The sequence below is a fragment of the Lysobacter sp. CA199 genome (genome assembly GCF_052078715.1).
In the GTDB taxonomy this organism is placed as follows: domain Bacteria; phylum Pseudomonadota; class Gammaproteobacteria; order Xanthomonadales; family Xanthomonadaceae; genus Lysobacter.
The window spans coordinates 342,419-428,610 of sequence record NZ_JBQJIL010000007.1 but is presented as its reverse complement, the minus strand read 5'-3'; the positions used below and the strand labels follow the sequence as shown (position 1 = coordinate 428,610).

General features: G+C 67.2%; 62 protein-coding genes and 4 pseudogenes (1 of these 66 cut by a window edge). 24 read left to right on the top strand and 42 right to left on the bottom strand.

Annotated elements, in window-relative coordinates:
- Window positions 1-128: 128 nt before the first annotated feature.
- From ACTOWJ_RS15065 to ACTOWJ_RS15050, 4 genes and pseudogenes are all read left to right on the top strand, one after another.
- Window positions 129-800: pseudogene (locus tag ACTOWJ_RS15065) on the top strand (ATP-binding protein); the annotation flags it as partial.
- 280 nt (window positions 801-1,080) lie between these two features.
- Window positions 1,081-1,911 carry a helix-turn-helix domain-containing protein gene (locus tag ACTOWJ_RS15060; RefSeq protein WP_441335439.1) on the top strand — a complete coding sequence of 277 codons (831 nt, stop codon included), beginning with the start codon at window positions 1,081-1,083 and terminating at the stop codon, window positions 1,909-1,911.
- Between the two features lie 121 nt (window positions 1,912-2,032).
- Window positions 2,033-2,188 (top strand): hypothetical protein, encoded by a 156-nt coding sequence (locus ACTOWJ_RS15055; protein ID WP_441335438.1) that lies wholly within the window; start codon window positions 2,033-2,035, stop codon window positions 2,186-2,188.
- A gap of 4 nt (window positions 2,189-2,192) precedes the next feature.
- Window positions 2,193-3,077 (top strand): alpha/beta fold hydrolase, encoded by an 885-nt coding sequence (locus ACTOWJ_RS15050; RefSeq protein WP_441335437.1) that lies wholly within the window; start codon window positions 2,193-2,195, stop codon window positions 3,075-3,077.
- A gap of 137 nt (window positions 3,078-3,214) precedes the next feature.
- Here the strand turns inward: ACTOWJ_RS15050 and ACTOWJ_RS15045 are convergent, their stop codons facing one another.
- From ACTOWJ_RS15045 to ACTOWJ_RS15035, 3 genes and pseudogenes are all read right to left on the bottom strand, one after another.
- On the bottom strand, window positions 3,215-4,288 hold the full coding sequence (locus tag ACTOWJ_RS15045; protein ID WP_441335456.1) for an NAD(P)H-dependent flavin oxidoreductase: 1,074 nt from the start codon (window positions 4,286-4,288) through the stop codon (window positions 3,215-3,217).
- A 162-nt stretch (window positions 4,289-4,450) separates the two neighbouring features.
- Window positions 4,451-4,567 (bottom strand): annotated as a pseudogene (locus tag ACTOWJ_RS15040) (DUF6053 domain-containing protein); the annotation flags it as partial.
- 270 nt (window positions 4,568-4,837) lie between these two features.
- A complete protein-coding gene (locus ACTOWJ_RS15035) occupies window positions 4,838-6,019 on the bottom strand; it encodes a putative peptide maturation dehydrogenase (RefSeq protein ID WP_441335436.1) in 1,182 nt (393 codons plus the stop codon).
- A gap of 272 nt (window positions 6,020-6,291) precedes the next feature.
- On the opposite strand from ACTOWJ_RS15035, the gene ACTOWJ_RS15030 reads away from it, so the two are divergent.
- Complete coding sequence (locus ACTOWJ_RS15030; RefSeq protein ID WP_441335435.1) at window positions 6,292-6,636, top strand: NHLP-related RiPP peptide; 345 nt, start codon at window positions 6,292-6,294, stop codon at window positions 6,634-6,636.
- A 100-nt stretch (window positions 6,637-6,736) separates the two neighbouring features.
- Here ACTOWJ_RS15030 and ACTOWJ_RS15025 read toward each other — a convergent pair whose 3' ends face one another.
- Together ACTOWJ_RS15025 and ACTOWJ_RS15020 are read right to left on the bottom strand one after the other, a co-directional pair.
- Window positions 6,737-9,274: a putative peptide modification system cyclase gene (locus ACTOWJ_RS15025; protein ID WP_441335434.1), complete on the bottom strand. Its 2,538-nt coding sequence runs from the start codon at window positions 9,272-9,274 to the stop codon at window positions 6,737-6,739.
- A 23-nt stretch (window positions 9,275-9,297) separates the two neighbouring features.
- Window positions 9,298-10,347 (bottom strand): GGDEF domain-containing protein, encoded by a 1,050-nt coding sequence (locus tag ACTOWJ_RS15020; RefSeq protein WP_441335433.1) that lies wholly within the window; start codon window positions 10,345-10,347, stop codon window positions 9,298-9,300.
- 296 nt (window positions 10,348-10,643) lie between these two features.
- On the opposite strand from ACTOWJ_RS15020, the gene ACTOWJ_RS15015 reads away from it, so the two are divergent.
- Window positions 10,644-12,752 carry a prolyl oligopeptidase family serine peptidase gene (locus ACTOWJ_RS15015; RefSeq protein ID WP_441335432.1) on the top strand — a complete coding sequence of 703 codons (2,109 nt, stop codon included), beginning with the start codon at window positions 10,644-10,646 and terminating at the stop codon, window positions 12,750-12,752.
- Between the two features lie 220 nt (window positions 12,753-12,972).
- On the opposite strand, the gene aceA is transcribed toward ACTOWJ_RS15015, so the two are convergent.
- On the bottom strand, window positions 12,973-14,289 hold the full coding sequence (gene aceA / locus ACTOWJ_RS15010) for an isocitrate lyase (RefSeq protein ID WP_441335431.1): 1,317 nt from the start codon (window positions 14,287-14,289) through the stop codon (window positions 12,973-12,975).
- Between the two features lie 154 nt (window positions 14,290-14,443).
- Window positions 14,444-16,075 (bottom strand): malate synthase A, encoded by a 1,632-nt coding sequence (aceB, locus tag ACTOWJ_RS15005; RefSeq protein ID WP_441335430.1) that lies wholly within the window; start codon window positions 16,073-16,075, stop codon window positions 14,444-14,446.
- Window positions 16,076-16,210: 135 nt separating this feature from the next.
- Here aceB and ACTOWJ_RS15000 point away from each other — a divergent pair, with 135 nt between their 5' ends.
- Both ACTOWJ_RS15000 and ACTOWJ_RS14995 read left to right on the top strand, forming a co-directional pair.
- Complete coding sequence (locus tag ACTOWJ_RS15000) at window positions 16,211-17,179, top strand: LysR family transcriptional regulator (RefSeq protein WP_441335429.1); 969 nt, start codon at window positions 16,211-16,213, stop codon at window positions 17,177-17,179.
- A 164-nt stretch (window positions 17,180-17,343) separates the two neighbouring features.
- Window positions 17,344-18,045, top strand: coding sequence for a GntR family transcriptional regulator (locus ACTOWJ_RS14995; protein ID WP_441335428.1), 702 nt, complete (start codon window positions 17,344-17,346; stop codon window positions 18,043-18,045).
- 69 nt (window positions 18,046-18,114) lie between these two features.
- On the opposite strand, the gene ACTOWJ_RS14990 is transcribed toward ACTOWJ_RS14995, so the two are convergent.
- Window positions 18,115-18,771: a 1-acyl-sn-glycerol-3-phosphate acyltransferase gene (locus ACTOWJ_RS14990; protein ID WP_441335427.1), complete on the bottom strand. Its 657-nt coding sequence runs from the start codon at window positions 18,769-18,771 to the stop codon at window positions 18,115-18,117.
- A 16-nt stretch (window positions 18,772-18,787) separates the two neighbouring features.
- On the bottom strand, window positions 18,788-19,192 hold the full coding sequence (gene arfB / locus ACTOWJ_RS14985) for an alternative ribosome rescue aminoacyl-tRNA hydrolase ArfB (RefSeq protein ID WP_441335426.1): 405 nt from the start codon (window positions 19,190-19,192) through the stop codon (window positions 18,788-18,790).
- 227 nt (window positions 19,193-19,419) lie between these two features.
- On the opposite strand from arfB, the gene ACTOWJ_RS14980 reads away from it, so the two are divergent.
- Window positions 19,420-20,145: a hypothetical protein gene (locus tag ACTOWJ_RS14980; protein WP_441335425.1), complete on the top strand. Its 726-nt coding sequence runs from the start codon at window positions 19,420-19,422 to the stop codon at window positions 20,143-20,145.
- A 123-nt stretch (window positions 20,146-20,268) separates the two neighbouring features.
- On the opposite strand, the gene ACTOWJ_RS14975 is transcribed toward ACTOWJ_RS14980, so the two are convergent.
- Window positions 20,269-21,036, bottom strand: coding sequence for a pseudouridine synthase (locus ACTOWJ_RS14975; protein ID WP_441335424.1), 768 nt, complete (start codon window positions 21,034-21,036; stop codon window positions 20,269-20,271).
- Between the two features lie 113 nt (window positions 21,037-21,149).
- Between ACTOWJ_RS14975 and ACTOWJ_RS14970 the strand changes: the two genes are divergently transcribed.
- Together ACTOWJ_RS14970 and ACTOWJ_RS14965 are read left to right on the top strand one after the other, a co-directional pair.
- Window positions 21,150-23,951 carry a M16 family metallopeptidase gene (locus tag ACTOWJ_RS14970; protein WP_441335423.1) on the top strand — a complete coding sequence of 934 codons (2,802 nt, stop codon included), beginning with the start codon at window positions 21,150-21,152 and terminating at the stop codon, window positions 23,949-23,951.
- Window positions 23,952-23,976: 25 nt separating this feature from the next.
- Window positions 23,977-24,240, top strand: a complete 264-nt coding sequence (locus ACTOWJ_RS14965; protein WP_441335422.1) for a hypothetical protein — start codon at window positions 23,977-23,979, stop codon at window positions 24,238-24,240.
- On the opposite strand, the gene ubiB is transcribed toward ACTOWJ_RS14965, so the two are convergent.
- From ubiB to ACTOWJ_RS14935, 6 genes are all read right to left on the bottom strand, one after another.
- Window positions 24,230-25,924, bottom strand: coding sequence for a ubiquinone biosynthesis regulatory protein kinase UbiB (gene ubiB, locus ACTOWJ_RS14960; protein WP_441335421.1), 1,695 nt, complete (start codon window positions 25,922-25,924; stop codon window positions 24,230-24,232). The genes ACTOWJ_RS14965 and ubiB overlap by 11 nt on opposite strands.
- Window positions 25,925-26,273: 349 nt before the next feature.
- Window positions 26,274-26,936 (bottom strand): ubiquinone biosynthesis accessory factor UbiJ, encoded by a 663-nt coding sequence (locus ACTOWJ_RS14955; protein ID WP_441335420.1) that lies wholly within the window; start codon window positions 26,934-26,936, stop codon window positions 26,274-26,276.
- Window positions 26,937-26,991: 55 nt separating this feature from the next.
- A complete protein-coding gene (locus ACTOWJ_RS14950; RefSeq protein WP_083512241.1) occupies window positions 26,992-27,153 on the bottom strand; it encodes a DUF1328 domain-containing protein in 162 nt (53 codons plus the stop codon).
- A gap of 99 nt (window positions 27,154-27,252) precedes the next feature.
- The gene (gene oleD, locus ACTOWJ_RS14945; RefSeq protein WP_441335419.1) at window positions 27,253-28,242 is read right to left on the bottom strand and encodes a 2-alkyl-3-oxoalkanoate reductase; all 990 of its coding nucleotides are present in this window, start codon (window positions 28,240-28,242) and stop codon (window positions 27,253-27,255) included.
- 307 nt (window positions 28,243-28,549) lie between these two features.
- Complete coding sequence (oleC, locus tag ACTOWJ_RS14940) at window positions 28,550-30,214, bottom strand: olefin beta-lactone synthetase (protein ID WP_441335418.1); 1,665 nt, start codon at window positions 30,212-30,214, stop codon at window positions 28,550-28,552.
- A gap of 7 nt (window positions 30,215-30,221) precedes the next feature.
- Entirely contained in the window at window positions 30,222-31,124 is a 903-nt protein-coding gene (locus ACTOWJ_RS14935; protein ID WP_441335417.1) for an alpha/beta fold hydrolase, read from the bottom strand.
- 455 nt (window positions 31,125-31,579) lie between these two features.
- On the opposite strand from ACTOWJ_RS14935, the gene ACTOWJ_RS14930 reads away from it, so the two are divergent.
- From ACTOWJ_RS14930 to ACTOWJ_RS14885, 10 genes and pseudogenes are all read left to right on the top strand, one after another.
- A complete protein-coding gene (locus tag ACTOWJ_RS14930) occupies window positions 31,580-32,434 on the top strand; it encodes an HpcH/HpaI aldolase/citrate lyase family protein (protein WP_441335416.1) in 855 nt (284 codons plus the stop codon).
- 86 nt (window positions 32,435-32,520) lie between these two features.
- Window positions 32,521-35,019 carry a sodium:solute symporter gene (locus ACTOWJ_RS14925; protein WP_441335415.1) on the top strand — a complete coding sequence of 833 codons (2,499 nt, stop codon included), beginning with the start codon at window positions 32,521-32,523 and terminating at the stop codon, window positions 35,017-35,019.
- 620 nt (window positions 35,020-35,639) lie between these two features.
- Window positions 35,640-36,521 carry a LysR family transcriptional regulator gene (locus ACTOWJ_RS14920; protein WP_441335414.1) on the top strand — a complete coding sequence of 294 codons (882 nt, stop codon included), beginning with the start codon at window positions 35,640-35,642 and terminating at the stop codon, window positions 36,519-36,521.
- 266 nt (window positions 36,522-36,787) lie between these two features.
- Window positions 36,788-39,064, top strand: a complete 2,277-nt coding sequence (locus ACTOWJ_RS14915) for a TonB-dependent receptor (protein ID WP_441335413.1) — start codon at window positions 36,788-36,790, stop codon at window positions 39,062-39,064.
- A 91-nt stretch (window positions 39,065-39,155) separates the two neighbouring features.
- Entirely contained in the window at window positions 39,156-41,006 is a 1,851-nt protein-coding gene (locus ACTOWJ_RS14910; RefSeq protein ID WP_441335412.1) for a serine hydrolase domain-containing protein, read from the top strand.
- On the top strand, window positions 41,003-41,929 hold the full coding sequence (locus tag ACTOWJ_RS14905; protein WP_441335411.1) for a ribokinase: 927 nt from the start codon (window positions 41,003-41,005) through the stop codon (window positions 41,927-41,929). Before ACTOWJ_RS14910 ends, ACTOWJ_RS14905 begins: the two co-directional genes overlap by 4 nt.
- Window positions 41,930-42,032: 103 nt before the next feature.
- The gene (locus ACTOWJ_RS14900; RefSeq protein WP_441335410.1) at window positions 42,033-44,213 is read left to right on the top strand and encodes a formylglycine-generating enzyme family protein; all 2,181 of its coding nucleotides are present in this window, start codon (window positions 42,033-42,035) and stop codon (window positions 44,211-44,213) included.
- Between the two features lie 3 nt (window positions 44,214-44,216).
- The gene (locus tag ACTOWJ_RS14895; RefSeq protein ID WP_441335409.1) at window positions 44,217-46,124 is read left to right on the top strand and encodes a glycoside hydrolase family 127 protein; all 1,908 of its coding nucleotides are present in this window, start codon (window positions 44,217-44,219) and stop codon (window positions 46,122-46,124) included.
- 131 nt (window positions 46,125-46,255) lie between these two features.
- On the top strand, window positions 46,256-47,464 hold the full coding sequence (locus ACTOWJ_RS14890; protein ID WP_441335408.1) for a CaiB/BaiF CoA transferase family protein: 1,209 nt from the start codon (window positions 46,256-46,258) through the stop codon (window positions 47,462-47,464).
- 15 nt (window positions 47,465-47,479) lie between these two features.
- A pseudogene (locus ACTOWJ_RS14885) lies at window positions 47,480-47,533 on the top strand (DUF6053 domain-containing protein); the annotation flags it as partial.
- A gap of 94 nt (window positions 47,534-47,627) precedes the next feature.
- Here ACTOWJ_RS14885 and ACTOWJ_RS14880 read toward each other — a convergent pair.
- The 10 genes and pseudogenes from ACTOWJ_RS14880 to ACTOWJ_RS14835 all read right to left on the bottom strand — a co-directional run bounded on the left by ACTOWJ_RS14880 (window position 47,628) and on the right by ACTOWJ_RS14835 (window position 63,791).
- The gene (locus ACTOWJ_RS14880) at window positions 47,628-48,335 is read right to left on the bottom strand and encodes a phospholipase D-like domain-containing protein (RefSeq protein WP_441335407.1); all 708 of its coding nucleotides are present in this window, start codon (window positions 48,333-48,335) and stop codon (window positions 47,628-47,630) included.
- A gap of 13 nt (window positions 48,336-48,348) precedes the next feature.
- Window positions 48,349-53,721: a DNA repair ATPase gene (locus ACTOWJ_RS14875; protein WP_441335406.1), complete on the bottom strand. Its 5,373-nt coding sequence runs from the start codon at window positions 53,719-53,721 to the stop codon at window positions 48,349-48,351.
- Between the two features lie 106 nt (window positions 53,722-53,827).
- The gene (locus tag ACTOWJ_RS14870) at window positions 53,828-55,870 is read right to left on the bottom strand and encodes a hypothetical protein (protein ID WP_441335405.1); all 2,043 of its coding nucleotides are present in this window, start codon (window positions 55,868-55,870) and stop codon (window positions 53,828-53,830) included.
- 77 nt (window positions 55,871-55,947) lie between these two features.
- Entirely contained in the window at window positions 55,948-56,631 is a 684-nt protein-coding gene (locus ACTOWJ_RS14865; protein WP_441335404.1) for a hypothetical protein, read from the bottom strand.
- 59 nt (window positions 56,632-56,690) lie between these two features.
- On the bottom strand, window positions 56,691-57,407 hold the full coding sequence (locus tag ACTOWJ_RS14860; RefSeq protein WP_441335403.1) for a PspA/IM30 family protein: 717 nt from the start codon (window positions 57,405-57,407) through the stop codon (window positions 56,691-56,693).
- Between the two features lies 1 nt (window position 57,408).
- Window positions 57,409-58,035, bottom strand: a complete 627-nt coding sequence (gene bacA / locus ACTOWJ_RS14855; RefSeq protein ID WP_441335402.1) for a biofilm formation regulator BacA — start codon at window positions 58,033-58,035, stop codon at window positions 57,409-57,411.
- Between the two features lie 285 nt (window positions 58,036-58,320).
- A complete protein-coding gene (locus tag ACTOWJ_RS14850) occupies window positions 58,321-58,566 on the bottom strand; it encodes a hypothetical protein (protein ID WP_441335401.1) in 246 nt (81 codons plus the stop codon).
- Between the two features lie 364 nt (window positions 58,567-58,930).
- Window positions 58,931-59,953 carry a 3-oxoacyl-ACP synthase III gene (locus ACTOWJ_RS14845; protein ID WP_441335400.1) on the bottom strand — a complete coding sequence of 341 codons (1,023 nt, stop codon included), beginning with the start codon at window positions 59,951-59,953 and terminating at the stop codon, window positions 58,931-58,933.
- A gap of 268 nt (window positions 59,954-60,221) precedes the next feature.
- Window positions 60,222-60,539: pseudogene (locus tag ACTOWJ_RS14840) on the bottom strand (DUF4156 domain-containing protein); the annotation flags it as partial.
- 360 nt (window positions 60,540-60,899) lie between these two features.
- The gene (locus ACTOWJ_RS14835) at window positions 60,900-63,791 is read right to left on the bottom strand and encodes a M16 family metallopeptidase (protein ID WP_441335399.1); all 2,892 of its coding nucleotides are present in this window, start codon (window positions 63,789-63,791) and stop codon (window positions 60,900-60,902) included.
- 153 nt (window positions 63,792-63,944) lie between these two features.
- Between ACTOWJ_RS14835 and ACTOWJ_RS14830 the strand changes: the two genes are divergently transcribed.
- Window positions 63,945-64,424, top strand: a complete 480-nt coding sequence (locus ACTOWJ_RS14830) for a tRNA (cytidine(34)-2'-O)-methyltransferase (RefSeq protein WP_441335398.1) — start codon at window positions 63,945-63,947, stop codon at window positions 64,422-64,424.
- A 154-nt stretch (window positions 64,425-64,578) separates the two neighbouring features.
- Here ACTOWJ_RS14830 and ACTOWJ_RS14825 read toward each other — a convergent pair whose 3' ends face one another.
- From ACTOWJ_RS14825 to ACTOWJ_RS14815, 3 genes are all read right to left on the bottom strand, one after another.
- Window positions 64,579-65,679, bottom strand: coding sequence for an alkene reductase (locus tag ACTOWJ_RS14825; RefSeq protein WP_441335397.1), 1,101 nt, complete (start codon window positions 65,677-65,679; stop codon window positions 64,579-64,581).
- A gap of 61 nt (window positions 65,680-65,740) precedes the next feature.
- The gene (locus tag ACTOWJ_RS14820; protein ID WP_441335396.1) at window positions 65,741-66,808 is read right to left on the bottom strand and encodes an L-dopachrome tautomerase-related protein; all 1,068 of its coding nucleotides are present in this window, start codon (window positions 66,806-66,808) and stop codon (window positions 65,741-65,743) included.
- A 92-nt stretch (window positions 66,809-66,900) separates the two neighbouring features.
- Window positions 66,901-67,353 carry a hypothetical protein gene (locus ACTOWJ_RS14815; RefSeq protein ID WP_441335395.1) on the bottom strand — a complete coding sequence of 151 codons (453 nt, stop codon included), beginning with the start codon at window positions 67,351-67,353 and terminating at the stop codon, window positions 66,901-66,903.
- A 95-nt stretch (window positions 67,354-67,448) separates the two neighbouring features.
- Here ACTOWJ_RS14815 and ACTOWJ_RS14810 point away from each other — a divergent pair, with 95 nt between their 5' ends.
- Window positions 67,449-68,357, top strand: coding sequence for a LysR substrate-binding domain-containing protein (locus tag ACTOWJ_RS14810; RefSeq protein WP_441335394.1), 909 nt, complete (start codon window positions 67,449-67,451; stop codon window positions 68,355-68,357).
- Between the two features lie 79 nt (window positions 68,358-68,436).
- Here ACTOWJ_RS14810 and ACTOWJ_RS14805 read toward each other — a convergent pair whose 3' ends face one another.
- From ACTOWJ_RS14805 to ACTOWJ_RS14750, 12 genes are all read right to left on the bottom strand, one after another.
- Complete coding sequence (locus ACTOWJ_RS14805) at window positions 68,437-69,669, bottom strand: MFS transporter (protein WP_441335393.1); 1,233 nt, start codon at window positions 69,667-69,669, stop codon at window positions 68,437-68,439.
- Between the two features lie 9 nt (window positions 69,670-69,678).
- Complete coding sequence (locus tag ACTOWJ_RS14800) at window positions 69,679-70,518, bottom strand: Rossmann-like domain-containing protein (RefSeq protein ID WP_441335392.1); 840 nt, start codon at window positions 70,516-70,518, stop codon at window positions 69,679-69,681.
- A gap of 62 nt (window positions 70,519-70,580) precedes the next feature.
- Entirely contained in the window at window positions 70,581-71,867 is a 1,287-nt protein-coding gene (locus ACTOWJ_RS14795) for an ATP-grasp domain-containing protein (protein ID WP_441335391.1), read from the bottom strand.
- A 23-nt stretch (window positions 71,868-71,890) separates the two neighbouring features.
- Window positions 71,891-72,955 carry a pyridoxal-phosphate dependent enzyme gene (locus ACTOWJ_RS14790; RefSeq protein WP_441335390.1) on the bottom strand — a complete coding sequence of 355 codons (1,065 nt, stop codon included), beginning with the start codon at window positions 72,953-72,955 and terminating at the stop codon, window positions 71,891-71,893.
- Window positions 72,955-73,914: a GHMP family kinase ATP-binding protein gene (locus tag ACTOWJ_RS14785; protein WP_441335389.1), complete on the bottom strand. Its 960-nt coding sequence runs from the start codon at window positions 73,912-73,914 to the stop codon at window positions 72,955-72,957. Before ACTOWJ_RS14785 ends, ACTOWJ_RS14790 begins: the two co-directional genes overlap by 1 nt.
- Window positions 73,915-73,946: 32 nt before the next feature.
- Window positions 73,947-75,884, bottom strand: coding sequence for a TonB-dependent receptor domain-containing protein (locus tag ACTOWJ_RS14780; RefSeq protein WP_441335388.1), 1,938 nt, complete (start codon window positions 75,882-75,884; stop codon window positions 73,947-73,949).
- A gap of 3 nt (window positions 75,885-75,887) precedes the next feature.
- Window positions 75,888-77,414, bottom strand: coding sequence for a DUF3526 domain-containing protein (locus ACTOWJ_RS14775; protein ID WP_441335387.1), 1,527 nt, complete (start codon window positions 77,412-77,414; stop codon window positions 75,888-75,890).
- Window positions 77,411-78,811, bottom strand: a complete 1,401-nt coding sequence (locus ACTOWJ_RS14770; RefSeq protein ID WP_441335386.1) for a DUF3526 domain-containing protein — start codon at window positions 78,809-78,811, stop codon at window positions 77,411-77,413. The genes ACTOWJ_RS14775 and ACTOWJ_RS14770 overlap by 4 nt, the downstream gene beginning before the upstream one ends.
- Window positions 78,808-79,569 (bottom strand): ABC transporter ATP-binding protein, encoded by a 762-nt coding sequence (locus ACTOWJ_RS14765; RefSeq protein ID WP_441335385.1) that lies wholly within the window; start codon window positions 79,567-79,569, stop codon window positions 78,808-78,810. The genes ACTOWJ_RS14770 and ACTOWJ_RS14765 overlap by 4 nt, the downstream gene beginning before the upstream one ends.
- Window positions 79,566-81,902, bottom strand: a complete 2,337-nt coding sequence (locus ACTOWJ_RS14760; RefSeq protein ID WP_441335384.1) for a TonB-dependent receptor — start codon at window positions 81,900-81,902, stop codon at window positions 79,566-79,568. The genes ACTOWJ_RS14765 and ACTOWJ_RS14760 overlap by 4 nt, the downstream gene beginning before the upstream one ends.
- Before the next feature lie 369 nt (window positions 81,903-82,271).
- On the bottom strand, window positions 82,272-83,054 hold the full coding sequence (locus ACTOWJ_RS14755; RefSeq protein WP_441335383.1) for a peptidoglycan-binding domain-containing protein: 783 nt from the start codon (window positions 83,052-83,054) through the stop codon (window positions 82,272-82,274).
- A 269-nt stretch (window positions 83,055-83,323) separates the two neighbouring features.
- Entirely contained in the window at window positions 83,324-84,046 is a 723-nt protein-coding gene (locus ACTOWJ_RS14750; protein ID WP_441335382.1) for a 2OG-Fe(II) oxygenase, read from the bottom strand.
- A gap of 397 nt (window positions 84,047-84,443) precedes the next feature.
- Between ACTOWJ_RS14750 and ACTOWJ_RS14745 the strand changes: the two genes are divergently transcribed.
- Window positions 84,444-85,046 (top strand): porin, encoded by a 603-nt coding sequence (locus ACTOWJ_RS14745; protein WP_441335381.1) that lies wholly within the window; start codon window positions 84,444-84,446, stop codon window positions 85,044-85,046.
- Window positions 85,047-85,322: 276 nt separating this feature from the next.
- Here ACTOWJ_RS14745 and ACTOWJ_RS14740 read toward each other — a convergent pair whose 3' ends face one another.
- Window positions 85,323-86,192, bottom strand: partial view of a hypothetical protein gene (locus ACTOWJ_RS14740; RefSeq protein ID WP_441335380.1) — the 3' portion only. The gene runs 15 nt beyond the window's last position; the window shows 870 of its 885 coding nt (coding positions 16-885); the start codon falls outside the window, past its right edge; the stop codon is at window positions 85,323-85,325.

Genomic DNA, 86,192 nt, shown 5'->3' with positions numbered 1-86,192 from the left:
CATTAAGCCGTATCCCGAAGCTGGTCGCTCTAATTCTTATCTGTGGGTCGCGCTATTAGCTGGAAGCATGCTCGTCAGGGCCCTCATTTGCAATATGTTCAGTCGCTTAATTAATTGTTATTCACAGCGGCGCCGACCCGCGCCCGGGCGAGATATCGCTCGCGCATCAGGGCGTGCTGTTTCTCGATGAGCTGCCCGAATGGCAACGGCACGCGCTGGAAGTGCTGCGCGAACCCATGGAGTCGGGCGTGGTGACGGTCTCGCGCGCCGCGCGCAGCGCCGAGTTTCCGGCGCGCTTCCAACTGGTCGCGGCGATGAATCCCTGCCCCTGCGGTTGGGCCGGCGACAGCAGCGGCCGCTGCCATTGCGCCATCGATGCGGTGCGCCGTTATCGCGCGCGCATCTCCGGCCCGTTGCTGGACCGGATCGATCTGCATGTCGACGTACCGCGCCTGCCGCCGTCGGCGCTGCGTCCGGACCGGCCCGCCGGCGAATGCTCGGCCGACATCCGGGCGCGCGTGACCCAGGCGCGTCAGCGGCAGTTCGCGCGCTGCGGCAAGACCAACGCGCAACTCAACCAGTCCGAAACCGATGCCGCGTGCCGGTTGAGCGAAGCCGACCAAGGCTTGCTGGAACGCGCGGTCGACAATCTGCAGTTGTCGGCGCGCTCGATGCACCGGATCCAGCGAGTGGCGCGCACCATCGCCGATCTGGCCGGAAGTGAAGCCATCGCCACCGCGCATTTGAGCGAGGCCATCGGCTATCGGCGCGCGGATCGCGGCAACGCCTGCGCGGCCTGAGCCGCGCGAGCGCGGACTCGTCGCGGCGGTTCGACGTTGCGTCGAAGCATCGAGCGATCACGCGCAGCGGCCCGATGCGCCGACGCCGATCAACGGCCGCGTCGACTGCTCCGGCGTCATGTAGGCCGACTTCGCCGCCGCAGCGCCGCGACGGCCATCGCACCGGCGCCCATCACTTCGCCGCCGGCAGCGCTGAGCTATAGTCGGCGCCCACCGGCCGCGGTCGCGGCCGGCCTCGCGTCCCGGCCGCCGCCGAGCCGCCTTCATCGAACCGGCACGCATGTCCGAATTCACCGTCCACACGCTGCTGCAGACGCCGACGGTCACGGTGCGCGACGTCTATTGCCCGGGCCTGTGCCGGCACATGAGCGAGGAAGAACGCGCGGGCGAAACCCAGTTGGTGTTTCCGTATCGCGGCGTGTATGTGCGTCATGTCGGCGACAACCTGACCGTGGCCGAGAACAGCCAGGTGCTGTTCTTCAACGTCGGCGAGATGTACCGGATCAGCCATCCGATCGAGGGCGGCGACGCCAGCCTGGCGTTGACCGTGCGAGAACCGATGCTGCGCGAGCTGGCGCCCAAGACCCTGCTGCAGGACGGCGAGCCGCTGCGGTTCGTGTTGCCTCGCCTACGCATCGATCCGCGCGCACAGGCCCTGGTGATGTTGCTGCGCCACAGCCTGCGCGAGCGCATCGCCGAGCCGCTGGAAGGCGAAAGCCTGGCCTTGACCCTGGTGCAGCGCTCGTTGGGTCCGCGCACCACGCACGCGGCCGGGTCCACGGTCGGCCAGCAGCGTCTGGTCGAGCGCACCAAGCTGGTGTTGGCCAGCGACCTGTCGCGGCGCTGGGCGCTGGCCGAGATCGCCGCCGAAGTCGGCGTGTCGCCGGTGTATCTGACCCAGGTGTTCCAGCGCGTGGAGGGCCTGCCGCTGTACCGCTACCAACTGCGCTTGAGGCTGGCACGGGCATTGGATTTGCTGGGCGAGTACGAGGATCTGAGCGCGCTGAGCCAGGACCTGGGATTCTCCAGCCACAGCCATTTCAGCGCCGCGTTCCAGCAGACCTACGGGCGTTCGCCTACCGAGTTCCGCCAGTCGGCCCTGCATCGCTGATCGGCGCCCTGCCCCGCTGAACGCGGCCGGCGGCGCCGATCGCTAAATTTTCCGACAGCGGCCGCGACCGTGCGGTGGCCTACTGAGTCCGCCCAATCACGGGCGCATCGGAGAAGCCATCATGGCCGAGAAAACTTGCGCGGCATGCGACTGCCCGCTGGACGACAATTCTTTCCAGGTCCGGATCGGCGGCAAGACTGTCGAGGTGTGCTGCGACGAATGTGCGCAGAAGCTCAACGAAGCCTACGCATCGGCGACCACGCCGGATAAGGGTTGAGATCATGGACGGCAATGGCCATTCCCCTGATGTTCTGCCGCCCTTCGCACGCGGCAGCGTAAGCACGCCGTCCGGACGCATCGCCTACCGCGAGCGCGGCGATGGCCCGGTGGCCTTGTTCGTGCACGGCGTGCTGTTGAACGGGCACCTGTGGCGGCACCAACTGCGGCAATTGTCCGATCTGCGCCGCTGCATCGCGGTCGATCTGCTCGCTCACGGCGACACCGAGATCGCCCCGGACCAGGACGTGTCGGTCACCGCCAACGCGCAGATGCTGGTCGAGTTTCTCGATGCGCTGGGCATCGACCGGGTCGATCTGGTCGGCAACGACAGCGGCGGCGGCGTGGCCCAGATCTTCGCCGCACTGCATCCGCAGCGCGTGCGCAGTCTGGTGCTGACCAACTGCGATACTCACGACAACTGGCCGCCGGAAGCGTTCAAGCCGTTCCTGGAGATGGCGGCGGCCGGCGGTTTGCGCGATGTGCTTCAAGGCATGCTCGCCGACAAGGCCGTGTACCGCTCGCCGCAGGCGCTGGGCCCGGCTTACGAACAACCGCAGGCGCTCTCCGACGAGAGCATCGAAATTTATCTGACGCCGTTGTTGCGCAGCGAACAGCGTTTGTCGGATTTCCAGCGATTCCTCGCCGAATTCGACCCTGCGCACACGTTACGCATCGAACCGCAACTCAAGGCCTTGCAGGCGCCGACCTTGATCGCCTGGGGTACCGACGATGTGTACTTCGATCTGAAGTGGTCGCATTGGCTGGCCGAGGCGATACCGGGCACGCGCCGACGCGTCGAGCTGGAGGGCGCGCGGATCTTCTTCCCGGAAGAGCGCTGGGCGCAGTTCAATACCTTGGTGCGCGAGCACTGGCAGACCAACGCTTGAGACTGGCGGCGCGGCGCGGTCGACCGCCGCGCCTGCGATGAGTGTCGTCTCGACAGCACCAGACGTAAAGACACGAACGCGGCGAAATAGCTCTGTCGTCGCCATGCCATTGCGTACGCGATCGCCCGCGGCGACGCTCAGCGCGCCGGGCGTTCCAGCAAGACCAACGCGTCGCGCGCGAGTTTGACCGTCAGCTCGCGCGCGGACAGCGTGTGCGCCATTCGCGCCTGTCCCGACCACAAGGGCATGAAACCGTCGGCGTCGGCCGCTTCGGCCTTCGCCCGCAGCGGCGCGAGCGCGCCGCCGGCCAAGGGGAAGGCCGGCGCCAACGGCGAGAGCGGCCCGACTTCGCGCATCAGTCGATTGACGATGCCGCGCGCGGGCCGGCCGGTGAACAAGTTAGTCAAAGCAGTGTCGTCGCCCTGTCCCGCAAGCAAAGCCTGCCGATGCAGCGGCGCGATCTTGGCTTCGGCGCAGAACAGGTACGCGGTGCCGATCTGCACCGCGGCCGCGCCCAGCGCGAACGCGGCTACGATGCCGCGCGCATCGAAGATGCCGCCAGCGGCGATCACCGGTACCCGCACCGCGTCCACCACACGCGGCAACAACGCGAACAGCCCGGCCTGGGTCGAAACATCGTCGCTCAGGAACACGCCGCGATGGCCGCCGGCCTCGGCGCCCTGGGCGATGATCGCGTCGCACCCGTGTTGTTCAAGCCAACGCGCTTCTTCGACGCTGGTCGCCGACGGCACGATGCGCGCGCCGCTCGCGCGAACGCGCTCGAGCAGGCCCGTCTCGGGTAACCCGAAATGAAAGCTCGCCACCTCCGGCTTGATCTGTTCGACCAGTTCGCACCAGACCGGATCGAACGGCGCGCGCGAACTCGCGGCAACCGGCATGGCCGGATCGAGGCCGTATTCGCAGTAGTAACCGGCCAGGCGTTCGCGCCAGGCCGTCTCGCGCGCGGGATCGGCGGCGGGCGGGCTGTGGCAGAAGAAATTGAGATTCAACGGCGCATCGGTAGCGGCGCGGATCAGCGCGCATTGCTCGCGCACCTGCTGCGGACTCAGCATCGCGCACGGCAGCGAACCCAGCGCGCCGGCCTGGGCCGCGCCGATCACCATGTCGGCCAGAGTGGGCCCGGCCATCGGCGCCTGCACGATCGGCAGGGAGATTCCGAACAACTCCTGGATACGGCGATCGGGCCACATGGCAGCACGGCTTCCAACGGGTGGATGCGGCGAGGATGACATCACCGCGGCGGGCGTGTCTTGATCGGGCTTGGCACTCTGCGTTGCAGGCGCGGTTTGTTTCGGTGCTCCGTGTTGGTGGGGAAGCACGGCTTGTCCGATGCACACGAGCCGAACGCGACCTGCTCTTGTGGGAGGGGCTTCAGCCCCGACGCTTTTCGGTCGGGTCGCGGTGAACTGGGCAAGAGCGGTAGCGCTGAAGCCTTCACGACGCCTGGTCACATGACTCCGCCGTCCCATCTCCACGACGAAGTGCGGCATCGTGGTGGTGGGAAGAGCGGCGGAAAGTATTGCGTTGTCTCAGGGCTGCTCCGGCGCTTTTATCCAGGCATTGGCGTGACGAAAGAGCGGCGGAAAGTATTGCCTTGTCTCAGGGCTGCTCCGGCGCTTTTATCCAGGCATTGGCGTGACGAAAGAGCGGCGGAAAGTGCTGCGTTGTCTCAGGGCTGCTCTGGCGCTTTTATCCAGGCATTGACGTGACGAAAGAGCGGCGGAAAGTATTGCCTTGTCTCAGGGCTGCTCTGGCGCTTTTATCCAGACCTCTTCGGTTGGATCAAACTCGGAGGTTCGCATGCGCTCGCCGCGCCAGCCGAAACCGCTGATCGCCAACGGCCCCTCGATCAACGGGTCCAGGCCGAAGGCCTGTTCGATGTCGACCTCGTTGATCGCGCTGGTCACGAACGCCCCCAGGCCTAGTTCGGTCGCGCTCAAGTACAAGGTCTGCGAAAGATGGCCGCTGTCGAGCACCAGCGCGCGATAGGCCTTGGGATGGCGGCGGTATTTCCAGAAGCAACGCGCGTATCGCGGCGCCAACACCGCCATTGCGTGCGCGTCGGCGAACCAGTGCTGGCCGGCCAGCGCGGCGGCGGCGAACTCGGCCAGCGGACGGTCCGGCGCGGGCAAGGGTTCGAGCGCGTGATCGAGCGAGTGATAGTGGTACAGGCCCGGCGCGACGCCCTCCACGTTCTGCACGATCAGATAGGCCTCGGTGGGATGCAGTCCTCCGGCCGAGGGCGTGTTCTTCTTCACGAACACGGTGTCGTCCTCGATCCGCACCTGCGCGCGCGCGGCGAACACCCGCTGCAGCATCTGCGCGAACAGCGCCTGCGGCAACGCGCGCGCGGCATCGAAGTTGCGGCAGGTCGTGCGGCGCGCGAGGAGGCGGTCGAAATCGCCGTCGGCGATGCGCGGCAACGCTTGCCGCTGGCCGGCGCCGACGCGCTCGACCGCATGAGTGGGCGGCGCGCCGAGTTTGTCGCGCAGGCCGGCCGCGGTGCTCAATCCGCCGGCCTCCATCGCCGCCGCGCTGTCGAGCCCCTGCCAGCGCGCCAGACGGTGCGCCAGCGCCGCAGGCGGCCACCAATGCGCGTCGCGTACGGCTTCGTCGCGTTGCCGGTGCGCGGACCAGCGCGCATCGTCCTCGGCGATCAGCAGGCCGGTTTCGAGCAGGCGCAGCGTGGTCCCGGCGTCCGGCGATCCCGGGTCGTACTCGCTCCAGGCCACCGGCCCGAACTCGCCGAGCCGCTCGCGCTCCCCGGCGTCGACCTCGACCTGGCCGTCCAGGTGGGCGGCCAGGGCCAACCAGCGGCGGTCGCGGCGCAGACCGGCGCCGCCGCTCAACAGGGAACCGAAATCGAAGGCGACGTCTTCGCGCGGTTCCAGAAACACGATCGCGCAGCGACGGATTCGCATTCAGCGTTACCTGGACGGTCAGCGGTGGATGGCAGGACAGGGAAGCGGAGGGCCGAGGCCATCAGGATAACGTCGCGCGGCCCCGTTCATCGGGTTCAGCAATGCAATCGCGTGCCTTGCGCGCGCCCTGGAAGTCGCTGCGTGTCGGCACGGATGCATAAACTTCGTCGCGTTGACCTGTTGTTGAAGGTTGTCGCGTTAAGCCCTCAGGGTAAGATTCGATGTTCATCACGCCCTGAATGGGCACAAGAACAGGGGCAAGGGGAAATACCATGGCAAACCAATCCGATCATCCGGGGTTCGACCCCATCGTCGCCGACGAACTGCTCAAACTGCTCAGCAGCGACGACAAGTTCCGGCAGACCTTCCACGACAATCCGGTCGCCGCCCTGGCCTCGCTCGGCCACACGCCGGCAGTCGATCTGCCCAAGCGCGGCGGCGATGCGCAGACCGCGTTCGCCTGCATGGAGACCAAGAGCATCGCGCCGAAGGAAGAGATTCTGGCCGCGCGCGTGGAGCTGTTGGCTTATCTGACCGCCGGCGGCAACCACACCAGCCCGCATGCCTTCGAAGCCGGGCTGATCATGGCCGCGCTGCAACGCAAGCCGCAAGCCTGATAACGGCGATCGGTCGAGGCCGCAACGCCCGCAGACGCCCGCGTCTGAGGGCGTTGCGCGCTGGCGTTGCGCGCTGGATGGGTGTCGACAGCGACGCGGATCAGCGCGCGGAGTCGGTCGTGGCTTTCGTCGTGGCTTTCGTCGCGACTTTGCTGCCGCCTGAGCTGGTATCGGCCACGTTCACCGCCTGCAGCGCCAGATCGCCCGCAGCCTCGGCATACGCGCGGCCTCGGTGCGTCTGGATCCAGGCGTTCTCGCGCGCGACCTCATCGTCCTGGCCGGCAGCGGCCAGTGCGTCGCGCAGGGCCACGTGCACCTGGAACAGCTCGCGCCCGTTCAGCAGCGGACGTAGCAAAGCCACCGCCTCATCCGGCTTGCCGGCCAGGCGGGCCTGACCTGCGCGCACCACCTGCAGCAGTTGCGTGGCCGCGCCGTCGCCGATCTGTTCGGCCTGCTTGCTCAGCTCCGGCAGGTTGCGCGCGGCCAAGCCGCTGTCGCCGCTGCGCTGGGCGACATAGGCCGCGGCCAGCGCCAGGTATATCTGGATGTTGCGGTCGCGGTATTGCTCATCGCGCGTGGCTTCCAGCGATACGCGCAGGATGTCTTCCAGGCGCCGCAGATCGACCGCGCCGGGCTCGTACAGCATCTGCACCGAGGCCTCGATCAGGCGAAATCCGTTGGCCAGCACCGGCGTGCTGCTCTGCGCCTGTTCGCGGGCCTTGGCCGCGGCGATCGCCGCTTCCGGCCAACGCCGCTGGTCGACCAGCACCGAGATCTTCTCGAACTCGTTGGTGACATCGGCGTTCAACAACTGGCCGGAGGACAATTGTTCGAGCACCGCCTGGGCCTCGTCGAAACGCCGCATCGCCGCCAATGCCGCGGCGCGGCGCCGATTCGGGCCATAGCGCCCGGCCGCCTCGGCCTTGATGAAGGTCGCCAGCGCTTCGTTGTATTGGCCTTGCGCGAGCTGCACCCGCCCGACCAGTTCCAGCGCGGTGCCGCGCGAGGGATTCTGCGGCGCGCTGGCGAGCTTGGCGGATGTCATCGCTTCGCCGAAGTCGTTGATCAAGAACGAATCCCAGGCGTAGTTGAAATGACCGCCGTAGTAATCCGGGTACAGCGAAGCGACCAGCTTCCACTTCTGCGGCGCGGTCTGCTCAGGGCGCGGCCCGAATTCGGCCACCCATGCGTCCAGGTACAACGCGTCGCGCGGCGGCAGGTGGTCGCGCAGCTCCACCGCGCGATCCAGAAAGCCGCGGGCGGCTTGGCTGTCGACCCCGCCCAGATGCGAGCGCAAGCCGCCCAGGTAGGCCAAGGCGAACTTCGGATCGATCTCGATGGCGCGATTGAAATATTGCAGCGCCTCGGAGTAGCGATTTCTGCCGAATGATTTCAGCCCCAAGGCGTACGCACGCAGGGCATCGAGATTGCCGGTGGCGACCTTCGGCAGCGGTTCGGAATCGCGCTCGATCGACTGCATCGCCTCGCCGAGTTGCTCGCGCAATCCGGCGGTGACGCTGTCGATGGAACTCAAGGCCGAACCCGCACCGGTGCCGTCGGCGGATTGCGCATAGACCGTAGTCTGGGTATGCGGATCGATGACTTCCGCGCTGAACCGCACGCGGCCGCCGACTTCGGCCACCGTCGGCAGGATCACCGCGCGCGCGCCGTCGCGCAGCGCGATCTCCGAGGCCACCGAGCGATCGAGCACGGTGTCGGGTTTGCGCCGCATCCGATCGAGCGTGTCACGCGCCTTCAGGTCGGACAGCACGTTGACGTAGCGCGACTGTTCCAGGCTGATGCGGAAGGCCTGCTCGAGCGAATCGTCGAGCACGCTTTGCCCGGTGAGGTTGCGCAGATCGCCGACCACCACCCAGTCGCGCTGGCTGAAGGCGATCGCCGGTTGCGGCCGGGTTGCGAACCATACGCCGGTAGCGACCGCGGCCAGCACCGCGATCTCGGCGGCGAGCGCGGCCGGACGCCGCCACAGTGGTACGTCGCGCCAGGCCTTGGGGCCGTTGGGTGGTGAGCGCAGCGGGGCGATCCCGGGCTCGCCGACTTCGTAGATTTCCTGCGGCTCGGGCACGCCCTTGAAGCGCCAGCGCCCGTGCGATTTCCACAGCAGCTGCTGGCCGCGTTCGCCCAGCTCGCGCGCGGCGCGATGGGCCAGCGGTTCGGCCACCGCCGACAACAGAATCTGGCCCGGCCGCGCGGTCGCCATCAGCCGGCCGGCCATCGGCTTGGCCAGGCCTTCGACCTCGACCGGCTTGGCGCCGACCTTCACCGCTTCATCGCTGTTGCGCCAGGTCAGCACTTCGCCGACGTGCAGACCGGCGCGCGCCTTCAGTTCGAGTTTGCGCGGCCCGCCCATCTCGCGCAGGCCGCGGGCGTAGTCGAGGGCGAAACCCAGACCGTCGATCGGGCGTTCGAACAGCAGCAGCAGACCGTCGGAGCGATCGATCAGGCGGCCGCGCCAACGTTGCTGCAGCGCCAGCACCAGACGGTCGTGTTCGCGGAACAGGTCCGCGGCCGGGCCGTCGCCCAGGCGTTCGACCAGGGTGGTCGAATCGCACAGGTCGGTCAGCAGCAGCGTGCGCAGCTGCGGACCTTCGGCATGGGGATGGTGGGCGTCGTTCATCGCGGCATCCTTGTCGGCGCGGCTCACGCCGGGGTCATTTCGGCGTCCTGCCATTGCACGCGATTGCCGCCCAGGCGCTTGGCCTGATAAAGCGCGCCATCGGCATGGGCATACCAGTCGTTCCACTCGTGCTTGGCGCTGACCAGGCAGGCGCCGACGCTGACCGGACAGATGGTCGGCGGCGACTGCGGGATCTCCAGCAACCCGTGCACGGTGTGGACGATGAACTCGGCGAAGCGCATTACGTCCTGGCGGGTGCGAGCGGCCACCAGCAGACAGAACTCATCCCCGCCCAGGCGGCAGGCGATGTCCTCGGCGCCGGCGACCGAGCGCAGGATGTTGGCCACGCTCTGCAGCACGCGATCGCCGGCCAGATGACCATAGTCGTCGTTGACCTGCTTGAAACGGTCGCAGTCGATCAACACCAGGCCCATGGTCTCGGGCATGCCCAGCGCGCGCGACTCTTGCAGGTGCAAGGTCAGGCCGCGGCGGTTGTACAGGCCGGTGAGGTCGTCGGTGCGGATCAGCTCTTCGGTCTGATTGAGCTGGTGAGTGGTCGCGTACAGGCTGTCGAGCGCGGCTTCCAGATCCTGGTTGCGGCGGCGCAGGCGGCGGATCAGGCTTTGTTCGTTGAGCACCACACGCATGATCGCGCGGCGCAGGAAGTACGAGACCAAGGACGGGTCGCGATCGACCAACCGCTGGAATTCTTCATGGCGCAGTTCCACCAGCAGGCCGTCGGTGGCGGCGATGGCGTCGGCGCTGCGGGCGTGGTCGCCGATCAGCAGGCCGAGTTCGCCGAAAAATTCGCGCACGCCCAGGCGCTTGGTGACCAGGTCGTCGCCGAAGTCCAGGACGATCGCGCCGCGCGCGATCACGAACATGGTGGTGCCCAATTCGCCGCGGCGGAACAGCACTTGGCCGGCTTCGATCCGGCGGGGACGACCGATCTCGGCGAACAGTTCGAACTCGCCCGGGGTGAGCACCGCCATCGCCGCGTCCGTCGGCGCCGCGGTCACCGTCGAATTGTCCGGTTCACGGCCCAGGGCAGGCGCCGCCGTATCGCGATTCATCCCATTTCTCCCCGCATCCCACATCCTGTGGAGCCTTGCTGGCAGGATAGCACCTGGTCTGAGCAACTAACGCCGACAGGGGGCGAAAACGGCCATGCCCCAAGGGCTGAGCGACATCGCCAGTCTAAGCCGACATCGCCGGCATTGAATCGCCGGATCGGTGTTTCGTGATCGCAACAACGTAAGCAAGACCGCACGCATGGCCTTCGGCACTGCCGGGTCGCCGCGCCGGCCGCCCATGCTCGGCGAGCCGCGTGGCGCTTCGCCCGGCATCCCCAACGGAATTGGAGTCCGTCATGAGCTCAGCCCGACCCGTCGCTGCCCTGTCCGCCGGCTCGAACGCCGCGCGCATCCCGTCCTTGCCCCTCGCGCTGACGCTCGCCGTCTGCGTGGCCTTGTCCGCCCCGGTCGCCCAGGCCGCCGACACCCCGGCCGAGGGCAAGCTGATCCCGCGCTCGGCCTTGTTCGGCAATCCCGAACGCATCTCGGCGGCGATCAGCCCGGACGGCCGCTTTCTGAGTTGGCTCGCGCCGCTGAACGGCGTCATGAACGTATGGGTCGCGCCGGCCGACAAACCCGAACAGGCCCGCGCGGTGACCCACGATGCCGCGCGCGGCATCCGCCAATACTTCTGGAGCTACCGCGGCGGGACCTTGTTGTATCTGCGCGACAGCGGCGGCGATGAGAACTTCCATTTGTATGCGGTCGACGTCGGCAGCGAAGGCCCGGCCCGCGACCTGACTCCTTATCCCAAGACCCGCGCGAGCGTGGTGCGGCTGGCACACCGCCATCCCGACGCGATCCTGGTCGGCATGAACGATCGCGACGGCAAATGGCACGACCTGTATCGCGTCGACCTGGGCAGCGGCGCGCGCCAGTTGGTGCACGAAAACAAGGAACGGCTGTCGGGCTATCTGGCCGACGGCGATTTCAAGGTCGGCCGCGCCACCCGCTCGCGCGACGACGGCGGCATGGAACTGCTCGCGCCGGACGGCGATGCCGGCTGGAAGGTGGTCGACACCATTCCCTTCGAGGACAGCCAGACCACCGACTACGACGGCTACAGCAACGACGGCAAAACCCTTTATCTCACCGATTCGCGCGGCCGCGACACCTCGGCGCTTTACGCCATCGGCGCCGACGGCAAGAAGACCTTGCTGCTGGAAGACGCGCGCGCCGACGTCGGCACGCTGATCGCCGACCCCAAGACCGACAAGGTCCAGGCCGCCTCGGTCTATTACCTGCGCAGGCAGTGGAAAGCGTTCGATCCCGGCATCGCCGGCGACTTGCAACGCCTGGGCAAACAACTCGGCCCCGGCGAATTTTCCGTGGCCTCGCGCACCCTCGACGACAAGACCTGGATCGTCGACTACAGCGCGGCCGAGCAACCCTCGCTGATTTACCGCTACGACCGCGGCGGCGAAGGCAAGCTCACCCGCCTGTTCGCCTCGCGCCCGGAACTGGAAGGCGCGCCGCTGGCGGCGATGTGGCCGGTGGAGATTCCCTCGCGCGACGGCAAAACGCTGGTGAGTTACCTGACCCTGCCCAAGGGCGCCGACGCCGACAACGACGGCAAACCCGACCGGCCGGTGCCGTTGGTGCTGACCGTGCACGGCGGGCCGTGGGCGCGCGACCTTTACGGCTACGCCGGCACCACCCAATGGCTGGCCAATCGCGGCTACGCCTCGCTCAAGGTCAATTACCGCGGCTCGACCGGCTTCGGCAAAAACTTCATCAACGCCGCCGACGGCGAGTGGGCCGGCAAGATGCACGACGATCTGATCGACGCGGTCAACTGGTCGATCAAGCAGGGCATCACCCGTAAAGACCAGGTCGCGATCCTCGGCGGCAGCTACGGCGGCTACGCCACCCTGGTCGGGCTGAGCTTCACTCCGGACACCTTCAAGTGCGGCGTCGACATCGTCGGCCCGTCCAACCTGGAAACCTTGCTCAAGACCATCCCGCCTTACTGGGCCAGCATCTTCGAGCAATTCGCCCGGCGCATGGGCGACCCGCGCACCGAAGCCGGCCGCAAGCTTCTGGCCGAGCGTTCGCCGATCACCCGCGTGGACAAGATCAGCAAGCCGCTGTTGATCGGCCAGGGCGCGAACGACCCGCGGGTCAATCAGGCCGAGAGCGACCAGATCGTCGAGGCGATGCGCAAGAAGAACATCCCGGTGACCTATGTGCTGTTCCCCGACGAGGGCCATGGCTTCGCGCGGCCGGAGAACTCGCTGGCCTTCAACGCGGTGGCCGAAGGTTTCCTGGCGCAATGCCTGGGCGGTCGGGCGCAGCCGATCGGCGAGGACTTCAAGGGTTCCAGCATCACCGTTCCGGCGGGTGCCGATGGGGTCAAGGGTTTGAGCGAGGCGTTGAAGGGACACAAGCAGGAAGTGAAGAAGTAATTCCTTCGCTTTACCAGCGCAAGTCAGTTGCGCCGCCAAGCCAGAGCCAGAGCAAAATCTTGGCAACAGCAACAGCAACAGCAAACACGAAGCTCAAGCTGCTGCCTCGCGGGCATCGCCCTCCAGGGCTGACGAGACTGGCGAATCGGACATCGGCCAAAACGACAAAGGGCCCCGCGAGGGGCCCTTCGTCTCATGCCGCCATCGACACCCCGATCGCTCAGGCCGCCGCCTTCTTTGAATCGTGGAACTGCTCCTCCTCGGTCGAACCCTTCAACGCCACCGTCGAAGACTGTCCGCCCTGGATCGTCTGCGTCACCGCATCGAAATAACCGGTGCCCACTTCGCGCTGATGCTTGACCGCGGTGAAACCCTTCTCGGCCGCGGCGAACTCGGCTTCCTGCAGCTCCACGAACGCGCTCATCTGCCGGCGCGCATAACCATGGGCCAGGTTGAACATGCCGTAGTTCAGGCTGTGGAAACCGGCCAGGGTGATGAACTGGAACTTGTAGCCGTAGGTCGCGATTTCCTTCTGGAACTTGGCGATGGTCGCGTCGTCGAGGTTCTTCTTCCAGTTGAAGCTCGGCGAGCAGTTGTAAGCGAGCATCTTGCCCGGGAACTTGGCGTGAATCGCTTCGGCAAACTTGCGCGCGAATTCCAGGTCCGGCTTGCCGGTCTCGCACCAAACGAGGTCCGCGTAAGGCGCGTAAGCCAAGCCGCGGCTGATGGCCTGATCCAGACCGTTGCGGGTCTTGTAGAAGCCTTCGTTGGTGCGCTCACCGGTGGCGAAGGGCTGATCGTTCGGATCGATGTCGGCGGTCAGCAGATCGGCGGCTTCGGCGTCGGTGCGCGCGACGATCAGGGTCGGCACGCCCATGACGTCGGCGGCCAGGCGCGCGGCGACCAGCTTCTCGACCGCTTCGCGCGTCGGCACCAGGACCTTGCCGCCCATGTGGCCGCACTTCTTGACCGAAGCCAGTTGGTCTTCGAAGTGAACGCCCGAAGCGCCGGCCTCGATCATCCCCTTCATCAGTTCGAAGGCGTTGAGCACGCCGCCGAAACCGGCTTCGGCATCGGCCACGATCGGCTGCAGGAAGTCGATGTCGCCGGCGCTGCCGTTACCATTATTTTCCGCGCACTGGATCTGATCGGCGCGCAGCAGGGTGTTGTTGATCCGGCGCACGACCTGCGGCACCGAGTTGGCCGGGTACAGCGATTGATCGGGATACATCTCGCCGGCGCCGTTGGCGTCGGCCGCGACCTGCCAGCCCGAAAGATAAATCGCCTTCAGACCGGCCTTGACCTGCTGCATGGCCTGATTGCCGGTCAGCGCGCCGAGCGCATTGACGAAATCTTCGGTGTGCAGCGAGGTCCACAGCTTGTTGGCACCGAGTTTGGCGATGGTGTGTTCGACCGGCACGGTACCGCGCAGGCGCACCACGTCTTCGGCCGAGTACGGGCGGGTGATGCCCGCCCAACGCGGGTTGGTCGCCCAGTCCTGGCGGAGTTGGTCGGCGGTCGGCAGCGTGTGGCTCATGACTTCGATTCCTTGAACGTGTGGGTCGTTTTGACGTGGGAGATCGGTGCAGTGGGTTTCAGACTGTAGGAGCGGCGCGAGCCGCGACCGCGACATCCGGCTTACGACGTCAGCTAGGTTTCGCGGTCGCGGCTCGCGCCGCTCCTACAGGTAGTCAATCGATGCGTTCGTAGGCGGGCAGAGTCAGAAACTCGGCCAGCGTGTCGGCATGCGTCAGTTCGTCGAGCATCGCGATGGCTTCATCGAGCTTGCTGCCGCCGGGTAACTTCAAGCGGTCGACGAGCTTGCTCGGCAAACCGATCAGCGCGCGTTCGAGCAGGGCGAAATCCAACGGCGTGCCGTCATCGAGGAACAGGCCCTCGGCGTGCAGCCACTGCCACAGTTGGGTACGCGCGATCTCGGCGGTGGCCGCGTCTTCCATCAGCCAATGGATCGGCACACAACCGTTGCCTTCCAGCCACGCGGCGAGGTAACGCACGCAGACTTCGACGTTGCTTTCGAAACCGGCGCGGGTGATCGTGCCGAACGACGGCTTGATCAAATCGTCGCGGATGATCAGCACGTCCTCGCGCAGCACGTGCTGCTGATGCGGGGTCGGCATGCGCTCGTCGAAGATGCGCATCGCCAGCGGGATCAGCGCCGGATGCGCGACCCAGGTGCCGTCGTGGCCGGCGGTGACTTCGCGCAGCTTGTCGGCGCGCACCTTGGCCAGCGCGGCTTCGTTGGCCGCTTCGTCGCCGCTGATCGGGATTTGCGCAGCCATGCCGCCCATCGCATGCGCGCCGCGCTTGTGACAGGTCTGGATCAGCAGTTCCGAATAGGCGCGCAGGAACGGCTGAGTCATGGTCACCTGGCCGCGCTCGGGCAGCACCTTGTCGCGGTGCGCGCGGAAGGTCTTGATGTAGGAGAACACGTAATCCCAGCGGCCGCAGTTCAAGCCGGCGATGCGGCTGCGCAGCGCGTGCAGGATCTCGTCCATCTCGAACACCGCCGGCAAGGTCTCGATCAGCACGGTGACCTTGATCTGGCCCGGCTGCAGGCCGAGTTCGGTTTCGACGTGACCGATCGCCTCGTTCCACAGCTGCGCTTCTTCCATCGACTGCAGCTTGGGCAGGTAGAAGTACGGGCCGCGGTCCTTGCCGGCGAGCGCGACAGCGTTGTGGAAGGCGAACAGGCCCAGGTCGAACAGGCTGCCCGACATCGGCGCGCCGTCGATGCACACGTGCTTCTCGTCCAGGTGCCAGCCGCGCGGGCGCACCATCAGCACGGCCTGCTCTTCGAAGGGCTTAAGCGTGTAGTGCTTGGAACCGTCCGGAGCCATCCAGTCCAGGGTGCCGGCGACGGCCTTGCGCAGCGCGCGCTGTCCGGTCAGCAGATTCGCCCAGGTCGGCGCGGTGCTGTCCTCGAAGTCGGCCATGTACACCTTCGCGCCGGAGTTCAGCGCGTTGATGACCATCTTCGGATCGCAGGGACCGGTGATCTCGACGCGGCGGTCGAGCAGCGCGTTCGGCAGCGGCGCGACGCGCCAGGCGCCGGTGCGGATCGCGGCGGTGTCTTCGCGGAAATCGGGCAGGCCACCGCCATCGAAGAAGGCCTGGCGCTGTTTGCGCGCGGCCAGGCGGGCCTGACGCTCAGGTTCGAAACGGCGATGCAGTACGGCCAGGAATTCGAGAGCGGCCGGGGTCAGCAGAGCGTCCTGCTCGGCCGACGAGGCCGTGAGCTCGATGCCGCCACCCGGCTGACGTTGCCCGGGATGGTCCTGCCACTGCGCGATCACTGCCGACATGGTGCGACTCCTGTGGGGATGGGGACCGCTCCCAACGAGCGAGTCCCCGGACCCAGACCATGCGGCGGCGTGTTGTATTTGACAATCAAGTTTTTTCAATGCATATCATTTGGAAAATTTATATGTGACGTTCATGTGGCTTCCACTCGCACGCTAAGTCCCCGATTTGCTTACAAAGGCGACCGCCTGAAGCCGTTGCGGGCGTTCTGCCAGACCGCGCGTCTGGGCTCGGTCTCACGTGCGGCTGAGGCGCTTTACCTGAGCCAGCCGGCAGTAACGCTTCAGCTTCAGGCGCTGGAGCGCGAGATGGGCGTGCGTCTGCTCGAGCGCAGCGGCCGCCGTCTGGCCCTGACCCGCGAGGGCGAGGCGCTCTACGAACTGGCCCGGCCGCTGGTCGAGGGCCTGGACGCGCTGGACGGGATCTTCCGCGAGCGCATCCGCGGCCTGGACGCGGGCGAGCTCAACGTCGCCGCGGGCAGTTCGACCATCCTGTATCTGTTGCCCAAGATCGTCGAAGCGTTTCGCGCCGCGCATCCGGAGGTGCGGCTCACGCTGCACAACGTCACCGGGGCGGGCGGACTCGACCTGCTCAGATCCGACGCAGTCGACTTGGCGGTGGGCTCGATGCTCGATGTGCCCGGCGACCTCAGCTACGCGCCGGTCTACCGCTTCGAGCCGATGCTGATCACGCCGCGCGACCATCCGCTGGCCAAGTTGGAGCCGTTGACCCTGCAGGACCTGAGCCCCTACGGCCTGATCCTGCCGCCGCAGCGCCTGACCACCTACCGCATGGTCGACCTGGTGTTCCAGCAGAACCGCGTGCCTTACACCGTCGCGCTGGAAGTCGGCGGCTGGGAAGTGATCAAGCAGTACGTGGCGATGGGCCTGGGGATCAGCATCGTCACCGCGATCTGCCTGACCGAGGCCGATCGCGCGCGGCTGTCGGCGCGTTCGCTGGCCGAGTATTTCCCTTCGCGCAGTTATGGCGTGGTGGTGCGCAAGGGCAAGTATCTGTCGCCGCAGGCGCGCGCGTTCACCGAATTGATCCAGCCGGCGCTGTTCGAGCGTGGGGACTATTACGCGACCGGGCAGTCCGATCGTTGATTCGTTCCCCCGACAGGAGCGGCGCAAGCCGCGATCAGGCGGCGGGCTCGCTCCTGCATGCCCGGCGGCGGGCATCGATTCGGCGGAACGGATCGGCCGCGAAGGCAGGCCACGTCCGCGCGCCCGCCGATCCGCCGCGCTCGGCGGTTGGGTAGACTGATCGCATGAGCATCGTCCCCCGTTCGCTGTCCGACCAAGCCTTCGAAGTGGTCCGCGAACGGATTTTGTCGACCCAGATCCCGCCGCTGGCGCCGATCCGCCAGGAACTGCTCGCCGAAGAACTGGGCATCAGCAAGATTCCGCTGCGCGAAGCCCTGGGCCGGCTGGAACAGCAGGGCCTGCTGGCCTCGCACCCTAATCGCGGCTTCTTCGTCCCGGCGCTGAGCTCGCGCGAGGCCGAGGAAGTGTTCGCGCTGCGCTTGAAGATCGAACCCGAGGCGGCCGCCGACGCCAGCCTGGTCGCCGACGAGGCCGAACGCGAGAACGCGCGCGCGGCGCTGACCGCCTTATTGAACGCCGGCACCGCCGACCCGCACGCCGCGGTGCGCTTCAACCGCAGTTTCCACCTAACCCTGGTGCGTCCCGGCGGTCGCCGGATCACCGCGCAACTGGTCGAACGCCTGCAGGCCCTGGCCGAACGCTACGTGCGCAAACACCTGGAAGCGGCCGGCCGCGAAGCGCGCGCGGCCAGCGAGCACGACGCGATCCTGCAAGCCTGGCTGCAGCGCGATGCGGCGCTGGTGAGCCGGCTGCTGTCGGAGCACATCGTCACCACCCTGCACGATTTGCGCGTGCAGTTGGAGCAGGCTGTCGCCGAGGAACCGGCCAAGGCGCCGAAGCGGCGCACGCGGCGCGCGGCGGACTGAGCGCCGACGGCGGGATCGATCGCGGGCATCTCGAGCAAGTCCGCCCGGACTTAACGGTGAGCGCCGCGATCAGGCCGTGCCGTGATGCTTGCCCTGCCAGGGCTTGTACCAGTCGCGGATGCGGCGCATGTCCGCGTCCATGTCCTCGCCCAGGTGGAAGATGTCGCCGATGCCGATGACCTTGTCGGGGTAATGGAAATACGCCGGAATCACCGGCACGTCGGCGGCCTTGGCGATCTTCCAGAAACCCGCCTTCCAGCGCTCCACCGCCCTGCGCGTGCCTTCCGGCGCGATGCCGAGCCAGAACCGCTCGGCGCCGCGGATCATCGAGACCGCTTGTTCGACCACACCGTGCGCGGCGTTGCGGTTGATCGGGATCACCCCGAGCCGGCGCAGCAGTATCCCCAGCAGCGGCACCTTGAACAACGATTCCTTGGCGATGATCTTCACGTCCAGGCCCAGCGCGGCCTTGGCGGCGAAGCCCCACACGCCGTCCCAGTTGGACGAATGCGGCGCGCCGATCAGCACCGCGCGCGGGATGTCGGGAAACTTGCCGACCATGCGCCAGCCGCCCAGACGCAGGATGCTGCGGCCGACCCAGCGGGTCAGGCGGTTGGGTTTGACCCGCGGCGCGTTGGACGGCAACGGCAACAGCACATCGTCGCGGTCGCGCTCGTGCGGGGGGCCGGCCGGCGGCGCGGTTTGGGGCTGGGGGGTCGAATCCACTGGCATGCGCTCCGTGTCAGTCCCACTGGCGTTGCGAACGATCGCGCTTGGTCGCGCCGCGTTCTTTCTTGGCCCCGATCCGACGCTCCTTGGCGGCGCGGCTGGGCTTGGTGGCGATGCGCGGCTTGGGCGCGCGCAGGCCGCTGTCGACGAACGCGGCCAGACGCTCGCGCGCATCCTGGCGGTTGCGGTCCTGGGTGCGGAAGCGCTGGGCGCTGATCACCAGCACGCCCTCGCCGGTCACCCGCCGGTCGCGCTTGCTCAGCAGGCGCTCGCGCACGGGCTCGGGCAGCGAGGGCGACTGCGCGATATCGAAGCGCAGTTCCACCGCTGTGGCGACTTTATTGACGTTCTGCCCGCCCGGGCCGGTCGAACGTACGAAACGCTCGACCAATTCCTGCTCGGGAATCGTGATGGCCATGCTCTCCTCCGCCCGCGATTGTAGTCGGCGCCGGCTTTTCGTCCATGACGCTGCGCCCACGCCGGTCGATCGGCGACGTTCGCGACCCATCGCGACCCATCGCGGCGCGATCGGCGAGGTCGCCCGGAACCCCGCGGCGGCCCCCATCCGCCCCGCCGACCGCCCCGTCGTTGACGGAGCCGACTGACCGGGGGACCATGCCCGTATCGGTCCAAGGAGGAATCCGCATGAAGCGCCAGCCCCCAATGCGCCTTGCGTCACTGACCCTGCCGCTGCTGGCCGCCGCGCTGCTGGCCGCGCCGACGGTGTCGGCGCAGGCCATCGATCAGCGTTACGACCCTGCGAACGTCAACAATCGCATCGACAACCCGCGGTTCCAGCGCCGCATGACCCAGTCGGCCCAGTCGGTGGCCGAATCGCTGGTCGGGCGCGGCGCCAACGGCACCGATCAGCGCATCCTGGGCCAGTTCACCGAACAGCAGACCCAGTTGCTGCGGCAATTGCAGAACGCCGCCGACCAGATGCCCAACGGCGGCGCCGGCGCGGGCTACAACAACACCAACGGCGGCCTGGATCAGCGCAGCATCGATCAGCTCATGAACTCGCCCGAAGGTCGCTACGTGCTGGAAGAAATCATGCGCGGGCAGCAGAACGGCGGCGCCCAGCCCAACAACGGCTACCGGCCGCAGCAGAACGCCTACCCGCCATCGCGCGGCGGCTATCCGCAGCAGGGTTATCCGCAAAACGGCTACCCCCAGCAAAACGGCTACCCGCAAGGCAACGGCTATCCGTCCGATGCCGATCCTTACGGCGGCTATCCGCAGCAAGGGCCGCGCCCGAGCGCCGCGCAGGCGATGGGCACCTCGATCCTGCACGACATCACCAACGCGGCGATCCTGCGCGCGACCCAGCCCAAGATCATCTACCAGCAAGCGCCGCAGCCGCGTCCCTGAGTCCGGGTGGCCCAACATTGACCGAAGCCGCTCCGCCCTCACCACCGTCGGCGGAAGACGCGGCCCGCGCCAAGTCGCGCTGATCGGCCGGGTCGGGCCGGCCCTGAGCGAATCGCGCCGCCCTCAGCTCGACGGCGGCGCCGTTTCGAACATCGCCAAGGCCTTGGCGAATTCGCCGTCCGTATCCGCCGGCGCGACCACCTGCAAGCGCTCGCCGCTGCGCGGATGCACGAACGCCAGGCGCTGCGCGTGCAGCAGCATGCGATGGATGCCGAGCATGCGGAAGGTCCGGTTGTGGCGGCCGTCGCCGTGGCTGGTATCGCCGATCAGATGGTGCGAGAGGTGCTTGAGATGCCGGCGGATCTGGCGGAATCGCCCGGTCTGCGGCTGCGCCCGCAACAGCGCGTAACGCGAGGTCTCGAACCCCGAGCCGGGCACCGCCAGCTCGGTCCGCGCCAACACCGCAAAACGGGTCTGCGCCGGCTTCTTGAGCGGCTTGCCCGGGCCGCCGTCGAGATCGTGATCGACCTCGAACGCATCCTCCGCCGGCCAGCCTCGGCACACCGCCAGATAGTCTTTTTCGACCTCGCGCGACATCAGCACCTTGCCCAGCGCCGAGGCCGTCTCGCGGTCGAACGCCAGCAACAGGCAGCCGCTGGTCGCGCGGTCCAGCCGGTGGACCAGGAAGATCGGCCGTCCGAACTGCTCGCGCAGTCGGTCGGCGGCGAAGTCGGTTTCCCCGCGCGCCAGCGCGCTGTCGTGAACCATCAGCCCCGCCGGCTTGTCGATAACCGCCAGAACCTCGTCGGCGTACAACACCGGCAGGTCGGTGGCGGCGATATCCTGCGAATCGGCCGGCGACGGCGCTGGGGAACTGAACCTCGGGTGCATGCGGTCGGATGAATCGCTGGGGTGATCGGCCGCTAGTGTCGTCTATTGCAGTGCGCGCTCACAGCCCGATGCGCGTGCGCTGCGTTTCGCCTATCCGTTTTCCTGGAGTTCTCATGCCGCCACGCCGTCTCGCCCTCGCCGCCCCGCTCGCCTTCGCCCTGAGTCTGGCGCTGGGCGGCGCCCACGCCGAAGCGCCGCAAGTCTCGCCGCCGCAGGGCATCAGCGCCGGCCCCTGCGTGGAGGGCATCTGCGAGTACCGCCTGAGCAACGGCCTGCGCGTGCTGTTGTTCCCCGACGCGACCCAGCCCACGGTCACCGTCAACCTGATCTACAAGGTCGGCTCGCTGCAGGAGAACTACGGCGAAACCGGCATGGCCCACCTGCTCGAACACATGCTGTTCAAGGGCACGCCGAGCCACCGCGACATTCCCGGCGAAATGAAGAAGCGCGGCATCGACTTCAACGCGCAGACCGCGCTGGACCGCACCAACTACTTCGCCTCCTTCCCCGCCAACGACGCCACCCTGGAGTGGCTGCTGGGCATGGAAGCCGACCGCATGGTCCGTTCGGACATCGCGCGCAAGGATCTGGACAGCGAGATGACCGTGGTCCGCAACGAGATGGAGAACGGCGAGAACAGTCCGGTCTCGGCGCTGGTCGAACGGGTGCGTTCGAGCGCCTACCTGTGGCATCACTACGGCAACAGCACCATCGGCGCGCGCAGCGACGTCGAGCACGTGCCGATCGAGCGGCTGCAGGCCTATTACCGCACCTGGTACCGCCCCGACAACGCGACCTTGGTGCTGGCCGGGCGGATCGATCCGGACAAGACCCTGGCCGCGGTCGCGCGCCACTTCGGCAGCGTGGCCAAACCGGCCGAGCCGATACGCGCGTTCTACACCCGCGAACCTGCCCAGGACGGCGAGCGCGAAGTCACCGTGCGCCGGGTCGGCGATCTGCGCCTGCTGATGGCCGCGTATCACATTCCCGCCGGCACCCATCCCGACGCGCCCGCGCTCGGCGTGCTCGACGATATCCTCGGCCACGTGCCCGGCGGCCGCTTGCACAAGGCACTGGTGGAAAGCGGCCTGGCCGCGAACATCGGCGTCGGCGGCGAACAACTGCCCGACCCGGGCCTGTTCACCGCGCTGGCCGCCCTGCCCAAGGACGGCGACGCGGCCAAGGCCGAGAAGGTCTTGCTCGATCAGCTCGAACACGTGCTCGACAAGCCGGTCACCGCCGAGGAAGTCGCAGCGGCCAAGCAACGCGCGCACAACGGCTTCGAGCTGGCCTACAGCAACGTCGCCGGGGTCGCGATGAGCCTGTCCGATCCGGTCGCGGCCGGCGATTGGCGCCTGTACTTCCACTATCGCGATGCGCTGGAAAACGTCACGGTTCAGGACGTCAATCGGGTCGCCGGCAAGTACCTGCAATCGAGCAACCGCACCCTCGGCCGCTTCATTCCCACCCAGACGCCGCAGCGCGCGGACATCCCCGAAGCGCCAAGCGCAGCGATCGTCCTGCAGGGCTACACCGGCAAGGAGCCGTTGGTGGCCGGCGAGCATTTCGATCCCACGCCGGCCAATATCCAGGCGCGCACCGAAACCATCACCCTCGACACCGGCGTCGGCCGGGGCCTCAAACTCGCGCTGCTGCCGAAGAAAACCCGCGGCGGCCTGGTCACCGTGTCGGCCAATTTCCGTTTCGGCGACGCCGATTCGCTGCGCGGCCACGACGACGATTCCAGCATCGCCGGCGCTTTGCTGATGCGCGGCGGCGAAGGCCTGAGCCGCGAACAGATCGACGCGCGCTTCGAAGCGCTGCAGACCTCCGCGCGCATCAGCGGCGGCCTGCAATCGGCGCGCATCGCCCTGACCACGCGCCGCGACCGGCTCGCCGACGCGCTCGCACTGTCGGCCAAGGTGCTGCGCACGCCGAGCTTTCCGGAGCAGGAGTTCGAGCAGTACCGCTTGCAGGCGATCACCGGTCTGGAAGCCTCGCGTCAGGAGCCCTCGACCCTGGCCGGCGAAGCGCTGGGCCGGCATTTCGATCCCTGGCCGGCGGGACATCCGCTGGGCTTCCGATCGATCGAAGAATCGCTGGCCGCGGTCAAGGCGCTCAAGCTCGAAGACGTGCGCGCCTTCCACCGCGAGTTCTACGGCACCGCCGAGGGCGAGATCAGCGTGGTCGGCGATTTCGATCCGGTCGCGCTCAAGCAGCAGCTCAAGAGCCTGTTCGCGGATTGGAAGCCCGGCCACGCCTACACGCCGATCGCCACGCAGTACACCGACGTCGCTCCGGAGAAGCGCCGTTTCGAAGCGCCCGACAAGCCCAACGGCGTGCTGCTGGCCAACGTCAATCTCTCGCTCAAGGACACCGATGCGGATTACCCGGCGCTGATCGCGGCGAACTACATTCTCGGCGGCGGCACGCTCAAGTCGCGCCTGGGCGATCGCATCCGCCAGAAGGAAGGCCTGAGCTACGGCGTGGCCAGCGACCTGGACGCCGATGCCAGCCGCGACGATCGCGACGATGCCGGCACTTGGTCGGTGCAGGCCATCGCCGCGCCGGAGAATCTGGACCGGGTCGAGCGCGCGGTGCGCGAAGAACTCTCGCGTCTGCTCAAGGACGGCGTCGGCGCCGAGGAATTGCGCGACGCGGTATCGGGCCTGCTGACCCAACGCGAACAGGCGCTCGCCGCCGATCCGTCGATCGCCGCCACCTTGGTGAGCCATCTGTTCTACGGCCGCGACATGCAGTTCGTCGCCGACATGGACGCCAAGTTCAAGGCGCTGACCGTCGATTCGGTGAACGCGGCGATCCGCAAACACCTCAAGCCGGAGCGGTTCAGCGTCTACACCGCAGGCGATTTCGCCGCGGCCAAGAACAAGGCGCCGACCAAGGCGGAGAACTGATCAACCAAGCGTAGAGGAGATGGAAATGTCTCGGGAAATAGCCGAATTCTTTCTGGCCGCTCTCAACAAGGCGTGCGGAGAGATCGATCAGGCCGCGACCTACAGCGAAGCGCTCTTCAGCGACGAGGAAGAGCGAAAATCGGTACGCAGGGAACTGGCCAGACTGATGAATCAGATCGACTCGCGCATCATACCCGTGCTCAGAAGACGCTACCCGGATATCGAGGGTTACTTGCCTGTTCCAAAACAGCAACCCGGCGATTGCGAATCGAGCAGCACTACCGGTTAGCGCCCCCGCGCTTGCGTCGCGGCCACGCCGCCAGCAACGCCCACAACCCGCCCAAACCGGCGATCCATGAGGACGCCGGGATCGACCAGAAGCGCGGGCCGCCCGATTCCAATCCGTACAGCACCGCGGCGACGATCAGCAGGCCGGTGCCCAGGATCGCCGCCACCGTGCGCCGCACCGCGTCCTTGATGGTGCGGTTGAGGTCGGTGATATCGGCCGAGCGCATCTTCAGCTCATGCTGGCCGGACACCTGCTGGCTCAACCAGGCGTGCAGCAGACGCGGCATTTCCGGCGCGCGGGTCACCAGTTCGGGCAGGCGCTTGCGGAACTCGTTCGCCAACCGCTGCGGGCTGTAGCGATCGAGCAAGATGCGCTGCAGCACCGGCCGCGCCACCGCCCAGATGTCGAGCTTGGGGTCGAGCAGACGGCCGACGCCTTCGATGTTGAGCAGAGTCTTCTGCAGCAGGATCAACTGCGGCTGCAGGGTCAGCTCGTAACGTTGCGCGGTGCGGAACAGTTTGACCAGCACTTCGGCCAACGAGATCTCGCTCAGCGGCCGCGTGAAGTACGGCTCGCACACCGCGCGCGTGGCCGCTTCCAGCTCGTCGATGCGGGTGTGCGCGGGGATCCAGCCGGCCTGCACGTGCAACTCGGCGATGCGGCGGTAGTCGCGGTTGAAGATCGCCATGAAGTTCTCGGCGAGGTAGTACTGATCCTCGTCCGACAACTGGCCCATGATCCCGAAATCCAAGGCGATGAAACGCGGATTGCGGCGGCGCGCGGGATCGCTGTCGACCCAGATGTTGCCGGCGTGCGCGTCGGCGTGGAAGAAATTGTCGCGGAACACCTGGGTGTAGAACACCCGCACGCCCTTGGCGGCGAGCGCGCTGCGGTCGATGCCGGCCGCGTCGAGCGCGGCGATGTCGTCGGAGGGAATGCCGTAGACGCGTTCCAGAGTCAGCGCGCGTTCGCTGGTGTGCGACCAGATGACCTCGGGCACGTACATATCGTCGCTGTCGGCCCAGAACCGGCGCAGCACGCTGGCGTTGGCGCCTTCGCGCTGCAGGTCCAGCTCGGCCGCCAGGGTGCTTTCGATCTCGGCCACGATCTCGCGCGGACGGATCTTGTCGGCGGCCGGATGGGCGCGGTCGACCAACGCGGCCAGGGCGTTGAGCAGGGCGATGTCGCCGGCGATCTTGCCCTCGATGTCCGGACGCAGCACCTTGACCACGACTTCGCGCGCCGGCTTGCCGGGTTCGGCGCGCAGCCGCGCGGCGTGCACCTGGGCGATCGAGGCCGAGGCCAGCGGCTCGATGTCGAAATACTCGAACGCATCCTCGATCTTGCGTTCCAGCGCGCCCTCGACGATGCGACGCGCGGTTTCGCCGTCGAACGGTGCGACCCGGTCTTGCAGCAGCGCCAGTTCGATCGCGATGTCCGGCGGCACCAGATCGCGGCGGGTGGACAGGATTTGCCCGAACTTGACGAAGATCGGTCCGAGTTCCTGCAACACCAGGCGCAGGCGCGCGCCGCGCGACATCGCCGCGATCTCGGCCGAGGCGCGCGGCACGAACGGGCGGGCGAGCTTGAGCCAGCGCTCGGCCGGGGTGTCGTCGAGCAGATCGTCGAGCCGGTAGCGCAGCAATACCCGGCCGATGCGCCATGCACGGATGGCGGACCTCATGCGCGGACTCTCCCGCCCGGACCGCGCAAGCGCGGGGTCTTTTGTGGGAGGGGCTTCAGCCCCGACGCGAGCGCTGGAAGATCACCGGCTTCGGGTGTCGGGCCTGAAGGGCCCTCCCACAAAAGACCTCGACGCTTCGAAGCGGCATTGTTGATCGCGTCGGCGCTCATTTGCCGCGTCTCGCGCGTTCGCCCCCATGCGTAGACGCTCCCGCCCGGACCGCTCAAGCGCGAGGTCTTTTGGGGGAGGGGCTTCAGCCCCGACGCGAGCACTGGAAGATCACCGGCTTCGGGTGTCGGGCCTGAAGGGCCCTCCCACAAAAGATCTTGAAGGTTCGAAGCGGCGGCGCTCATGCGCCGCGCCTCGCGCGCTCGCGCAGACGCGCTACCCGCGCGGCGGCGCGTTCGACATCGTCGCGCAAGGCGTCGACGTCGTCGTGGAAGGCGTTGAGCTCGTCGCGCGGTACCACGTCGCGCGATTCTTCGGTGACGTATTCGGCCGCATTGCTGGCCAAGGCACCGGCGGCATCGCGCGCGTGACGCAGCGCAGCGGCCACGCCGTTGGCGATCTGCACGCCGGCCACTTCGCCGAACACGGTGGTGAAGGGCTGCTGCCAATCGGGATCGAAACGTTCAGCCAGGCGTTGCAGCCGCCGCGCGAGGTCCGCGTCGCCTTCGATCCGCAGTTTGCCGACCGGGGCGGCTTGTTCGTTGCGCGCCGCGCCGAGCAGATTCGGCAACTGCGACAAGATCGCGCCGAGCGTGCTGCGCACCGAAAGATCGGGCTGGTCGGTCTCGCGTACCGGTCCCACTTCGAGCCGGTCGCCGACGACCTCGACGCGCAAAGCCAGCGGCGGCGAATCCAGATGCAGGGCGAGGCTGCGGCCGTGCAGCGCGCGCAGCCCGTCGCGGGTGTCGGGGTCCAGCGCCAGCGCGCGGTTGAGCGCGGCTTCCAGCGCGCGCCCGGCCATTGGCTTGAGCGAGGACAGGAACAGGGGGTCGGAGGCGGTCATGCCGCCATTGTAGCCCCCTGCTCCGGTCCGGCTAGGCAAGCTGCGTCAACGGGCCTCAGGCCACGCGGCGGCCGCGGAACAGCGAAATGATGGCCAGGACCACGAACACCACGAACAAGATCCAGGCGATGTTGCTGGCCGCGCCGGCGATGCCGGTGAAACCCAGGACCGCGGCGATGATGGCGATGACGAAAAATACGGCGGCATAGTGAAGCATCGGGAACCTCCTTAGGGGAGAACGCCGATCGGGAAGCGGTCCCGATGGCATGCACCGATGCTGTGTCAGCGCAAGTTCGCGCGAAGTGACGGTGGGCGTTTACGTCCAGGCGGCCTTCAGCCGGGTGAGTCCTTCGTGAAAACTGACCTTGGGCACGTAACCGAAATCGCGCGTGGCCGGCGTCATGTCGTACCAATGCGTGGTCGACAACTGCTCGGCCAGAAAACGCGTCATCGGCGGTTCGCCCTTGAGCGGCAGGACATGCCACAGCCCTTCGCAGACCGCGCCGATGGCATAGGCCGCGCCGAACGGCAGGGTCTTGTCGACCTGCGGCGCGCCGACCGCGCCGAGCAGGCTGTTGAGCGTCTCGCGCAAGGTCTTGGGCTCGCCGTTGCTGATGAAGTAAGCGCGGCCGGCGCAGGCCGCTCCCACGGCGAGATATTCGAACGCATCGAAATGCGCTTGCGCGGCGTTGTCGATGTAGGTGGTGTCGATGCGGTTGTTGCCGTCGCCGACGAAACGCAGACGACCTGCGTTGGCGCGCGAGACCAGGCGCGGCAGCAGTTGGTTGTCGCCCACGCCCCAGATCAGCCGCGGCCGCAACGCAACGGTGGCCAGCTGCGCGTCGTTGGCGGCGAGCACGGCTTTCTCGGCGATGGCCTTGGTGGTCGCGTAGGCGGCCTTGAAGCCTTCGCCATAGGGCACGGTGTCGGCGGTGCCGCCTTCGACCGGATGGGTCGCGCGATGGGTCACGCTCGGCGTGGAGGTGTAGACCAGTTTGCCGATCCCATGCGCGCGGCAAGCGGCGAGCACGTTGTCGGTGCCGACCACGTTGGCCTGGTGATAGCTGTCGTAGCTGCCCCAGGCGCCGGCCTTGGCGGCGTTGTGGAAGATCGCTTGCGCGCCTTGCGCGGCGGCGATGACCGCGGCGCGATCGGCCAGATCGCCCTGGATCTGGGTCACGCCGAGCGCATCGAGTGCCGGGTAATGGCCGCGGTTGAAGCTGACGACTTCATGCCCGCGCGCGACCAGACCGCGGCACAAGGCCTGGCCGAGGAAACCGCCGCCGCCGGTGACAAGGATTTTCATCGCTCGGGTTCCTGAAGAGAGATTTAGGAATGATAGGGGCAAGCGGCCGCTGGGTTTGTCGGCTGGGCGACGATGTTGTGGCGCGGCGGCGCGATCGGAACGAAAAGCGTCGGGGCTGAAGCTCCCTCCCACAAAAGACCTCGGAACAAGCGAGATCTGAGGCCTGGCTCATCACTCGGAACCAGCGAGACCTGGGGCCTGGCTCATCAAAAGCCGCATCGATGCCGCGAGGTCTTTTGTGGGAGGGGCTTCAGCCCCGACGCGCTTGCGACACGATCGCCACGGCCCGTACCCGCAAGCCGGCCAATCAACCGGTCGCCTGCGCCTGCAACGCCAGCTTCTCGCGCCCGATCTTGGCGTTATGCCGGATATCCACCGGAAACCCCGGATGGAATCGGAAACGCTCGATGCCTGCAGTGTGCGCGTGCCTGGCGCCGATCTCGCGCAGCTCCTCGACGATGCGCTTGCGCTCGGTGTCGCCGATGCGCGGCTGATGCAGCTCCACCCACAGCAGCGGCGTCTGCACGCCCGCCTGGCCGGTGCCGACCAGCGCGGTGCGCCGCACCTTCGGATGCGTGTTGAACACTGGTTCGACCTGCTCGGTGTATAGCGGGCCGGTCGCGGTTTCCACTCGGTGGGTCTTGCGCCCGCAGAACCACAGCCGGCCTTGTTCGTCCAGATAACCCACATCGCCCATGCGATGGACGATGCGTTCGACGCCGTCGACGGTTTCGCGGATCTTGGCCAGTTTGGTCATCGAATCGCGATTGAAGTAACTGTCGGTCGCGGTCGGACCGGCCACGGTGATTTCGCCGACCACGCCGGTCTCGACCAGCAGATCGTCGGACCACTGCGCGACGGCCGCGTCGTCGATGCGGATCACCCGCACCTCGTTGCGCTGCACCGCGCGGCCCACGCAGGTGCCGGCGCCGGCTTCGGTGGCGGCGCGCGTGGATTGCAGCTCGCGGCCTTCGATCACCGCCACCGGCAAGCATTCGGTGGCGCCGTAAGGCGTCCAGAACTGCGCGTCGGCGGGCAACAGCTCGCGCAAGCGCGCGACCGTGTCCGGCGGCACCGGCGCGCCGGCCGAGGTGACCCGCTTGACCGTCGGCAGCGGCTGGCCGTGCTTGGCCAGCACCGCCATCAACGCCGGCGAGCCGAACAGCTGATCGCAGCCGAAGCGCGCGACCGCATCGAGCAATTTGACCGGATCGGCCTGCGCCGGCCGGGTCGGGTCCATGTCGGGAATGATCGAGGTCAGGCCCAGCGCCGGATCGAACAAGGCGAACGGCGGAAACGTCGGCAGATCCACGCCGCCGGGCACGATGCCGAAGGCCTCGCCCATCATCTCGATCTGGGCGACGAAATGGCGATGGCGGAACACCACGCCCTTGGGCACGCCGGTCGAGCCGCTGGTGAACACGATCGCCGCGACTTCATCGGGCCGAGTGTCGGCCAACTGCGAACCCACGCCCGTGCCCGCGCGCTCGATCCGCTCCAGGGTGTCGTCGGCGAGAAACGCGCGCTTGCCGGTGGTGATGCGGATGCGCGCCGACTTCGCCCAACCCAGCACGACGCGCGCGACGTGCGCCAGCGGAATGCCGATGAACGCTTCCGGTGCGGCTTCGTCCAGGCATTGGCGCAGCGCGCGCTTGTCGATGCCCGGATCGATCAGCACCGGCACTGCGCCGGCCTTGAACAGGGCGAACATCAGCAGGAAGAACTCCGGCGAAGGCCGCACCATCACCGCCACGCGTGTGCCGCGCACGATGCCGCGCTGGCCCAGGCCGGCGGCGATCGCGTCGCTGCGCTGGTCCAACTGCGCATAGGTCAGCTCGACGTCGTAGCTGGCCATGCCGTCGGCGCGGCGGGTACCGGGGCAGCGCATCGCCACGCGCTGCGGCGATTGCGCGGCCAACCGCGGCAACGCGGCGGCGATGTTGCAGGTGTCGGTGGGTGCGGCAGCGTCCATGCTCGGCTCAGCTCAAGGGGTGGCGGTCGAGGAAGGCGCGGATCTGCGGCACGAGGATCTCGCTCTTGTCTTCCAGCACGTAATGCCCGGCGTCCTTGAACGCATGCACCTGCGCCTGCGGCAGCGCGTCGGTGAAGCCTTTCAAGAAGTGATGATCGAACACGAAATCGGCCAGACCCCAACCGATGAAGACCGGTCGGTCGGCGTACTCGGGCAACTTGCGGCCCATCGCCTGCACCAGCGACCAGGCCTTGTCGCCTTCGCCCAGCGGAATGTCCTGGACGAAGCGCGAGGTGGCGATGCGGTTGGCCCAGGAGTCGTACGGCGCGACATAGGCGCGGCGCACGTCGGCGGGCATGGCCTTGACCACGCCCAGGCGCGAGGCGCCGCCGGCGAAGGCGTTGAAACCGCGGATCAGGCCGGTGCCGATCGACGAATCGCGGCCCAGGCGCAGGCGCTTGGGCAGCGGCTTGGCCGCCGGCAGTGGGAACGCGCCGGTGTTGGTGATCACCAGCCGCTTGATCTGATCGGAGTGCTTCAGCCCCCAGCCGAAGCCGATGCCGCCGCCCCAGTCGTGCACCACCAGGGTGATCGGGCCGGTGATGCCCAGGTGCTGGAGCAGGCGTTCGACGTCGTCGACGCGCGATTGCAGGGTGTACTCGTAGTCCGCGTCGTCGGGCTTGTCGGACAGGCCCATGCCGACGTGGTCGGGGACGATGCAGCGGTAACGATCCTTCAGGCCCAGCGCCAATTTGCGCCAGTAATAGCTCCACGACGGGTTGCCGTGCAGCATCACCACGACCTCGCCATCGCGCGGGCCTTCGTCGAGGTAGCTCATGCCGATGCCCGGACGGACTTCGAAACGCTGCGGCTGGAAGGGGTAGTCGGGGAAGCTGGAGCTGGACGTCATCGGCGACTCGGTGGGTGGCGCGCGCGAGGCGGCCTGGGCGGACAGGCCGCCATTATCGGCTGCATCGGGCGGTTGTGGAATTTTGCTGTCGTGCTGAGGGCCGGATCGGCGGAATTCGGAGGTTTTTTGGGTTGGATCGAGGATTCCTGGGCTGGGTTCGGTGGATCGGGGCCGGGTGGGCCGGGCTTCGGGAGTCGGGGCTGAAGCCCCTCCCACAAAAGACCTCGCGGCGGCGCGACGTGTGGGATGGGCAAGAGCGGCCGTCAAACCGAGGTCTTTTGTGGGAGGGGCTTCAGCCCCGACACGAGGCCCGGTTCCGCTCCATGCCGGCGCGATTCCCGCAACCGATCAATACAAAACCTATCGTTTGAACATGCGACCCCTGTGCGATTGCCACTGTTTGCTTGACGCACACTCCGGGGCCATGACGATTCGCAAACCGCCGCGGTGGCTTTATGCGTAGCAAGTTGTTCGTGCCCGGCGCGCGTCCGGAGCTGTTCGACAAAGCCCTGGCCGGCGCGGCCGACGCGCTGTCGTTCGATCTGGAAGACGCCGTCGCCGAAGACCGCAAGTCGGCCGCGCGCATCGCGGTCGCCGCCTTCCTGGGCTCGCAGGCCGCCGCCGCGTCGCGCAAGCTGATGATCGTGCGCGTCAACGCGCCGGACTCGCCGCACTTCGCCGCCGACCTGGCCGCGGTGGCGCGCGACGGCGTGGCCTTGATCAACCTGCCCAAGATCGAATCGGCCGCCGCGTTGGGCGAGGCGGTGGCGGCGATCGAGCGCGCCGAGGCGGGCAACGGCGCGACCCGGCCGATCCAGTTGCTGGTCAATATCGAAACCCCGCGCGCGCTGGCCAACGCCGCGCAGATCGCCGCCGCGCATCCGCGCGTGGCCGGTTTGCAGTTGGGGCTGGCGGATCTGTTCGAAGCGCCCGGCATCGCCCGCTACGAACCGGCCAACGTGCACGCGGCGATGTTCGCCATGCGCCTGGCCGCGGCCGCGGCCGGAGTGTTCGCGCTCGACAGCGCCTACGCCGACCTGCACGACGAAGCCGGCTACCTCGCCGAGGCGCGGATGGCGCGGCGGCTGGGCTTCCTCGGCAAGACCTGCCTGCATCCGCGACAGGTCGCGTTGGCCAACACGGCGTTCGCGCCGACCTCGGACGAGTTGGACGCCGCGCGCCGGATCGTTGCCGCGGCCGCGGCGGCGCCCGACGGCGGCCGCGGCGTGTTCGTCGTCGATGGGCGCATGATCGATCTGCCGTTCCTCAAGCGCGCGCAGGCGTTGCTGGCGGCGGCCGAACGCCATTGAACCGCGGCGGCGCGGGCCATGGGGATGGAATCGCAATGCAAGCGCGATGGGATGTGCCGGCGCGCATGAAGACGGGGCGGGATTCGATGTCGCAATTCTTGTTGGCTCTCGCGCGGCCCGGCCGCGCGCACCGAGCGTTCGCCCGGTTCGGCGCAAGCCTGCTTCACCCGCGCGGATTCTGCGCCGGTGTGCTGCTCGCCGCGCTGTGCGCATTCGCGCCGCTGCGGGCCGAGCCGCTGACGCCGTTGCGCGCGGGCACCTTGCCGGCGCTGCAGGCCGACGGCGTGATCGGCCTGGCCACGGTCGACGGCCGCACGATCGCGCTCGCCACCGACCGCGCCTGGCGCCTGGATCGACCGGGCGCGCGATGGTTGCCGTTGCAGTTCGCCGGCGCGGCCGATGCCGGCGCGGTAATCGGCGACGGCAGCCGCGCATTCGTTCTGCCCAAGCAGGCCGACGACGGCGCGGCTGCCGTCGCCGATTACCGCGCCGCCATCGCGCGATTGGACGCCGACGACACCGCGTTGCGGCTGCATGCGCTGCCGCCGTTGCCGCAGGCGTTGTCGCAGCTGCGCGCGAGTTCGTCGGCCGAAGTCTTGTACGTGGTCGGGCTGGACGCGCAGGGAACGGCGCGGTTTTTTCAGCGGCCGGTGGCGGACGAAAGCGCGGCGTGGACATCGGCGCCGGGGTGGGACGGCGGAGCGGCACCGCGATCGTTGGTCGCGCAGACCCGCGCGCTGTTCGTGATCGTGGCCGATCGCGACGGCGGCGCCGACCGCATGCTGCGCTGGTCGCCGGACCAGGCTTGGAGCGAACTTGCGCGCGTGCCCGGCCGGGTGCTGCCCAACGCCGGCCGCGCGACCGGTCAGGCACACATCCTGTATCCGCTCGTCGATCCGGCCGCGCCACAGGCCGCGGCCCGCCTGATGATGTATCAGACCATCACCGGCGCCTGGGCCACCCTGCCCGGCGCCGCGGTCGCCGCCGACGCGGGCGCCACCGCGGCCTGGCCCGATGGCGTGGCCTGGACCCGCGCATCCGCCGACGGCACGCGCACCGAATTCGCCACCGCCCAGGTGCAGGCCAGCAAACTCGGCCTGCACTGGTTGGACTGGGTGGTGATCGTGGTCTATCTGGTCGGCATGATCGGCATCGGCCTGTACTTCTATCTGCGCGAGAAACGCGGCTCGACCAGCAGCTTCTTCGTCGGCGGCCGCAGCATCCCGTTCTGGGCCGCCGGCGTCAGCCTGTACGCGGCCAACACCAGTTCGATCAGTTTCATCGCCATTCCGGCCAAGGCTTTCGAGACCAACTGGCAGTATCTGGCCAACAACATCATCGGCGTGTTCGGGCTGATGTTCGTGGCGGTGTGGATCGTGCCGCTGCTGCGCCGGCTGGACCTGATGTCGGTGTTCTCGTATCTGGAAACGCGTTTCCATCCGACCATCCGCATGCTCGCCAGCGCGCTGTGCATCGTGGTGCAGATCGGCAGCCGCATGAGCGTGATCTTGTTCCTGCCCGCGCTGGGCATCGCCACCATCACCGGCATCAGCGTGTTCTGGAGCGTGATCCTGATGGGCGGCTTCACCATCGTCTACACCGCGATGGGCGGCATGAAGGCGGTGATCTGGACCGACTTCGTCCAGGTGATCGTCAAGATGGGCGGCGCACTGTTCGCCATCGGCTACATGATCTGGCACCTGCCCGGCGGCTTCGAACAGTACTGGTCCACCGCGACCGCTCTGGACAAGATGCACACCTTCGATTTCAGCTTCGACCTGACCCGCGCCACGGTCTGGGGCTTCATCTTCCTGGTGGTGTTCGAGGTGGTGCTGACCTTCCCCAAGGATCAGGTGCTGATGCAGCGCACCTTGTCGACCAAGTCCGACAAGGAAGCCGGGCGTTCGATCTGGGCCTTCGCCGCGATCACCATCCCCGGCGGCCTGATCTTCTACACCATCGGCACTTCGCTGTTCGTGTATTACCAGAACCACCCGGAGCGGATGAATCCGCTGCTGCCGATCGACGCGACCTTCCCGATGTTCATCGCCGCCGAACTGCCGGTGGGCGTGACCGGGCTGATCATCGCCGGCATCTTCGCCGCGGCGATGGCGACCTTGTCGGGCATCATGAACTCGGTGGCCACGCTGATCTCGGTGGATTTCTACGACAAGCTGGCCAAGAACCGCACCGCGAAGCAGAGCGTATTCTTCGCCGAGATCATGACCGTGGTGGTCGGCCTGATCGGCATCGTCACCGCGCTGTTGCTGTCGAAGTTCGACATCCACTCGCTGTTCGATCTGTCGATCGAACTGGCCGGGTTGCTGGGTGGCGGATTCGCCGGCGCCTACACCCTGGGCATGTTCACCCGCCGCGCCAACTGGCAGGGCGTGGCGATCGGCATCGCCGGCAGCATCGCCCTGACCCTGGCGATCTGGACCCTGCAGATGGTGCATCCCTACTACTACCTGGCGATCTCCATCGCGCTGTGCATCGTCATCGGTTACGCGGCCAGCTTGTTCTTCCCGCCGCCGGGGCAATCGCTGAAAGGATTGACGATCTATCGCGATCGGGCCAGCGATTGAAAACCCGCGCCAGGCGACGATGCCGGCCCCCGGTCGCGGCGGAACGCATCGCTTTTGTGGGAGGGCCTTCAGGCCCGACTTGCGGGCACAAGACGCGTCGAAGCCGAACCAATGCTCCCGCCACGCCGCCATCGCCGACATCGCCGCTCCGGCATCCGGGCTGAAATCCGCTCGCACAAAGATCGCGTTGCCACGCGGGGCGCTAGCTATCGCGAGATCCGGATCGTCGCTTGGTTCGGCGGCGACCCAGCATTCAATGAGCGCGAACTCGACAAGCGTGAACTCGACAAGCGCGCGCCGCGCATGCGCTCAGCGCAGCGGACCGCCCATGCCGCTGATTCCACTCATGCCCGGATCATGCGAACCGCCGGGCACCGTGCGTTCGTCGGTGAGTTGATTGACTTTCACCTGCCACGGGTAATGATCGCCCGAACCGCCGGTTCCGGCGACTTGCAGATGGTTGGCGCTGATTGTTCGCCTGCGGCTCCGCAGCGCCAAGACGCGCCGGCTATATTCACACGCAGGCTCCGCTTGACTCCGGCAAACGCCCGTTCGGCGCGCCGGACATGGCGCCGCTGGTGGCGCTCGGGTAGCCTGCCGACATCAATGAGCGGGGCAACGTGGAAACCCAGTTCCTAAATACTTTCGTCACTGTGGTCGACCAAGGCTCGATGGCCGCCGCCGCGCGCGTGCTCAACATCACTCCGGCCGCGGTGGCGCAGCAGATCCGCACCCTGGAGCGCGAAATCGGCGCACCGCTGATCGCCCGCGTCGGCCGCACCGTCAGCGTCACCGAGGAAGGCGCGCGGATCCTGCCGCGCACGCGCGAGCTGCTGCGCAACGTCGCCGACCTGCGCAGCGTGGCCAACGAAAGCGAGGTCGCCGGCGAGCTTCGCCTGGGCGCCTGCCCCACCGCGCTGGCGGGCATGCTGCCGGACGTGCTCGCGCGCATGGTCGAATCCTTCCCCGGCATCAACGTGTTCATCCAGCCGGGGTACTCGGCCGATCTGTACCACTGCGTCGAACGCGGCGACGTCGATGCCGCGGTCGTGCTGCAGGCGCCGTTTCCGCTGCCCAAGACTTGCGAGTGGCAGCTGCTGCGCGAAGAACCGCTGATCGTGCTCGCGCCGGCGAGCATGGCCGATCGCGATCCGCACGAACTGCTCAAGACCCAGCCGCTGATCCGCTACGACCGTCACCATTGGGGCGGCCGCCAGGCCGACGAGTATCTGCGCCAGGCCAACATCGTGCCGCGCGAGCGTTTCGAATTGAACGCGCTCAACGCGATCGCGGTGATGGTCGACCGCGGCCTGGGCGTATCGCTGGTGCCCGACTGGGCGCCGCCGTGGCCGGAAGGCTTGAAACTCGCGCGCATCCCTTTGCCCGACGCCTCGGCCAAACGCTGCATCGGCATCGTCTGGTCGCGTTCGAGCGTGCGCGTGCGCCTGGTCACGGCGTTCTTGCGCGAAAGCCGCAAGGTCGTCGGCACACCGACGCCTTGAGCCCGCCATCGGCGCGGACCGCCGATGCTGCAATGCGGCAATAGTTTTTCTATCGAGCCGATGGCCTGAAGCCAACAAAACATAGGCTCTGAACATACCCCGCATCGGTTCCAACCGTGACGGCGAGCGCATAGGCTCGCCTCGAACCTGCATGGACGGTGCGCGCGAGGGGAAGTCGCGACAGACGACGGCGCCATCGTTCCGTGCATGCGAGCACGCGCCGCAACGGTATGCCCGCGCGATCACCGGCACATAACGAGACAGACATGGTCAAGCCACTCACCGCCGCGATCGGCAGCATCCTGCTGCTGTCCACCATCGCGGGCAACGCGCACGCCCAGCAAGCCGATGCCTCCGCCGACGCCGACAATGCGAGCGACAAAGCCGCGGTCAACCTCGACAACGTGGTGGTCACCGGCACCCGCAGTCCCAAGGCGGTCGACAAGATTCCCGGCGCGATCACCCTGGTGTCCAAGGCCGAGCTGGCGCGTTCGCTGGTGCTGACCGAAGACGCGACCGCGGTGTTGGCGCGCACGGTGCCCGGTTACGCCGAGTCCTCGCAAGCGATGAGCAACACCGGCGAGAACCTGCGCGGCCGCGTCGCGCTGCGTTTGTTCGATGGCGTGCCGCAAGGCTCGCCGCTGCGCGAAGGCACCCGCAACGGCACCTTCACCGACATGGGCGTCGTCGGCCGGATCGAAGTCATCAACGGCCCGTCCGCGTCCGAAGGCATCGGCGCGGCGGGCGGCATCATCAACTACCTGTCCGCCTCGCCGACCCAGGAAGGCAACGAGTTCACCGTCACCTCGCGCTACACAACGCAGTTCAAGGACGACAGCGAAGGCTGGAAACTCGGCGCCACCTTCGCCCGCAAGGCCGGCAATTTCGACATGATCGCCGCCGCCTCGTTCCTGGATCGCGGCATCACCTACGACGGCGACGGCCGCCGCATCGGCATGAACACCAGCGGTTCGCTGTCCGACACGCAATCGCGCAACCTGTTCATCAAGGCCGGCTACGACTTCGGCGAAGACGGCGTGCAGCGCATCGAAGGCTCGGTGAGCCACTTCAACATCGAAGGCAAGGCCAACTACGTGCAGGTGTTGGGCTGCCGGCCCGACGAGCGCGCGCTGTGCGGCGAGACCCGCACCAACACCTCCGAGCGCGGCAGCATTTTCGGCTCAAAGGCCGCGATCAACGACTTCAAGCAGTACCAGCTCACCTACACCCATGCGGATTTCTTCGGCGGCACGCTCACCGTCAACGGCTACAAGGCCGATCAGGAAATGCGCTATCTGCCGGAGAACACCATCGAGCGGCAAGATCCGCTGATCGCGCCGATCAACGCGCTTTACGATCAGTCCGAGATCGTCACCAACAAGAAGGGACTGCGCACCTCGTGGGCGCGTCCGTCGCTGTTCTCGGTCGAAGGCCTGGAGCTGCGCGTGGGCCTGGATCTGGTTGAGGACACCGCCGAGCAACGTCTGGCACTGACCGACCGGCTGTGGGTGCCGCCGATGGAGTACAAGAGCCGCGCGCCGTGGATGCAGCTGTCCTGGGACATCGGCCCGGTGACGCTGTCCGGCGGCATCCGTCGCGAAGACGGCGAGCTGCACGTGGACAGCTACACCACCACCTGGTATCGCGACCGCCGCAACGTCGGCGGCGGCTCGCTCGACTACCAGGAGAACCTGACCAACTTCGGCGCGGTCTGGCGCGTCAACGAGCAATGGTCGGTGTTCGGCTCCTACGGCGAAGGCTTCACCTTGGCCAACGTCGGCATTCCGCTGCGCAACATCCAGTGCTCCGGCGATGGCGGCAGCATTCAAACCGACGGTTGCCCGAACGACCCGCCGATCAGCGTCAAGGTGCTGCTCGATCTCAACGCCATCGTGGTGAAGAACACCGAGTTCGGCTTCAACTGGCGCGGCGAGCGCGGCGCGCTGAGCGCCTCGCACTACGATTCCAAGTCCGACTACGGCCAGTCGCTGGCGATCGATCCGGCCACCAACGACTTCGTGCTGCTGCGCGCGCCGGTGCGGATCAAGGGCTACGAGCTGTCGGGCGAATGGCGCTTCAACGAGGACTGGCGTTTCAGCGCGGTGTACTCGCACACCCGCGGCAAGACCGCGTTCTGGTCGGCCGACGCGGCCGGCCGCTTCGGCGCGGGCGGCATGAACAAGCCGATGGGCGTGCTCGACATCAACCCGGACAAGTTCGCCTGGACCCTGACCTGGAAGTTCCTGCCGCGCGGCGACATCAGCCTGGGCGCGACTACGCTGTTCTCGCGCAAGCTGTCCGGCAGCGACGTGCGTGCGTTCGACAACCGGCCTTTCAGCTTCAACGAAAGCACCCGCGGCTACACCTTGCTCGATCTGGGCGTGAACTACGAGACCGAACGTTACGGAAAGTTCTCGGTCGGCATCGAGAACCTGTTCGACAAGCAATACATCCTGAGCTGGTCGCAACCGCCCGGCGGATTCCAGAACTACTGGGCCGGCCGCGGACGCAGCCTCTCGATCACGCACACCTTCAAGTTCTAGACGCCCGCACCGCCACGGACCTCCCCGCACACCACCGCCGCCGGCACGGACGCCCGCGGCGGCAGCTTTCGCTTTCCCAGGACCCGATGCCTTGCCCGTTTCCGTCGCCCTTCGTAGTTGCCTGCTGATCCTGGGTGCGGGTTGGGCGAGCGCGACGGTCGCCAACAGCGTCGCCTCGGCGCCGCACGCAGGTTCGGTGGCCATGGTGCGAGGAAAGCCCTCGATTCCGTTGGCTGCTGTGGGAGGGACTTCGATCCCGGTGTCTGTTGTGGGAGAAGAGGCTTCGATCCCAATACCTGTCGTGGGAGAAGAGGCTTCGATCCCGATGGCTGTTGTGGGAGAGAAGGCCTCGATCGCGAGGTCTATTGTGGGAGGGGCTTCAGCCCCGACAGCCGAAGCGACGAAACCCCGCACCGCTTCGTCGCGACCCGAACCCATCGACCCCGCAGCCGACGACGCAACACCGCCCGACTTCGCAACCCTGCACGCCTTCATGCGAGACACTACCGACGCCGACGGTTACCTGGGCGCGGTCACGCTGATCCTGCGCAACGGCCGTATCGTCGATTTCCGAGCCTACGGCCACCGCGATCTCGCCCGGCGCGAGCCGATGCGCAAAGACGCGATCTTCCGCATCTATTCGATGAGCAAGACCATCGCCTCGGCGGCGGTCATGCTGCTGATCGAACAAGGCCGCATCGGCCTCGACGACCCGGTGTCGCACTATCTGCCCGAGCTGGCCCGACGCCAAGTGATGAGCGGCGACACCGCCGCACCACGGCTGCGCCCGGCCGCGAGCGAGATCACAATCCGCGAGCTGCTGACCCATACCGCGGGCTTCGCCGCCGGACTCGAGGGCGATGCCGCGGCGCTGGCGGCGATGCAGCACGACGACCCGCATCGCGCCGCCGGTCTGCGCGGTTTCGTCGAACGCCTGAGTCGCGCGCCATTGGCCGCCGATCCAGGTACCCGTTTCGGCTATGACGGCGCGGCGATCGAAGTGTTGGCGCGGTTGATCGAAGTGGTCGATCGACAGCCGTTCGATACGTTCCTGAGCAAAAACATCTTCCGGCCGCTCGGCATGCGCGACACCGGCTTCAGCGTGTCGCGGGCGCTGCGCGGCCGCGTCGTCGACCTCACCACGATGGGCGACGACGGCCGTTTGCGCATCGCCGATGGGCCGAGCGCACGCGAGCCGGGAGCGGCGCTGAACGCGTATCCCAGCGGCGCGGGCGGTTTGTATTCGACTGCGTGCGATTACGCGCGGTTCGCGCAGATGTTGCTCGATCGTGGCCTCATCGCGCGCGAGTTGGGCGATGTCGCTTGTGATGGTGATGGTGATGGTGATGGTGGTGGTGGTGGTGATGGTGATGGTGATGGTGATGGTGATGGTGATGGTGATGGCGACGCTGGTCGTGGCGAATCGCTTACGCAACCCCAACCGCCGACACTCTCCCAGCCGTCATTTCCGCGAAGGCGGGAATCCAGAGACTTTGACGTCGCCGCACGAAAGCCTCTGGATTCCCGCCTTCGCGGAAATGACGATAAAAGCCAGCGCGGCGACTCGGCTGCAACAGAGCAACCGACACGTCTGCTGCGCCCCGACACCGTGGCCGCCATGCTGCGCAACCAGCTGACCATGCTCGACCCACCGGTCCATCAATACAACTCCGGCGAAGGTTTCGGCTTCGGCGGCGCGGTGATCGTCGACCCGATCAAGCGCGGCCAGCCCGGTTCGATCGGCCGCTTCGGTTGGCCCGGCGCGGCGTCGACCACCTATGCCATCGATCCGGCCCAGGGACTGGTCGCCATCGCTCTGCTGCAACATCTGCCGCGTAGCGAGCTGACTATGGACCTGCCGCGGATCAGCCGGGATTTCTACCGACTCGTGGATGAGGCGATGAAACAGTCGAACACTTCGAACGCGGATACGACACCGTGAGCGGATCGAATCACCTTTCCGTCTTGGTCGCCGGCTCGGCCAACCTCGATTTCGTGGTCCGCGCCAGCCACGTGCCCGCGCCCGGCGAAACCGTGCTCGGGCGCGAACTGGCGACGTTTCCCGGCGGCAAGGGCGCCAATCAGGCGCTGGCCTGCGCGCGCGCCGGCGGCGCGGCCACGCGCCTGTTGCTCGCGCTCGGCGAAGACGCGTATGCCGAACCGATCGAACGCTCGCTGCGCGAGGCCGGCGTGGAACTGTCGATCCGTCGCAGCCGCGACCGCGCCACCGGCACCGCCTTCGTCTGCGTGTCCGACTCGGGCGAGAACGCGATCACTGTCGCTCCCGGCGCCAACGCCGACCTGCGCGGCGAGGATCTGCCCGCGCTGGACGGCGTCGGCTGGTTGTTGCTGCAGTTGGAAACCCCGCTCGGCGCGGTCGACGCCTGGGCGCGCCGCGCGCGCGAGGCCGGCGTGTCGGTGGCGCTCAATGCCGCGCCGGCCCGGGCGCTGCCGGCCTCGTTGCTGGATTGCGTGGATCTGCTGATCGTCAACGAAGGCGAGCTGGCGGCGCTGACCGGGATCGCCGGCGATCTCGACGCCGGCCTCGCCGCGCTGCGGGTGCCGCGGGTGATCGTGACCCTGGGCGCGCGCGGCTGCCTGGCCCGCATCGATGGCCAGCACCTGCGCCAGGACGCCTTCGCGGTCGAAGTGGTGGACACCACCGCCGCTGGCGATACCTTCTGCGGTGTGCTGGTCGCGGCGCTGGCCGGCGGCGCCGACATCCCCGACGCGCTGCGCCGCGCCTGCGCCGCGTCGGCCCTGGCCTGCACCCGGCTGGGCGCGCAGACCAGCGTGCCCACTCATGCCGAAGTCGAGCAGCTGCTGCAAACTGCCGATGCCGCGGCTTTTGTGGGAGGGGCTTGAGCCCCGACGCTTTCCGGCCAGGATCGCGCGCACTGAAACAAAAGCGTCGGGGCTCAAGCCCCTCCCACACAGACCTCCACAGATATTCAAGTCCTGAGCCCCCATGTCCAACTACGACTCCGCCGCCGACGACGCCCCCGAAGACGACCGTCCGCGCGTGCGCACCGAGTACAAGTTCTCGCACGTCACCACCCAGCGCTATCTGCCGCTGCCGGGCAAGGCGCCGGGCTGGCCGTTCGCCGAGATCGGCCATTGGAAGATGGAGGTCGACGGCACCCTCGACGACTGGATCGCCGAGCTCAAGGACTGGCGCCGCGAGCACCTGATCCGGATCGGCTACGACGACGCGCATTACCGCCGGCCCGAGCTGCAATGGGCGCAGCGCAACTTCGTCCACGCCCAGATGATGGCCGAGGACCGTTACTTCTACGATCCGGTCGAAGGTCGCTACTCGGTCGATCGTTATCTCGACGATCTTCAGCGCCGTTACGGCGGCATCGACAGCGTGCTGATCTGGTACGTCTACCCCAACATCGGCGTGGACGATCGCAACCAGTTCGATCTGGCCCGCGATCTGCCCGGCGGCCTGGACGGCCTGCGCGGCGCGATCGAGGATTTCCACCGTCGCGGTGTGCGCGTGTTCCTGCCGACCATGCCCTGGGACCAGGGCACCCGCGACGGCGGCGACACCGATTGGAACCGCGTGGCCGAACTGGTCGCCGCGGTCGGCGCCGACGGCGTCAACGGAGACACCTACAACGGCGTGCCGCGCGCGTTCTTCGACGCCTGCGACGCGGCCGGCCGGCCGGTGGTGTTGCAGCCCGAATCGACCATCAGCGCCGAGGAAGCGCTGATCTGGAACGTGCAGAGTTGGGGCAAGAAGGCGCCCAACGAACTCATTCCGCCGGTGGCGAAGTTCAAGTGGCTCGAACCGCGCCACATGATCAATTACGAAAACCGCTGGGGCCGCGACCGCAACCACGACCTGCAATACATCTTCTTCAACGGCGTGGGCTACAACGCCTGGGAAAACATCTGGGGCCTGTGGAACCAGCTGACCGAGCGCGATGCCGAAGCGCTGCGCCGCATCGCCACGATCGAACGCGCATTCGCCGCGCACATGGTCAGCGCGCACTGGCGCCCCTACGCGCGCACCCTGCAGGCCGGCGTGTTCGCCAGCCGCTTCCCGCATCAGGGCGCGAACGTGTGGAATCTGGTCAATCGCAACGAGTACGAAGTGGCCGGCGAGCAGATCGCGGTCGAGCATGCACCGGGACAGCGCTACTACGATCTGTGGAACGGTGTGGCATTGCAGCCGCGCGTCGACGGCGATCGCGCCGTGCTCGAGTTCGCCATCGAAGGCCGCGGCTTCGGCGCGGTGCTGGCGCTGCCGGCCGGCGCCGAGCACGCGGGCCTGGAGGACCTGCTCGAACGCATGCGCGAACGCGCGGCGACCCCGTTGAACCGCTACAGCGCGCAATGGCGTTCGTTGCAACAGCGGCTGGTGCCGATCGACCCGGTCGCGCCGCTCGCCTCGGCGCCGGCGGACATGATCGAGATTCCCGCCGGCGAATTCGAGTTCAAGGTCGGCGGCGTGCAGATCGAAGGCCAGACCTGGGAAGGCGTCGACGTGCAATACCCGTGGGAAGACAGCGCGCGGCGCAACCATCGCAAGCGCATGCGCCTGCCGCGCTTCTTCATCGACCGCACGCCGGTCACCAACGCACAGTACCTGCGGTTCGTCCGCGCCAGCGGCTATGCGCCGCGCGATGCCCACAACTATCTGCGCGACTGGGTCGACGGCGCGCCGCGTCCGGGCTGGGACCAGCGTCCGGTCACCTGGGTGTCGATCGAAGACGCACGCGCCTACGCACAGTGGGCCGGCAAGCGCCTGCCGCGCGAATGGGAATGGCAGTACGCCGCGCAAGGCGACGACGGCCGCGCGTATCCCTGGGGCGACGATTGGCGCGAGGACGCAGTGCCGGCGCCCAACCGCGGCCGCCGCCTGCGCGCACCCGATGCGGTCGATGCGCATCCCGCCGGCGCCAGCCCGTTCGGCGTGCTCGATCTGGTCGGCAACGTCTGGCAGTGGACCGACGAATACCACGACGACCACACCCGCGGCGCGGTGCTGCGCGGCGGCAGCTCCTACCAGCCGCAGACCTCGCATTGGTATTTCCCGCAGGCCTATCGCCTGGATCAGCACAACAAACTGCTGCTGATGGCGCCGAGCAAGGACCGCTCGGGCTGCATCGGTTTCCGTTGCGCGGCCGATGCGAGCTGAGCGATGAGCCGTCACGACTTCGTTCCCGCGATCGATCCGGCCGGCATCCGCCTGGGCGGTCTGCTCGGCGATGCCCTGGACGCCAACCGCAACGGTCGCTTGTCGCACTTCATCGTCGACGAGACCAGCCCGGCGATCGCGATCTTCGCGCCCGCGCAGCGGCAACAGAATCTGGAAGGCGACTGGTACGGCGAACATGCCGGCAAATGGCTGATCGCCGCGGCCAAGGCCGCCGCGCGCAGCGGCGACGCGAGCCTGCGCGCACGCGTGCACCGGGTCGCCGATTTTCTGGTGTCCACGCAGGAAGCCGACGGTTATCTGGGCACTTACGCGCCCGAGCGCCGCTTCATGCGCAAACAAGCGCCCAGACCGGTCAGCTGGGACGGCGCGCCGAGCGTGCGCACCTGGGACATCTGGACCCACGCGTATCTGGTGCTGGGCCTGTTGGAAGTGCATCGGCATTTCCCGCAACCGCGCTATCTGCAAGCCGCTCGCAAGATCGGCGACCTGTGCCTGCGCACGCTCAGCGGCGGCGACATCGACATCACCGAACTCGGCAATCACCACGGGTTGTCGGCGACGGTGCTGCTGGATCCGGCGGTCGAGCTGTATCGGGCCAGCGGCGACCGCGCCTATCTCGACTTGGCGCTGACCGTGCTTGGGCAGGCCGACGCGCATCCCGATCTGGCCCTGCTCAGCCGCGCCCTGGCCGGCGTCGACGCGGCCTGGATCGCCACCGGCAAGGCCTATCAACTGGCCTGGAATCTGGTCGGCTTGGCCAAGCTGTACCGGGTCAGCGGCCACATCGACTACCTGCGCGCGGTCGAATCGGTTTGGCGCAGCATCCGCGAGCATCACCTTACTCTCGGCGGCGGCCCTTGGGGCGGCGTCGCCCATCGCTCGCGCGAAGCGTTCAACCCGGCCGGGGCGTTCAGCCCGCAAGGCTATGTGGAAACCTGTTCGACCCTGGCCTGGATCCAGCTCAACCGCGAGCTGCTGAGCATCACCGGGCATCCGCGCTACGCCGAGGAGATCGAGCGTTCGGCCTACAACGACCTGCTCGGCGCGCAGGCGCCCAACGGCGAGGACTGGTGCTACTACGTCTTTCCGAACGGCCGCCGGGTGCACACCACCTATTGGCGCTGCTGCAAATCCAGCGGAGCGATGGCGCTGGAGGAATTACCGGGCGTGGCTTACACGCGCGGCGACGACGGCGACATCGCGGTCAACCTGTACGGCCCGGGCACGGCCCACGTCGCACTGGCCGCGGCCGGCGATGTGGCGATCGAGCAGCACACCGACTATCCGTTCGGCGGCGACATCGATCTGCGGATCGCGCCGCAGCGCGAGGCCGAGTTCGCGTTGAAGCTGCGCATTCCTTCGTGGGCCGACGGCGCCCAGGTCGCGATCAACGGCGTCGCGGCCGAGGGCCCGGTCGTCGCCGGCGAGTACTTCGCGATCCGCCGCCGCTGGCGCCAAGGCGACCGGATCGCCCTGCGCCTGCCTATGGCCCCGCGCACGCACGTGGCGATCAACCGCAACGTGCAGGAATCGCGCGCGCCCGACGGCAGTCCGGTCGCGCAGGAAGTGCTGCGCTACGAGTATCTCGGCCTGACCTGCGGCCCCCTGGTCTATGCGACCGGGCTGATCGACGGCTTCAAGACCGATGAAACCCTGCGTCGGCCCGATGCGCCCGAAACGGACTGGCTACGCTGGTCCGCGCCCGACGCGCGCGATCCGCTGCCGCGCATCGAACTGAATCCGGGCTACCGCGAGCCGCTGGTGTTCAAGCCGTACTACTGCGCCGGCGGCCGCGTCGACGGGGCCTGGCGGCTGACCTGGCTGTCGCTCGCGCCGGCTCCCGTCGACGCGGCTCCCGTCGCGGCGTCCATCGATGGGGATCGCGCATGACTTCGCATGAGTTACACATGGGCCAAGCAAGAATTTGTAGCGCCAGAACATATGCCGCCCGCCTGTTTTCGCGCACCCGCGCGGCGCACAGTTGAACGGCCGCAGGCACCCGCTCCCGGAACACGCATCGCATGGATTCCAACTCCCTCGACTTCGCGGGCGAACCGCGCCACGGCACCGGCGAAGGCCCGCTCGCCGGCGTGCGCGTGCTCGATCTGAGCGCCTACATCGCCGGGCCGTTCGGTTGCTCATTGCTCGCCGATCAGGGCGCGGACGTGATCAAGATCGAGCCGCCCGACGGCGATAACCTGCGCCAGTACCCGTCCACGCTGGTCAGCGAAAGCCGCGCCTTTCTCGGGGTCAACCGCAGCAAGCGCGGCATCGTGCTCGATCTCAAGCAGCCCGCCGATCACGCCGTGCTGTTGCGGCTGGTGCGCGAGGCCGACGTGCTGGTGCACAACTTCCGGCCCAAGGTGCCGCAGCGTCTGGGCATCGATTTCGAACGTTTGCAGTTGATCAATCCGCGCCTGATCTATTGCGCGGTCACCGGTTACGGCGAAACCGGTCCGATGAAGGACAAGGCCGGCTACGACCAGGTGCTGCAGACCATGACCGGCATGTGCGCGCTGCAAGGCCCGCGTGGCGGTCCGCCGGAGATCATCTACGGCTCGGTGGTCGATTATTACGCGGCCGCCTTGCTGGCCGCCGGCGTGTCCTCGGCGTTATTCGAACGCGAACGCAGCGGCCTGGGCCAGTTCGTCGGCGTGTCGTTGCTGCGCAGCGCGCTGACCATGCAATCGGCGCGGATGATCTGGGCCGAAGGCGAAAGCCTGGACATCGGCCGCGACATGCGCTCGGGCGGCGTCACCGGCATCCATCCGACCCGCGACGGCCACATCTATATTTCCGCCAACACCGCGCGATTCTGGAAATCGCTGTGCGAAAGGGCCGGCTTGAACGAACTGGCGGAAGATCCGCGCTACGACAGCGTGCGCAAGCGCGCCCAGGCCGCGGCCGAGATCGTCCCGCGCCTGCACGCCGCGTTGGCCGCGCGCACGGCGATGGAGTGGGAAGCGCTGTTCGGCGATGAGGTGCCGTGCGCGGCGGCGCGGCGGATCGAGGACATGTTCGAGCATCCGCAGGTGTTGGCCGAAGGCATCGTCGGCGCGATCGATCACCCCGGCGTAGGCCGTTACCGCGGTGTCGCGCAATCGATCAAGTTCGGCCGCACCCCGGGCCCGGCCGCGTTCGCCGCGCCGGTGCTGGGTCAGGATACGCAGGCGGTGAAGGACGAGTTGGCGCGCAGCGGAAAGGCGGGGCTCAAGCGGCGCAGGAATTGATGGTGGCACCCGAGCTGCGAGTGTGCGGCGATCCGAGCGAAGAGCGTCGGGGCTGAAGCCCCTCCCACAAAAAACTTCGAAGCCACGAGGTCTTTTGTGGGAGGGGCTTCAGCCCCGATGCGCCAGCCGCAAACACGGTGCGCACGCGATTCAGGTCGGAACCTCAATACCTCGCCGCATTCGTCCCCGGCACGAACTTCTCCCACAACTCCTCGAACTGCCCGGCGAAGCACCGCACCAGATTCGCATCGTCGGTCACCACCAGATTCTCCTCGTTGCTGGTGGTCGCGCTGCGGGTCCAGTTGAAGCTGCCGTTGGCCAGTACCCGGCCGTCGAACAGCGCGAACTTGTGGTGCATGTGGAACGGGCTGTCGTCGATGCGCACCGCCACGCCGAGTTCGCGCAGGCGCAGTACGTCGCTGCCTTCGTCGAACTTCTTGTCGTTGTCGCTGATCACCCGCACCTCGATTCCGCGCCGGTGGCAGGCCAGGATCTCCTCGGTGAGGCGATCGTCGGAGATGGTGTAGACGCAGATCGCGACGCTGCGCTTGGCGCCGCGGCACAACTCGCGCAGTTTGCGCAGGCAGGCGTCGCCCGGGGCGAAGTAAGCACTGGACACCACCGCGGGCGCGGCGGCGACCATGTCCAGGGTCTTGACCACCTGCTCCAGCCAGCGCAGCGCGTCCAAGGTGCGCGCCGGTTCGGCCAGCATCAGCTCGCGGGTCATGTCGAAGGCGCGGTTGCGCAGATAGCGCAGCCGATCGCCGCCGATGCTGCCGCCGAGTTCGCGCAGTTCGAATTTTTCCTCGTTGTCGAGCGCGTAGTCGGCGAGGCTGTCGCGCAGGCGCTGGTCGAGTTGTCCGAAATCCATGGTGTGGCGGCCCTCAGCGCTGGATCCGGCCGTTGAGCCGGTCGGCGAAATCGTTGAGCGCGCGCTGCAGCTCGCGCTGTTGCTCGGTCATCGCCGCGCGGGTCGGGGCGTCCTGAATCTCGCGCTCGCCCAGTTGCTTGAACAGCTCCACCAGCGCTTCGTTGATCCGGCTCTGGCGGTCGCCGCTGTCTTGCAGGCGCTCGACCAGCGGATCGAAGGCTTGCTGCAACGAGGGACCCAGGCGGCTGAGCAAGGCGTCGAAATCCGGCGTCGGCGCGGCCGGCGCGCTCGGCGTGCTCGGCGGCGCCGATTGCGACTGGGCCACGCGTTCGAGCAGCGCGAGGATCTGCGCCCAAGGTGCGGGGTCGTCGACCGACGCGGGCGTCGCCGCTGCGGCGGCGTTCGCGCGCTCGGCCGCCGAATCGAGCGCACGCACGCTCTCGACCAGATCGTTGAGCTGGGCGACCACGCGGCCGCCGACATCGTCCTCGCCCGCGCCCATCGCCTTGTTGCGCAGGAAATCGCGCTTGATCTGGCTCCAGCGCGCGCTTTGCTCCGCGCTCAGAACGCCGCGCAGCTCGCCCAGCTTGAGCAGGTTCTCCTCGGCGCCGGAGGTCAGCAACTGGGCCTCGCCGAGGTAGTGATCGCCGATCAACTGCTGCAGCTCGGCCTGGTTCATCACCGGCGAAATCTTTTCCGTCAGTTTGTTCATGTTGCGATAGCTGCCCTGCAGCTTGAACGGCGGTTCGGTGCGGTAGCTCTCGGCCTGCGCGGCGCTGGCGATGTACTGCTGGTTGACCTTGTAGACCACGTCGCGGACCTGGATCAGCCGCTCCAGGGTGGTGACGATCTCGTTGATCTCCGCACCGCTGTAGGCGTGGCTGAGCTCGTTGGCCGAGAACGCTTTACCTTCGGCCTTGGCGACGAAACGGTACAGATCGGCCATCTCGCGCGTGGCCAGCGGCGCCAGCACCGGGTTCGAGGTCAGGCTGTTTTCGATATAGCTCAGCAGGAACGAGGCCTCCATGCCGCCGAGCACATCGCCGAGGTTGTAGATGTCGGCGCGGTTGGCGAGCATGTCCGGAATCTTGAACACCTCGCCGGACTCGGTATACGGGTTTCCGGCCATCACCACGCAGAACTTCTTGCCGCGCATGTCGTAGGTGCGGGTACGGCCCTTCCACACGCCCTCGATGCGGCGGGTGCCGTCGCACAGCGAAATGAACTTCTGCAGGAACTCCGGATGGGTGTGCTGGATGTCGTCGACGTACAGCATCACGTTGTTGCCCATCTCCAGCGCGAGATTGAGCTTGTCCAGCTCCTGGCGCGAGGTCGCGTCCGGCGCCTGGGCCGGATCGAGCGAGCGCACTTCGTGGCCCAGCGCCGGGCCGTTGATCTTCATGAAGATCAGGCCCAGCCGGTGCGCCACGTATTCCATCAACGTGGTTTTGCCGTAGCCCGGCGGCGAGATCATCATCAGCAGGCCCATCAGGTCGCTGCGCTTGCTCTCGCCGACCGTGCCCATCTGCTTGGCGAGATTGTCGCCGATCACCGACAAGTACACGTCGTTGATGAGCTTGTTGCGCACGAACGAGCTCAACGGCCGCGGCTTGAACTCGTCCAGGCGCAGCGCGTGGCGCTCGCGGCCGACGATCTCCTGGCGCAGCGCCTGATAACGCTGGAAACCGGGGACGAAACTCACGCGGTGATGGCGCAACCGCGCCGACCAGTCGTCGATGGCCAGACTCATGCGGCCTTCCTTGATCCGCGCGTGCTCACCGAGCAAGCCCTGCACTGGGGCGCTCAGATCGGTCTCGACGACCTTGCGCGCGACGCTCTGGTCCAGCAGCGCCAGCGCCGCGGCCTCGGCCGCATACGCCGCGATCGGCGCCAGCTCGGGGCTGCGCGCCAGCGCTTCGATCCAGTGCAGCGCCAGCGCCCAGCGCGCGGCCGGACGCTCGCGCAGCGCTTCCAGGGTCTGGGCGAAACCGTCCCACATCCGCGCCGCGCCCAACTTTTCGCGCAGCGCGTTCAACAACTGCTGTGCGTACTTGCTGAATACGAACTGCGGATGCTCGGCCGACAACTCCAGTACCAGATACTCGGCCGCGTGCGGCGTCAGCGCCGGATCGATCGGCAAGGTCTGCTCTTGCGCATAGGCGGTCATCGCCGCGGCGACTTCGCCTCGCAGCGCTTCCAGACCGGCCGCGCTGCCGAACAAGCGTTCGATGTCGGCCGCGGTGCGCGCGCGTTCCGGCCATTGTCCGGCGCCTTCGTGTCCGCAGCGCAAGGACCAGAACCACGCCGCCCAGGCGCGCGCGGCCGGTTCGAAGGCCAGGCTGCCGGCGCTGTCGCGCAGCGGCAGCAAGGCTTGCAAGATCAGGCCGGCATCGTGGTCGTGGATGCCTTTTTCGTAGCCTTCGCGGTAGCGCGGCGCGGCGAAGTCGCGCACCGTGCGCGCCAGCGTTTCGGGCTGCGCCAACTGCTGGCGCAGCAGATCCAGGCTCAGGCCGTCGCGGTTCGCCGCGGCCGATTCGATCACCAGGCCGGCCAGATACTCGCCGCGATACAGCTGCGCGGATTCCGAATCCATCGACACGCCCCAGTAAGCGCGGGCCGCGTCCAGTTCGGGGTTCTGCAGCGGCTCGAAGAAATCGGTGCCGGTCAGATGAAGATTCAATACGTCCCCGCGCGGCAACAAAGTGAGGTCGAGTTCCTGCGTGTTGACGCTGAAACGGTGGCGCGGGCCGAGCTTGATGACGTTGCCGCCTTCTTCGAACAACTCGCTGCGGTCGCGCAGCGCGCGTACCGCCTGGTCGCGCGCGCCCTTCATCCGTGCCTCGACGTCGTCGGCCTTGACGCTGTCCTTGAGCGAACGCAGGCGTTCGGCCAGCTCGCGCAATTTCAGGATCAGCGCGTCGCCGGCGAAGAAGGCGTTGAGCTCATCGGCATTGGCGAAGCGCGCGGTGCGCCGGCCCAGGCCATCGAGGATGCGCTTGGCCGCGTCCATCACCGCCTGCGCTTTGCGCTGACGATCGTCGAGCAGGGTCTGCTTGTGCGCTTCGAAGGTTTCCAGCAGCTCTTCGCGCTTGGTCAGGATGTCGCCGAGGAAGGCTTCGTGTTCGCCGAACTGGCTCTCCAGTTCCTCCAGCTGCACCATCAGGCGCGAGAGCTGCTCGTCGGCTTTTTCCGGATCCTGCGCCAACGCCAGCGCGCTGGCGATGCTTTGGCCGAACAGAGTGAACTGGGCGCCGAACTGCGCCACCGACTCGGCCGAGCCCAGGCTCTTGCGGCGTTGATCGGCGCGCGCCTTGGCCTGATTGAGTTTTGCGTAGATCTCCGAGATCGCTCCCACGATCCGGGTACGCTGGGTCGCGTCGTCGACCTTCAGCGTGGCCATCAGCGCCGAGAGCATGTCCAGATCGCCGGACATGGAGCGCATCTCGCCCAAGGGTTCGACCAGTTGGGCGACGGTGACGGCCTGCTGGGCCTGTGCGTCGAGCGCGTGCAGGCGTTCGGCCAACGGCGCGAGCGCCTTGTCGCCGGCGAGGAAATCGCCGGTCGCCGCGCCGATGCGTTCGTGCGCGGCGATCAAGGCCTGCTCCATCGCATCGATCGCGGCCACGTCGATGTAGCGGTATTCGCGGATGGTCAGCAGATGGCCGCGCTGCGCGGTCAGCCGGTTGAGCGCGTCGACGAACTCCTGGACCCGCTCCCAGTTCTCCGGTTGCAGGCTGTCGAGCAAGGCTTTCTGCTTGCTCTGCGCCTCGCGCATCGCACGCTCGGACTGGCCGCGGATGCCTTCGACTTTTTCGTACTCGTCCAGCACCGACTCGGCGGTGGCGGCGATCTCGCGCAGCAGCGGCGCCACATCGCCGCAGTGGGGATCGGACAACCAATGATGCGCATCGAACAGGCGGCGGGTGTTCTGCGCCAGCAGGCCGTAACGCTGCGCGGAGACCTCGGTGGCTTCGATCTCGCGGCTCAGGCTGATCAGTTCGGACACACCGCGGACCAGTTCGGCGTTGCCGATCTTGCCCATGAAGGTGTTGCCGGCCGGCTGCCGGGCCGCGTACTCGTCGCTGGCGTACGGCGTCTGCCAGACCTGCATGGGATGCACGCGGGTCGGCTCGTCGCTTTCGGCGGCGAAGATCACCATGCGCCCGTCTTCCAGGCGCGCGTAGCCGTGACCGAAGATCGGCGTCTGCAGCCGGCGTTCGATCATGTTGTAGGTGAACATCGCTGTACGGCCCTGTTCGGGCTCGTAGAACAGGTACAACACGTCCTCGCCGTTGGGCGAGCGGATGCTGCGCTTGTAGCGCATGCCGTCCATCGACTGGTCGAAACGCTTGTGCTCGCCGTTCTGCAGGTAGTAACCGCCGGGGAAGATGATGCCGTGGTCTTCCGGCAACTGGATGCAAGCCAGGCCAATCTCATCCAGGCGCACCACCTTGCGGGTCAGGGTGTTGAACACCAGGTAACGCCACTGCTCTTCGCGGTACGGCAGGATCTTGAGCAGGATCAGACTGCCGACGCGGGCGAAATCGACCTGCGCGTCGTCCAGCGACTGGGTCTTGTCGCTGACCGGCTCGCGGTAGATGCCCTGGCCGTCCTCGGTGTTGTCCTCGATCTTGATCGTCAGATCGCCGCCCACCGTCTCGACGAACACGCTGTCGAGGATGTTCAGATGCGGATGGCGACCGTTGATCACCATTTCGCGGGTCGCGCGGGTCCATTCGAAATCGAACGGCGCCGGCAGGGCGATGTCGCGCTCGCCGCGGTTGTCGATGTAGCGCACTTCGCCGCGCGGCGAGATCGCCCAGCGGAACACGCGCAGATCGGTGATGCGCTCGCCGATCTGGAACGCGGCCAGCAGCTTGCTGTCGCGCACGATCAGCTGGATCAGCCGGGTGTGCTTGTAGTACGCGTACAGCTCGCGGAAATCCTGGGCGAAGCTGTCGATGCCGAGGAAGCTGCCCTTGAGCTCCACCGGAGTGACGTCGTAGCCCTCCGGACCCTGCACCAACTTGTACAGGCAGAACACGTCGGCGACCGTGGTCTCCTTCTTCAGGCCCATGAATACGTTGTAGCCGAACACCAAGTGCTCGCCGACCTGCACGATGTCTCTGGCGACGCAATTGTTCTCGGTGCGGATACGGAAGCGCCCGATGACCTCCATCTGGCTGCTGCCGAACTCGCCCAGCCGCTGCTGGTTCAGGCCGTCGGCAAGGCCGCGCAGACGCTGACCTTGATCGGTCAGACGCTTGCTCAGCACCTCGTAGGCGCCGCCCTGGGCGACGGCCTGATCGACCGTCGCGTCGGCCTGCGACTTGGCGCCGTCGTTGGAAGTTTCGCCCGCAGCCGCGGTCGGCTTGGTGTCGGCCATCAGTGGTTAGTCCTAGCGATCCGGCCGGCGGCGCGACGCATCGCGCCGCCGACGTCCATCCGATGCGCCGTCACGCCGACGGCGCATTCCTTGGCCTTGCGCGCGCTCAGGAATCGAGCGTGGCTTCGCCCGCGGTCTTGCTGCCGTCGCCCTTGCCGTCGGCCTTGGCCAGCAACCGCTGCAGCACGTCCTGCACGATCGGGCTTTTGCCGGCCACGCCTTCGATCGCCTTGCCGACCGACAGAGCTTTGGCGAAGGAATCGAAGAACGCGCCTTCGCCGCCGACGATGTCGATGTTGGCCTTGCTGAGCGCGGCGGCCAGCACGTCGGCCTGTTCCTTGGCCACTTCCTTGTTGGCCTCGATACCTGCGATGGCCTGCTCGAAGTTCTTCTCCAACTGCATGCGGAACTCTTCGTGCGCACGTGCCTGATCGCTGAGCGAGTCCAGGGCGCCGAACTTCTGCGACAGGCCCTCGGCTTCGGACTTGAACTTCTGCAGCAGCACATCGGCCTCGGACATGCCCAGATCGCGATTGGCCTTGGCTTTGGCCGCGCCGAGCTGTTCCTCGCCGCGCGCCTGCGCGAACAGGTTTTCTTCCAGCACCTTGGCGTCGGACAAACCCTGCTTCTGCTTGGCGTCGGCCTGCGCTTCCATCACCCGCGCCTGGGCCATGCCCTTGTCCTGATCGCCCTTGGCTTCCGCACCCATGGTCTCGGCAACGACTCGCGCCTTGGCGAGGCCTTCCTTTTCGATCGCCGCGGCGGTGACTTCGCGTACGCGCGCATCGGCCAAACCCGGCGCGGCGCGCTCGGCCTCGATGCCCTCGGCCATCTTCTTCTTCGCTTCGGACTGCTTGCCGGCCGATTCCAGCTCGGCTTGCGCCAGCGTAGTGATCTCCACCGCCCTGTGCTTGGACGAGGTCTCGTCGGCCTCGGCCTGCTTGACCTGACGCACCAGTTCTTCCTCGGCTTTGGCCTGCGCATGCAGCACCATGACCTGCTTGGCGCGATCGGCCTCGGACACCTGACGCACTTCCTTGATCCGCTCTTCTTCCTGGGCCACGGTCTTCTCGACCGCGATCCGGTCGCGGATCACGTTGGCGATTTCCTTGCGCTGTTCTTCCAGCGCCTTTTCCTTCTCGATCCGGTTGAGTTCGACCTCGCGTTCGCGCGCGACGATTTCCAGATCCTTGGCGCGGGTGACCTTCTCGACCTCGATCACCACCGCGCGCTGGCGGTTCTGCTGCGCGACTTCGACTTCGCGCTGACGATTCTCTTCGCGAATGTCGAGCTGCTCCTGGACGCCGATTCGCGCGCTCTCCGACTTCAGGCGCTCTTCTTCCTGGACCTTGGCGGTCTCGGCCTGTTCGCGCGCCTGGATGGTCTGGATCTCGCGCTTCTGCCGCGCCTCGGCGTCGGCCTGCTGGCGCTCGAGCGCGAGCATGGCTTCGCGGGTTTCGACGTTCTTCTTGGTGATCGCCAGTTGCTCGTTGCGCTCGAGCTCGTTGGTGATCACGTTCTGCGCCGCGGTCAGCTCAGTGATCTTGCGGATGCCTTCGGCGTCGAGGATGTTGGTCGGATCCAGCGAGGACTTCGGGGTCTGCTCCAGATAGTCGATCGCCACGTCCTCGAGCACATAGCCGTTGAGATCGTTGCCGATCACCTCGATGATGCGGTCGCGGAATTCCTGACGGTTCTCGAACAGCTTGACGAACTCGATCTGCTTGCCGACGGTCTTGAGCGCTTCGGAGAACTTGGCGTTGAACAGCTCGTTGACCGCGGTGCGGTCCGACGCGCGGTCCACGCCGATGGCTTTGGCGACCTTGAGCACGTCCTGCTGGGTCTCGTTGACACGCAGGTAAAACGCGACGGTGATGTCGGCGCGCATGTTGTCCTTGCAGATCAACCCGTCCTTGGCCCGGCGGTCGACTTCCAGGGTGATCAAGGAGATCTTCATGAACTCCTTCTTGTAGATCACCGGATAGACCAAGGCGCCGGTGAAATGCACCTTCGGCGTGGCGGACATGTCGTTGACGATCAAGGCCGTGCCTTGCGGCACCTTGATATAGAAGGCCTTGAACATCAGCAACATGACGAAAATCATCAGCGTGCAACCGCCGATGACGGTGAGCGCTACCATCCAATTCATAACCATCTCCCTATGACACGACTGCCGATTTCGGTTGCAGCGACTGAGCCAACCCCGCGCCGGACGCGGGGCCGCGCTCAGGCACCGCGGAATTCGTCTTCGCTGACCACGCGGTAGACGTTCTGGTCTTCCAGGTATTCGATCAGCACGACCCGATCGCCGCGCTTGAAGCGTGCGGCATCGTCGTCGCGGATCTGCAGAATCAGGCCGGCGCCGCCGTCTTCGACGCTGGCGGTACCGGTGACGCGGTTGACCGGCGTGCGGATCACCGCAGTCTGGCCGAGGATCGGCCGCGGCGGGCCGGGCTGCATCTTGCGCAGCAGCTTACGCAGCGGGCGCAGCGCCAGCGCGGCGACCGGCAGCGACAGGGCGAACGCGGCGACGATGATGACCGCGCCGCCGACGATGCGCAGCGGCGCGCCGGGCAACAGCCGCAGCAGATAGACGTCGGCGTACAGCGTCAGCACCCACGCAACCATGATGATCACGCTGAGCACCACGGTGATCGGAATGCCGCCGAGCCCCAAGCGCATCAACGGATCGAAAACGCCGTTGCCGTGATGGTGGGTACCGTCGGCCAGGGTGTGATCGCCCAGACCGTGCGCGCCGTGGCCGTGCGCCTCGCCGCCGATCCAGCCGTCGATCATTTCGCCGCCGACCAGGCCGAACGCGGACAGCAGCCAATAGCAGAACACCACCCCGAGCAGCACGGTGTAGAACACCGTCGGCAGCGTGAAAATCGTACTCAGAAACTCGACCATCGCCCTTCCTCCCCTCTTGCCGCGCATCCGGCGGCTCCATGAAACCGGGCGACCCCATGTCAGCCCGGCAGTTTTTGCCGCAAACGCGCCAGCACCGCTTCAGCGCCGGCGTCGTCGGGCATGATCCCCGCGTCGCGCAATTTCTTGTCCAGGCTGTCGCCGCTGTCGTGGCGCGCCAGCTCCGTCGCCGCTTCCATGCGCGCGCCGCGTTCGGCTTGTTTGAGTTTGATCCGCGCCAGCGAGTCGATCGCGGTCTGCAACTTGTTGTGCGGCCCGGCGTAGCGCTGGGCGACCGCGGCCTGGGCGCGCTGCACGCTCTCGGTGGCCTTGACCGTATCGAGCTGTTGCTTGAGCCGGCGAATGTTGCCTTCGGCCATCGCTACGGCCTTGCGCAGTTCGGCCGAGCTGGTGGCAAGCTCGTGCACGTGGCGCTCGTCGTCGCCGCGATGAGTTTCGAGTTTCACGATCTTGTCGGCGACCTCGCGCGCGAGCGGCTCGTCGCCGGCTTCCAGCGCCTTGAGCGCATAGCCTTCGTATTCGGCGATCTTCTCGCCCTGCTCGACCAGCGCGCGTTGCGCCAGGGTGTGGCGGGCGAGCAGATGGGCGAGCGATTCGCGCGACTGGCGCAGGTCCAGATCGCAATCGCGGATTTCCTGATCCAGGATGCGCAGCGCGCGGCTGTCGATCCAGCTGTCGCCGAGCTCGCTCGCGCCGCCGCGCAGCGAGGTCAGCAGTTTGCTCCAGATGTTGCTGCCGCCTTCGTGTCTGCCGGGCATGTCAGGCGGCCTCCAGCAGTTGCAGTTCGTAGGCTTCGGTGGCCTTGATGACGTTGTCGGCCAGCGTCTCGATTTCGTAGAGCACGTTCGACAAGGACGAAGCCGCGCTGAGCGATCCGAACATCATGTAGACCGATTCGCCGTCGGCCAGGGTCTCGATGCCGATGGTCGACAACGGGAAGATCACCTTGTGGGTGCGCAGTACTTCTTCGTTGAACCCGGCCGGATCGCGCACGTGCGACACCGGCCACAACAGCGCCTCGACCACGATCTGCTCGCCGACCACGGCCAGGAACAACGGCAGGTCGCCGTACTCGGCCATGACCAGATGCAGGCTGGCCTCGGCGCCGTCGATCAGTTCGATCTGCGAGTCGCCGTAGACGAATTCCTCGGCCTGCGACAAAGCGTCGTACAGACCGGTAGCCGTCCAGACCTTGCCGTCGTTCATGTCTTTCTCCACGCGTCCACGCCCCGGCGCCGCACCGCGCGGCTGCCGCATCCGCTTCTCCACCACCAGCAGTTCGTCGGCGAACTCGGGCAGTACCCACAGCTCCTTCTTGACCAGCCCCTTCTCGCGAAGACGTTCGCGATGGCGACGCTGGTAGTAGGCGGAGGATCGGCGTTCCATGGGCTTCACGTTAATTCATCACATGTGACATTGGCAAGACGTGACATGTGAGAGCCGACGAACGGTGATGCAGTCCGCAGAAGTCGGCGGTCGCGTCTTTGGGATCAAGGGGTTGGAACCGACAGAAGGCTGAGGGCGCTGCGGTCGTGAGGTCGCGGTCGCGGCTTGCGCCGCTCCTACATCCGCTCCCTGTAGGAGCGGCGCAAGCCGCGACCGCGTAACGACGATCGCCGACGATCGCCACAGCCAACCGTTCCGGCAGCCGTGAATCGGCCGCCGGCCGGCTCAGGCCGGAATGCCGTGCAACTTGCGGGCCTCGTCGATGCGGCGCTTGACCTCGGCATCGAGCTGGCCGAGTTCGGCTTGCTTGAAGATGTTGCCGAGCACGCGCTTCTCGTCGTCGTCGACGCTCTGGTCGCGCAGCGCGAGGTCGAGCAGCTTCTGCAGTTCGGCGACGTCGAGGGTGCCGTCGTTGGTGAATACCGGGATCGAGGCCAGGGCGATCTCGAGGTGGCTCTTGGGCTGGGCCATGCGGGCAACTCCGTTGCGGGTGAGGAATCGTTCCTTGGCGCGGCGGCCATTGCGGCGCTCGCGCGGAGAGAGTTCGACTATAGCAAGCGCGAGCGAGGGCACGTATTACCCAGGTGCATGCGATGTGTCCGGTGGCGCGACAGTGATCGAAGTGAATGCCTCGTGGGAGGGAGCTTCAGCACCGGCGCTTTTTCGATCCGGTCGCGACGGTGGATTGGTGCGAGGTCGGCGAGCGCGGATCGAAAAGCGTCGGGGCTGAAGCTCCCTCCCACAAAAGCTCGGGCGCAACAACGAAAAGGCCCGATGCTTTCGCACCGGGCCTCGTTCGCTTGAATCGTCGCGGCGTCGCCGCGCGGATCGCGCCTTACCAGACCACCTCGGCCATCGAGCAGTTCAAGCCCGAGCCGATGCCGAGCAGCGCCACGCGATTGCCCTTCTTCAGGCGGCCCATCTCGCGCAGCTTGCTCAACACGATCGGCACCGAGGCCGGACCGATGTTGCCGTGCTCGCCGAAGATGGTCATGACCTTCTTCGGGTCGATACCGAACGCCTTGAGGAAGGCCTGGGTATGAGCGCGGCTGACCTGATGGATCACGAACTCGTCGAGCTCTTCCACCGCCCAGCCCAGCGCGGCGCGCGCAGCGGTGAAGGTCTTCTGGCCGAGCTTGAGGCCTTCGATCATCAGCATGCGGCCGTCGGCGACCATGCGGTCGTGGTTCATATCGCCCACGCACAGATGGTTCCACTCGGTGGCCGAACGGGTCACGCCGCCGCGGTAGCGCGGCGCGCCCGGGGCGAGTTCGGAACGCGCCAGCACCATGGCCGCGGCGCCGCAGCCCAAGGTCAGCGTTGCCATCTCGTCGCGCAGCTGCGCTTCGGTCACTTCCGCGCCGCTGAGGCGTTCGAGAGTCTTCTCGTAGGCCTTGTTGGCGGTTTCGCCGTTGACGATCAGGGCGTAGTCGATCTCGCCGCGCTCGATCATGCGCCCGGCGATGTCCATACCGTTGATGAAGGCCAGACAGGCGTTGGCGACGTCGAAGTTCTGGCAGTTCTCGCCCAGGCGCAGATTGCCGGCGACGATGCTGGCCGTGGATGGCTCCAGGTAGTCGCGGCTGACCGAGGTGTTGATCAACAGGCCGATGCGGTCGGTATCGATACAGGCGTCGGCCAGCGCCTTGACGCCGGCCAGAGTGGCGGCGTCGGAAGGCTTCATTTCGCCGTCCCACAGACGACGCTCGCGCACACCGGCGACGTCCTGCAGCACATCGACCTTGATGCCGAGGCGATCGAGCGTCGGCTTGAGCCGGGCGTTGATCTCCTCCGAGGTCAGCTTTCGCGGCGCGTCGACATGAGCGAGGCCGGCGATGGCTACGTGTTGGAACAGCATGGGCGACAAACCCTTCGCGGACAGAAAGTAGGACAGGTTAGCGCCTTCCCGGACCTGACGCATTAGTTAATGTCACCCACTGGCCAGGGCCTGGAGCAGGCCCCAGGCCAGAAGCTCATTTAAAAACAACTGGTTAGCGCGATAAAAGCGCTTCAAAACAGCCGTACGGAAGGGTTTGGAAACCCGTTCAGCCCTCGACCGGGTAGGTCTGGGCGGCGCCCGAAGCCGGCTTTTGCGCAGCGGGGGCAACCGGAGCGGCTCCTGAGCCACAACGATAGGCACCAAAACGCTGCTGTCCCTGAGAGGGATCGCCCAAGGGCTGGATCGTATCGGCCTGCAGGCCGGGCGCCTCGTTGCGCGCCAGGGTTTCGAGCTCCTCGCGCACGCGCAGTTGATTGCGCTCGTAGAAGGCGACGTTGTGCTTGACCGCCACCGCCACCTCGCCGCGCTTCTCGCACGCCGGCGCCGCGCCCGCGGACAACACCCGCACCGCCTGCGCGCCGGGCGCCATGTTGACCCAGGTGCAGGCCGAAACGCTCAGGGCCAGGACGGTGACGGTCAGGGACGGTAATGCCAACGCGCGCATGGAGACCTCGGCTGTGAATTACGAACCGGCGCATTGTCGCCGGAATCGGCTGAGCGCGGTAGGAATGCGGAGCGGGTGGCTTCGCGCCGCCGAATACCGAGCACCAAATGCCGAGTGATGAGCCGGGAGCCGGGTGTCGAGCGCTGGGCTCTGGGTGCCGAGCGAAGCTTGAAGTCTTTTGTGGGAGGGGCTTCAGCCCCGACGCTTTCCGATCGGCCGGATCGAATCCCCATGGCAGATCACATCGATCGCAGCGAACAGCGTCGGAAACGCAACGGGCCGCATCCGAAGATGCGGCCCGCAGTCATCGCCATGGAAGCGACTACGTCTCGGACGACGCCGTCCGCTCGCTCGCCGCGCTCAGCGCACCGGCTTACCGTCGTTGTCGATCACCTGGACCTCGCCGAGCTTGAGCGCGCGCACCGGCTGTTCGATCTTGGACAGATCGCCGACCACCACCCAGGTCAACGCATTCGGATCGAGATTCTTGGCCGCGGCCTGGGCCAGCGCCGGCGTCATCGCATCGTTGCGCGCTTTGTACTTGAGGATGAAATCGCTCGGACGCCCGTAACGCAAGTCGGCGCCGACCTGCGCCATCAACGCATCGGTGGTTTCGTACGCGCCCGGCAGGCTCAGGGTGTTGGCGGCGCGGATCTTGACCACCTCGGCGTCGCCGATCGGCTTGCTGCCGCTGGCGAAAGCCTCGATCTCGCGCTTGAGCTCGCCCAGCGATTCGACCGTCTTGTCCGATTGCACCGCCGCCTGCGCGATCCACGGCCGCTGGCCGAGCGCGTTGCCCGCGCCGCTGTAGGAGCCGTAGGCCCAGTGCTTGTCCTCGCGCAGATTCATGTTGAGGCGCGAACTGAATTCGCCGCCGAGCACGCCGTTGGCGAAGTCGAAATCGACGCTGCCGGCATCGCCAGTCGGTGCGATCAGCTCGCCGACGTAGAGGTTGGACTGGATCGCGCCGGGCTGGTCGACCAGGAACACGCGCGGCGCCTTGGGCCGGGCGACCTGGGCCAGATCCGGCACCGCCGGCGCTTGCGCCTCGCCCTTCCAGTCGCCGAAGCGGCTTTCCAGTTTCGGCAGGATCTGCGCCAGCGTGGTGTCGCCGACCACGATCACCCGCGCGCGCTGCGGCTGCAACCAGTCGCGGTGGAAGGCGAGCAGGTCTTCGCGGGTGAGCGAGGCGATCGAGGCCTCGGTGCCGGTGCCGGTGAACGGAATGGCGTACGCGTGGCCGGCGCCGTACAGCAACGGCGGCAACACGCGCAGCGCGGCGGTCTGCGGACGCGCCTTCTCCTGCTTGATGCCGGCCAGCCACTGCGCGCGCACGCGCTCGATCTCGGCCGCCTCGAAACGCGGACGGCGGATCATATCCGAGAGCAGATCCAGCGAAGGATCGAGCTTGTCGGTCAACGCCGACAGCGCGACGTTGGCCGCATCGAGACTGGCGCCGCTGGTCAGTTCCGCGCCCAGGGCTTCCTTGCGCGCCGACAGTTGCAGCGCGCCGTACTCGCCCGCACCTTCATCGAGCATGGCCATGGCGAAACTGGCGGTGCCGACCTTGCGGCCTTGGTCGGCGCTGAAGCCGCCGGGGAATTCCACCTGCAATTGCACGATCGGCGTTTCGTGGCGCTCGACCAGCACCACCTGCATGCCGTTGCTGAGTTGGGCGGTGCGTTGCGCCGGGAATTTCAGCGCCGGGAAGGTCTTGGTGTCGGGCACGCCGAGGCTGCGATCGAGATCGGAGGCAACCGTCTTGAAGCGCGGATCGGCCGCGGGGATCGGCGCAGGCTGGGTCGCCGGCGCCGCGCTCGCGGTTTCGGGCAGCGACGAAGCCGGCTTGTCGCCCGGCTGCACCACGATGGTGTGCGAACCCACGCCCAGCCACTTGCGTCCGGCCGTCTGCACGCTGGCGACGCTGGCCCGATCGATGTCCTTGAGCTCGTCGCGATAGCAGTCGGCCTTGCCGAGCAGCACCGCGCAGCGCGCCAGCACGTCGGACTTGCCGCCGAAACCGCCGATGCGTTCCACCCCACGCACGAATTCGGCGCGGCTTGCGGTCTTGGCCTGTTCGAGCTCTTCCGCGCTGGGGCCTTGTTCGATCAGACGCTTGATTTCCTCGTCGATGGCCGCGCGCACCTTGCCCGGATCCACGCCTTGCTTGACGTTGGCCATGACCACCAGAGTGCCGCTGATTTCCGCGTCGTTGATCGACACGCTGGCGCTGTCGGCGATGCGGTCGCGGTGAACCAGGCGCGCATCCAGACGCGAGGCGGCGCTGCCGCCGAGAACCTGCGCGAACAGCTGCAGATCCACGCCGTCGGCCGCGCCGAACTGAGCCACCGGCCAGGCGCGGTAGACGCGCGCCTGCGGCACCCGGTCGGGCACCACTTCCTCGGTATCGCGTTCGCGCTTGGGAATGCGCGTGGCCATGTCGGGCAAGGTGGCGCTGGCGGGGATGTCGCCGAAGTAACGCAGCGCTTTTTCCTTCGCCGTCTTCAGGTCGATGTCGCCGGCCAGCACCAGCACCGCGTTGTTGGGGCCGTACCAGCTGCGGAACCAGGTCTTCACATCATCGAGCGACGCCGCATCCAGATCGGCCATCGAGCCGATGGTCGACCAGTTGTAAGGATGGCCGGCCGGGTACAGCGCTTCATAGAGCTTGGCGCTGATGCGGCGGCCGTAGGGCTGGTTCTCGCCCTGGCGCTTTTCGTTCTGGACCACGCCGCGCTGTTCGTCGAGGGTCTTTTGATCGATCGCGCCGAGCAGATGGCCCATGCGGTCGGATTCCATCCACAGCGCCATGTCCAGCGCGGTGGTCGGCACGTTCTGGAAGTAATTGGTGCGATCGACGTTGGTGGTGCCGTTCTGGTCGGTGGTGCCGACCAATTCGAATGGGGTGAAGAATTCGCCCTTGTAGTTCTCCGAGCCCTGGAACATCAGGTGTTCGAACAGATGCGCGAAGCCGGTGCGGCCGGGCTGTTCGTTCTTGCTGCCCACGTGGTACCAGACGTTGACCGCGACGATCGGCGCCTTGCGGTCGGTGTGCACGATCACGCGCAGGCCGTTGGGCAAAGTGAACTCTTCGAAGGCGATGTGGACGCTGGCGCCGCCCTTGGGCGCGGCCGCGAACGCCGCGGGCGCGATCGCCACGCCGGCCAGCGCCGCCCCCAGGGCCAAAGCGAGCACGGCGGCGCGCGGGCGGGCGCGTGGCGGCGCGAGGGCGGACGTGGGGAACTGGGACATGGCGACTCCGGCTGATGGGGCGTCCGCGGGCGGACCAAAGCCGGCATCTTAGGCGCACGCCGACGCCGGGGCATGGGCCGGCGGTCACAGGGGGACGCCGCGCGCTTTTGCGTTGCCGCGCGGTCCGGCGCGCCCTGCCCGCATAATGCGCGGATGTTCAACGTCATCCTCTATCAGCCTGAGATTCCGCCCAATACCGGCAACGTGATCCGCCTGTGCGCCAACACCGGCGCCCGCCTGCATCTGATCGCGCCGCTGGGCTTCACCCTGGAAGACAAGCAGCTCAAGCGCGCCGGCCTGGACTATCACGAGTACGCCGAGCTGCGCGTGCACGACAGCCTGGACGCGGCGCTGAGCGCGATCGGCGCGGCGCAGAACGCGCCGCCGCGCCTGTTCGCGCTGAGCACGCGCAGCCGTACCCGCTTCGACACGCCGCGCTACGCCGCCGGCGATGCCTTCGTGTTCGGCCCGGAGACGCGCGGCCTGCCGCAGGACGTGCTCGATGCGATCCCGCCCGAACACCGTCTGCGCCTGCCGATGCGGCCGGACAATCGCAGCCTGAACCTGTCCAACTCAGTGGCGGTGGTGGTGTTCGAGGCCTGGCGCCAGTTCGGTTTCGCCGGCGGGGAATAGCGCGATCCCGACTACCGCGATCAGTCGAGGTCTCTGTGGGAGGAGCTTGAGCCCCTCCCACAGAGACCTCGCTGTCGCATCGCAGGCGGATCGGTTCGAGCCTGGATGAACTTTCTTTCTCGACAGAACAACGCAAGGCGAGACGACGCGCTGCTCAGGCCGCGCTCGCCCGGTAATCGGCGTAACTCGTGTAACCGCGCTCGCCGCCGCCGAACAGGGTCGCCGGATCGTGCGCGGCCAGCGGCCAGCCGTTGGCGTAACGCCGCGGCAAGTCGGGATTGGCGATGAAGGGACGTCCGAACGCGACCAGATCGGCCAGACCCTCGGCAAGGACGCGCTCGCCGCGCGCCGGGTCGTACAGGCCGGCGACGATGAGCTTGCCGCGGTAGGCCGCGCGCAATTCGTGCCGGAACGATTCGGGCACCTGCGGCGCATCGTCCCAATCGGCTTCGACCAGATGCAGGTAGGACAGGCCAATGCGGTCGAGCCGACGCGCGGCCTCCAGTATGGTCGCGATGATCTGCGGACAGTTCATGCCGCGCGCGGTGATGTAAGGCGCCAAGCGAATGCCGGCGCGATCGGCGCCGACTTCCTCGGCCACAGCGCGCGCGACCTGTTCCAGGAAGCGCACGCGGTTGTCGATCGAGCCGCCGTAATCGTCGTCGCGATGATTGGAAGTGGTGCGCAGGAACTGATCGATCAGATAACCGTTGGCGCCGTGGATCTCCACGCCGTCGAAGCCGGCGGCGATGGCGTTGGCGGCGCCGCGGCGGAACTGCTCGACCACGCCGGGAATCTCTTCGCGACTCAATGCGCGCGGCGTCGGGCAGTCGACCATGCCGCCGACACCGTCGCGCACGATCCAGACCTGCGCCTGCGGCGACAGCGCCGAGGGCGCGACCGGCAGCCGTCCATCGTGAAACGACTCGTGCGACATTCGGCCCACATGCCACAGCTGCAGAAAAATCCGTCCGCCAGCCGCGTGGACCGCGTCGGTGACGAGTTTCCAGCCCTCGATCTGCTCCTGGCTGTGGATGCCGGGAGTGAAGCTGTAGCCCTGCCCCTGCGGCGAGACCTGGGTGGCCTCGGTGACGATCAATCCCGCGCCGGCGCGTTGGGTGTAGTAATGCGCCATCAGCGCATTGGGCACGTTGCCCGGTTGGCTGCTGCGCGCGCGGGTCATCGGCGACATCACCATGCGATTGGGCAAGGACAACGCGCCCAACGACAGCGGCTGGAACAAGACGGAATTCATGAGGTCGCTCCGGAAGACGGACGAAGGAACAGGTGCAGATTCGGATCGGCGTGCGCGCAACTCAGCGCGCGCGGAAGCGATACAGGTGGTATGGCGGGCGGCCTTCGTCGGCGCCGCCGGTGAAACTCGGCGTGCGGTCGAGCTGGTTGACCGACACGTAGATCCAACCGTCCGGACCCAGCGCCAGGTTGTCGGGCCATTGCAGTCGCGGATCGCGCAACACCTCGCTCAACTTTCCGTCGCGGCCGAGGCGAGCGATGGCGTGACGCTGCAGATCGGTGAAGTAGTGATCGCCGACGGCGGAGGTCGCCACGCCGTCGCTGATCGGCTTGGGCCCGGCCGGCGCGATCGCGGCGGCGATGGCGGCATCGTCGGCGCCTTCGCGCAGCAGTTTCGCCGGCAGCCGGTACCAGGTGGTGCCGTTCATCGCGCCGAAGTACAGGGTCTCGCGATCGGCCGACAGCGTGATCGGGTTGATGCCCACGCGCGCGGGTTTGCCGCCGAAATGGACCAGACGGCCGTCGATCTTCATGTCGATGTCCTCGGACTGCAGCGCGCGATGTCCACCAAAGCGACGCGCCTTTCCGCTGGCCAGATCGAGCGCGATGATCCCGGGGTTGGCGATGTCGGCCAGATACGCCCAGCCGCGCGCCTCGTCGATGGCGAAGTCCTGCACGAAACTGCCCTTGGGCGCGATGTCGGCGGGCAGTTCGATCTTGCGCGCGAGCCGGTTGGTGTTCAGATCGAACGCCCACAACCGGGTCTTGCCGAGCTTGAGCCCCATGTCGATCACCCACAAGCGGCCCGACGAGTCGACGCTGACGCCCAGCGGCGTGTCGAAGGTGGCGTCCGACGCCGCGGCGCCGCCGTTCTGCACGCTCAGATCCGGATAAGGCTGCAAGCGCCCGTCCTTGACTTCACCGAGCTGGACCTTGCTGCCGCCGAGCGGATGGAACGTCGCGAACACGCGGCCCTGCGCCGAAACGGCGACATTGCCTGGACGCACGTCGGACACCGCGACCACCTCCAGCCGCGAGGCTTGCTTGGGCGACGGCGCGGCCGGCGCGGCTTGACCGGCGCTCGACCACAGCACCGCAGCGGCCAACAAAGAACGAGGGAAGTGCTTCATGACATTGCATCCTCTGGTTTGGGTTGGGCGCCGCGACCAAAGCGCGGCGCCGGAAAGGAGTTGTCCGCACGAGTGCGCGGCGGAACGCGTCGCTAGCTCGCGCTCGTCGCCAGCGCGCTGGCATAGCCGTCCTGGCCATCGCCGAGAGCCGGATCGGCCGGCGCATCGAGTTCGATCACCAGTCCGCCCGGCAGGGCGACGAAGACCTGCACCTCGCCGAGCGCGGGGACCACGGCGACTTCGTGTTCCAGGCCGGCGGCGCGCACGCGCTCGATCAGCGCCGCGGCCGCCTGGTCGGTGCGGAAAGCGATATGGCCCAAGCGAACGCGTTCCTCACGCGCTTGCGCCGGCTGTATCAGGTGCAGCCAGGCCTGATCGTCGCGGTACAGCCATTGGCCCGGAAACGGAAACGGCGGCCGATAGCCCGGGCGCAATCCCATCACCTCGCCGAACAGACGCGCCAGCGCGCCCTGGTCGGCGCTGCCGTGCAGGTTGAGGTGATCGAACCGCCACTGCGGCGTGGCGTTGCGGTCGGCAATGGACATGGCGGGCTCCGGCGATGCGATGGGCGCATGCTGACGCCTTGCCCCACGCGCAAAAACCGGGCATAAGCCGGTTCTGTTTCAACCGTGGATTGAAAATGAAGGCCTTCGCCGACCTGGCCCTGTTCGTGCGCGCCGCCGACGCCGGCAGCCTGTCGGCCGCCGCGCGCGCCCTCGACATCAGCCCGGCCGCGGCCAGCGCCACGCTCAAGCGGCTGGAAGCGGAACTGCACGCGCAGTTGTTCGTGCGCTCCACCCGCAGCCTGCGCCTGACCCAGGAAGGCGAACGCTTTCTGGCGCATGCGCGCGAAGCCCTGCGCGCGATCGAGGAAGCCGAACAAGCCCTGCGCGGCGATCAGGCGGTGCTGCGCGGCCAACTGCAGTTGTCGATGCCCTCCGACCTGGGCCGCAGCCTGGTGCTGCCGTGGCTCGACGACTTCATCGCGCAACATCCGCACGTGCAGTTGCGCATCAACCTGTCGGATCATTTCGCCGACGTGTACCGGCAACCGGTCGACGTCGCGCTGCGTTACGGCGCGCCGCAGGATTCGAACCTGATCGCATTGCCGCTGCGTCCCGAAAACCGCCGCGTGCTATGTGCCTCGCCCGACTATCTGTCGCGGCGCGGCGTTCCCGACGATCCGGACCGGCTGAGCGAACACAACTGCCTGCGCATGCTGATCCGCGGCGAAACCCAGGACCGCTGGCGCCTGCGCCGCGGCGAGGACGACCGCACCGTCCGGGTCCAGGGCGACCGCGTCAGCGACGACGGCCACGCGGTCAAGCAGTGGGCGCTGGCCGGACACGGTATCGCGTACAAATCCTGGCTCGACGTCTCGCAGGAAGTGACCAGCGGCCGACTGACCCTGCTGTGCCGCGATTGGTCGGGCGAAAGCGCGCCGTTGAATCTGGTCTGTCCCGACCGGCGCCTGCTGAGCCCGTTGGTGCAGCGCTTGCGCGAGTTCCTCAAACAACGCTTTGAGACAGTCGCGCCGATTCCGGAATGAACTCGCCGACGCGCGGGCAAAAAAAACCCTCTCCCTTGCCGGAGTCCAGGAGAGGGCAAGTCACACTACGGGGAAGCGGTCAGCTGCGCGCGGGAGCGATCTCCATCGACGCGCGATTGCGGGTAGCCAGGTGCAGGCCGGTGGCGCTGAGCAGGCCGATCGCGCAGAACACCGACCACGGCAGCCACGGCCAATGCCGGGCAACGGCCAGATCCACCAGCCAGCCGCCGGCGATGTTGCCGATACCGCCGCCGACGGCCAGGCTCAGCGAGCTCACGCCTAGAAACGTGCCCAGCGCGCGCGGATCGGCCAGGCCGGCGATCAGCGTCTGCTGGGTCGGGCGGGTCATCAGCGCGCCGAGCGAGAAGACGGCCACGCACATCAGAAATCCGATGAAGTCGTCGATCACGCCGATCGCGCCCGCGGCCAACGACATGATCGCCACGCCGAGCACCAGCACTTGCGCGCTGCTCAGGCGTTTTTCCAGCCAGCGCACCAGGCCGTATTGCAGGGCGACGGTGATGCCGGCGCTGAGCGCGAACATCGCGCCGACACCGTCGACGCTGCCGCTGAGTTTCTGCGCCAACAGCGGGAAGCTGATGTTGATCTGCACCGCGACGAACCAGTACAGCATCATCAACGCGACCAGCCGGACGAAGGCGCGGTTGCGCCGCACCAGTTCCAGGCCGTGACGCAACGGCGGCGGTTGCGGCGGCATCTCCACCCGCGGCAACAGGCGCAACGCGATCGCGAAGTTCAAGGCGAAACACGCCGCCGCGACCAGGCACACCATGCGGAAATCGAAACGCAGCAGCGCCACGCCCAACAGCGGCCCCAGGGTCGTCGCCACGCCGCTGATCCAGTTGCTGAGCGCGTAGTAACGCGGCCGGCTGGTCTCATCGGTGAGCGCGGCGATCGACGCCTGGTACGGCGCCTCGAACATCGCCCCGCCCAACGCCGACAACACCATCGCCGCCAGCAGCAGCGGCAGATCCACGGCGAAGGCCAGACTGGCGAAACCGGCCGCGCGCAACAGCACGCCCAGGCAGATCATGCGCCGCGCGCCGTAGCGGTCGGACAACACGCCGCCGACCAGGGCCAGCCCTTGCTGAGTCAACTGCCGCACCGCCAGCGCCACGCCCACCGCGGCCGCGGCCAGCCCGATGTCGTTGACGTAATGCACCGCCACCAGCGGCATCAGCATGGCGAAGCCGGTCACCATGAAGAAGGTGTAGACCAGCAAGCCGTTGAGGCCGCGTTTGCGCGCGGCCTCGCTCAGCGGTGCGACGGTGTGGGCCGATTGCGGACTCATGCGCGCGGTTCAGGCCGCCGCGCGCGCATCGGCGCCGCCGTTGCGGTAGAGATGGATCGGCGTGGGATCGGCGCTGAACTGCGAGAACGGGAACGGTTCGGCCGACACCGCCGCGACGCCTTGGCCGAGGAACTGCGGCACGATCGCGCTGCCGGTCTGGGCGTAGACGATCAGGCCGATCCCGCGCGAACGCACCGCGGCAAGAATTTCGTCGAAGGAGCCGTTGCTCAAGGTCATGCCGGTGGCGATCACCAGATCGGCCTGCGCCAGCACCGGCGCCATGTCCCGCGCCACCTCGGTGCCGTCGGCGGTGCGCTGCATGTTGAAGTCGCAGGGCAGACACACGCCGCCGCGCGCGCGGATCGCCTCGACCAGGGGATTGACCACGCCGATCAGCCCCACCTTCATGCCCGGCACGATATCGAGCAGTCCGGCGATGGCCTGATCGCGAGCCTTGGCGCGCTGCAGCGGCGTGCCGTTCGGCAGCATGAACACTTGCGCCTGCGTGGCCTCGCGATGAGGCTTGACCAACGACAGATACGCATCGAGCGCGGCGATCCGCACCGGCGTGCGCTCATCGCGCAGCAATTCGGCGACGCTGCGCCCGGACAGTTCCTCGGCGATCACCGAATCGAGCTGATCGCGTTCCACGCAGCAACCGCCGAAGCCCGACTCCACTCGCAGCACCAGGTAGTAGTTGCGGTATTTGGTGTCGGTCCCGGGGAACTGGGTGCTTTGGCGAATCCAGAACGCGCCGACCGCGTGCAGTTCGGCCGGATCGGGGCCGTAGTCGCCGCGCAGCACGGCGGCGGTGAGGTCGGCGACGCCGCGCAAGGTAGATGAAGTCATGGTGCGGTACTCGGTGGTGAAGCCAGAAGGAGAAGAAGCGGAGTGCGGTTCGCCGGCCGGGCCTAGGCCGCGCTGGAGACCGGTGCGGCCTCGTCGTCGGCGTAGCTCAAGCTCACGCGCGCCAGAGCGCGCTCGGCGTGGGCGCGCGCCTGCAAGCCGTCGCGATCGCTGGCGATGACATGGCCGAGGTAGCAGGCGTTGTCGATCGGCGCCGAGACGTCGGAGCCGACCACGCCAGCCAGGATCCAGCGATCGATGTTCGGGTCGTTTTCCAGACTGGCCACGCCATCGACCGCGACCACCCGGCCCGCGCGCGGCGGCACCAGGAACTTGATCGCCGCGCTGCTCACGCCGGTGTCGCGGCGGGTCAGGTCGGGCTCGCGGCCCAGCGCGAGTTCGATCTGCGCATCGAGCAGATCGATGCCGGTGACGCGCTGGATCAACTCGGCGATGTAGTTGCCGCCCGGGCGCGGATTGATCTCGACGATGCGCGGGCCGTCCGCGGTCAGCTTGACCTCGGTGTGGCTGATGCCGTGATCGTGGCCGACCGCCTCCAGCGCGCCGCGCACCAGCGCTTCGACCCGCGCGGCCGTGTCGGCATCGAGCTTGGCCGGGAACATATGGCCGTCCTCGATGAAGTACGGAAAGCCGGTCAGACTCTTGTCGGTGATGCCGATGACCGTGGTCCGGCCGTTGTAGGTGCAAGCCTCGACGCTGACCTCGTCGCCGCGCATGTACTCCTCCAGCAACAGCAGCGGCACCCGCTCCTGCTCGCGGAAGTTGCGCGGGAACTGTTCCAGCGCATCAAAGGACTGACACAGCTCTTCCTCGTCGTGCACCAGGCGCACGAAGGCGCTGGAGGCCAGATCGGTCGGCTTGACGATCAGGGGATAACCGATGAGTTGCGCCTCGCGCCGGGTGTCGTCCCAACCGGCGACGACGGCGAACTTCGGATTGGGCAGGCCGGCGCGTTCGATCGCCTCGCGCACCTGATCCTTGCGCCGCTCCATCACCACGTTCGCCGAGAACGCCTGCGGCAGTTCCAGCGCCTGCGCGACTTCGGCCACGGTGCCGATGTAGTAGTCGCAAATCGTCACCACGCCGTCGAACTTCAGCACCGCGTGCTGGGCGCGCAGGAACTCGATCAGCGCCGGCACGTCGTTGGTGTCGAAGCTCAGGACGTGATCGGCGTGTTCGATCACCGGGTGGATTTCGTGCGAACGCGGATCCTGGTAGTGACCACGTTTGCGGGTGACGAAGGTGTAGCGGTGGCCGAGCCGGGCGATCGCCGGCGGGAAGATACGGCCGGTGCCGCCGACCCAGCTTTCGATCATCAACAAGTGCGCCATGGGTAAATCCTCCGGAGTGCGAATCAGTGCGCGACGATCGCCGCGACAGGCGGCGGCGCGGTAGTGGGTTCGGTGGCGAACGCGGCGCGGTTCCAGGCCATCGCCGACCACGGCAAGGCCAGTTCGTCCAGCGTGTCGATCGGCGTGGGTTGCAGTCCGTCCAGGTCCAGCGCGCGCTCGTAATGGGCGAACACGCCTTCGACGTAACGGTGGCCGGTGTCGGCGGCCAGGAACACCACGTTTCGGTGCGGGTGCAACGCCGCCTCGCGCCGTGCGACCAGATAACAGCAGCCGGTCGACAAACCGGCGAACACCGCGTGTTCGCGCAGCAACGCCACCGAGCCCGCCAGGCCGTAGTCGAACGAGACCCAATGCACCTGGTCGTACAAGTCGTGGCGCACGTTGCGGAACGGAATCGAGCTGCCGATGCCGGCGATGATGATGCCGGGGTCCTCGATGCGCTCGCAGCCGAAGGTCATGCTGCCGAAGGGCTGCACGCCGATCAGTTGCAGCGACGGTTCGCGCTCGCGCAGCGCGCAGGCCAGACCACCGGTGGAGCAGCCCGAACCGACGCCGCCGACCACGCTCAGCGGCGCGTCGCCTGCCGCGGCGCGGATCTGTTCGGCGACCGGTCCGTATCCGTGGTAGTGGATGTCGTCGTGGTACTGCTGCATCCAGTGCACGTCCGGATCGGCGGCGAGCAGTTCGCGAATCCGCGCCACCCGCAGGCTCTGATCCATTTTCAAGGTCGCCTGCGGCTCGACCTGTTCGATGGTCGCGCCGAGAATGCGCAACTGCACCATCAAGGTCTTGTCGACGGTCTTGGAACCGACGATATGGCAGCGCAAGCCGAACTTGTGGCAGGCCAACGCCAAGGCGTAGGCGTAGATGCCGCTGGAGCTGTCCATCAAGGTCGCGCCGGGGCGGATGCGGCCGCTGGCGAGCAGACGCTCCACCGCGACCAGGGTCGAGTACACCTTCATGGTTTCGAAGCGGGCCACGAACAGATTCGGCCCCAGCCGCACCAGGTCGGGCGCCTTGATCGCATCGGCGATATGCGCATGCACGCTCTGCGTCGCGCTGGTCATCACAACCCCGTCTCGGCGAAGCGGCACTGGCGACCCAGGCCGCGGAAGAACGACGACAGCTCGCCCATGCGCGCCGCGTCCGGGCGGGTCACGAACAGATAGCCGAGCAGGCTGCCGGTGTGGGCGATGACGATGCCGTCGGCGCCGAACTCGTGCTGTCGCTGGCGCAAGCTCTCGAAGTGGATCTTGGGCGTCACCCACTGCGCCAGTTGCGCGCTGTGGGTGGCGCATTCGCAGACCGCGAGCGGGTCGACGCGTTCGAACGCGTCGATCGCGCGCTGCAGGTGGCGACGGTAGGCGGGCAAATGCCGCTGGTAATGACGCAGCAGGGGCTCGGCGAGTTTCTCGGTCTCCACCGTGCCGCCTTCGTCGATGTAGCAGGCATGCAGGCGCAGCGGCGCATCGAAGCTGCGCACGACCTGTTGGCGCCCGCTCAGGTACAGCGCGTAACGGTCGAGAAATACGCTGTCGGAGCGTTCGATGCCGCGCAGCAGATCGGCGACCGTCGCGATCGGCGTCTGCAGGCCGAACACGCGATCCAGACAGCGGATGGTGGCGACCAGATCGGCGGTGGAGCTGGCCATGCCCTTGCCCAGCGGCAGTTCGGAGTCGTGATTCCAACGCCCCGGCGGCAGGCTCTTGCCGTGATGTTGCAGATACAGTTCGATCGCGCGCCGGCACTTGTCCTTGCCGGCCAGATCCAACTCGATCTGTCCGTGCTCGCCGGGCAGGTAATGCATCCAACTGTATTTGCGCACCGGCAGCGAAATCAGGCCGATATGCAGCTCCCCGTCCTGCTCGTACGGCCCCTGCCACAACTCGCCCAAGGTGCCGTGGCATACCCCGCTGTACACCATGGGCGGCGCGTCGGTCCGCGCGGTGGCGAACAGCGCGTTGTGCGCCGCCGCCGCGGGCGAGACATCGCGATGCGAAACCCCTCTTCGATCCTGCCGCAGCATGGCCGCGTCTCCCCGTTGCGATATGGACGGGCTCAGCCGTCGAAATCCACCGCGAGTTGCGCCACGTAGCGCCGCCCGTCGGTAAGGCCGAAACTGTTGTTGCCGTAGATGTTCCAGGTGAAGGTGTCGCCGGCGTTGGCCACCAGCAGGCGCAAGGTCGCCGGCGCCGCGCCGAGCTTGAAGCGGTAGCGCGCGCCGACATCGACCAGGGTGTAGGCCGGCACGCGGTTGACGCCGTCGCGCGAGACCACGCGTTCGCCGTAATGGCTCATCGACAGATCGAACGACCAGCCCGGCAAGACCGGCGGCCGATACTCGACATCGCTGCGCAGCACCCGCTCGGTCTGGCCGATCGGCCGGTCGCCGACGCGGCCCAGCCGCACCGCCTCGCCGCTCACGCGCGGACGCATCAACACCGCGCCGGCGACCAGGCTCCAGTGGTCGGCCGGCTTGCCGCTCAGGCTCAACTCGACGCCGCGGTGGCGCACTTCGCCGATCGCCCCGAAGACGTTGTTCTCGTCGGTGGTGAAGTACGGCTTGCGTACGTCGAAGGCGCCGGCGACGAATTTCAGATTCTGATTCAACGACCAGCGCAATCCGGCGTCGGTCTGACGCGTGCGGATCGCCGGCAGCGCCTGATTGCGATTGGCCGCGTCGTCCGGAGCGATGCCGCTTTCCTCCAGGCCGCGGGTATGACCCGCGTACACGGCCAGGGTCTTGCTCAGGTACACCGACGCGGTGGCATTGGGCAGCCACGGATCATCGCGACTGCTGGTGCGCGCAAGACCGGGCTGGTCGACATGCTTGCGATAGCGGCTGCGCTGGATGCCCAGGCTGAGTTCGCCGACGTCGCGCCAGCGGCCTTCGTAGGCCAGGCCGCCGGTCCATTGCTCGACGTGATCGTGAGTGCGCGGGCCGAACTCGAAAGACTCCGGGCGCGGCACCGGACGCGGCTCGCCGAGCGGGCGCCAGCCGTAGTCGATCGCCGCCGCCGAACCGCCGTATTCGCTGTCCAGACTGCGCCCGCGCACCGCCAGGTGCAGCACGTGCAGGCGCGGGCCTTCGCGGAAACTGCGGCTCAGGCGCAACTCGCCGCTGGTGGACGCGTAACGCTGCTGCGGATCGGCGATGACTTTTTCGCGGGTCGTCCCGTCGGCCGCGGTGTCGGTGAACAACTCGGCGAAGCCGCTGGGCTGATTGTTGATCGAACGAAACACGCCACCGGCCAACGCCCAATCGGCGCCGAGCCGCGCTTTGCCGAGCACGCCGTAGTTGCGGCTGTCGTACTCGTTGTCCGACCACGATTGACCGAAATGCCGGCGCCGCTGGATCTTCGGCGGGCGATGCGGCCCGGAGGTGATGATGGTCGGCGCGACTTCCTCGTCGCGCCCGCGCGAGATGCTCCAGAACGGCAGGATCTCGATGTTCTCGGTCGGTCGCCAGCGCGGCACGAACCCGGCGCGGACATAGCGCGCGTCGGCGCCGTCGTAATACTCCTCGCGCGCCAAGGCGATGTTGGCGGCGATACCGAAGCGGCCGTCGACGATCGGCAGCTTGGCGTCCAGTTCCAGCGCCGGCGCGCCGTAAGCGTTGAGCGCGCCGAGCACGCTCAGCACACGTTCGTCGCCGGCCTTCTTCAAACGGTAATCGACGATGCCGGTCGGCGCCGGGAACGGATAGTTCAGCGCGGACAAGCCCACGCGAATGGTCGAACCTTCCACCAGCGCGGGCGGCACCGTGCCCTGGCGATCGAAGTAGATGCCGTCCATGCGCACGTTGCCGGCGTCCACCGGCGAGAAGCCGCGCACCTGCTTGCTGCTGTACAGACCGATGGTTTCGTTGCCCAGGGTCCCGCCGAACGCGTCCTCGGCGGCGGTGACGGCGTTATCCCCGGCGCGCTGCGCCTGCGCCGCGGCGGCGCAGGCGGCGAGGCCGCAGCCCAGGGTCCATGCGAGGGTCGGTCGCTTCATCGCTTACAGCTCCGTGGGCCAGCGGCGCAGACGGTGCAGCGCCCAGCCGCTCAGGCCGGCGGCCAGCAGCGCCAGCCATGCGGCGACCGACCAGGCCTCGGCTGCGCGCGACGCCGGGCTGACCTGGGTTTCGCGATAGGCCGGAATCGCGGCGTACTCGTTGAAGTTCATCCGGCCGTAGCTGTTGGCGATCGGACGCGGCGTGGGCGACGCGATCTGGCGCTGGATGCGTGGGTAGAACCACTCGCGCAGCGCATGCTGATAGGCGCGGGTCTGACGCTCGAATTCGCGGTGGCGCCGTGCATCGGTGCCGGCCAGCGCCGACAGCGCCTGCTCCATCCCCAGCGGCGGCGACAGATACCCGGCCCAGTCCGAAACCGTTTCGCGCCGATCGCGCGCGCGCTCCAGACGCTGCTGCAACGGTTGCAGACGCCGCTCCAGTTCCGGAGCGAGGAAGCTCATGCGGGTCGCGTAGTCGATCGTCGCCACCTTGTCGGTCGCTGTGGCCAGATCGGCGCGGGCGCGGAACATCGCGGCGACGATCCGATCGCGGTCGGCCGCGATGGCATCGTTGGCGCGGCGTTGCGCATCCACATACGCCACCGGCGCCGGCGCATCGCCGGCGCGCTGCGCCAACGCGCTGCCGAGCAAGGGCAAGCCGATCGCGAGCAACGCCCACCACGCGCTCATCAGGCTGATCGCGCCGGCGGCGCTGGGCCACGCGGAAACCACGACGAAACCCAGCGCGGCCCAGAACGACAGGTAGGCCACCACCAGTGCCGCCGACGCGAACAGTTCGGGCAGCGCCGCGGACAGGTCCGTCCCGGCGAGAATCAACGATCCCAACATCAGCGCCAACGTCGCCGGCGTCAGCCAGACGAAGATCGCCGTCACCCGCGCGCCGAGCCACGCGCGCGGACCGACCCGTTGCGCGGCGATCAGACGCAGCATGCCGTGGTCGCGCTCGAAGGTGGCCAGCAGACCGATCAGCACGATCGCCGCGATCGGCAACAGGTACACCAGGACGAAGCCCAGATCGAACCGGCCCAGGCCCAGCCCGCGCGGATTCTCGAAGTCGTAGGCCGGCTCGATGCCGAACGGCGTTTCCAGCTTGACCGGCAACCGGCTCGGCATCAGATCGCTGCCGCCGACCGCCAGCGGCGATAACGGCAGGTGCGGCTTGTAACTGTGTGCGCGCAAGAAGTAGCGGCTGAAGCCGGCGATGTCGGTGGGATCCTGCCAGTACGGCACCGAGCTCTCGGCCGGTTCGGCGTAACGCTGCGCGCGTTCGCGGATCTGCTGCATCCATTGCGCGTCGCTGCCGCGACTGCGCTCGATCGCCTGGCTCTGCGCGCGGTGCAGCGCCGCGCCGCTGTAGGCGCCCCACAGCATCGCCAAGGCCAGCAGGCCGATCACCGTCCACAACAGCCGGCTGCGGCCGATGTGGCGCAGCTCCCAAGCCAGCAGAGTGAAGAAGTTCACCGCGACCTCGCGCGCATCGCGTTGCGGTTCCACTGCGATCGCGCTCATGGGCGCAACCTGCGCGCGGCGAACGCCAGCAAACCCAGCGCCGCCAGCGACCAGCCCAACAAACCCGCCGCCGCAGGCGCGGCATTGCGCCAGTTCGCGCCGAGCGCGGGCGCGGGATGATGGAACTCGGGAATCTGCGACCACAAGGTCGCGTCGTTGGTATGTTTCTCGCCCTCACCGACCCGATGCGTCATCACATCCTGATTCATTCGATTGACCAACTCGCGCCGATAATGTTCGGCGCCATCGATGAAGCGCCGGTGGTGGGCGAAATCGCTGCCGGCCAGGCTCGGCGACAAGCTCTGCATGGCCGCGGTCGGCGACAGCCAGCCCAGTAGCGCGTACGCGCGATCCTGCGCGATCACCCGGTCGTAGAAGCCGCCCAGCACACGGTCGAACACCTCGTGCGAATGGCGCTCGCTCAGGTCCAGCTCCGCGCCGCGCAGGTTCACCCGCAGATCGGCCGGATCGCGGACTCCGTACTTGGCCAGCAAGCTCGCCTGATGTTTCTTCGCATCCTCGGCCGTCCAGTACGACGGCGCTTGGTCGAGCAATTGCTGCTTGACCGCCTGGGTCGAAGGCAAGGGCTGCGCGCTCTCGACCGCGCTGTTGGCCCAACGCGGCAGCGCCAGGCCGAACGCGATCCACAATCCGAACAGCAACGCCAGCGCACCGCGCACGCTGCCCGCCAGCATCGAAATCGCGATGCCGAGCGCGGTCAGTACGCCCAGGTACACGGCCATCGCCGTCGCCCACAGCACCACACGCAGCGCGGCATCGGTGTTCAGTGCTCCGAGCACGGCGGTGGCCAGGGTCGTGGCCGCGGTCACCGGCACCACCAACACCCACACCAGCGCCAGCCAGATCGCCAACGTCTTGCTGACGACGATCCGGCGCGGCTGCAGCGCAGCGCCCAGCGCCAGGCGCAAGGTGCCGCGCTCGCGGTCCATCGCCACCGCAGTGAACGCGAGCAGGAACGCGACCAACGGAGCGAAGCCGATCAACAGACTCGCCGGACTGCTCAGGCCGGCGCGCTGCAGCGCCGAGGCTTCGCCTTGCGGGCGATAGAGCATGTCGTTCTGAACATGCGCTTCCAACCACACCGTCTGTCCGACGAAGGGTTCCACGCCCAAGTCCAGCGCCGCCAACGGCGTGGTCGGCTTGAACGCGAAGATGCTGTAATGCGCGGCCGAATGCGGATCCTTCTCGCCCTGACCGAGCCAGCGCGCGCGTTCGGCGCGCGCGACCTCGGCCTTGGCCGCGTTGTCGCGCACGATCGCGCTCAGGTCGATCGCGAACGCGATCAGCACCAAGGCGCCCAGGCATAGCAAGGCCCACCATGCGCGCCGGTCGCGGCGCAGCAAGGTCCATTCGAAACCGGTCAGCGAGGCGCTCATGCGGCAGCCGACTCGTTCGAAGCCAGCAACTCCAGGTACAGCGCTTCGATCTGCGCGGCCGACAACTCGGCGGTGCGGCGCTCGGCCAACAAGCTGCCCGCGCGCAGGATGCCCAGGCGATGGGCCACGTCCTTGACCCGGTACAGGTCGTGGGTGGCCATCAACACCGCGATGCCGCGTTGCGCGGCCGCGCGCACGCCCTGCGAGAGGTCGTTGGCGGCGCTGGCGTCCAGGCCCGAGGTCGGTTCGTCGAGCAACAACAGTTGCGCGTTCTTGGCCAACGCCACCGCCAGCCCGACTTTCTGCCGCATGCCCTTGGAGAACCCGGCGGCGCGGCGCGTGTGCGCTTCGGCTTGCAGGCCCGCCTGGCTCAGCAGATCGCGCGCTTGAGCGCCGCTCAAGCGGCGCCCGCCCAACAAGGCGAAATAGCTCAGGTTCTCGATCGCGTCGAGGCTGGGATGCAGCATCACCGTTTCCGGCAGGTAGGCGATCTTGGCGCGCGCGGCCAGCGGGTCGCGGCCCACATCGATGCCGGCGACCTGGATGCGCCCGGCCTCGGGCTGCAGGAATCCCAGGATCAGGTTCAAGGTGGTGGTCTTGCCGGCGCCGTTCGGCCCGAGCAACGCGTAGACCTCGCCGGGCGCGACCGCGATCGTCAACGCATTCAATGCATGGCGGTCGCCGAAGTCCTTGCGCACTGCGTCCAATCGCAGCGCATCGATGCCCGCGTCCACCGCGGGCGCTTCCAGCAAGCTCATAAGTTCACCTTGAAGGTCAGTTCCACGCTGCGCGGCGCGCCGATCACCAGTTGGTCGGCCGCGCCGCCGGACCAGTCGGCATAGAACGCATCGCCCAGGTTGCGTCCGTACAGGGCGATCTCGCCGAACGGCAGGCGATAGGCGACCGACGCATCCCACACCGTGTGGCTGTCGACGCGGATGCTGTTGGCGTTGTTGGTGTAGTACGCGCCGACGTAGCGCGCGCCGGCGCCGACAATGATGGGCGCCTGTTCGAAGCGATAGCTCGCGTACAGGTTGGCCAGGCGCTCGGGCACGTTGGGCGGCACCTTGCCGGCGCGATCGACGCCGCCGGCTTCGCGCAAGCGGTCGAAACGCGCATCCAGCGCGGCCAGGCTGGCATCGACCCGCAATGCGCGGGTCAGCGCCGCCGATGCCGACAGTTCGATCCCGCGCGAGGATTGGGTGCCGCCCTGCACCGACAGATTGGCGTTGCGCGGATCGCGGGTGACGATGTCGTTCTGCTCGATCCAGTACGCGCTCGCGCTCAGGTCGATGCGATCGTTCCAGACGCTGCTCTTGATGCCCGCATCCATCGCGCGGCCGCGGGTCAGCTCGAAGCGCGAATTGGCCAGCGACAGCAACGGCAGGCTGCCGACCGGCGCGACCGCCACGCTGTACTGCGCGTACAACTGGGTCTTCGGCGCCAGATCGAACACCGTGCCCAGGCGCCACGACAACGGCTCATAGGTGCGCTCGAAACGGGTGCGGCTGCCGGTGTTGAAATCGGCGATGCTGCGTTCCAGCTCGATCCGGTCGTAGCGCAGACCGGCCAGCAGCAGCCAGCGCGGGGTCAGATTCAACGCGTCCTCGGCGAACACCGAAACCACGCGGGTGTTGGAATCGAAATCCACACGATTGCCCGCGCCCGGGAAGTTCAGCGCGGTGTCGGCGAACGACGCCGTGCCGCGCTGCGGTGCGAACGGGTCGACCGCGGTGGTGGTACCGAAGCGGCGCATCACGAAGAAGTCGCCGTCGCTGAACTCCACACCGACCGAAGCCCGGTTGCGCCGGCCGCCGAACGTCGTATCCGAGAACAACGTCGCCCGCTCGACCCAGAACTGATGGTCGTGCTCGATGCGGGTCGTGCCGCGATCCAACAGGCCGCTGCGCGCGTTGTAGGTGTAGGTCTCCGAATTGAGCCAGCGCCGGTGCGCGTCGTAATAGCTGAACTCGTTGCTGAAACGCAGGCCGTCGCTGATCTGCCAGTTGACCCGCGTGCGCAGCCAGTCGCTATGCGAGTCCTGCACACCGTTGACGACGTTGTAGTTGCGGCGGGCGATCGCGCGATCGATCACCAGGCCGTTGCCGGTACGCACCAGGTCGCTGGGATCGCGGGCGAGCGCGGCCGGAATCAGCGGCGTGCCCCAGTACGCGGTGTCGTAATCGTCCTGGTAGTGGTCCAGGGCGATATCGACATCGAGCGCTTCGCTGGGACGCCAGTGGGCGGCCAGCGTGGCCGAGGTCGAATCGCTGGCGGTGCCGTCGACATAGCCGTCGCCGCTGCGATGACTGGCGATGGCGCGCAGCGCGAAGCTGTCGCTGATCGGCAGATTGGCGTCTAGCGCGTATCGCCGGCCGCCGAAGCTGCCCCAACCGGCCAGCCCCTCGAAGGCGGTGCCGTCGAAATTCGGCCGCTTGGGCACCAGGTTGATCGCGCCGGCCAGAGCGCCTTCGCCGTACAACACTGATGCCGGGCCCTTGAGCACTTCGATCCGTTCGAAACTCCAGCTGTCGAAGTCGCGGGTCACCAGCGGCGCCGCGGTCTGGCGCACGCCGTCGTAGAGCAAAGCGATGGCGCCGCCGGTGAAGCCGCGCATCGAGGTCATGCCGGGCGAGGACGGCAGTTGTCCGGCAAGCACGCCGGGCGCGGCATTGAGCGCTTCGACGCTGCTGCGCAGTCCGCGCGCCTGGATCTGATCCTGGGTCAGCACCTCGATCGCGGCCGGGGTCTCGCGCGGGCTCAGACCCAAGCGCGACGCGGTCGCGGTGGGACGGTCCAACGGCGCTTCGCGCAGGCCGACGCCTTCCACGGTGACCTTATCGAGCAGCTTGGGGGCCGCGCCACCGGCGCTGTCGGCTTGGTCCAGCGACTGGGCCTGGACCGGCGCCATGGCGGCCAGCGCGACCGCAAACACCACACCGGCCGGAGCCCAGCCTGGCAGCGCCAGCGTGGCCTGGCCAGGCCGGCCACGACCGCCGCAGTCGCCCCGCGCCTCAGCCGAGCGCGGCCCGTCGCGGTGATTTGCCGATTCGACCGCGTCGATGCGGCGCCCCTGACTGCGTGTGTTCACTGTGATCCTTGCCCCGAGCGAAATGTGAAACGAAACGATATATCATTTCATTTGCTCGGCAATGTAAGGCGCCGTGAAGAGCGCGTCAATACGCGACAAGGAGGTTTCGTCTGGAAGTTGTGGTGGCCTGCCGCCGACGCGGGCTTGCATCAACGGCGTCGGTCGCGCACAGGCTCGCGACCGGGCCGCCCGTCACTCGGCGAGCGACAGGCCTGGTCAGGGTGAAAATCGAGTTCGCACACAGGCCGCCGGCCGTCATGGCTTGGGCACTGCCACCGCCGGGCATCGCAGCGCCCGGCCGGGCTCGACCATTCGTGCGCGGTCGAAGCGAACTGGCCTGCTTGATCCAGCACCGGCCGAAGCCGCCGTTCAACCGAGCCGGATGAAATCGTTGGCACCGCTGCGCCGGGAACGCCGCGCGACCTCGAAGCCGTTGGCCGAACCCTTGTGATCGGTGTTGCCTTCGATGCTGAGAAAACTCTCGCCGTCGCCTTCGAAGGCGAAACCGGTATGGATCCAGTCGCTCGCGGTCTTGCGCACCAGGAAGATTCCGCAGGCGCCGAGCGTCGCGAATCCCGGGTCGCCGCCGGTCACCGATTTGCCCGGCACGAAACGTCCGGCTGCCTTGGCCTGACGCGCCAGTTCGTCGCAACCGAAGCTGCCGGCGATCGGCGCGCTGCGCCCGGCCTTCTCGGCCGCCTGCTGCATCACGAAACTGACGAAGCCCGCGCACCACAGCATGGCGTCGCCGTCGCTGCCCTTCATGTACGCGCGCACCCACGGCCCCCGATTGGCGCCGCCCAACTCGACCGGATGCGCGGCCAGATGCTGTTCGGCGAACCAGCGCACCAGGGCTGGATAGGCTTTGTTCGGCGCGATGGCGTGCAAACCCACCACCCGCGCCAAGGGTTCGGTCAGCGCCGCCCACACCGCCGGCGTCAACGCGCCGGCATAGGCGATCTGTTTGCGCCGGGCGAAGGCCTCCAGCGCGCGATTGCTGGCCGGGCCGAACTTGCTGTCGATCGGCGTGCCGTTGCCGTGATAGCCGAGCCACTCCTGGATCCGTTTGACCGCCGCGCCGCTGGCGCCCTGGGTCACCGCGCCGGGGAAATCCAGTTCGCGGCGGATATAAGCCTGATCCTGCAAAGGCATGTGCGTGCTCCGTGTAAGCGTTGCGTCCATGAGCCGCGGCGGCGCACTCGCGGCGCGCGATGACGCGCGCCGCGGACGCGGACCGTCGCGGTGTTCGCGGCGCACTCGCACTCCATCGAGTCGGGCCGCGACTTCATAGCCAACGCCGGCACGTCGCCGGGGCGGTCACCGACGGTTGCTTCGAAAGTGAATCAAACCGCGCGGCGCGGCGATCGCGCGAGTGCGATGTCCGCAATGCCGAGGCTTCGACGTTGATGCCGCGCTCGCGATCACGCAGCGTCGTGGAAGATCACGCCCAACGTATGCCGCTGCCCGTCGAGCAATCGGCTCACGCCGTGGCGCATCGTCACCCGGTAGTGACCGCGCGCGCCGCGCACGGGCCGCTGATTGACCGCAAACACCACCGCGTCGCCTTGGTTCAACGGCACCACGTCGACCCGCGACTGCATGCGCAGTCGTTGTTCGGTCAGCACGAACTCACCGCCGGCGAAATCGCGTCCAGGCTGCGACAGCAAGATCGCGACCTGCAGCGGAAATACGTGCTCGCCGTACAGATCCTGATGCAGGCAGTTGTAGTCGCCTTGCGCATAACGCAGCAGCAACGGCGTCGGCCGGGTCTGGCCGGCGCCATGGCAGCGGGCGAGAAACTCGTCCAGGCCGGCGGGATAGTCCACCACCACGCCCATCGACCGATTCCAAGCCGATGCGATCGGCGCCAAGCGCGGATACAAGGCTTCGCGCAGTCCTTGCACCGCATCGGGCAAGGGATAGCGGAAATAGCGGTACTCGCCGCGGCCGAACCCATGGCGCGCCATCACCACCCGGTTGCGATACAGCGCGTCGTCGTCGTAGGCCGCGGCGATGGCTTGGCATTGCGCGGGCGCGAGCAAGGCCGGCAACACGGCGCGCCCGCACAGATCCAGTTGCGCGGCGAGCTCTCGCCAATCGTGGTTTTCGATACGTTCGATCGTCGATCCGAACGGATCGTCCATGCATCGATTCGCGCGCGTCGGAGCCGTTGCGTTTGCGTTCATACAGTCGCTCGCGAAGAAGTCAACGACATCATCGCCGCGCGCGGTAGTGACAACTATCCGCTGCTTGCGCTGCTCCGCGGTGTTCGACGCGATCTTGCCGATCGTGCCGGCTCGAATGTTCAGCAACGAGCAAGACTGACGCGCGCGTCTTGCGAAAAACACTGGGAATCTCGTGACTTCTGGCCTAGGAAAACATCCAAGTACCGTAAACAGAACGTTTAGTTCCTGTAAAAAACCCCGATAAATTCAGCTTCGATTGAAGCGCAGTCACGATACTGCGCTCACCTATCCACATGAACGCCTTAACCCCGAGGCGCGTGGATCCGGAATAAAACCAATAAGAGGCTAGACCTTTATGAAGCGTGCATTGCTTGCCCTGACCCTCGCCGCCGCGCTGCCGTTGTCCGCTTCGGCCGCCGAAGGCATTTCCTACAACTACGTCGAAGCCGGTTACGCCAAGACCGACGGCAAGTACAGCTCGGGCGACGCCGACGGCTGGGCGATCGCAGGTTCCTACGCGTTCCTGCCGAACTTCCATGCCTTCGCTGGTTACAGCAAACAGGAAACCGATTCGCGGAACTTCGGCGGCTTCCGCGTACCCAGCACCGATCTGGACACCTGGAACGTCGGCGTCGGCTACAACCACGAGCTGAGCAAGCGCGTGGACCTGGTGACCCGCATCGCCTATGAGCAGCGCAAGTTCGACAACAGCCTGTTCGGCAGCGATAAGCTCAAGGGCGGCAACGTCGAAGTCGGCGTGCGCGGTTCGCTCGCTCCGAACTGGGAAGGTTATGCCTTCGCCGGTTACCAGGATTACGACCAGCACTACGACGGCAAGGCCTACGGCCGCATCGGTACCCAGGTCAAGTTCAACCAGAGCTGGGGCATCACCGCCGACGCCAAGTTCATCGACGGCGGCGAGAAGGAGTTCTTCATCGGACCGCGCTTCAGCTTCTAATCGAAAGCGCTACCGACAGCACTCCGCAACACTCGCGATCGATTCTCTCTCTCCCCCGAAACGTCGCGATCGAGCCCCGCCGAAACGTCGGGCTCTTTTTTTTGCGGCCTACGGGGGACATCGGCATTTCGATCGGCGCGGACACGATGCGGCATCAGCCTCGCGCGCCTGCGCAGCCTGCGTGCGATTCGCGCTTCGCCCCTGCATAAACGAACAAGCCTGGCGTCGGCCGGGCTTGTCGCTTGCGTGCGTGCTTGTTTGCGCCAGCGGCGCGCTTCAGCCTCTGGAGAACGCGGGCTGGGAGGTCTGTTGCTGCTGTGGCTCCTGCGCCAGCGCCGGTTGCGGCGTTTGCCCCTGGCGATGCGCGGCCAACTGGGTGTCGACTTCGGCCGCCGCCGGGATCAGCTGCTTCATGTCCACCGCGGCGACGAAACCCGGGGTCTGGCCGGCGACGAACAGTTTGCCGTCGCGCACCGCGACCTCGCCGATCTCGCTGGGCTTGGTGATGGCGGCGTCCTGGTGGGCCTTGAGCACCGCATAGACGACCGCTTCGTTGGGCACCTCGGCCGGCGCCTTGGCGCGGATCGCCTGGTACAGCGCGTTGTCCTGCGGATTTTTCAACGGACCGCCCGGATCGGCGGCCGACAGCGAACTGGAACCCTGCTCGCCCGGCTTGAGCGGCGGCGCGCCTTTGTCCGGCGCGGTCGGCTGCTTCTTTTCCAACTCGTTGATGCTCTCGTACAACTGGCGCGGAGTGTCGGTGATGCCGAGCAGTTCGCTGGCGCTGATGCGCTGGCCGGTGGTCTTCTCGGTCACGTCGCTGGCCCAGGACGCGCAGGTGTTGGTATAGCCCCAGGTGACTTTTTCCTTCAGCGCCGCGTCGAGTTTCTTTTCCTGCTCGGGCGTGAGCTCGATATAGCGGCTCGCGGTGGGCTCGAAGCCGCGCCCGACCTCGATGCCCTGGCGGATGTTGCTTTCCGGATGCGGATTTTCGGCCGCGAAGCGCGGGTGATCGTTGGGCCACAGACCGTAGACCTCGGTGTGCCCGTTGCGGGTGACCGAAATCCAGGCGTGACCGTCGGTGAGCCCGGCCGGCTCTCCGTTCGGTCCGGGACCGGCGTTGGTGTGTATGCCCAGAACTGTCTT

What these genes read in the sequence shown, in the direction of transcription:
- ACTOWJ_RS15060 (WP_441335439.1), top strand. Translation starts at nt 1,081, where the DNA reads ATGTCCGAATTCACCGTCCACACGCTGCTGCAGACGCCGACGGTCACG.
- ACTOWJ_RS15055 (WP_441335438.1), top strand. Translation starts at nt 2,033, where the DNA reads ATGGCCGAGAAAACTTGCGCGGCATGCGACTGCCCGCTGGACGACAAT.
- ACTOWJ_RS15050 (WP_441335437.1), top strand. Translation starts at nt 2,193, where the DNA reads ATGGACGGCAATGGCCATTCCCCTGATGTTCTGCCGCCCTTCGCACGC.
- ACTOWJ_RS15045 (WP_441335456.1), bottom strand. Translation starts at nt 4,288, where the DNA reads ATGTGGCCCGATCGCCGTATCCAGGAGTTGTTCGGAATCTCCCTGCCG.
- ACTOWJ_RS15035 (WP_441335436.1), bottom strand. Translation starts at nt 6,019, where the DNA reads ATGCGAATCCGTCGCTGCGCGATCGTGTTTCTGGAACCGCGCGAAGAC.
- ACTOWJ_RS15030 (WP_441335435.1), top strand. Translation starts at nt 6,292, where the DNA reads ATGGCAAACCAATCCGATCATCCGGGGTTCGACCCCATCGTCGCCGAC.
- ACTOWJ_RS15025 (WP_441335434.1), bottom strand. Translation starts at nt 9,274, where the DNA reads ATGAACGACGCCCACCATCCCCATGCCGAAGGTCCGCAGCTGCGCACG.
- ACTOWJ_RS15020 (WP_441335433.1), bottom strand. Translation starts at nt 10,347, where the DNA reads ATGAATCGCGATACGGCGGCGCCTGCCCTGGGCCGTGAACCGGACAAT.
- ACTOWJ_RS15015 (WP_441335432.1), top strand. Translation starts at nt 10,644, where the DNA reads ATGAGCTCAGCCCGACCCGTCGCTGCCCTGTCCGCCGGCTCGAACGCC.
- aceA (WP_441335431.1), bottom strand. Translation starts at nt 14,289, where the DNA reads ATGAGCCACACGCTGCCGACCGCCGACCAACTCCGCCAGGACTGGGCG.
- aceB (WP_441335430.1), bottom strand. Translation starts at nt 16,075, where the DNA reads ATGTCGGCAGTGATCGCGCAGTGGCAGGACCATCCCGGGCAACGTCAG.
- ACTOWJ_RS14995 (WP_441335428.1), top strand. Translation starts at nt 17,344, where the DNA reads ATGAGCATCGTCCCCCGTTCGCTGTCCGACCAAGCCTTCGAAGTGGTC.
- arfB (WP_441335426.1), bottom strand. Translation starts at nt 19,192, where the DNA reads ATGGCCATCACGATTCCCGAGCAGGAATTGGTCGAGCGTTTCGTACGT.
- ACTOWJ_RS14980 (WP_441335425.1), top strand. Translation starts at nt 19,420, where the DNA reads ATGAAGCGCCAGCCCCCAATGCGCCTTGCGTCACTGACCCTGCCGCTG.
- ACTOWJ_RS14975 (WP_441335424.1), bottom strand. Translation starts at nt 21,036, where the DNA reads ATGCACCCGAGGTTCAGTTCCCCAGCGCCGTCGCCGGCCGATTCGCAG.
- ACTOWJ_RS14970 (WP_441335423.1), top strand. Translation starts at nt 21,150, where the DNA reads ATGCCGCCACGCCGTCTCGCCCTCGCCGCCCCGCTCGCCTTCGCCCTG.
- ACTOWJ_RS14965 (WP_441335422.1), top strand. Translation starts at nt 23,977, where the DNA reads ATGTCTCGGGAAATAGCCGAATTCTTTCTGGCCGCTCTCAACAAGGCG.
- ubiB (WP_441335421.1), bottom strand. Translation starts at nt 25,924, where the DNA reads ATGAGGTCCGCCATCCGTGCATGGCGCATCGGCCGGGTATTGCTGCGC.
- ACTOWJ_RS14955 (WP_441335420.1), bottom strand. Translation starts at nt 26,936, where the DNA reads ATGACCGCCTCCGACCCCCTGTTCCTGTCCTCGCTCAAGCCAATGGCC.
- ACTOWJ_RS14950 (WP_083512241.1), bottom strand. Translation starts at nt 27,153, where the DNA reads ATGCTTCACTATGCCGCCGTATTTTTCGTCATCGCCATCATCGCCGCG.
- oleD (WP_441335419.1), bottom strand. Translation starts at nt 28,242, where the DNA reads ATGAAAATCCTTGTCACCGGCGGCGGCGGTTTCCTCGGCCAGGCCTTG.
- oleC (WP_441335418.1), bottom strand. Translation starts at nt 30,214, where the DNA reads ATGGACGCTGCCGCACCCACCGACACCTGCAACATCGCCGCCGCGTTG.
- ACTOWJ_RS14935 (WP_441335417.1), bottom strand. Translation starts at nt 31,124, where the DNA reads ATGACGTCCAGCTCCAGCTTCCCCGACTACCCCTTCCAGCCGCAGCGT.
- ACTOWJ_RS14930 (WP_441335416.1), top strand. Translation starts at nt 31,580, where the DNA reads ATGCGTAGCAAGTTGTTCGTGCCCGGCGCGCGTCCGGAGCTGTTCGAC.
- ACTOWJ_RS14925 (WP_441335415.1), top strand. Translation starts at nt 32,521, where the DNA reads ATGTCGCAATTCTTGTTGGCTCTCGCGCGGCCCGGCCGCGCGCACCGA.
- ACTOWJ_RS14915 (WP_441335413.1), top strand. Translation starts at nt 36,788, where the DNA reads ATGGTCAAGCCACTCACCGCCGCGATCGGCAGCATCCTGCTGCTGTCC.
- ACTOWJ_RS14900 (WP_441335410.1), top strand. Translation starts at nt 42,033, where the DNA reads ATGTCCAACTACGACTCCGCCGCCGACGACGCCCCCGAAGACGACCGT.
- ACTOWJ_RS14895 (WP_441335409.1), top strand. Translation starts at nt 44,217, where the DNA reads ATGAGCCGTCACGACTTCGTTCCCGCGATCGATCCGGCCGGCATCCGC.
- ACTOWJ_RS14890 (WP_441335408.1), top strand. Translation starts at nt 46,256, where the DNA reads ATGGATTCCAACTCCCTCGACTTCGCGGGCGAACCGCGCCACGGCACC.
- ACTOWJ_RS14880 (WP_441335407.1), bottom strand. Translation starts at nt 48,335, where the DNA reads ATGGATTTCGGACAACTCGACCAGCGCCTGCGCGACAGCCTCGCCGAC.
- ACTOWJ_RS14875 (WP_441335406.1), bottom strand. Translation starts at nt 53,721, where the DNA reads ATGGCCGACACCAAGCCGACCGCGGCTGCGGGCGAAACTTCCAACGAC.
- ACTOWJ_RS14870 (WP_441335405.1), bottom strand. Translation starts at nt 55,870, where the DNA reads ATGAATTGGATGGTAGCGCTCACCGTCATCGGCGGTTGCACGCTGATG.
- ACTOWJ_RS14865 (WP_441335404.1), bottom strand. Translation starts at nt 56,631, where the DNA reads ATGGTCGAGTTTCTGAGTACGATTTTCACGCTGCCGACGGTGTTCTAC.
- ACTOWJ_RS14860 (WP_441335403.1), bottom strand. Translation starts at nt 57,407, where the DNA reads ATGCCCGGCAGACACGAAGGCGGCAGCAACATCTGGAGCAAACTGCTG.
- bacA (WP_441335402.1), bottom strand. Translation starts at nt 58,035, where the DNA reads ATGGAACGCCGATCCTCCGCCTACTACCAGCGTCGCCATCGCGAACGT.
- ACTOWJ_RS14850 (WP_441335401.1), bottom strand. Translation starts at nt 58,566, where the DNA reads ATGGCCCAGCCCAAGAGCCACCTCGAGATCGCCCTGGCCTCGATCCCG.
- ACTOWJ_RS14845 (WP_441335400.1), bottom strand. Translation starts at nt 59,953, where the DNA reads ATGCTGTTCCAACACGTAGCCATCGCCGGCCTCGCTCATGTCGACGCG.
- ACTOWJ_RS14835 (WP_441335399.1), bottom strand. Translation starts at nt 63,791, where the DNA reads ATGTCCCAGTTCCCCACGTCCGCCCTCGCGCCGCCACGCGCCCGCCCG.
- ACTOWJ_RS14830 (WP_441335398.1), top strand. Translation starts at nt 63,945, where the DNA reads ATGTTCAACGTCATCCTCTATCAGCCTGAGATTCCGCCCAATACCGGC.
- ACTOWJ_RS14825 (WP_441335397.1), bottom strand. Translation starts at nt 65,679, where the DNA reads ATGAATTCCGTCTTGTTCCAGCCGCTGTCGTTGGGCGCGTTGTCCTTG.
- ACTOWJ_RS14820 (WP_441335396.1), bottom strand. Translation starts at nt 66,808, where the DNA reads ATGAAGCACTTCCCTCGTTCTTTGTTGGCCGCTGCGGTGCTGTGGTCG.
- ACTOWJ_RS14815 (WP_441335395.1), bottom strand. Translation starts at nt 67,353, where the DNA reads ATGTCCATTGCCGACCGCAACGCCACGCCGCAGTGGCGGTTCGATCAC.
- ACTOWJ_RS14810 (WP_441335394.1), top strand. Translation starts at nt 67,449, where the DNA reads ATGAAGGCCTTCGCCGACCTGGCCCTGTTCGTGCGCGCCGCCGACGCC.
- ACTOWJ_RS14805 (WP_441335393.1), bottom strand. Translation starts at nt 69,669, where the DNA reads ATGAGTCCGCAATCGGCCCACACCGTCGCACCGCTGAGCGAGGCCGCG.
- ACTOWJ_RS14800 (WP_441335392.1), bottom strand. Translation starts at nt 70,518, where the DNA reads ATGACTTCATCTACCTTGCGCGGCGTCGCCGACCTCACCGCCGCCGTG.
- ACTOWJ_RS14795 (WP_441335391.1), bottom strand. Translation starts at nt 71,867, where the DNA reads ATGGCGCACTTGTTGATGATCGAAAGCTGGGTCGGCGGCACCGGCCGT.
- ACTOWJ_RS14790 (WP_441335390.1), bottom strand. Translation starts at nt 72,955, where the DNA reads ATGACCAGCGCGACGCAGAGCGTGCATGCGCATATCGCCGATGCGATC.
- ACTOWJ_RS14785 (WP_441335389.1), bottom strand. Translation starts at nt 73,914, where the DNA reads ATGCTGCGGCAGGATCGAAGAGGGGTTTCGCATCGCGATGTCTCGCCC.
- ACTOWJ_RS14780 (WP_441335388.1), bottom strand. Translation starts at nt 75,884, where the DNA reads ATGAAGCGACCGACCCTCGCATGGACCCTGGGCTGCGGCCTCGCCGCC.
- ACTOWJ_RS14775 (WP_441335387.1), bottom strand. Translation starts at nt 77,414, where the DNA reads ATGAGCGCGATCGCAGTGGAACCGCAACGCGATGCGCGCGAGGTCGCG.
- ACTOWJ_RS14770 (WP_441335386.1), bottom strand. Translation starts at nt 78,811, where the DNA reads ATGAGCGCCTCGCTGACCGGTTTCGAATGGACCTTGCTGCGCCGCGAC.
- ACTOWJ_RS14765 (WP_441335385.1), bottom strand. Translation starts at nt 79,569, where the DNA reads ATGAGCTTGCTGGAAGCGCCCGCGGTGGACGCGGGCATCGATGCGCTG.
- ACTOWJ_RS14755 (WP_441335383.1), bottom strand. Translation starts at nt 83,054, where the DNA reads ATGCCTTTGCAGGATCAGGCTTATATCCGCCGCGAACTGGATTTCCCC.
- ACTOWJ_RS14750 (WP_441335382.1), bottom strand. Translation starts at nt 84,046, where the DNA reads ATGGACGATCCGTTCGGATCGACGATCGAACGTATCGAAAACCACGAT.
- ACTOWJ_RS14745 (WP_441335381.1), top strand. Translation starts at nt 84,444, where the DNA reads ATGAAGCGTGCATTGCTTGCCCTGACCCTCGCCGCCGCGCTGCCGTTG.